Below are 115,343 nucleotides of genomic sequence, written 5' to 3' on the forward strand. Positions count from 1 at the left end.
GTGTTCTCGAGGCGCTGCACCACGCTCCGCGCGCCAAACGCGTCATTCAGCTGTTCATGGGTGGAGCCGCCAGCCATATCGATCTGTTCGATCACAAGCCGCTGCTGGAAAAGCATCATGGCGAACCGTCCGACTTTGGCGAACATGTCGAAGCCTTTCAGGACGGACTCGGCCGTGGATGAAATCGCCGTTTCAATTTCGCCAGTACGGCGAATGCGGCAAGGCACTCAGTGATGTGGTCGCGCCGCTGGGTGACCACGTCGACGACATCGCGTTCGTGCACAACATGGTGGGCAAGACCGGAGTCCACAGTACGGCGACGTATCTGCAGGCAACCGGCTTCGACCGGCCTGGATTTCCCGGCATGGGAGCGTGGGTGAGCTACGCTCTGGGAGCCATCAATCAGAACCTGCCCGCGTTTGTTGTCCTGCCCGATCATCGCGGCTATGCCAGCAACGGACCGAAAAACTGGGCGTCCGCGTTTCTTCCGGCCAGCACGCAGGGAACCACCATCTTTCCTCAGCGAAAGAATCCCGTCGACGATCTGTTGCCGCAGGCGGACTTCGTCACCGCAGGCGCCGACGCGGCCGGGCGAGACATCCTGCAGAGCCTGAACCGACGCTACGCCGACCGGCACCCGGATGATTCGCGCCTGGAAGCTCGCATTCGCAGCTACGAACTGGCGGCGCGGATGCAGTTGAGTGCTCCGGAAGCGTTCGACCTGTCGCAGGAGTCTCATCACACGCTGAAGATGTACGGACTCGACAACGCAGGAACGACGTATCCGGCGGAAATCAACATTCCGGAAGAAGCGGAATACTTTGGCCGCAAGTGTCTGATCGCTCGGCGCCTGCTCGAACGCGGAGTGCGCTTCATTCAAATCTGGTCGGGCAACGACAACAGTTTTCCGCGCCGCAACTGGGACAGTCACGAAGACATCGAACGCGATCACGGCCCGCTGTCGATGGGCATGGCGATCGGCACGGCGGCACTGCTGACGGATCTGAAGCAGCGCGGGCTGCTGGAAGACACGATTGTGCTATGGACAACGGAGTTCGGGCGCATGCCGTCGACTCAGGGAAGCAGGGGGCGAGATCACAATCCGTTTGTGTTCACGAACTGGCTGGCCGGCGGTGGCATCAGGGGCGGCGTCAGCCACGGGCCGTCGGACGACTGGGGTTACAAACCGCTCGATCGCAGCAATCCGACAGAAGTTTACGACATCCACGCAACGATTCTGCATCTGCTGGGCATCGATCACAAACGCCTGACGGTGCGCCACGATGGTATCGATCGCCGCCTGACCGATGTACATGGAAACGTCCTGACCGAGATTCTGACATGACCGAAAGCACCGCAATGCACCGACGAACGTTTCTGGCCGCATCAGCTCTGGCACTGGCAGGTTCAGGACGCGCGGACGGAATGCTTCCGTCGACCGACCGTCATGAAGTCTGTGTCTTCACCAAGCCATTCAATTCCCTGTCATTCGACGAACTCGCCGATCGCATCGCGGAACTCGGGTTTGACGGCATCGAAGCTCCCGTTCGAAAGGGCGGTCATATCGAACCGCAGGCCGTTCCGGAGCAATTGCCGAAACTTGTTGAAGCGCTGAAGAAGCGCGGCCTGACCGTGACGGTGATGGCCACAGATATCAACGACCCCGGCGAACCGCTGACGGAATCCGTTCTGAAAACGGCCTCGGACCTGGGGATTCCGCGGTATCGCATGAAGTATTTTCAGTACGACGAGCGGCAGCCGATCCTGCCGCAACTGCAATCGTGGAAGTCGGTCTGTACTGATCTGGCCGCGATGAATGCCGAACTGGGAATCAGCGCCGTCTATCAGAACCACGCCGGACGCGGCTACATGGGAGCCGCGTTGTGGGATCTTCAGCAGGTGCTGGACGGCATCGATCCGAATCACATCGGCGTTGCTTACGACATCCGCCACGCATCGGTGGAAGGCGGCATGAGCTGGCCGGTGACGTTTCGCATGATCCGGCCTCACGTGACAGCGGTGTACGTGAAAGACTTCCGCTGGATAGACGAGAAGGTCGAAAACGTTCCGCTCGGCGAAGGCCAGGTCGATCCGAAGTTCTTCGACATGCTGCGGGAAACGAACTTCACCGGTCCCGTTTCGCTCCACGAAGAATACCTGGACCACAATCCACCGGAACTTGTGCCGCGGCACCTGGCAGCGATCGCAACAGACTTCGCGGTGCTGAAGCGGTGGCTGCAACAACCGAATGCGTAGTCGGAATCACGCACGTGATCGGAAGATGACTGCCGATTCACCGCGGAATTCGTCGAACTGTGCGTGCTGAAAACGCAGTCACGGTTCCGGAGATTCCGCTTTCCCCGGCGCAGTGTCCACGGGTGGTCGCACGAATGGAGCGATGTGCGGGAGACAGCCACACAGATTGCATCCGGAGTCCTTGCCGACAACGAGGTTCCGTGTCACGATTCATGATCTGGCGCGGTTCCAATCGACTTCCAAATGCGCGGCGTCAAGAGTCGGACGACGGCAGTGGTGTTCAGCACGGGGCCGCCGGAGCATTCGATATCGTGTGAGCACAGACCGATCATCGAGAAGTCCGCGGTAACGTCGGGCGATAGCCGTCCCCCGGCACTTGCCGGAACGTGAATCTCATCGTGCCGGCTGTGTGAAGCATTCTTTGGAGAAAGTGTCATGACGGAAGCAGGTCATTCCAAATCCCGCGGACCAATGCGTGATCTTGGCGAATGGGACGATGATGTTCGCCGCCGTTACCCGGAATCGCCGGCAGCGGTCGCCGATGAACCGGATGGTTTTCGGAACTACGGCGACGACACCCGCGACGGTGTTCGCGAGTTCTATCGTCAGAACCACCTCTATCAGACGGTCGACTTTGTCCGTTCCGCGCGAAAACGGTATCTGCCGCCGAGGACCAGACAGATGGGAATCTGGGAAGCGATGGACTTCCTCAATTCCCTGGTTGATGACAGCGATCCGGATATCGAACTGCCACAGATTGCTCACGCGCTGCAGACGGCGGAAGCCATTCGAGCGGACGAGCATCCGGACTGGTTCATTCTGACCGGACTGATTCACGACATGGGCAAAGTGTTGTGCCTGTTCGACGAACCGCAATGGGCTGTGACCGGTGACACGTTTCCCGTCGGTTGTGCGTATTCACCCAGGATCGTGTATCCGGAATTCTTCAGCGCCAACCCGGACAGTTCGGTGCCTGCATACCAGACTCAATGCGGAATCTACGAAGCCGGCTGCGGACTGGACAACGTGCTGATGTCGTGGGGACACGACGAATACCTGTATCACGTCGTCAGGCCGTACGTGCCCGTGGAAGCGCAGTACATGATTCGTTTTCATTCGTTCTACGCGGCTCATCGCGAGGGCGAATACACGTGGCTGATGGATGATCGCGACCGGGAAATGTTTGAATGGGTCCGGAAATTCAATCCCTATGACCTGTACACCAAATGCGAGACGGCACCGGATGTGAATGCGCTAATGCCGTACTATCGCGAACTCGTCGGCCGGTTCTTCCCGGAAAAGATCTGGTGGTAGCCGGCCGTTGCGCCACCGCGATTTCTACACGATCGATTCGCCCAGAATCTGCCTGACTCGGTCCGCGACGACGTTGTCTTCGCCCGGCTGCAGCATGAACACGGAAATCAGAAATCCGGCGTCTCCCGTTCCATGCACGCGAGCCGTCGCGATGGACGGGTCGCCGTCGCGAAGCTTCCGCCCCAGTTCCTGCGGCGTGATTCGCACGCGATCTGCGTCCCAGTCAATCAGCAGATGCGGCACCCGGTTGGCGATTGGTGGTGTGATCCTCTGAGTCGTCACGCTGGGGATTTTCGCGACGGCCGCTTCGATGGTGGCGATGCGGCGTTCCCATTCACGAAGCTCGGCGTCGTGATCAAGATGCACGAAGCGTTCAACGGCGGCCCACATGGCAACCAGGTCTTCCTTGCTGACCTTCATCCCGCGACCAATGTTGCCGCACCGCGGCGCTGTGTTCAGGGTTGCGGCTTCGATCAGGTCGCGTCGGCCCAGCAGCAGCCCCGCACCCTGCGGACCTCGAATCGCCTTGCCGCCGCTGAACACAACCATGTCATAGCCCATCCGGTTGAACCTGGACAGTGCCTCCACCGGCGGAGCATCGGCCGCCGCGTCCAGCAGAGTGGGGATGTTGTGTTCGCGAGCAGCGCGGATCCATTCGGTCTGAGGAATCTTCGATGACTCCTCATGCACGTTGTACGAAAACATCATCGCCGTCCGGTCGCTGATCGCGCGATGCAGGTCGTCGATCGATTCCACATCGACCAGCCGGACGCCGCAGGCGGTCACCAGATTGTCATAGCATTCGCGGTGCGACGTCTGCCGGATCACCTGCCAGTTTTCATCGGGCGGCAGTGGCAGGCGTCCGATCAGACTGTGATCGCGATACGTCAGCGCCGCGGCGGTTCCCACCAGAATTCCTCCGGCGGCACCGGTTGTCACCAGAGCCGCTTCGACGTTCAGCAGTTCGGCAATCTTCTGGCCGACGCGGTCCCGCAGTTCCGTCAGGCTGACAAAGCTGCGCGAAGCGGCGGTCCAGGCAGCGATGACTTCCGGCGGCATCAGCGATCCGCCGAGTGTCGTGATTGTGCCCGCGGCATTGATGATCGGACGAATGCCCAGCGTTCCGTACACATCCGGCAGCCGGGAATCTTTTTCTTCCGCGACAGTCGTCGAACCGGGAAATGTTGCAGCCATTGTTCCTCCGGCCCCGGCGGCCAGCAGGTGCCGGCGGGTCACAGCTTTGTGATCCTCTGTCATGATTGCACCTCGAAGATCGCTTCGATTTCGACGGCGATGTTACTCGGCAGGGAACCCATGCCCACGGCACTGCGAGCGCCCTTGCCGTGTTGTTCGCCAAAGACTTTTGTCATCAGTTCACTGAAACCGTTGATGACCTGCGGATGCTGCGTGAAATCCGCGGTACAGTTCACCATCCCCAGCACTTTGACCAGCCGTACGACGCGGTCGAGACTGCCCAGAGTATTCCGCACGCTGCTGAGCACGTTCAGTCCCACAACCCGAGCCGCCTGGTATCCCTGTTCCAGCGTCAGATCGCCGCCAACCTTTCCCTGAATCAGCGTACCGTCAGATCGCTTCGGACCGTGCCCGGACGCATACAGCATGTTTCCCGAACGGACCGCGGGAACGTACACCGCAACCGGTTCCGGCGGAGGCGGAAGCTCAATGTTCAATTCCCGCAGCCGCTTTTCGAAGCCGGCAGCGTTGTCCTGAGCCTGCACCGGAGCAAACAACTGACCAGCGATCGGCGCGACCGACACACCGACGGATGCTCCAATCCCAAGCAACAGGGAATCACGCAGAAACGCTCGACGATCAGAAAGTTTCATGCTGAAGATCTCCGAAAAAACATGTGGTGAAGTTGTGCCTACGGACAGACGGAAAGACTCATCATGTCACTCACCCCGACGCAAACGGCACGAGTCGCGGCGAATGCTTCGGGACAGCCAGCGACGCCCGAATTGCCGGCTACGGAAGAACTGAAAGCGTTATGTGCGAAGGCATTTCCGCAGAACGGTACACGCGCTGAGTGGCCGGATGATAATCGTCGTCTGTGGCGTGGTAGATGTCCATGAACGTCTGAGGGTTGCGGTCGACCAGCGGAAACCACGTGCTTTGAATCTGGACCATGATTCGATGCCCCGAACGAAAACTGTGGCACGTGTCGGGCATGGAGAAGGCAACCGACGTCGGTTTGTCCGGTTCAAACGCAGTCGGCGTTTCCAGGCTGTTTCGAAACTTGCCGCGCATCACGTCGCCTCGCACCAGTTGCTGGTAGCCACCCATTCGAACCATTCGCGGGTTGTCGGACGGATCCGGATAGTCGTCCGGATAAACGTCGATCAGTTTGACGACCCAGTCACTGTCGGTGCCGGTCGTGGACACAAACAGGCCAACATCCACCGGACCGGCAATCGTCACATCTTCTTCCAGAACGGGTGTCTGATAGACCAGCACATCAGGCCGTGTTGAGGCGAACCGCTGATCGGCGATCATGTATTCGGCCGTCATACCCGTGGCGGTGATGTTCATGTACGGAACCGGCTTGTTCGGATCGCTGACGTATTCGTCGTAGGCCCGATCAGCACCCGGAGCCTGCCAGTCGGCGCTTTCGTGGTCGTGGAAATACAGCGATTTCGGCTTCGCGGTTTTCGGCGGCCAGACGTCAAACTTCCGCCACTGGTTGGTACCGGTTTCAAAGACCCAGGCTTCGGGGTGATTCAGATCGCCGACGTCTTTCAGATGAAACTCAAAGAAGGGCAGTTCGATCTTTTCGCGATAGTACTCCGCCGTGTTGGAATTGAACGGGATATCGCCGAAGGAAGCCCCTTCGTTTCTCGACCATCCGCCGTGCCGCCACGGTCCCATGACAAGAACATTGGAGATGCCCGGATTGCCGGCTTCGATCGCTTTGTACGTCTCGATTGCGCCGAACAGATTCTCCGCGTCAAACCAGCCGCCGACGGTCATCACGGCGGGACTGATGTTCGTCAGGTGCGGCCGGATGTTCCGAGATTTCCAGAACTCGTCGTACGTTCCGTGGTGCATGGTTTCCTTCCAGAACGGCACTTCTCCCCGGAGATACTTTTCATCGATCTCCGACAGCGATTTGATGCGCAGGAAAAATTCGTAGCCGTCGGGCGTGCCGTAGTCGAAATTTGCCCGGCGAAAATCCTTCGTCGGTTCCGGCCGAATGCGGCCGCTGCGAGACATCCAGTTGAACATATGGGCCAGAAAGAAGGCTCCGTTGTGATGCCAGTCGTCGCCGGCGAACCAGTCGTTGACCGGAGCCTGCGGTGACGCGGCTCTGATCGCCGGGTGCGAATTGATGATCCCCGCCGCCGTATAGAAACCGGGATACGAGATGCCCGAAATTCCCACGCGACCGTTGTTGCCGGGAATGTTCTTCACCAGCCAGTCGACGGTGTCCCACGTATCGGTGCTTTCGTCGATCTCGCGTGAGTCATGTCTGACGGCGCGGTGAGGCCGCATCTGGACAAACTCGCCTTCGGACATCCAGCGTCCGCGAACGTCCTGCTCGACAAATATGTACCCGGCTTTTCCGAACAACTCCGACGGTCCCAGGTTTTCCGGATACTGGTCGGCGCCGTACGGCCGCAGACCATACGGCGTTCGCCGCAGCATGATCGGCCACGTGGTGGAATCGTCCTTGGGAACGTAAACGGCAGTAAACAGTCGCACGCCGTCCCGCATCGGAATCAGGTGCTCATGCTTGGTGTAATGCGATTTGACGTAGTCCAGACCCTGTGCAGGAACGGTTGCGGGCATCAGGACAAAAACAGCGGCCAACAGCGCAGCGTGACGAATCATGAAGGGAACTTTCGTGAAAGACGACTCCGGCGGATCCGACCGGACTTCCGTTTCCCGTTCGCCTGCCCGACGGCGGGCAGCACGCAATGAGCGTTCGTCGAGTGTACGAAACGGCGCCGGTGAATTCCCGCGAGTCGCCGTGAGTCACGCGACGCAATTCGGAACGGCCGGCGTCAGGCAAGTTCCAGCTCTTCGTCAGCGCGGCAAACGCGATCGTGATAACGGCAGACTGCATCCGCGGCAGGAGAAACCACATGCACGGCTCCGACCGCCGCGACAAAGTGACAGGCAGCGTAGTTGGCGGCGGAATTTTCGTATTCGTCGATCCAGGCGTTTCGCGCGGGCAGCCGCACTTCGCTGATCGGCCAGACTCCTGGTCGAGGCGTCAGGTGCCCCTGAATGCCGATCCGCCACGGCTTCGCGGTCAGTCGCGCGCGAAAGCAGTTCTGCTTCTGACACATCACCGCATACGCGCGGTCGACGCGAAGTGCTTTGAAAGCGCGGTCAACTTCTTCCGATCGAGGATCAAACGTCGCGTGGAGTGCCATGACGCGGAAACCGTTCGGTGTCCGGTAAATTCGAAGATGCCAGTGACTGTTTGATTCGACAAAGGCATTAATGCGGCGGCGGACAGCACGGTCCGAGCCTCCCTGAAGTCTGACGGACATTCGATGCAGAACTCCCACGAACCATCCAAGGACAACGCACAGCAACGCGAAGGCAACAAGACCAGCGATGACGCTGTGCAGCTTTGCCTGGACCAGACCTGCCAGCACGATGGACGGCACCAGGCAAATCAGAAACGCGGCACAGCCATCGACAAGGGACTCCGGAAAATCGATATCCGCGAAAAACACGTCGGGAGTGTTCAGGCAACGTGCTCCGTAGGAATTCCGGGTCACGACCGAGTCGCCCAGCCGTTCGACGATCTGCTCGCGAATCGGCAGCCCTTCGGCTCCGTTGTAGCGAACTTTCTGCTCCCGGCGCGGAAGTCGTTCACCGCTGGCGATTCTGTTAAACGCTTCCTGGACTCGTTCGTCGGCGTGCCGTTGAGCGTCCTGCTGACTCACGTCGGACCAGCCAAACCTGCGAACGGTGATCTGCCGGTCGGGAAACCGTTTTTGGATTCGTCCTTCCGCCCAAAACTCGGGAACAATCATGACTGGCGTTGTTCAGATTGCGATGCGGGAAGTGAGTTGCCTGTGTGCGACAAATTCCGGGACGCGGTTGGGATGTGCACAGTGTGGTGAATGTTAGACGTGCCCGTGAAACGCTGCCGGGTCCCCGCCTTCGCGCGAATGACGGAGGCGCGGAATCCGCACGGGCAGTCACGGCTTCGACAGACGGTCCAGAATGTTGCGAGTGATTCGCACGACGCTGGCGTCTTCTCCTTTCAGTCCGTGCGACCAGTCAGTTGTCCCGGTGGTCACGACGGTGCCGCCTTTGGTGTATGTGCCAAGCACGGCGGCTCCGACTCGGTCTTTCGGAAACCGGTCATACCAGTAGCAGTCGCCGGCTTCCCATTTCGCGGGGCACGTTCCCAGAATCGTGAATGATTCGGGAGTGCCGTCGCTGTGAGTCGGAAACGGCAGATCGTTTTCCCATTTCATTTCGCAGCCATCGCATTCGTAGCCGACGATTGTGTCCTTTCCGCCGAAGCGGTCGCCCTGCTTCAGTTCGGTGCCGGCAAAGATCCAGTGATCCGGACGATGCACGATGAATGAAGCCGGACCGTCCATGAACTGACCGTGGCTGCGATGATATCCGCCCCACAGAAAACCCACGCCCGTCAGTTCGTTTTCCGGCCGTTCCACCAGATGATGGCTCCACGCGGTGCTCAGCAGGCGCTGGTCTCCGCGACGGTAAAGCGGGTCCACGTTATACCACTGTTTCCAGCACGTCAGAGCCCGGCCGTTGTCTTCGCTGCGCACCTGCCAGCAACACGTGTTGCCGCTGAAGAACGCGACATTGCCGCCGCCGGCGATGTATTGTTCCAGGTTGTCTCGCATCGGAGACGACCAGTATTCGTCATGACCGACGCTGAGGACCAGCTTGTAGTGCGGCAGGATTTCCGGATGAAATTCCAGGTCGCTGTTGACGGCATAGTCGAGTTCGTAGCCGGCCGTTTCCGCCCATTGAACGAAAGGCAGCTCCCAGTTGCCAAACTGTGAACTCAGCGGACGGTCGAACGAAACGCGGTGTCCCTGCAGACCATCGCGGTCGTGATAGGAATACAGACTATGCCCGCCCCAGTTTGTATAGGCGTTGTACGTGTTGGTGGAAAGCTGCAGCAGGATGGACGTGTTCTTTCCCGGTTCCGCGGCTCTCACGACGAAGAACAGTGTGCTTTGAACGGGCTTGTCCGGTCCTTGCAGAGTCAGCGTGGCTTCGTAGTAGCCGCTCTTCCATTCCGGTGGAATCGTCAGAGTCAGAGCGGCCGGCCACTGGCAACCGTCCGATGACGCTCGATCAGGAATCGGATGCGCTGCGCAGGCGACGTTCGGGTTCTCGAAGACAGGTGTCCGTTCTTTGCCAACGCGATTGATCACAATTCCGACGGAGTCTCCCGTCGCCGAAAGATGAAACGCGATGTCTTCACCCGCAACGCAGCTCAGCCGATTGGCATAGCCGAGCACATACGGGGCCGCGGGCGGCATCTGATCGGCAACGACAGAATCGGCGGTGACCGCCGCGAAAAGAACGAAACTGAAAATCAGGGGCGTTGCTCGCATCTGGGTTTTCCTTCAGGGCGGGAGTGCTCGGACGTAACCGTGGGCGGTATTTTGTGAATTCTGGTTTCTGGCGAACCGAATTCAAATCGACCCGCCCGGGTCAGCCGTCGCAATTCCGACAGCAGCGTCGGGCCGGGCGGTTGACGATTTCCCGAAAGCCGATTCGACCAGGGTCTTTCAGTCACCGGGCACCACGCGACCATGATCGCGTCGAATTCACGCGGCGAGCCCGGAGTCCCGCCGTACAGACTGCTCTTCCGACGCATGACGCAATCCGGTCCTGGCGACGAAGCATCGTGTCGGCGTGATGTAGCTGGCGGCCTCGAGCCGCGCTGAGCTGATGTCGACGCGGCTATTCCGTTCCCATTCGCGTGTCGACGATCACTCGTTTCAGTTCGTCGACGGACGTGACGCCTGCCAGCACCTGTCGCCGGGCGGAATCTTCCAGTGTCAGCATTCCTTCGTCACAGGCGACCTGACGAATTTCGAAGGCTGCTTTTTCGCGACGAATCGCGTCGCGCACGCCGCCTGTCACCGGCATCGTTTCGAAGACGGCGATTCGGCCGGCGTAGCCCGTATGAAAGTTGTTGTCCGTCGGAATGCCGCGATAAATCGTGGGAGTTTCGCCGTCGTGCGACAGGTGCATCAGATCGCGGACGTAGTCGTCCACCGGCTGCACTTCGCGGTCGTCAGTGCAGATGCGACGGACCAGCCGCTGTGAAATCACGCCCCGCAGCGCGTCCGTGATGGCCATCGAAGGCAGGCCGAACTGTCGCAGCACTTCCACGGCCGAAGCTGTGTCGTTTGCATGCAGCGTCGACAGCACCAGGACCCCCGTCATTGCCGCCCGGCAGGCAATCTGTGCGGTTTCCGGATCACGGATTTCCCCGACACACATGACGTTCGGATCCTGTCGGAGAACGCCGCGCAGAGCCTTGACGAACGTCAGCCCGGACTTCGGTTCAATCTGAATCTGGTTGGCTCCCGGAATCCGGCGTTCCACGGGATCTTCGATCGTGACGACGCTGCGATCCGGCTGATTCAGTTCCTTCAGCAGACTATAAAGCGTTGTCGTCTTGCCGGCTCCCACAGGTCCGACAATCAGCAGCAGGCCATACGGCGCTTCAAGTAAATGCATCACGTTGCGAAGCTGATCGTCAAGCAGCCCCAGCGACTGCAGCGACGTGAGTTGCCCCGGATCGGGCATCATTCGCAGCACAAGCCGTTCGCCGTAAATCGTCGGACTGCTGCCGACTCGAATGTCGCGAGGAACGCCGTCCAGTCGCTGCGAAGTGACATGACCATCCTGAGGCAGTCGCTTGTCCGTGATGTCCATCCCGGCCAGAACTTTGATGCGCGACACAAACGTCGACGCCTTTGCCTTGGGAATCGGAATGATGTCTCGCAGCACACCGTCCACGCGGAATCGAATCCGCATTCCGGAAGCGGTCGGATCCAGATGGACGTCAGTGGCGCCGTGTGTGAACGCTCGCTGCAGAACCATGTCGGCCACGTTACCGGCTTCGACGACGTCCAGCAGTTCCTGGATTTCCGCCGCCAGCGCAGAGTTGTCAACGGGAACTTTGTAGGCAGTGCTCATGTGCTTGTTTCCAACAGACTTGTTGAGTGAAGCGTGGATCGTCGGAACACAGTTCGAAGGTCCGTGGCGGCGGTCGCTGCGCCGTGAGACCGGCGAGGTCCAGCCCAAAAAGCCAGGCAGGTTCGCGCCGGTCACGGAGCCGGGTCACCAACGGGCGCGGGTGGCGGCGGAGCGGCGACCGACGGCGCAGGTACCGGAGCCGAACTTTCCGCAGTGGGAGGCGTGGAAGGCAACGGAGCCGACGACGGCGCGCCCGATGACACCGGCGGCGCCGAAGCGTTCGGCGGCGCTGAGGACTTCGACGGCGGCGGTGCGGAAGTCGCCGGAACCACGGGCGACGTGGACGACGATGCCCCGTCTTCGGACGTCGTCGGAGGTGTCGGAGGCGATGACGGCTCGTCGCGCGGAGCGGACGCTTCGGGTGCTCCTGACGACGCAGGTGGCGCTGCGTTCGTTGGGTCGGCCGGCTTCGTATCACTTTCCGTTGCTTCAGTGTCGGCTTCGGGGGCCACGGGGTTCAAAGGAAATCTCCGGAACCAAAGCGTCGTCAGCACGCCGATGCCAATGATCATCGCGAGCAGTCCCAGCCACCGGCGCCAGGCACGATCTGTCACCAAAGACAGGATCCCGGTGACACAGGCGAAGCCGGCCAGCATGGCACCAATCAATTCTGCGTTCCATTGAACGGTGACATCGCTGTGCAGAAACAGTGGCCCCAGAGCCGTGACGGCCAGCAGCGCGGATGGCAGAGCCGCCCACGCGACGACTCGGTGTTCGCGCTGTTCCATCTGCGCCACCGGAGAAACGCCCAGCTCATAGGCTGCGTCCTCCCGTGTGGAAAAAACGCTGAACAGCTTCAGCAGGCCGGCCGAACGGATGACCTCCGTCACAACTTCGTTCGCGCTGACGACAACCACCTTGCTGTCCCGGGCATCGATGGCCTTCCAGATGCGAACCAGCGCGGCGACCAGACCGCTGTGGATCATTTCCATCCGTGAAAGATCGATCAGCAGTCGCGACGCCTTGATTTCCTTCAGGCGATTGACAACGTCGCCGGTGGTCTTTTCGACCTCGCCCCAGGACATGTCTCGCAGGTTCGGCTCGAATCTGACGGCGCAGTAGCCTCGATTCTGCTCCAGTTCCAGACCATTCATTCGGCTCGCCCTTAGTAAGACCTACCGCGGGCATTCGCTGCAGCGTCGGGCCCGGGCTGTTCGATCGCATCTCAGCCGATATGCTACGAAAGCACTTCGACAAACTCCATGCACGCGACGGTTTCGTTCAACCGTTGTCCGGAATCCCGGCGACCCCGGAAGAAAGCCGTTCAGTGACACCCGCTGCAGAACATTCGATATCGTCGAAGGTGCGCGTGGCCGTCATCGGGAATGCGACACCGTCGGTGTTCCGGCCTGTTACGGAACTGCTCGGAAACCGAACCGGGACGGTTGACCCGTCCGAATTTCCAACGCTGACGTCGTTTCTCAGCCACATTCAACACTCGACAGCCGACGTCGATATCGTGGTCGTGTTGCAGTCGTGGTCGGATGAATTTTCCGCGTTCGAAGTGGACGCTTTGATCGGACGCACGCTGAGTTCCCGGGTTCTTTGTTGCTACGGTCCGTGGTGTGAATCGGACGGTCGCAATCATCACATCTGGCCGGAGGCCGTTCGGGTGCCGGCACGACTGGCGCGAGCAGCTCTGGTTGCGGAAATCGACGCCTGCCGCCGACGCGATCCAGCTCTTCCCGTCACCGCGGCGCGCGACGAAGTGTTCTTCCATCGCAGCAGGTTTCCGGATTCCCCGGCGTCTGCTGCCGCCGGTGCGACATTGAACGCCGTGGTTATCAGCCACGATCGAGTCCTCGCGGAGACTCAACGGCAGCTTCTGAACGAATTCGGACTGCGCGCGTCGGTGCAGATGCCTTCGGCTGAAGCCGACACGGCCGGAATCGCGACTTCGCTGACGGGGCCGATTCACCTGGTCGTGCATGATCTCGACCCCTGGTCCGACACAATGCTGGCGCCGCTGCAGTCGGCCCTGACGCGTTACCCGGCCGCCATTCATCTGGGCATCGCTTCGATGCCGGAAACGGTCATTCTTCCGGACGTCGTCGACAGGAATCTGGGCTCCATTCTGCCGAAACTGGATCCGGTGAACGGCCTGCTGTTTCAGGTACGTCAGATGCTGAATTCGTGAGCGGTGGAAGTTCAGTGATCAACGTCAGGTCCTGCAGAAAGTAGTCGTGGCCATGACTGTTCCGGAAGGTGACATCAATCCGTACCGAGTCTCGGAGGAGCTTACGGAACATGCTGGAGCCGGCGACGATTCGATTTCGCTGGGAGATAGCCTTCGGGTCGGCATCTCCGAAATCATGTGCAGTGCGGAACGGGTGGAGTTGCCGGCAGTCTGCATTCGGACCGGTGCGACAGAGGATCTACTGCGTCGCTCGCGGACCTGGCCGGAGGTTCGACGTGGGGCGGCCTTCGTTTTCGGCATTCTGAGTCTTTCCCTATGGGCCGGGCGGTCAGAAGTCGCCGAGTTGATCTCCTGGCTTGGTGTTTCCGGAACACTGATTGCCGCGACCCTGTTCGGGATCATCGTCGTCGTTTCGGCGCGCACAACCCGTCCCGCCAAGCCGTTTCGATTGACCGTGTCGTGGTTTGTGTCACGGGAATACGTCAGGCGCTGTCGGTGGCTGACGCTGATTCTTCGCACGGTCATGATCACCGCCGCAGGACTCTTCGGTCTTGTGGCGAACAAAGCTGAAGCTCTGGCTTTCATGGTGCTGGTTGCGTCATTCATAGCATACCTTCTCAACACAGAAGGCCGGCTCCATGTGATCCGGGTGCGGGGTAAAGACGCGTTCCTGACAGGACATTCCCGCGATTTCCACGCAAGTCTGAAGCGGCTTTATGGCTTCATCGCGTTTCCTCCGACAGACTGACCTGAGTGGATTCCTTCAGCGGCTTTGGTAGGCTGAGCAGCCTGGGGCGGAATGAGATCAGAAATCAGTATTCGGGAGAAATTGCGATGTCACGAACTTCGTTGATGATTGTTGCCGGGCTGTTGTTCGCATGCGGAAATGCAGTCGCGGAGGATGCGAATTCCGATTGGGTGAACCTGTTCGATGGCAAGGACATGAATGGCTGGAAAGCCAGTGAGAACAAGGATTCATGGAAGGTCGTTGACGGAAGCCTGGTGTGCCACGGACCGCGAAGCCACCTGTTCTACGTCGGCGACGACAAGCCGTTCCAGAATTTTGAGTTCGAGTGCGAAGTCATGACGACTCCCGGCAGCAACGCCGGAATCTACATCCACACGAAGTATCAGGAGGAAGGCTGGCCGAAGGCGGGTCACGAGGTTCAGGTCAACATCACTCACAGCGATCCCAAAAAAACCGGCAGCCTGTACGGAATCGTCAACGTCGGTGCCGAAGATCTGGAAGGCCTGGTGAAGGACAACGAGTGGTATAAGACGTCCGTCAGAGTCGAAGGCAAGCACATCACTGTCAAAATCAACGACAAGACGATGGTCGACTACACGGAACCGGCGGACCAGAAACCGTTCTCCGCGGAATTCGACCGGACACTGGGCAAGGGCACGTTTGCTCTGCAGGCCCATGACCCGGACAGCAAAGTCATGTTCCGAAATCTTCGAGTGCGCCGTCTGCCGTAATGGCCGACACCACCAAGGCATCCGCCGCGGACGAAGCGACGCGTCCCGTCGTCCGCACCGGTTGCGGGAACTCAAAACCTCGTCCGCGGCGAAGTCCTGCGTACAATCATCGGCCGGACGCGGCAGGACCGGTGTCGCGGCAAATGGCGCGGTTCCCAGTAGCGCTGGAATTCAGAAGGACAAACCAGACGTGTCAGTCAGGATGGAATTAAGTCGCGTCATTGTGTCAGAAATCAATGACCAGCAGGCGATCTACCTGAAGGAAGTCGGCGGAGTGCGGACATTTCCGATTCTGATCGGAGAATTCGAAGCGCAGATCATCAACCGTCGCCTGCTGGACGAACCGCCGTTCCGACCGTTGACTCATGATCTGCTGCGACTGGTCATCAAGGCACTCGGCGGCGAACCGCAGGCTGTCGTCATCACGGAAATGAAGGACCATACCTACTACGCCGTGTTGAAAGTGAAGCAGGGCGACCAGTTATTTGAGATCGATTGTCGTCCCAGTGACGCGATTGCTCTGGCGGTCCACTGCAGCCCCACGCTTCCGATCTTTGTGGAAGAATCCGTTCTGGACGAAGTCACGTGATGCCGCAGCGCGAACGACACGCATTCGCATCAGCTAAGACGGAACGCGCCGCGGAACTTCCTGCGGCGGCCGGCCCGCGATCCGCGACGTCCATTCGTCCATCAACGACGGCCCGGCGGCTGGTGCTGACCATCGCCGTGCTGTTGACGCCTGCCGGCGCGGGAGCGTGGCAGCCCGAGACCCTGCATCCGGTCTGGGGTCTCAGCGAAGGCAGCCGCTTTTTCGTAACGACCACTGTGGTCCGGGAATCATCGGTACAGCTTGGTGATCTCGCGCCGCTGAATTCGAAGATCACCGACGTGTTTGAAGTCGAGTATTTCGCCGGTGCAGCCATCGCTCGCGGCGACACGCTGTTCCGCGTGCTGATTACGCCGGTCAGCCGGACGGTTGAGCCTTCCGGAGAGCGACTTGCCGCGATGACAGATCGCAGGCTGCCGCGGCTGAAAGACGTGGAACTGCCGCTGATGGTCACACCCGACGGCACCGCGCACGTTGTCGACGGCTATCGGCAAACTCTGGATTCGCTGGCAGGAATGGACAAACAGAATCAGGAGCTTCTGCTGACCGCGTATCCGACCGAAGTGGTCCAGTCATGGTTTGCTCAGCCGTTCTGGCTGGCGCCTCCGGTTTCCGAACTGAAAGCCGGCGGCACGTGGGAACGGACGGATCTGCATTCGCTGGGACTGCTGGGCCGGATGCGAACGGCGGTGACTCTGAAAGTCCGGGACATCAATGACCGTGAAGCAAGCGTCACTCTTCAGGGGACATCACGGCTGGAAGAGCCTCCCGCCAACGACCAAAAGGGCACTCAAGTGGTGCAGTTTTCAGACGTCACAATGAACCTGGACGATTTCTCGGGAACGGCCGTTCTGCGTTTCTATGATCCGCCTCCCCCCACAGCGAACGATACAAACGACGCGGAGACCGAAGGGGAATCGCAGCGGGACGAAGCCGAACCGGATTCTGTCGACGTTGCCTCAACTCCTCGTCCGTGGTTTCAGGAATTGACGGTTGATCTTTCGTATTCCGGTTCGGCGACTGTGACGGTCAACGGACAATCGTCGCCGCTTCGGTTCACTCAACATGAAACCCGCACGTCGAAACTGACGTCGTATCAGATTCCCCGGCGACTTATGGACCTGCCGAACATCCCGCGGCGAGTTCGATAGCAGGGAACGCGGCGGACAGCATGCCCGCTATTGCGACTGGCTGCGCAGGTGCTGGCTGACGAGGTATTGAAACGCGGTGGACCGTTCAAATTCCTCCGTCGACTGAAACTGGTAGTGCCGCGTCAGTCCGTGATCGATGAAGGTATGCGTCGCCGGAGTCAGCCAGGCATCGGGAGCATGGTGGGCCAGGTCTTTCACGACGGTGGCGAAATTCGTGCGGCTGGAAGAAGACTTGCGGTCCGTGAGATACTCGTAGTTCATCTCACGGTGCTCAAAACAGACCATCCGCAGCGGGTCACTCAGCACCAGACAGCAGATCAGCATTTCAGGCGACTCCGATTCTCCGGAACCGGACGTCAGCTTGGTGCGACTTCTCATCGAAGCCAGCGGCGCCGCGTGGTAGTGAGGCGGATCATCGGCAGGCACGCTTCCCACACTGACAACGTCCAGCTTTGACCACGGCGAGGGCGCCTCTTCCCGGCCGTCCGCATCAATCACCGTCAATCCGGATGCGTCACACTTCAGATGATGAACCCGCCGGGAGTGCGACAGATCGGGGATTTCGGACTCGTCAATCGTCGTGGCCGTGACGCCCAGATCGCGAAACGCGGCGGCCAGACGGACGGCACTATCCTGTGACAACTCATGCCCGATCAGACCCGGTAACGATCTGGCAAGAACGGCCGCGTCCGCGTGAACCAGTCCCAGCTCCCGCTGCAGAAGAGCGGTCGACTGCTGCCGATCGTCGGGCACGGAGAACACCAGCACTCGAAATGATTCGTTCGTCGGCATGGTCGCCTCACGACACACCACAACAGTCTCAGTTACACAACGATCGCGGCGGATTCATCCCTGCGAGCAGAGAACGACAGCCAACCGCCGCCAAGACTTCCAACCCGCCGGCTGCCGCGGCAGAGAATTCAGGCGATTTCCACGTTGCCGCTACGTGGCGAACAGCTTCACAAAATCAAATGCGGAGATGATTCCCAGAAGCTGCCGTGACTCATTCAGAACCAACACCCGGTGAACATCGTGGCAGCGCATTTTCCTGGCAACGACGCGAGCATCCGTGTCGGAAGTGACGGAAATGACGTCCGGCGACATCACGTCCCGAATCTTCGCACTCGGAAGATCATCGATGTCATTCAGCATCCGCACCGTTTCCCACGACTGATTCTGAGGATCGAAGTAACTTCCCAGCGACTCCGGCTGCCCTTCAGTCGACTCAACGACTTCCTCTTCATACTGCAGGATGTCGGTTGCCGTAATCACCCCGACGACCGTGTCCTGTGCATCAGTCACGGGAAGTCCATGCACATGATGCTCCGTCATCAGCATCAGCGCTTCACGCAGACTGTCATTTTCACTCACAGACACAACATGCGTCTGCATCATTTCCCCGGCAGTGGGCACAGCAGTGACGGTCATCTTACAATCCCTGAAAGTCCGGAACCCGAAACCTGATGATGGGCGGACACGCACATTTCCCCGGCCTGCGCGCTGGCCGCCAACAGTCAAACACACGCCCGGACAATGCAAACGTCGTTCCCGAACGATCCGTGCTTTCGATGCAGGAACCACCGCGCAGCGCATCATCAGCGGGCTGTGCGAATCTGCACGAAGCGCGCGAATCTGCTCTGCCAGAGACCACGTATGCAGTCTCGCCGCGGCGGACGCTGATGGTTTTCGCAATTCGTACTTCCGCGAGCCTGAATGCCTCATTTTTTTCTGTTCGCGGTATCACAATCAGGTACTGCGTTTCGGCTGAAATGTCGCCGTCGGAAACCGCGAGCCTGCGTCGGACTGCCTGACCGCGGCAGGGCTCAATGGTATCATTCGACCCCGAAAGACCTGCGTGCCACGGAGTTCGGACAAGGGATTACAGACAATGCGAAGCGACGGACGCCACGTGCTGGCATCGCGATGGACTCGGCTTGCGAAGGATGCCGAACGCGCGTTTTTTGAAATCGAACAGGCCGACCGCTGGCAGGCAGCCGTCGTGAACGGCACGATCGCCGGAGCCGCGGTCGCTCTGATCGCGTGGCTGTTGACCACGCTGGAGGAAGGGGACCTGCTGGTGTTTGCCTGCCTGGGATCTTCGGCCGCGTCCGTCGTCTTCGCGCCGCTGGCAAAGACCAACAGCCTGAGAACCATTGTCTCCGCCTACGTCATCGCCTCCGTCATCTGTGTGCTGCTGTTTCCCGTACATCGACTGGGCTGGGTGCCGCTGCCGGTGCAGTGCTTTCTTGCGGTGGGCGGACCGATCGCGCTGATGCGGCTGACCGACACGATGCACCCGGCGGCCATCGGAAGTGCGCTGGCGTTTATCATTTATGACCGGCCGCCTCAGCACCTGGTGATGCTGCTATTGGCCATCGTCGGCCTGCTGACGATCGTCAAGATTCTGGCTTACGTCTACCTGGAAGACCTGCGGTTTCGTGATTTCGGCCGTGAGTTCCGCCGCGACTACTACGGCCAGGAAATGCTGGTGACTGTCGTCAGGGGACAAGCCAGTCCGTCGGAAACCGGTGAGTCGCCGTGATGGAGATCATTCCTGTTCTGGACATCATGAACGGCGTCGTTGTCCACGGTGTCGCGGGAGAACGGAGCACCTATCGTCCGATTCTCAGCCCGCTGACGTCATCGCAGGATCCTTCGGCGATCCTGCAGGCGATTCGCCAGACGTTCGGGCTTCAGAAGTTCTACGTTGCGGATCTGAACGGGCTTCAGCAGCAGCCGGTCAACCGCCGTGAAATCTCCGGACTCGCCAGCCAGTGCCAATCGTTGATTGTCGACCGAGGCGTGCGCGGCGCAGGCGACATTGAAGAACTGCTGGAACTTGATGTTGCGCAGGTCGTGATCGCTCTGGAGACTCTGCCCGGACCGGAAGCGGCCGGCGATTTTGTCTCAGCGTTCGGAAACGACCGGCTGATTCTGAGCCTCGATCTGAAGCACGGACGTCCGGTGACGCCCTGCGCCGCCTGGGTCGACAGAACTCCCGGCGACATTGCGTCGGAACTCATCGACATTGGTTTTCGCGAATTCATCGTGCTGGATATCGCCGGCGTTGGCGTCGATAACGGTGTCACTACGTCCGGCCTGTGCCGCAGAATCAGACAACGGATGCCGGCCGGACGAATCATCACCGGCGGCGGCGTGCGCGGACCGGCCGACCTGGAATTCCTTCGCGACGAGGGACTCGACGGGGTTCTGGTCGCGTCCGCACTACATCACGGGCGACTCACGGCGGCGGACGTTGCCGCTTTGTCAGCGGAGACATGAATGGAACTTCGAAGCTTCGCCGAACGTGTCCTGTTTTCCGAGTCACTCGCGCAGAAGCTGCAGCGCGACGACAGTGCGTTCACGGATGCTGTTCCCGGTCCACCCGTCCGAGTCGCAGTGCCCGCGCGACCGGACAATCTGCAGTTCGCGCCGCGCCGGACGGCTCCCGCCATGCCGAAACCCGCATCGTTTGCCGACCCGGCCCGACGCGCGGTCGCTCACCACATCATGGCCAACCACGAACTGCAGGCTCTGGAAGTCATGGCCATGATTCTGCTGGCCTTCCCCGAAGCACATCCGGAGTTTCGGCAGGGACTGGGCCGGGTCATGATTGACGAACAGCGGCACACCAGGATGCACGCCCAGCGCTGCGAAGAACTCGGACTGCAATTCGGCGACCTGCCGGTGAACTGTTACATCTGGAGCAAGGCCGCCGAATACACAACGGTTCTGCAATACATCGCCGGGTTGCCGCTGGTGTTCGAAGGTCGCAATCTGGATCACACCGTTGAGTTTGAAAACCATTTTCGAACTGCAGGCGACCGTCGAAGCGCGGCGATCATGCGAGCGATCCACAAGGACGAAATCCGCCATGTGGAATTCGGCATGACCTGGCTGCGAAGGCTGAAACCACCGGAACTGACAGACTTCGAAGCCTGGCAACAAAACCTTCTGTGGCCCATCCGCCCGTCCAAAGCCATCGGCGACCAGTTTCAAAAGGACGCCCGCCTGCAGGCGGGAATGTCGCCGGAGTTCATCGATCAACTGGTTCACTGGTCCGAATCCGACGCTGACCCTATCGCGAATGAACCGACTCGTTGGTCGGCGGGCGACGATGGCACATGACATGTGGCCTTTGTGTTAAGAATCAGTGAACCACTCAATCCAGTCGTTGCCTGCACGTTGAACTCCGGGCTAAGGTCACGACGGGTTTTCCCGATCGCAACGAGTTTGCCGATTCTGTGGCAGTTCCCGATCGGAGCGAGGGATTCTTTACAAAGGGCCATTTCGAAATGCTGAGACCCCGTTTGGCAGCCGCAATTCTGCTTGCCGCTGCAATGCTCGCCCCACAATGCAGCCGGGCAGACATTATTGCAATCAGTTCGTCAACTGGCGGGATGTCTCTTCTGCCGACTGCCGCAACGCTTGGATTTGAATTCACTCCAACGGTGAATATCGCCGTGACACAGCTTGGAGTGTTTGACGTGGACGGTGACGGACTCGCCGAATCGCATGACGTTGGCATCTGGCGAGCCAGCGACATGGCACTACTGGCATCGGATACCATTGCGGTCGGTACTGGCGCATTGCTCGACCCGTCAGGTTTCCGTTTTACATCGTTAGCAAGCTCAGTGCAGTTGTCTGCCGGTACGGTGTACCGGATTGGTGCACTTTACACGACAGCACTCGACGAGCTTCGCGGCACGACGATTACCGTTGATTCACGAATACAAATCACGGACGTCAACAATGGCGTGGCAGGCACTCCCACTGTGTTTCATGAGGGAGGGGTCCTTTCGTTTCCAGAAGCCGCCGGAGGTTTTCAGCGAACGAACGTCAATTTCGCGTTCACAGCGGTTCCGGAACCGTCATCGGTCGCCCTGCTGCTCATCGGTGCAGTTCTGGTGGTGGGCGTGCATCGGCGAAAGATGTCACGCGCTGCCGAATAAGGAATGCTGGTTCGCTCAGATACCGGTTTGTCTCGTCCATTTTGCGCATCCCTGATTCACCCGACGTTTCACTTTCTGCTTTCGTCCTGAATTTCAACGGAGTGCCATGGTGACTTCGGCGACACGTGACGGTTCAAAAAAACGGGGTGGGTTTACGCTGATCGAGTTGCTGGTCGTGATCAGCATTATCGCGATTCTGATGGCGCTCATTCTGCCGGCGATTCAGTCCGCTCGGGAAGCGGCACGAAGCACGCAGTGCAAGAACAACCTGCGGCAGATCGGTGTTGCCCTGTACGCCTGGAGCGACACGCAGCCCAACAGCGCCCTGTGTTCCGGGGCTTTTGACCTGAAGCGAGATGGCGACCCGACGCTGTACGGCTGGATTTCGGACGTCCAGAAGGTCAAGGGCGGAATCGTTGCAGACATGTTGTGTCCTTCCAGCGTCTTGAAGGGTGCCGAAAAGCTGAACGACATGATCGGGGGCACGCCGACGTCAAACGGATCCAACGCGCCGGCGAACCGCGTCGGCGTTGGTCCGTTCAACCGGCTTAGTGCCGGCTATTTGACGGCAAAATACAGCGGCAACACCTACACCAACCTTCTGTTTCTGACTCGGGCGGCAGTCCGAGACGGCTTCAATACGAACTACGCGTCGAGCTGGCACATGGTCCGCAGCGGGCTGCTTCTTACCAATGACGCGTTGTCGACACTTGTGGCTTTGGGAAAGGACTGCAAAGACTTCGAAAAGTCCAGGGGGCCACTGACCCAGCAACAGGTTGCAAAGGCAGATGTTCCCGGCAGTTCCATACCGCTGCTGGCCGATGCCGCGCCGGGCGACGCCAGCGAGGCGATCCTGAGCCACACGATCGACTCGAACCGCGGACTGACCGCCGGTGCCCGTCTGTGCGAATCGTTCAACGACGGTCCCGCGCGTGTGACGGGCGACAGTATCGAGATCATGGATACTGACAACTTCGATCTGCCTGTTGCCGGAATCCCGGTGGCAAGTCTGATTCCGCTCAGGTTTCCACAGGTCGGCGAAGCTGTGGGTTCGCCTGCATTTCCGACGTCGGACTATGCACCGGATCCCAGCGGAGTTGGTCTGGTCCTGCAGGACACCCGCGACTTTTTCGCACAGCATGGTAGTGCCGGAAATATGCTGATGGCCGACGGCAGCGTCAAAGTTCTTCGAGATCTGAACGGTGATGGCTACTTCAATCCCGGCTTCCCGGTGACCCCGGCCTTCACTCTCGCCGGTGACGGGTACACCAGCAACGTCACCGAAGTTGATTCGTTTGACGTTTACTTTGGCGTGGAGCTGAGCGTCGAAAGCCTGGCGAAGATCAACTTCGAAAGTCCGTAGCCGTAGCCGTGCTTCCGGCGCGATCACCGGGCTGATTTCCTGTACGAAGAACGATTCTGCAAGCCTGGCGATCGCTTCACCGGATTGTGACATCCCTGCCTCATACCCCAGCCGTGCCCAGTTCCTGGCGATGCCGTTGACGTGCATCGGACGAATTCCGCATATGCACACTGTCTTCGCAGAGTCTTCACACAACCTTCATCTGTGAAGCCAGAATCCCGCCAGTCAGCATGTCAGCAAGTGCGTTGCCGACAGACCGGCTGCACAACACGCAGCGTAATTGAATCATCAGGGGGCGCAGTTTGCGGTCGTCGCGGGGATCGGAGTTTTGAAGTCGCAGAATCGGCAGTTTGCCGGATTTCGCGTTTGCTTCATCAAGCCTTCGCATCCCCGTTCAAGAATCCGCTCGCTGCGAACTGAGTTGCAGCAGATGTCGGGGTGGCCTCCCGGACAAATGACTGCTCAGACATCCGTTGACGCGTCCTGATAAGTGACGCCGCGACGGGGTGAACTGGCTCGGGAATTTACCGGTAGAACTGTTGTGTGGAAGGTTTCGGGAAGATTTTGTTTCACCTGGAATTTGTTTCAATCAGGAAAGGTACGAAGAACGTGAAAAGGACAACACTGAAGAAGGCCGCACGTCGCGGTTTTACGCTGATCGAGCTGCTGGTCGTGATCAGCATCATTGCCATTCTGATGGCTTTGATTCTGCCGGCCATTCAGTCGGCTCGTGAAGCGGCACGGAGCACTCAATGTAAGAACAATCTGCGACAGATCGGCATCGCTCTGTACGCATGGAGCGACACTCAGCCAAACAACGCACTGTGTTCCGGGGCGTTTGACCTGAAGCGTGACGGCGATGTCACGCTGTATGGCTGGATTGCAGACGTCAGCAAAGTGAAGGGCGGTTTGATTGGAGACATGCTGTGTCCGTCGAACACGCTGAGAGGTATCGAAAAGCTGAACGACATGATCGGCACAACGAATACCTCGAACAGCTCGAATGCTCCGGCAAATCGCGTCGGTGTCGGACCGTTCTATGAAGTGAGCACCAACGGGACCACGAATTATCGCGGAAATGCCTACACAACGCGGCTCGCACTGACACAGGCTGCCGTACGCGACGGTTTCAACACGAACTATGCATCGAGCTGGCACATGGTTCGCGGCGGTCTGATCCTGTCCAATGACACATTGAACAACCTGGTCGCTTACGGACTGGATTGCAAAGACTTTGAAAAGTCACGCGGTCCGTTGACGCAGCCACAGGTGTCCAAGGCATCTGTCCCCGGCAGCTCCATTCCGCTTCTGGCGGACGCGGCTCCCGGAGATGCCAGCGAAGCCATTCTCAGCGACACTATCGATGCTGAAGCCGGCTTGGCTGCGGGTGCCCGCCTGTGCGAATCGTTCAATGACGGTCCCGCCCGAGTGACAGGTGACAGCATTGAAATCATGGACGCCAGCAACTTTGGCCAGGCACCACCGGCAGGCGTTGCAATGTCGAACATCATTCCTATCAGGTACCCGCAGGTTGGCGAAGCCGTTGGTTCGACTGCCTTCCCGGTTTCGACTTATGCACGCGACCCCAGCGGTGTCGGCCTGGTTCTGCAGGACACTCGCGACTTCTTTGCTCAGCACGGCGCTGCCGCGAATGTGCTGATGGCTGACGGCAGTGTGAAGGTGCTGCGTGACCTGAATGGCGACAAGTACTTCAATCCGGGATTTCCTGTCACCTCCGGCTTCACTCTTGCCGGCGACGGGTACACCAGCAACGTCACCGAAGTGGATTCGTTCGATGTCTTCTTTGGTGTTGAACTGGACCTGAGCACGATCGAAAAGGTCAACTTCGAGTGACCATAGTCGCTGACTGGCCGGAGCCGGATCGTTTCGTGTCGCGTCCTTCGGCGCGGCGAGATCGATTGCAGTTTCGGCACCCTGCAGACAGCACCGTGAAAATTGGCGGCCGGTCACTGAGTTTCCGCTCGGTGACCGGCCTTTTCTCATGACGGCAGCCACGGCAATGGCAAGATCTTCGCTGACCGCAATTCTGATTGTCGTCGTCATGGTGTACGTCGGCCTTGAGCAACGGCGTCAGTATGTTGCGTCCCGCGACAAAGTTCTGGGAGGTTTCCCACCGATAGCCGCAGGTCGCGCGGATCGGACGGCCGCCAGTCTGTCTTCGTTCACGGATTCGTCCCCCACACCGGTCAACCCGCCTCGGCGGTCAAGTGTCGAAGACGGTTCCCGGTCCTTCAGAAAGGAATCGGCAGCTCAGCCGCAAGAGCCATCGGCTTCCATCATCTGGAGCCGCAAAATCGGCACGGGCTATAGTGCGCCGGTCGTGGCCGATGGTCGCCTGATCCTTGTCCATCGCTGTGATGACGAGGAAGTGGTTTCCTGTTTCAACTGCGAAACCGGAGAGCCACTCTGGGAACATCGTTATGGAACGGCGTTTGAATGCGAATACCCAACCTATTCAAGCGGCCCGTATAGCACTCCGGTGACCGGTGATGCCGCCGTGTGTGTCCAGTCGGCGGAAGGTGGCCTGAGATGCCTGAGTCTGAGCGACGGAACCCTGATCTGGAGTCGCGATCTGACACAGGACTACGGAGTCGAACTTCAGGGATACGGCGTCGCGCATTCTCCGTTGCTGGATCACGGAAGGTTGTTTCTCAATCTTGGTGGAACCATCGGCCACAGTGCAGTTGTCGCGCTGGACGCCGAAACCGGTGAGACAATCTGGACATCCGGAGTGTCCGCAAGAGCCGCTGAATGGGGACTCAGCTGTGCGACTCCCGTATCTGCGGAAGTCGATGGTTCGCCGTACCTGCTGGTGCTGGCGTCTGATGCGTTGTACTGCCTGAACCCCGACGACGGAGCCATACTGGACCGGTTCAAAGCGGGGGCGCACAACCGGACAAACCCCAATGCCACAACGCCACTGGTCGTCGGCGACCTGGTTCTTCTGTCGATCTGCCTGGATAACTGCTGGTGCCTCAGAATTCAGAATGACGGGCAGTTTCAAGAGGTCTGGCAGAACAAGAAGACTCTGCAAAGCCTGTTCAATCCCCTGAGCTTCGTGGACGGGTGTGTCTATGGATGGAACTCATTCGACAAAACGCTGCGGTGCATCGACCTGCAGACCGGCGCTGTCCTGTGGAAGGAGAGGACGGAGTTCGCACGAGGAAGTCAGGCGGTCGCTGACGGGAAGCTGTTCGTGATCGGCGAATTTGGTGAATTCGGCGTGATTGCCGTCAACGGAGCCAAATACGAAAAGCTGTTTTCGACGGTTGAGCCGCTTCTGAAGGCTCCCTGTTTCAGCCGCCCCGCATTGTCGAACGGACGGCTCTATCTTCGAAATGAAGAGACACTGATTTGCCTGGACCTGCGACAGCATCCGGCCGGAAAGCGTGCGGCGGAGTTTTCGAAATCAAGACGCCGGTTTCGCTCGCACGATGTGAGCACCTCTGTATTCACACGATCTTAACGAACTGCGGATAGGGTTCTTCGTAAGTCTCCCGTATGGTCGGGTGACAACGAAAAGATCGTTATCCAGTTCGGCAATGCGAGGGCGTATTGCTATTCGGTACAGGTGAAATTGCGGTGGCCGGCGGGCAAACATTGCGCTGCAACGACTGTGAAGCAGTCCTGGCTGTTGGCGCGAGGTTCTGTTCACAATGTGGACAGAAAGTCGCCGAGGAGGCTGAGTTGCGCACACGACAGGGCAATACGTCGGTCGACTCCCGGTTGTCGCAGACGGCGCAGGGTGGCCGGGAATCGGGACCGGAAAAGCGCCGTCGGTCGAAGACAGAATCGGCCAGCCCCGGTCGCAATTCCGGTATGGTTGTCAGGAGTTCGGCGAGGGAGGAAGTGTCGACCGGGAAACAACCGCCGGCGAAAGACAGAAGTGGAAGCCGATTCACCAATGGACGTTCTTCCACAGGAGTCAACGGCACGGCGGGCGCTGGTACCAGAGACGCACGCTCTGCAGAGACGAACGAGGACGCAGACAGCATTTCGATCGACGAATTCGACCGGCTGCAGTTGGAGTCTGCGACTGGCGAGGACTCTTCGTCGCGAAAGCAGTCGCACGGAAGGGCAACGCCGGTCGGCAACGCACATTCAAAGCAACCCGCGACCAAACGTCCGTCCGCCACGTCGGATCGGTCGCCAGACTCCGGCCATGATGCACCGCCCGAACTGGATTCCAAAAGTTGGAAGCGAAATATCGAAGGCAGCGACTATGAGATCTCGCAGTTCGACCTGCAGGGGCTAGGTCCGGAAGGCTCAACGGAAACGCCGGACGCCGACGACCTGGCTAGCTGGCTTCAACCGTCGAACAATGACGAGGCTGTTCCCGGTAACGCGCCGCAACCGTCCGATGATGGCGCGATTGAACTATCGTTGACGATGTCCGGGCGGTCGCCGGAGTCTCGTGGAGTGAAGGCTCCCCATTCGGCAAGGCGCAACGGCGGAACGCACGCCAATGCACGCGAGTTGTCCGGCACCGCTCGCGAGCGGCGATATCGCGAAAAGGTACAGCAAGAGAACAACGCCGAACTGCGGCCTCCCGAAGCACTGTCGGAAGCCGATGCACCACGGCTGGAGGATCTGGACGACTGGCTGCAGCCGGCAGATGGTCCGGCACCTGGAATCGCATCCGCGCCGACTGTCGACAGGGAATTCGAACTACAGGAGCAACAGTCGCCCGCTGCTTCGCGAGGTTCTGAGGCGTCTTCCGGAAATACCGACTTCGCAAGACCACAGGTCAGCCCGCCGCCGACTAAGCGGTCGCCGCCGAAAGCCGCGACGGCAGCGCCCATCGCGGAGCCGCCGTCAACTCCGACGATCACAGCGCCTCAGGTCATCCATGTGCCTGTGCATGTACCGGTCCATATTCCGGTTCCGGTGGCTGCACCGGTACCGCCGCCGGCACTCATCGCGACATCACGGGAATCGCGCGAGGACTCTGACGTTGTCGCGATTTCATCGGCAGATGACCGGGATTTGAGTCCGGGCGTTCCGGAGGCGCCCGTTGCAAAGGCGTCAGTCGCACCGAAGGAAACGCCGCTTGACGAAGCCGCAGCGCCGGAATCAGGCGACAGCAGTCAGAGTCGCGAGTCGGCGCGACTTCAGTACACGAAGTCAAGAGACCGTCTGCTGCGTGCCGTGGAACGCGGGCGACATGCACTGTTCAGGCTGCAGGATCCAATTCCGCAGAAGCCGCCGCGTGCGGTCGAGAAGCTGACGTCGGCGCTGAATTCCACGTCAGCCGATGATCCAGGCGCTTTTATCGCAAAGGTGGAACGGCTCGGCGCAACCCAGTCACCGTCGGCGATTGACACACTGCGGGACTTTGTTGGCGGCCGCCAGCGATCGGTTCGCGTTGCCTGTATCCAGGCGCTGTCGATGATCCCTCATGCATCCAGCAGTCTGATTCTGCTGGGACAGCTTCAGGAACGCTCCACCGATATTCTGGACGCGGCAACTCGCGGCTTGCTGGCACTGGGATACGAGGAATCCATTCCTGCCGTCCTGGCGCTTGGTTTGACGAATGCCCGGCAGCGATCGGTGCTGTACGAATCCGTCAGTGCTCTGGATGATGATGCGAAACAGAAATTGCAGCAGCCTTTGAAGCGGGAAATGGAATCCCCGGATTCCGAAGTGGCGGCCCTGGCAGTGGCGCTGCTGTCACGACTGGGCGACACCAGGCTGGACAAGGTGTTCATTCGGCTGACTCGGCATGAATCTCCGGTTGTCCGGGCAGCGGCGGTAGAAGCTCTCGACCAGTGCGAAAATAAGCAGGTCGTCAAGTATGTCAATGCCGCAATGACCGACCCGGCCGCCGAAGTCCGGGCAGCGGCAGCTCGCGGACTGAAAAAGCTGCAGAGTCCCCGCAGCATGAAGCTGCTGGCCGCCGGATTGCAGGATCCGGAAGTCAGCGTTCGACGAGTTGTCGCCAAAACATTGTGCGAAATCGGCGGAGACGAAGCGACCAGCGCACTGGCTTCCGCAATCGAGTCAGAGTCGGACGAAGAAACCACGTTGTACATGCTGGAGGGTCTCAGCAAGGCAGCATCGAATGACGCGTTTTCGGCGCTGGTCAGACTGCTGAATTCTGAAAACGCGGACGTGCGTCACGGAGCCATCGCCGCGCTTCGCCGACTGAAGAACGCGAAAGCGACGCCGCATCTGGTACGTCTGATGGACAGCGAAAACGGCGAGACACGACGGCTGGTCATTGAAACGCTGGGGAAACTCGGAGCGACAAAAGTCGCCCCGAAACTGCGGGACCGAGTGCGAAATGACACTGATGAAGAAGCGCGCGCCGCAGCTGCCCGCGCGTTGGGGGAACTCCGGGACACGGAGAGTGTGACGCTGCTTGAAGAATCGCTGCACGACGGACGCAGCGTGCGCTGTCAGGCTGTGATCGCTCTGGGTCAGATCGGAAAGAAAACATCGTCGCCCGCGCTGCTGGTGATGCTGAAGGATGCCGCGCCGGAAATTCGCTATCACGCCTGCAACGCTGTCGCGCAGATCGGGGAACTCAGCAACCCGGAACCACTAAAGGCGCTTCTGGATGACAGTGATGCCATGGTTCGCCGGGGCGCGGAAGCCGCTCTGAAGAAACTGGGAGTCAAGACTTCCGGAACAACCTGGCTGCGACCGTTGAAGAAGCGAGTCAGGAAAATCGCCAGCATTGTCCTGCCGGATGTCGCTGCCGGCGGAGTACCAATGGCCGGAGTGGGAATTGTGGCCGCGGCGATCCTGGTCGTTCTCGGAATCGGCTACGCGGTTTATCAGGGAATTGACCGATTCGCGACCGGCGGCAGTACGTTCAGCGGACCTGTGTCCTACGTGATTTCAGCATCCGTAAACGCGGACAGTTCTCAGATTGCCGTGTTGCGAAACCGTGGTGTCGTTGAGTCGTGGAACGCGAGTGACGGAACTCTGGTGAATCGCTTCGCCGTGTCATCGCCGGTCAACAAACTGCTGTGCGCCGGCGATGACTCCGTTCTGTTGTTCAGCTCCGACGGAATGCTGGAATGGAATCCGCTGGCTGATCCGAATGGCTACTCGGTGCATTCGATCCCCGGAGACAACGTCGCGCTGGTGCAACAGGTCGTCCGGCTTCCCGATGGCAAGACGGCATTCCTGTTCTCGGGGCAGAATGTGTCCGTCATTGATCTGATGACGCGAAAGATCCAGCGGTCGTTCAAGCTGCCCGGTTCCGCCCGCGATCCGTGGCTGAGTCCGGACCAGGAACTGATGCTGTGCGGCGGTGATAACGGCGACATTCAGATCCTTTCCGCGAAGGACGGTACACAACAGATGGCGTTTCCGGCCAGCCGCTGGCTGACGACAGATGCAACCGTAAAGCCCAGGGTAACTGACCTCGGCTTCAGTCACGACGGACAATTCATCGCGATTTCGTACGACACCGGCAATGTGCAGATCTTTGAAGTCGCAAAGGCTGCGCGTGGCCCTGTCAGGACGCTGAACGAAGACACGCCCGTTGAAAAGCTTGTATTTCATCCGCTGGAACTGAAGCTGATTCTGGTCAACCATCAGGGAATCCACGTGCTGTCCGACATGTTCGAAAAGCGTGATTCCATCGAAACCGACGACCTGCAGGTTCCGACCGGCATGCAGTTGTCGGCTGACGGTGCGACGCTGGTTGCATTCGTCGACGAAGTCAAAGACGTCTGGGTATTCGATCTGAACGGCATGAAGCTGAAGCACAGGCTTTCGGTCGACTCACAATAACCGGCTGCACAGTCACCGTCGGCAGGAGATTGCCGCACGATTCGGCTGCGCGCGACTGCGGTCCGGTGTCGGAACTCCCGGATTTCGGAGCATGCGGCGGTTCACCACAATGCCCGCGTGACATCGATCGCCAAAGGGCGCATCGAATTCCGCAAAGGAAGACGCCAGTTGACGGCAAGCTCGACGCACCGCCGGCCCACGGCAGGAGCGGATTCCGCGGCCGTCGCGGAGAATTCAGTTTCCGGCGGACTGTTCGCGCCGACATCGGACTCGTACACTCACAGTGGTTGGTTGAATTCCTCCCATACTGAAGAACCGCCGATGAGCAGATTTGAGAACGTCACCGTCGTCAAGGCCGCAAACGTCTATTTTGACGGTGGTGTCACCAGCCGGACCATTGAATTCCCGGACGGCAGCACCCGGACTCTGGGCTTCATGCTGCCGGGCAATTACACGTTTGATACCGGAAAAGCGGAGTTCGTAGAGATTCAGTCCGGGGAGTTGCGCTGGCGGCTTTGCGGCGAATCTGAATGGCAGGACCTTATCGCCGGCCAGTCGTTTCACGTCCCCGGAAACAACAAGTTTGAATTGCAGGTGACGAAGGCCACCGACTACGTGTGCTCGTTTCTGGATGAATGAAGACGGTCACTCAGTCGGCGACATGGCCAGCGGATGTCGTCCCCCCGGAATCGCATCGCGATTGGGTTAGAGCCAAAATTGTGAACTCGGTGCAGCGACGTTGCCACGTGCCTTCGCTGGTGAGACTTACCGGCCGCGGCGCGGCGATCGTTCCCGCGGTACAATCCCACTTTGCAGTCCCGACGGTTCCCATGCAGTCTCCTGAATCGCAGCTTGCCCGTCGTCCGCAGACCGCTGCTGCTGCGCCGGTCGTGCTGTCACTGACGGAGGACGAACTGACTGCATGGCTGAAGTCAGCCGGGCAGCCGGCATTTCGATGTCGGCAGATTCGCAGATGGCTCATCGAACGGCGAATCCGGTCGTTCGAAGAAATGACGGACCTTCCCGCGGACCTGCGGCGAACGCTGACGGCGGACTTTCGCTTTACCAGCTTCGAAGTTGTTCAGCATCAGAAGGCACAGGACCGTACAGAAAAACTGCTGCTGAAGCTGCATGACGACGAACTTATCGAATGCGTGCTGATGCGCGAGCCGGGTCGGCGAACCGTGTGCATCAGTACTCAGGTCGGCTGCGCGATGGGCTGCGTGTTTTGTGCCAGCGGACTTCTGGGCGTCAAACGTGACCTGACCGCCGCGGAGATCTTCGAACAGGTCCTGCTGCTGCACCGGCTGATGGACGACGACGAAAAGATTACCAACGTTGTTGTCATGGGAATCGGCGAACCGCTGGCCAACTATCGGAACCTGATGTCGGCGCTGGACTTCGTGAGTTCCGGCAATGGTTTTGGCCTGGGTGCTCGCAGGATCACGGTCTCCACGGTCGGTTTGCCGGACAGAATCCGCGACTTCGCCCGCAGCGGCAAACAGTTCAATCTGGCAATCTCTCTTCATGCACCCAGCGACGAGCTGCGATCAGAGATTGTCCCGGTGAATCGCAGAATCGGGCTGGAAGAAATCATCGCTGCCGCCGACGAATTTTTTGAAATCACGGGACGCCGGGTGTCGTATGAATACATCCTGCTGTCCGGCGTCAATGACCAGCCGGAACACGCGGAACAGCTCGCGCGGTTGCTGCACGGGCGAAATGCCCATGTGAATCTGATTCCGATGAACGGCGTCACGGAACTGTTGATGACAGCGCCGGAGCCACCGATGACGCAGCGCTTTCGATCGATCCTGGAACACCGGGGAATCCCGGCGACCGTCCGAAAGCGGAAGGGAGCAGACATCGATGCCGCATGCGGACAGCTTCGCCTGAACCCTGCAGGACGTAGAGCGGTCGGCCAGTGATCAGAATGTTGTCCGAACGCCGGCACCGAAATCGGTGACGGCGATCTCTTGCGGTCACTGGCTGCCGGTCACGGAAGACTGCGATACGTCAGGGCACAACATGTCTACCGCTGCGTTCTCATGATCGCCGGGCAATGGCAGACTTGCACGCAGACTGGACTGGCCGCGTGCATCGGTCGCCCTATACTGCCCACTCCTGTGCCTCAGGCCGGCTTTTCCCTGGCATTCCGTCGATGACCGAAAAAACAACAACAGAGCTGCGCGTCGCGTGGATTGCTCAGGGCAGGCTGTTCGTCCAGACAGACGGACAGCCCTTGCAGGAGATAGAAAGTGAGTTTGCCCGACAGTCGCAGCAGCGCAACCTCCGTGATTCAGAATTGAACGCGTGGAAAGGTCGCAGCGGCGTATGGGGAAACCTCGGCATGCAGCCGCCGGGCGCGGCGCCATGGGAAGACCAGGACCCGCAGCGACAGATCCGCTTTGTCGCCGTCGCGCGGGGACCGACTGCCGATGAGATCTTCTATGTGCTGGATATGGGAACCGTCGGCGGATTGTTCTGTTACAACCTGAAGGAGCATACGGAACGCCGGCTGGTTCATCGACAGGGGTTCGTGCTGAAAGACGTTTCACGCCATTCCGCCGATGGCGAACTGGCGGTTTCGCTACCGCGCGATGACGGCACGATCGGGCTGAAGATCACCCGGCATGACGGGCTATTCGGCCACGCAATCACGATGTCCGATTCGCTGGATGAGTCCCCGGCGTGGCTGCCGGATGGTTCGAAACGACTTGTCTTTCAGTCATCTGCCATTGGGCGCGATGAGCACGGGTACGCGATCGGACAAAGCCCGTTTCGGATCGAAAAACTGGATCTGGCAACGAAGGAAGTGACCGCCGTTTTCGAAGAAGAAGGATATGACCTGCTTCAGCCGAGAATTCTGTCGGATGATTCGCTGATTTGCATACGTCGGCCTCATCAGGCGATGCAGCGGCCGCAATTGTCGTTTTCGCAATATCTTCAGGATGTTGTCCTGTTTCCGTACCGACTGCTGCGGACGTTTGTCCATTTCTTTCATTTCATGTCGATGATGTTTACAGGGAAGCCGCTGATCTCCGCAGGCGGGCCGGTCAATCGCAGGCGAAAAGCCAACCCGTATTTGATGCTTTGGGGACAGGCCATCGATACGCACCGCATTCTAAGCCGGGAACGCAGCGACGGTCCGCGAACGCCGCTGGTGCCAGATGAATGGAAACTGATGCGCAGGGACGCGAACGGTATGCAGTCAGTTCTGGCCGACAACGTCCTGGCATGGGATCTCTGCGCCGATGAAAGCGTTTGCTACACGGACGGGCGCAGGGTTTACCACCGGCCGGTGACCGGTTCGCCCAGGGTTGTTGCTGAAGCGGATCTGATTGAACGAGTCGCGGTCTTGAGCTGAGCGCAAAAAAACCTCGAACGTTGCCGTTCGAGGTGTCCGGAAATCGTGAATGACCCCAGTGGGGATTTGAACCCCCGTTGCTGGAATGAAAATCCAGTGTCCTAGGCCTGACTAGACGATGGGGCCGATCATTCGCGGCGGGAAGCGATGTTCACTGCCCCGCGGGAATGCGAGACATTTCTTCCTTCACATCAGCGAACAGAATTGCTTTCGCAACGTCGGCAGGCAGACGCCGCCAACTTCAGAGTTCCGGGGATAGTTGCAGACAGATTTCTGAAAATCAAGCGCCAGACTACTGGTCTTCGGCGTTTCCGGCGAGTGCCGCCGTATCTCGCTCTTTCAGAATCGCGTCGAGTACTTCCTGCCGATGCACAGAGACGTCGCGCGGTGCTTGAATCCCAAGTCGCACCTTGTCACCGCGCACTTCGACAACAGTGATTACCACGTCATCATTGATGACGATGCTTTCACTCTTCTTCCTCGACAAAACCAACATGGCAGATCCCTCGGATAAGCATCTTCACACCCACTGTCCATTCAGCGAGGAGACAGAAAGGCTGTCTTTGGTTCGCTGCAAGCCCGTTGGACGTGTGCAGATTTTCACTAGCCGGAGATTTTACGCCTGCCGAATACTGAGGTCAAGCACCTGCCTAACCTCAATTTGGCAATCCGGAATTTTCTGAAACCCCGCCTGGTTGCGACAGGAACCTTCAGAAGTCCGGAATCATGACACCGGAACTGAACGTACCCGCAGGGCATCGGTGGTATTCAGTGGGGAAGCAGTGACACCGGGAAACCGCTGCAGACATGCACGACACGGCGAATTTGCCATGCCGAACTGCCGACAGACCGGCGATCCTCAGATCATCTCTTTCAGCTTCTTTAGCGGCCGAACCTTTACGACTTTGGATGCCGGCTTGGCCTTAATCATGATCTCTTCGCCGGTCAGCGGATTGCGTCCGGGGCGTGCCTTCGTAGCCGGCTTATTGTGAACGTAGACCTTCAGAATACCGGGCAGATTAAAGACGCCCGCACCTTTAGTCAGGTCTTTTTCGATCAGCGCTTCCAGCGCGTCCAGAACTGCGGAGACTTCCTTACGACTCAGATCCGTTGCTTCAGCCAGTGCGTTCAGGATCTCGGACTTGGAACGCGGTTTTGCCGTGGCCATTCGATAATGACTCCTTCATGAGTGTTTGCCGAATCTCGCCGCAAAGAAGGTTTTTCTGGCGAGACAGAGACCGGATTTTCGGCCGAAGTTAAGTGTGAAGCTATCATGATGTCAACGCAGGCGAATTGCAAAAACTCACAAAAATGCCAGTTTTTCCGCACTCAGCAATCCATTGGCGAATCGCTCTTGCCGGATGCTGTACGGATGATTCTGAGAAGACACGTCTGCCAGCGGGGCTTCCGCCTTTGCCGCAAGCCGGTCGGGTTCCTGGTCCTGCATACTCGGATGATCGATTCACTTCGTATGTCGGGATTCGGATCCCGTCGAATCTGCGCGGATGAATCGTAGTCTCCGCCAGCAGTCTCAGGCTGGCTCTGTGATCAGGCCGTCGAGAGCCTGTCACGCCGCGGATTCGCGATCCGGGAAACCGGTTGCCGCGCGTGTGAGGCGGCATGCGGAGCGTCTTTGATGTGGAGCGTGTGTGATGGCATGGCTCACCGGAACGCACACGGTGGGTCAGATTCCTGAATGTCGCACAGTGTGGCAATCAGCGGGATTTCGTTCCCGGTGGTTGATCGCCGGCGTGATGGCTGTTTGAATCCCCGGTTCGCACGCTTCGAACATTGTGTTGTCGTGTGCCACTTCGACTGCCATTGAATTGCAGAATGACACTCCGAATCATCGGCGGGACTCTCCGTCGCCGGCTTTTGACCACACCGCATGGTCTGACGACTCGGCCGTACACGGACCGAGTTCGGCAGATCGTGTTTGACCGAATCGGTGCCAGCCTTGAACAGGCGCGAGTCGCCGATATCTTTTCGGGTGTGGGTACGATGGGACTCGAATCGCTTAGCCGGGGAGCCGCCAGTTGCGTGTTCTTCGAAGCTGATCGCCAGGTGTTCGCGTCGCTGAAGGAGAATGTCGATCTGCTGGCAGGTGACTTCACCACGGTTTGCTGGAAGACCAACGTTCACCGGACGTCGTTCCGTCCAAAAGGCTGCGACGGCATCCTGCCATACTCAGTAGTGTTTCTTGACCCGCCGTATGCCCAGTGCTCTCTGCTTGAACGCGGCCAGCCCCTGGCAAAGGCGCTGACCCGTCTGGCACGGCCGGAAGTGACTTCCGGCGACGTCACGCTGGTGCTGCGAACGCAGGACCGGTTCGACCTACCGGCACTGAATCGCTGGATGACGCAGGACTGCTGGCATCTTTCCTCAATGAAAATCTGGCTGCTCAGGAAAGCACCGGACGAACACGAAACTCCGCACGAAGCGACGTTGGAATCAAACTCAAAGGCTGACGCATGACCGTCGAAACGCAACCAGAACAATTCCAGTTTCAGGCCGAAATCAGTCGGCTGCTGCACCTGCTTTCTGAGTCGCTGTACCAGAACAGGGAAATCGCCATCCGGGAACTCGTGTCGAATGCGTCCGATGCGCTCGACAAACTGCGGCACGAATCACTGACGAACTCAGCCATCGACGGATCCGACCTGCGGATCACGGTCAAACCCGACAAGGACTCAAGACTGCTGATCATCCGCGACAATGGCATCGGGATGACACGCGATGAACTGATCCGGAATCTGGGAACGATCGCTCACAGCGGTTCACTGGAGTTCCTGCAGAAGCTGCAGCAGAAGGGCGGCAAGGCGGATCCTGTTTCGCTGATCGGACAGTTCGGCGTCGGTTTTTACTCCGCGTTCATGCTGGCGGATCGCGTGGAAGTCCGGTCGCGCAGCTTCAGCGACGACAAGGGCTGGACCTGGGAATCGACCGGTGACGGATCCTTCACCGTCACGGAAACTGCTGACGCGCCGGATCGCGGCACGGAAATCCGCCTTCACCTGAAAAAGGACCGCGGGGAATTCGCGGAACCGACGCGGCTGAAGTACATCCTGAAAAAATATTCGACGTTCGTGCCGCATCCAATCTATGTCAGCGACGAACACATCAACAATCAGCCACCGATCTGGGTGGAGCCGAAGTCATCGCTGTCTGACGATCAGTACAACAATTTCTTTGAATACCTGACACACTTTCCAGGCCAAAAGCCGCTGTGGCACCTGCACCTTTCCGCCGATTCGCCGTTTCAGTTTCACAGCATCCTGTTCTGCCCGGAATCCAATCTGGAACGCATGGGTTTCGGCCGCGCCGAGCACGGTCTGCATCTCTGCGCCAAGCGGATTCTGGTGCAGAATGACAACCGCGATTTGCTGCCGGATTACCTGCGTTTTCTGCGAGGAATCGTGGATTCGGCCGATTTGCCGCTGAACGTGTCCCGCGAGGCTCTTCAGGACAACACCGTGTTTCGCAAGATGCAAAAGGTGCTGACAAAGAAGGTCCTGGATCATCTTGACTCAATAGCATCCGATGACCCGGCCGCGTACGCGAAGTTCTACAGGGAATTCGGCTCCATTGTTCGGGAAGGCGTTGGTTCGGATTTCGACAACCGCGAACGCCTGGCGAAGCTGCTGCGATTCCAGTCAACTCGAAGCGATGCAGAACACGGATTTGTTTCTCTGGCCGAATACGCAGAGAAAGCCGGTGAGGATCAGAAGCAGATCTATTTTGTGACCGGCACAGAACGCTCCGCAGTGCTGCGCGATCCCAACCTGGAGATCTTCCGCGACAAAAATCTGGAAGTGCTGGTATTGACCGATCCCGTCGACGAATACGTGCTGGCAAATCTCGGACAGTTCGAAGATCGCCGTCTGGTGTCTATTGATTCCGCTGACATCGAACTGCCGGAAGCGAAATCTTCTGATGACGACGCCGAACCAAAACCGGAAGTTGCGGCCCCCGGTGCTGATGATGCCTCCCCTCACTTCGAAAAGATACTTGAACTGTTCCGCAAAGAACTCGGCGATCAGGTCGAAGACGTCAGGCAGTCCAAACGCCTGACTGAGAGCGCGTGTTGTCTTGTGAATGCCAAAGGTTCGCTGAGTACGACGATGCAGAAGGTTCTGCAACTGAATACTCCCGATTTTGAACTTCAGAAGATGATTCTGGAGGTGAATCCGAAGGCTCCGCTGATCAAGCGACTTTGCGAAATCGCCGTCAACGACGACAACGCAGGCTTCATCCGCAATTGCGGTCGGCAGCTTTACGACAATGCCATGATCATGGCCGGCCTGGCACCGGACGGCCAGGACATGGCTCACCGCGTGCAATCCTTCATGCAGGAACTGGCCCAGCAGCGTTCGGCAATCAAGATTTAGCCCGCCCGTCTGACAGATTCTGTTCCGCCGCGGGACTGTCTCGGGTGGCATCCGGCCTTTGCACGACATCACCTTGTACCGAGTTCTCATGACTGCTGAACCCGCCGAACTGCTTTCAATTCTGCGAATTCACAACCAGCAGCATGTCCTGCGGTGGTGGAACGATTTGAACGAAGCCCAGCGAAGTCTGCTGACAACCCAGATCGAAGATGTCGACTTTGAAACCGTCCGGCGGGTCTGGTCGGAATCGAGTTCCCAGGTGGCGGCAGACGACAACCAGGCCGCGTGGCGCGCGGACCGCGCGACGGCTCCGTCGTCTGTTGTGCGCCAGCCGGTATCAGACAGCGATCGCGCCGCCTGGCAAGACGCAGTCAGCGCGGGCGAAAGACTGCTCGCCGACGGCAGTGTTGCCGTGATCACCGTCGCGGGAGGCCAGGGCAGTCGACTTGGGTTTGAGCACCCGAAGGGCATGTTCCCGATCGGCCCGGTCAGCGATCGCACGCTGTTTCAGATCTTTGCCGAACAGATCCGGGCTCGTCGCCGTCGGCACGGCGGATCGATTCCGTGGCTTATCATGACCAGCGCGGCGACGCACGAGGAAACAATTGCATTCTTCGGGCAGCACAACTTCTTCGGACTTCCCGCGGACAGTGTCGCGTTCTTCATGCAGGGAGACATGCCGGCCGTCGACGCGGCAACAGGCAGGCTGCTGCTGAAAGATAAGGCCTCGCTGGCTCTTTCACCTGACGGTCACGGCGGAATCGTCGGAGCTTTGAAGAAGTCAGGCCTGCTGGACCGACTGGCGCGGGACGAAGTCGACTATGTCTTTTACCACCAGGTCGACAATCCGACGGTCATCATCTGCGACCCCGCGCTGATTGGACTGCATCACCAGCACAAATCGCAGATGACGACAAACGTGGTAAGAAAGACCAGTCCGACGGAACGAATGGGCGTGCTGGTCGATCTTGATGGCCGCACAGAAATCATTGAGTACAGTGAACTGACGGACGAGCAGGCGAACCGAACGGACGGCGCCGGCCAGTGGGTTTTCTGGGCCGGAAACACAGCGATCCACATCTTTGCACGGGAGTTCTTCGAACAGCTCACCGACGGCAGACTCAGCCTGCCGCTGCATCTGGCACTCAAGAAAGTGCCGTATCTCGACGATTCCGGCGTCGTCGTTGAACCGGAGAAACCCAATGCCAACAAGTTCGAACGTTTCATTTTCGACGCGCTGCCGCTGGCGGAATACAGGCTGATCGTGGAAGGTGACCGGGCTCGCGAATTCAATCCCGTCAAGAACGCCGACGGCAGTGATTCTCCCGCGACGGCGAAAGCGGCGCTGAATCGCATCGGCCGCGAATGGCTGGCCGCCGCGGGATATCACGTCGCTGACGACACCAACGTCGAAATCAGCCCGCTGGTCGCACTTGATGCGGCGGAACTGGCGTCCAGACTGGCGTCCGGCAAAGTTCGACTCGAAGACCTGACGGACGGAAAATAGGACCCCGGCGATTTCTCGGCCGACGATGCCGCAGTCAGTCAGGCCGCAGTCAGGCCGGAATGGATTCCATTCGCTGAGCCAGGTAGGCGCGAAGTTTGTCCAGGTCCGAAGTGAAGCCGCGAATTCCCTCCGCCAGCTTCTCCGTGGCCATAGCGTCTTCGTTCAGCATCCAGCGAAACGTCTTTTCGTCCATTTCGATGCGTTCGATGTCGAGCTGCCTGGCGGCATCCGCGCTGAGTCGCTGAGGCACATCGGCGTCTGATGATCGCAACTCCGCAAGCAGGCCGGGAGAAATCGTCAGCAGGTCACAGCCACACAGTGCTTTCACCTGTTCGGCCGTGCGAAAGCTGGCTCCCATGACTTCTGTTTTGAAGCCGTGCTTCTTGAAGTAGTTGAAGATCTGAGTCACCGATTGAACGCCGGGATCATCTTCGGTCGGAATGCTTTCGACGCCGCGTTTTGCCCGATACCAGTCGTAGATCCGACCCACGAACGGGCTGATCAGCGTGACCCTGGCTTCCGCGCAGGCGACCGCCTGACCGAATCCGAACAGCAGCGTCAGATTGCAGTGAATGCCGTCGCGTTCGAGCTGTTCGGCGGCGCGAATCCCTTCCCAGGTGCTGGCGATCTTGATCAGGACGCGCTCCGGACCGATGCCGGCCTCGGCGTACAGTTCGATCAGTTGCCGAGCTCTGTCGACGGTACCGGCGGTGTCGAAACTCAGGCGAGCATCGACTTCGGTGGAAACCCGGCCGGGGATGATGTCCAGAATACGGCAACCAAAGTTGACGGACAGCTTGTCGATGATCGCATCAATCAACTGATCATCCGCGAAACTGCCGGCCTGTGCGTAGCTGATGGCGTCGTCTACCAGGTCCTGGTACTGCGGCATCTGAGCCGCCTTGTACAGCAGGGAAGGATTCGTTGTGGCATCCTGAGGCTTGTGCTCGGCGATGGCATCCAGTTCTCCGGTGTCCGCGACGACAACGGTGTGTTGCTTCAACTGATCGAGCGAAGTCATTGGAAAGGCAACCTTCGGAATTGAGCGTGGATGACAAGTCAGAACTTCACTGTTGCGAGTTCCGACCGTATTGCAACCTGTGCTCCGTCACGCTGCAAGCGAGCCCTGCTTGTCGCCGTCGCCGGTGAGATCCGCAGGTTTTTCGCGAACCTTCCATCCGCGGAACGACTCCTATCCGGCATGTTCGGCCGGCGCGCCTGTTGTCAGCGGTGGCCAGATTCCGGGTTCCTCTCAAAGGGAGTCAACCAGATGATGTTGCTGTATGGATTGATGAGCGGCGTCTCGGCGATGCTCCGCCGACTTGCCGAATGGAAGCATGCCCGTGCGCAAAGCGCGTACGAACATGCGGCCGATGCGTTCGGGGAACTCGAAACGAGCTGCAAGGCGCAGGAAGTTGCGCTGGGGCGACCGGTCGACTATGCGGCTCAGTTGCGACTGCTGAAGGCTTACGAGCTTCGTGAATCGCAGAAGCAGCGCTGGCTGAAGGCTGCGGCCCGCGTCAACCGCAACAAGCAGGTCGACGGCAAGCTGCGTTCGTTCCGCGAAGTCCGCCTGCCGTACACATTCGGTCTGATCGATATGGCATGCGTTCTGCGCGTGCTGGATCATTTCGGCGTCATGCCGCAGATCGAACAGCCAGTTCTTGAGGCGCTGTACGCGATGCTGTCTCACTGACAGCCGTCACAGAATTTGCAGGTAACTGAACAACGGCGAAGCACGGTGACACGGCACCGGCTTCGCCGTTTGTTATTGGTTCACCCGATTCCGGTGCGCATCGCCGGGCCAGACTGCTGCGACACGGGCGTCAGAGACGGTCGGCGTCCGTGACGCAAAGTCGGCGAATGACTGACGGTACGACGCTGACAGCGTTTCGCGGAATCTCAATCGTGCTACCATGACGGTTCACGTACCCATTTCCCCGCGAACAAGTCAGGTACCATGATTACCGTCGGAATGAACTATCACGTGATCGAAGGCCGCCAGCAGGACTTTGAAGACAAATTCGCCGCAGTGATCTCGGCACTGAATGCCGCTAACGGCCACCAGAATTCGACCCTGTGGAAGGACGTCGCCGACGGAGCTTCGTATCTGATTACCAGCGAGTGGACAGACGAAAAAGCATTTACGGACTTCATCCACAGCCAGGCGTTTCGCGATGTGACGAACTGGGGGAAGGAGCAGATTCTGTCAGACCGCCCGCGGCACAGGATCTACAGGAACTGACCGCCGTGGAATCCGGTGCGACGTTCCTGGCGTCGTAAAGCGAGAAGGCCACCGGCCTTCAATTGCGGGCGAAGCGCTTCCGGGCGTTTTCGGTCAGGTGCGTCTTGCGAAGGCGAATCACCTGAGGCGTAACTTCCACGTATTCGTCCCACTCGATGTACTCCAGCGCGGCCTCCAGAGTCATTTCGCGCGGCGGACGCAGCAGAATCGCGTCGTCAGCGCCGGAGGAACGGATGTTGGTCAGCTTCTTTTCCCGTACGGGGTTGACGGTCATATCGTTTTCGCGCGCGTTCTCGCCGATGATCATGCCTTCGTAAACATCGTCGCCGGGATTGACAAACATGTCCGCGCGGTCCTGCAGCTTCCACAAGGCATAGGCCACGGCTTTGCCGCCGATCTGCGACACCAGAACTCCGTTCTGGCGCGACGGGACTTCACCTTCAATGGGACGATACTCATCGAAACGGTGGTGCATGATGGCTTCACCGCGGGTCGCATTCAGCATCCGGGTTCGCAGGCCGATCAGTCCGCGAGCGGGGATCGTAAATTTCAGGTGTGTCATGCCGGTGCCGGATGCCGTCATTTCCGTGGCCTGACCCCGCCGGGCTCCGACCAACTCCATGACGGGACCAACATCAGCCGTCGGCACGTCAACAACAAGCTGTTCGTACGGTTCGCACTTCTTTCCATTGATTTCCTTCACAATGACTTCCGGTTTGCCGACCGACAGCTCATAGCCTTCGCGACGCATCGTTTCGATCAGAACGGCCAGATGAAGAATGCCGCGACCGGAGACCGTGAAGGAATCCTTGTCGCCCGTTTCCTCAACTCGCAGTGCCACATTGGACTGCAGTTCCCGAAAGAGCCGATCCCGAAGATTGCGGCTGGTCACGTACTTACCGTGCTGACCGGCCAGCGGCGAGCTGTTGATTGTGAACTTCATCGACAGTGTGGGTTCGTCGATCTCGATGCGGGGCAGGGCAATCGGCCGGTCCGGGTCCGCCACCGTGTCACCGATTTCCGGATCGGGCAGGCCGATCACGGCGACAATGTCACCCGCATGGGCGACGTCTGTATCGGTGCGGCCGAGGTTGCTGAAGAGCTGCACCTGGTCAATCTTCGCTCGGGTGATGGAACCGTCGCGCCGAGTGATCGCGATCTGCTGGCCGGTGCGAATTTTTCCCGCCGCGATGCGCCCGGTGGCGATGCGGCCGACATACTTCGACCATTCCAGCGACGTGACCATCATCTGCAGAGGATCGTCGGGACGAACCTTCGGCCCCGGAATTCTCTCCAGCACCATATCCAGCAGAGGTCGAATATCGCCGCTGCGAGCAGTCGGATCGTGAACCGCGTATCCTTCCTTCGCACTGGTGAAGATGTAAGGGAAGTCGAGCGTTTCGTCATCGGCACCCAGTTCCACCAGCAGGTCGAACGTGTGAGACAGCACCTCGTCAGGACGGCAGTCCGGCCGATCGATCTTGTTGATCACCACCATCAGCTTCAGGCCGTTTTCGAGCGCCTTCTGCAGCACGAATCGCGTCTGCGGACGCGGGCCTTCGAATGCATCAACCAGCAGAAGTGCTCCATCAGCCATCTTCAGCACGCGTTCGACTTCACCGCCGAAGTCGGCGTGGCCGGGTGTGTCGATGATGTTGATCCGAACGCCCTGGTACATCATGGCGATGTTCTTGGCCAGAATCGTGATGCCTCGCTCACGCTCCAGATCGTTGGAATCCAGTAGGAATTCCTGCATCTTCTGGTTCTCGCGGAACATCCCGCTCTGCCTGATCAGACAGTCGACCAGTGATGTCTTGCCGTGGTCGACGTGTGCGATGATGGCGATGTTGCGCAGGTCACTGCGTCGAACGGGGCCGGATTGAGGTGCGGTCATCACGGATTCAAGTGCGGTCGACATGGAATTCGGGTGCTTCGGAAAACGACGGGGAACGCCGACACGGCGGCTGGACGGCCGCATCTGAAAAAAGCCCGGCTTAACAAGAAGCCGGGCTTTGGCAGGTGGCTGGATTGGGAAATGCCCTTTGCGGGCGAGTGCGGAATCCTACCGGCGGAGCGTGCTGCGGCGAAGACGTGTTTCTTTTTTTCGCGGCAAATTCGCACACTTGGCACGGGAATTCGCCAAAGCAGTCGGCGACCGGCTTGATCTGCCGGTTTCAGTTGAGAAACTGCCGCCATGAATATCGAGGAAGTTCGTAAAGTTGCCTCTCTGTCCCGTCTGTCGCTGACCGACGAGGAACTGAACGTCTACGGAGGACAACTGACGGAGGTCCTGGGGTATGTCGAAATGCTGAACGAAGTCAACATCGACGGTGTCGAGCCGATGCCGCATGCAATCGACCTGCAGAATGTTTTCAGGGCCGATGTGCGCAAACCTTCGCTCGATCGTTCCGCGGCACTCGCCAACGCTCCCAAAACCGACGGCGTGTTCTTCCAGGTGCCGCAGATTCTGGAGCAAAAGAACACCTGATCCCGTTCGATCGCCCGCCCGCGGGATGCGGTGCCCGGCAAGCCATCAATCGGGAACCAGGACCTCCATCCAGCGCGTGTCGGGACAAAACTCCGGGACGAGGACCATCAACGATGACCGTTTCCAACAGCCCGGGACAATCCACGGCAGAACTCCTCTCCGCACTGCAGTCCGGAGACCTGACCAGCCGCGCGCTGACGGAAGCCTGTCTGGGACGAATTCGCGAACGGAATCCGGAATTAAACGCGTTCATCTCCGTCGACGAAGCCGGTGCCTTGCAGCAGGCCGACGCCATCGATGCGAAGCGCAAATCCGGTGAACCGGTCGGACTGCTGCAGGGCCTGCCCGTCGGCATCAAGGACAACATGTGCCAGACGTCCGTTCGAACCACCTGCGGAAGCCGAATGCTGCAAAACTTTCTTCCGCCGTACGACGCACACGTCGTCGAACGATTGCGGGCCGAAGACGGCGTGATTGTCGGCAAGACGAACATGGATGAGTTCGCGATGGGATCCTCGACCGAATCCTCGTTCTTCGGAGCCTGTCGGAATCCGGCGAACCCGGGACATTCCGCCGGAGGATCCAGCGGCGGTTCCGCGGCGGCGGTCGCTTCGGGCATGGTCCCACTGGCGCTGGGATCGGACACAGGAGGCTCCATTCGACAACCCGCTTCATTCTGCGGCGTTGTCGGAATGAAGCCAACCTACGGCCGAGTGTCCCGTTACGGCCTGGTCGCGTTTGCCAGTTCGCTGGACCAGATTGGCCCGTTCGCCGGCGATGCAGCCGGAGCGGCCTTGTTGCTGCAGGCCATCAGCGGTCATGACGAACGAGATTCCACGTCGGTTGAACGTCCTGTGCCGGCATATTCGGCCGATCTCGACAAACCGCTGGACGGACTGCGGATTGGTGTCGTCGATGAACATTACGGCGAAGGCATCGATTCCGAAGTCGCCTCCACCGTCAGAGCCGCCATCGCGGGTCTGGAAGCCGCCGGCGCCGAACTGAGCCGCGTCGAACTGCCGCACGCAAAATACGGAGTCGCCACGTACTATCTGATCGCCCCCAGCGAAGCCTCCAGCAACCTGGCTCGCTACGACGGGATCCACTACGGTCACCGGGCGACGGAGTACGACGACATGGTGGATCTGTACTGCCGCAGCCGGGGCGAAGGCTTCGGGCCCGAAGTCAAGCGGCGCATCATGCTCGGAACATATGCATTGTCCGCGGGGTACTTCGACGCGTATTACCTGAAAGCTCTGAAGGTCCGCCGCCGTATTCGTGAGGACTACGACACAGCCTTCGCAACGGTTGATCTGATCGCCGGACCGGTCGCGCCGACTCCCGCGTTTCGGCTGGGCGAAAAGCTGGACGATCCGCTGGCCATGTATCTGAACGACCTGTACACAATCGGAGCCAATCTGGCCGGCATTCCGGCAATTTCCCTGCCGTGCGGCCGAAGCTCTTCCGGGCTCCCGATCGGCCTGCAGTTGCAGGCACCGGCCTTCGAAGAACTGCGACTGCTGCAGGCCGCAAGGATGCTGGAATCTGCAGGGACGGTGAAGTCGCCCTGAACGCGGCCGGATCCGCGCACCTCCGCCGTCGCGATGTCGCCGCCGGGGAACTCGTCGGTCTGTCGGTCATTTCATAATCAGCCAAATCTGAATCTGAAGGCAGGATTTGGCTGATTATAGAAAACCCCGCCTCCGGCAGATCTCTCGACGCATGTGCCGGCTTTATTTATAATCAGCCAAATCGATATCTCAGAACGCGATTTGGCTGGATATAAATTCGATGGCTGCTGTGATCGGTCGCGACTCGGAAAAGGCGGAACTGGATCGGGCACTTGTTTCCGGCCAGCCGGAACTCATCGCTGTCTACGGCCGCAGACGCGTCGGCAAGACATTTCTGATCCGCGAATACCTGGCGAACGCGATCTGCTTCGAACTCACCGGGCTGCACAACGAGACTCTGCCGAGGCAGCTGGAGAACTTCTCCCGGCGACTGCGGGAACAGACGGGAGCCGACGAGCCGGTGCCGCAGTCCTGGCTGGAAGCATTCGGGCAGCTCCGCGGCTTCCTCAGCAATCAAAGGTCGAAACAGAAAAGGGTCCTGTTTTTTGATGAATTCCCGTGGCTGGCCGGCCGGCGTTCCGGTTTTCTGTCGGCCTTCGAGGAATTCTGGAATTCGTTCGCCAGCCGGGATTCCGGCATCGTCTGTATCATCTGCGGGTCGGCCGCGTCATGGATGATCACCAAAGTCATCAATGCAAAAGGCGGCCTGCACAACCGAGCGACAGCGACGCTGCGTCTGGAGCCATTCACACTGGCGGAAACGAAGGAGTACCTGCAGCACCGCCGCGTCAGCCTCACGGATCTTCAGATCACGCAGCTCTACACGGTGCTGGGCGGCATCCCGCACTACCTGCAGCGTGTGAAGAGAGGGCAATCGGCCGCTCAGACAATCGACGAATTGTGCTTCACCAAAGACGGTTTGCTGGCTCGTGAGTTCGACAACCTTTACGCCGCGCTGTTCGAAAATGCCGACCGTCACGAATCCGTTGTCCGAGTGCTCGCCGATACGCGACAGGGACTGACGCGGACGGAACTGGTGCGGTCCGCGTCGCTGGAAAGCGGTGGCACGCTGACCAAAGTCCTGCGGGAACTTTCTGAATCCGGCTTTATCCGAGAAATGCCTGCGCTGCACGCTGTGCGCAAGAATTCCCTGCTGAGACTGACCGATGAATACTCCCTGTTCTATCTGAAGTGGATCGAAACCAATCGCATGAGCGGTGCCGATGTCTGGCTGACGAAATCGTCCGGACAGAAGTACAAAAGCTGGTGCGGCTATGCGTTCGAGAATCTGTGCCTGAAACATGTACCGCAGATCAAGGCCGCTCTGGGAATTTCCGGTGTACTGACCGAAGAAGCTTCATGGCACTATCGAGCCGCGGACGACAGCCAGCAGGGCGCCCAGATCGATCTGCTGATCGACCGCAATGATCAATGCATCAACGTGTGCGAAATGAAGTTTTCGGAGGCACCGTTCACGATTGACAAACGGTACGCAGCAGAATTGCGACGCAAGCTGGCCGTATTCCGGGAGCGATCCAAAACAAACAAATCGATCTTTCTGACGATGGTCACTTCCGCCGGACTTCGCCAGAATCAGTATTCGCGGGAACTGGTCGCCGGCGAAGTCACGCTTGCCGACCTGTTCGAGCCGCTGAAACGGCAGAAATCCCAGTCTGCGGTCAGATCGGAATGAGCGATTCCGGCATGTGGCAGCCAGCCGGATGTGCGGCCTCCTTCCGGGAAGATCGAAATCTGCCGGGCGTTGCACAGGGCCGTATACCCGGCCAAATCGCCGCTCGGAACACCAGATTTGGCTGATAATACCCCGAGCGGGGTAGATTGAGGTATTCTGGCTCGCGGCGGAAGAGGTGTTCGATGTATCAGTGTTCGCCGCGGCCAGTAAAAAAACCAGACCACTGACTCCATGCCAGACTATACGACAATCATCGGACTTGAGGTTCACACGCAGCTTAAAACCGCTTCGAAGCTGTTCTGCGGCTGCGCGAACGAATTCAATCCGGATCAGCCGAATACACAGACGTGTCCGGTCTGTCTGGGACTGCCGGGCTCGCTGCCGGTCATGAACCGCCATGCGTTTGAACTTTCCGTGAAGACCGCTCTGGCGCTGAACTGCACGATCCCGCATTTCACAAAGTGGGACCGCAAGCAGTATTACTATCCGGACCTGCCCAAAGCCTACCAGATCAGCCAGTACGATCTGCCGTTCAGTCAGCATGGCTGGCTGGAGATTGCCGGCGATGATCCGAACCGCGAACCAAGACGGATCCGCATCACGCGGGCTCATCTGGAGGAAGACGCCGGCAAGAACATTCACGACGACAGCGGTCGCGGCGGCGACAGCCATGTCGACCTGAATCGTACCGGAACTCCGCTGCTGGAGATCGTCAGCGAACCGGACCTGCGCTCGGCTTCCGAAGCCCGGCGATATCTGGAAGACCTGCGGACGCTGTTGCTGTTCATCGGAGTCTCCGACTGCAACATGCAGGAAGGCTCACTTCGCTGCGATGCAAATGTCAACCTGCATATCACCGGCGACGATGGTTCAACAATCGCGACACCGATCGTTGAACTGAAGAACATGAACAGCTTCCGCAACGTCGAACTGGCGATTGAATACGAAGCCAGGCGGCAGATTCGCGATTTCGAAAAGACGGGCCTGACGATCCGGGACGCTCCCAAGTCTACTCGCGGCTGGGACGCCGATGCCGGCAGAACGTTCGCTCAGCGGGAAAAGGAAGAATCGTCTGACTATCGCTACTTTCCGGATCCGGACCTGGTGCCGGTCGTGCTGACCGAAGCGGAGATTGAATCCATTCGTCAGTCGCTTCCCGAAACACCGGCCGCCAGGAAGCAGCGATTTCAGCATTCGCTGGGGCTGTCGGAATACGATGCGTCCGTCATCATCGGACAGGGGCCGGAGTTGACAGCTTACTTTGAAGACGCTGCGGCTGTCTGCCGGGACGGAAAGGTCGCGGCCAACTGGGTAACACAGGACGTGCTCCGGGATCTGAACGCCGGCGACGGCGGACTTGCCGGATTTCCCGTGACGTCGGAAATTCTGGGGACGCTGCTGAAATGCATCACGGATGGACGGATCACCAACAAGAGTGCCCGCGACGTGTACGCGATCCTTCGCGAACGCTCGGCGTCGGGCGCGGCCATTGGTGCTGGTGATGTGGACGACATTATTGCCGAAAACAATCTGGAGATCGTTCGGGACGCAGGTGCGATCGAGGCCGCGATTGCCGCAGCCGTCTCCGCCAGACCGGACGCCGCAGCCGACGTCAGGGCCGGCAAGCCGCAGGCGATCGGTCCGCTGATCGGCATGGTGATGAAACAGGTCGGCGGAGCCGATCCGAAATCCGTGCGTGAAATGCTGCTGAAGGCAATTCAGGAAGGCTGAGGCGACACCGCAGTGCCGGGACTTTCAGTGGGATGCCGCGCTGGGAAGCCGCATGAATACGGACTCGCAATTTTCGCCGATCTGGGCCATTCGGGATTGCGCTGGATGCCGCTGTGTGCTGCAACGCCGTCGGGGCTTCCGTTTGTGGCGAAAACTTGATGGCTTTTCGAAGAAAAGTGCTCAGTGCGCCGAATCGTCGCGTCGATTTACCTGAACAGCAGCGGTGCGCCGATTCTGACACTTGTAACTCTCCGGCTCGCGCGACGCAGGTTTTCACGCACCCACTGGAGGCAATCGTGGACTATTCTGGCCAACTGATTCCCAACGACGCGGTGGGCTATTTCTGCGTTGCTTCCGACCGCGTGCGTTACCCGATTCAGGTTGTGACCAGCGGCCAGTTTCGGATTGGCAGCGGAAGGGACTGCCATCTGCGGCTCGGAGAAGGCTCGATTCCCGAATTTCTCTGCGTCGTCGATGCCGCTGACCGCTGTGCCCGACTGGAGTGCTCGTCCGGCTCGCCGGCTGTCCTGATTAACGGCATACCGGCAACATCCGCCAGTCTGCACGACGGAGATCTGATCGAAGTCGAAAGCTACCGGTTGCTGTTTCGGCTGCTGTCTGAAGACACTCGCATCACGCTCGACGAACTGCATTTCGCTCCGGAAGAACAGATTGCCCCGGATCAGCCGAATGCTGCCCGGCTGGTTGACCTGTTGCAGCAGGAACTGACGCTTATCGAGGAACACGAGCGGACAAAAAGCGACGCTGTCGCGGAACTGCTGGCCGCTGCCGAGCGGGAGGGCGACGAAGCTCACTTCGCGAAGGCTGCGGAACTGCCAACGGACCTTTCCGCAAGTGAAGCACTGCTGCACGTGATCGAAATCCTGAATCGGCAGCAGGAAGCAAGCCGGATTCGAATGGAGTCCGTCACGGAAGTTCTGAACAACGTCGTGCGGCAGCAGCAGGCGGTCGCCGACACGCTGCAGGTGCTGTCTGAGCGCATCGTCGCTTTGGAAGCCGGTCGCGAATTCGTCCAGCGTCGCGCCAGTGCCTGACAGCCGGGTTTCACGGATCCCGCGACATCGGTCGCCGGAACCGTTCATTCAAAGGCTTTCCAGCAGCGATTTCGCTGTCGCGATAATGTGCTCCTCGACGACTTCCGACCAGATCGTCGGCTGTCCGTAGTAAATCATCGACGAGGCACCTTCGTAGCCGCCTTCCCGCAGCACTCGCAGCGACGGAATGTAGGCCATGACATCGTTGCTGTAGCCGGCGATCCACAAATCACGGTTTGCGATCTCCGCCTTCAGCCGCAGCGAAAAATCCACCACAACTTCGCCGCCCAGAATCACCGTGCGAGCGTCGTCGCCGATCGCCCAGGCCTGAACCGGGTACGGATAAGTCGCCGCAAGCCGGCCCTGTGAAGCGATCGTTTGCAGCAACAGCTTCGCTCGGCGGGCGATGTATACGTTATCCGACGAAGCATCCAGTTCGAGCTGTTCCTGCGAAGGCAGCTCACCGAACGCCAGGTCGATCTCGCGGTAAGCGGTGCGGAGTGATCCCGTCACTTTCTTCATGTCCGATGCCAGAACGCGGTCAACCGCATCGGCCGTGTCGCGACCGTATTCCTCAGCCAGTTCCACGGTTCTGCGGGGCAGCGGATTCTGGTCGGCTCCGCATCCGGCGACGAACATGGCTACCGCGGTTGGGTGCCGCCGCTCAATTTCGATCTGCGCGAACCCCGGCCAGTCACCGGACCATTGAAAGAATGAAAGCACGGTTGCGTGGCAGGCATAGCCGAAGACGATTGTTTTCAGAGTTCCGTCGCTGCCGCGAACGACCAGCACCGGAGCCGCGTGGTCGACCGGTCCCTGCAACTGACCGGCTTCCCGCAGCGCTGGTACGTCGGGTTCACGGTTGTTGCGCCGATTCACCGCGAAGTCTGCGGCGTCCCGACCATAACTCAAAGCCGCCGGAGCCACATCCTGATAGGCCTTCGCCACTACGTCGACCACCGATTGAATCAGGAACGCCCGGTAATCGCGGACCAATGCCGCCTGGTCGTTTCCGTAGGAATACATCGCTCCCAGATTTTCACCGACCACCGGTCCCGTGTGCGTGTGTGACGTCGCCAGAGCGATCTGTGAACGCTGCAGTCCGTGAACGGTTTGCAGCGTCTCACAGATCTCGCGCGAGGTGTCCCGATCAATGCCGATCAGATCCAGAGTCACCAGCACGGCGTCGTGACCACCCGCGTCGCGCATGACCAGTGCCTTGGCCCACAGGTCGTGAAGTTTGCCTTCCGCGGGTTTGTCGCGTGACGCGTACCCGGACATCCACATCAGCTTCTGCGGAGTAATGACTGTCCTGGCGACTCCTGCCTGCCAGCCACTATCGTCGGCAACTGCCGCGGCATGGCCACCGTACAAAAGGACGATCGCAAGTACGGAGATCCGCGCCGCGACGACACACAGGCCTGACTGAAAAAAGCGTACAACGGCTCCGCGCGTGGTTGTCTGAGATTTGCTGCCGGACGAAGAGTGAACTGTTGTCATTTCTCTGATTGCTCCTCCGAAGGATTTGAGGCGGACGGATTCTTGCGGCCAATCGTCTCACGAACAGTTTGTTCCGCCGTCCCGCCGGACGCAATCTCACTGGATTTCAGCGGACAGAAACTCACGACAACCTGAAAGCCGTTGCGATTCAGCGCCATCTTCAGCAGATCCTCGGCGGACAGTGTCAGGCGTCCGGCGCGGCGAGTCAGTTCGAAATTCAGGCCGCCGATACCTTCATAGGACCGATACACAACTTCGGTGCAGACCATTCGATCTGATCGTGAAAAGTCGAAGTCGAAATCGTACGGCTTGCCGTCGTGAAAGAATCCCCGGCCGATCGCGATCAGCACGTCCTGCCGGGACAACGTCGGGCGAATGACGGTAACCGCATCGCAGGACAGCGGCACAGCCAGCGACCGCACCCGGACTCCGTCCTTCAGCGATTCCAGAACCCGATTCGGTCGCTGAGCATCGCAGTCCTGCAGAGCCTGCCAGCGCGACCGGACATTGTCATGTTCGTGCAGTCCGCTTTCCTGAAGTTCGGTCGTCGTGCCGATGTACAGCGCCGCATGAGGCCAATACCCTGGCAGAAAATAGTTCGTGATCGCGTGTTCCTTGCGAGTGATGATCACGTCGCCCGGCTGCAGCAGTGTCTGCAGGCTGGCTTCCACGTCCGATGGCAGATGCGGCTTGTGTCCCGACTGCAGATACTTCTCCGAAATCAACTGCGAAACAAGCTTCTGCAGCCCGTACAAAGCTCGCCCCAGAAGTTCTGTGCCCAGTCGAGTTCTCAGCGCCCGCGCGCGGACGCGGGTTCGGGCGACCAGATATCGGTCAACCGTGACGTCCAGCCGATGCTGAAGCCGCGGAATGATGGACAGTGCGTGCTGAAATTCGATCGTCCCCTTCGCAACTTCATTCAAGGGCGACCAGTGCTGCTGGACGTACTTCGCGGCGTGATAAAGGTGCCACGCATGAACAGTGCTGGTCAGTGACTTTTGCACCAGGTCGTACGTGCCGCGCGGAATGCCGTAGTGCGGTTCCGGTTCGTTCAGCTTGGATCGCACAACAGGCCGATGATGAAAGCTCTCGCGCAGAAATCGAGCGCCGTCGACCAGCACCAGGGCTCCGGCATAAGCGATCGCCAGAGCCAGTCCGCGACGTTCCGGTTCAAAACGATCGACCTGATGCAGCGAACTGACAAGTTCGAACAGCGCGTTGCGAGCGGTCCAGTAGGACACCAGCAGGTGCCGCGTTTGCTCGTCTTCGGTCGGCGTAAAAAAGCCGCGTTCAGAAGCGTGAAACGCCTGCGCGAGCAACGTCGCTTCGGCCTTCATGCCGTCGAAGTGGTCGGCGATGTTGACCACAGTCGCGGCGCCGAGTCGCAGTTCGTCGTAGGACATTGGGCCATTCCGGATGTGACGCGATGCTGGCGTGTTTTTCCGGTCGTCAATGTAGCGGAACTTCGCGGAATTCGCGCCGCTGCGCCGTCCGACGGCATCGTCAGCCGTCCGCGTCGCGCAAAAATCGGATGCTGAACCAAGCGGCGGCAGGACGGGCGGCATTCATATCAGCCGCCCGCCTCAGGGCGCCAACTTCACGGCGCGGTACAGAGCGTGGCGACCTCAGCAGTCGGACGGCGTTACAGCAATTCGTGCGGAACCTCACCGCCGGGAACCAGGTGCGTTGGTCGTCCGGACAGGTCAAAGATTTCGTCGTCGACGCGAAGTCCGAGTGCGTGGTAGACGGTCGCACAGAAATCTTCGACGCCGATCTTGCGCGACGTCGGGTGTTCGGCCTTGCTGTTGGTGCTGCCGATGACCTGACCGTGCCTGAACCCACCGCCGGCCAGCAGAATGCTTTGCGCCTGCGGCCAGTGATCGCGACCGGCGTTGTCGTTGATTCGCGGCGTATGGCCGAACTCGCCCGCGGTCACGACCAGAGTATCGTCCAGCATTCCGCGATCGGCGAGATCCTGAATCAGCACGCCAACACACTTGTCATGCCGCGGCAGCTTGTCTCGCAGCGCGCGTTCGATATGGCCGTGGTCATCGAAGTAGCCGGTGTTCAGGGATACGAACCGCACGCCGGCTTCGATCAGCCGCCGGGCCAGCAGCGCTTGTTCTCCCCAGCCGGGACCGTACTTGTCGCGAAGCTGCTGATCTTCTTCAGACACATCAAAGGCTTTGCGAACACGTCCGGAAAGTACGATATCCAGCGCCTGCTGGTCGACCGCGTCCATCTGATCGAACGTGCGATTGTGATCAATTCTTCGTTTCAGGCTGTCCAGTTGCTGCTGCAGTCCGACGCGGTTCATCATGCGTTTTTCGGACAGACCATCGACCAGCGAGAAGCTGCTGTGATCGCCCGTCGGCAGTCGCCCGGCTTCGTTGCCATAGCTGAATTCACCGTAGCGAAACGGGTTGTAGTTCACACCCAGCCACGCTCCGCCGTGATAACCGAAACCACCGTCGTTCATGTTGACGTTGGTCAGGGCGCCGGGCTGAGTCGGTCCCAGCAGATGCGACGCGACGGCTCCCATCGACGGCATGCGAGGCGGGCGATCACTGCCGGTCGCGCCCAGGCGACCGGTCAGCATCCAGTGAGCCGCTGCCCAGTGATCGCCGTTGTAATGCGAAAAGCTGCGGATGACGGTGCACTTATCCATCACATTGGCGTGCTCGGGCAGCAGTTCGCAGACGTCAAGTCCCGGCAGCGTCGACGCAATGGGATTGAACGGTCCGCGGTATTCCGCCGGAGCCAGCGGCTTCATGTCGAACGTATCCAGTTGGGACGGTCCGCCGTGCATCCAGATCAGAATCACTGACTTTTTGGAAGTCGCCGCCGGGTGCTTTCGCGACTGTTCCGCGCGGAGCAGTCCCGGCAGAGTCAGCCCAAACGTGCTCATCCCCCCGACCTGCAGAAATCGGCGCCGGTTGATCCCGTCGCAGAAGGCTTTCGCGCCTTTGAGATTTCCGTTGATTTGCAGCATGGCGGGGTTCCTTTCGGACAGGCAACGGGCTGTGCGGTAACCGGGCGGGCTTCAAAGTCTAACTTTACAGGGTTTTTCGGCAAAGGCAGACGGTAATTCTGAACTGCGGATGGCGAATCGGGCAAGTGACGTTTCATCGAGCAGCCGCTTCCGGTGGGGTGCCGCGAGTCAGTAATCCGTCAGGGACCGCGGCGGCAGAGCAACTCGAAGGGCATTCACCACGGCCAGCACGTCGATGATTTCCTGAGTCACGGCTCCTGCCACCGGCGGCAGGTATCCGGCAGCGGCGATGAACATGGCGACAATGCTGATCGCCATTCCTCCCACGGCGCTTTGCAGAGCAATGGTTCTCATGCGGCGGCCGATGTGCATCAGTTCGTCCACTTTCTGCAGCGACGAATCCATGACGACGGCTCCGGCGGCTTCCGTGGTGACATCGCTGTTCTGGCCAAACGCAACGCCGACGGTAGCGGCCATCAGCGCGGGAGCGTCGTTGATTCCGTCGCCCACGAATACAGTGTCGGCCTGAGCCGTTTCGCGACGAACGATTGTGAGTTTCTCTTCGGGACTCTTTTCGGCATAAACCTCGGTCACGCCGACCAGGTCCGCCAGGTAGCGGACCTCGGACTCACGGTCACCGGACAACAGCATGACACGGTCAATCTGATGTCTGGGCCGCAGGTGTCGAACGAACGGTTCGCCTTCTTTCCGCGGCGCATCCCGGAATCGGTATGTCGCGGCATAGCGTTCGTCGATCAGGACGACACATTCCAGACCACCGGACTGCGGCGGAAGCTGAGCGACGGCGTCGGGGAATTCCGCGGCGAGTGCCTTGCGACTGGTAATGCGAACCGTCTTGCCACCGACTCGGCCCCGCAGACCCTGTCCCGGCCGTTCACTGATTTCTGCGGTCTGGTGTATGGCCACGCCGTTTTCACGGCCTGCCGCCACGATCGATTCGGCCAGCGGATGCCGGGAATAGGCTTCGACGCTGGCGACAAGTGACAGCACGGTCGTCGCTTCGAAACCGTCCGCGCAAAGCTGTTCGGTAAGCTGCGGTTCGCCGTAGGTCAGCGTCCCGGTCTTGTCGAAGATCATCGTGCGGCAGCCGTCAATCTTTTCCAGAACGGCCGGGTCCCGAATGACGATCGCTCGCCGAGCTGCCAGCGAAATCGAACCGATGATCGCCACCGGAATGGCAATCAGCAGCGGGCACGGAGTGGCGACAACCATCACCGCCAGAAACCGGATGGGGTCGCCACTGGCAAACCACGCGGCCAGAGCAACAGCCACCGCAATCGGTGTGTACACGGCACCAAGCTGATCGCCCAGACGACGAATTCGCGGCCGGTGCTGCTGCGATGACTGCATCACCTGCATGATCTGAGCGTAGCGGGAATTTACCGCCAGCTTGTCGGCCTGAATCGTCAGCGCCGAATCTCCGTTGATCGCACCGGACAGCACTGCGGCTCCGGGAGTCTTGGACATCAGATACGGTTCGCCGGTCAGGTAGGATTCGTCCATGACGCTGTGTCCTTCCAGCACTGTGCCGTCGACGGGACAGACTTCGTGCGGAAGAATCAGCAGGACGTCGCCGACGGCGATCTGCTCCAGCGGAACATCCACAAGCCGCGAATCCGTTCTTCTATGAGCGATCGACGGCATGCGTTTCGACAGCGCTTCCAGCACGGACGACGCGCTGCGAACCGCGTAGGCTTCCAGAGCTTCACCGCCGGACAGCATCAGCACGACCAGAGTCCCCGCCAGATACTCTTCCAGCAGCGCGGCGGTCACTATGGAGATCCCGGCCAGCAGATCTGACCCGAACTCGCGCCGGAACAGCTTCACCAGCAGTCCCCAGACGAGCGGAATTCCGCCAAGCACCAGCGCTGCGTACAGCGGCAGATTGATCAGCCGCGCAGAATCCGGCACATATCGCCGCAGCACGAAATGCACCACGATGGCAATGATTGCCAGCAGCGCGATCAGCAACTGCATGTGGCTGGATCGTGCTTCTGTCAGCGCGTCGCGTTCTGCGGAGGCGGAGTTCCGAGTGGCGGCCGTGCGGTGCGTTTCACCCATCTCGATTTCTTAAACTGTGGTCTCGCGGTCCCGCCACAGGATGTGTGATTCTTCCAGCGGCACAAAGGCATCCGGGTGAAACGGAACAATGCGGGGCGTATAGTCCTCGGCAGGGCGATCCGCCGGAACCGTGGCTTCGTACAGGAATCCGTTGAGAGATCCCGGAAGGCTGCGAGTCCGTTCACAGGGCACGACGATGCAGTCGGCCTGTCCGGTCGCGTCGGAATAAAGTTCCACTCGGACATCGTCGCACTCAAGTTCCGCCAGGTAGGCGTGAATTTCAAAGTGCAGTTTCCCGTCACCGGCACTGACTCGCAGATCTCCGAAGTGGATTCGGGGCCAGGTGTCCGCCAGCCGCCGCTGCCAGTTCGCGATCTTCACAGCCAGCGCCCCATCACGGGCGGCTCTGCGTTCGTAGGCTTCGGCGGCGGGCAGATAGGCCTGTTCGACATAGTCACGGACCATGCGATTGCTGCTGAACACGGGAGTCAGCTGCGACATGCTGTTCCTGACGCGATCCAGCCATTTGCGAGGCACGCCGGACGGGTCGCGGTCATAGAACTCGGGAACGATGTGCTCCTCAAGCTGCCGGTAGAACTCCGTCGCTTCCCGCGCGTCGCGAACCGCCGGGTTGTCTTCTTCTCCGTCACCAATCGTCCAGCCGACGTCGGGTTGGTACGCTTCGTCCCACCAGCCGTCCCGGACGGACAGATTCAGACCGCCGTTGAACAGGATCTTCATGCCGCTGGTTCCGCAGGCTTCCGCCGGTCGCCGCGGTGTGTTAAGCCAGACATCGACTCCACTGGCCAGGTGCCGAGCCAGCACAATGTCGTAGTCCTCCAGAAAGACCACGTGGTCGCGCAGTTCCGGTTGCATGGCGAACTGCGCCATGGCTCGCACCATCGACTTTCCGTAGGTGTCATTCGGATGGGCCTTGCCGGCGACAATCAGTTGCGCGGGACGATCCGGATTCAGCAGCAGCCGCTTCATTCGGTCGCCGTCGGTCAGCAACAGATTGGGCCGCTTGTATTCGGTGAATCGCCGGGCGAATCCCAGAGTCAGCACGTTCGGGTCCAGCACCTGGGCCGCGCGGCGGACGCGGTCTCCCGTGTGTCCCCGGACACGCAGTTGATGCGCCAGCCGGCCTCGAACGTATTCCACCAGCGACAGGCGTGACTTGCCTCGCAGGTCCCACAGTCGCACCGGATCCGTCAGACGGATTCGGCCCGCGGCTGATTCCAGATCAGCCAGCGGACCCAGATCTTCGGGACTGCCGCACCACAGGTGTCTCGCCGACGATGAATTCCATGTGCCGCAGTCAACGCCGTTCGTGATGGCTCCCACCGGAACCTCCCGCACGGGCCAGCGAGGAAACAACTGGCTGAACATCTGCCGACTGACGCGTCCATGCAGCTTGCTGACGCCGTTGATCCGGGAACAGCCGTGCATGGCAAGGTACGCCATGTTGAAGGGTTCTCTGAGGTTGGCGGGATCGCGGCGACCCAACGCCACGACGCGGTCCGCGGAAATTCCGGTCGTTGTCAGAAACGGCTCCGCAAACTGAGCTACCATCGATGGGTCAAACACATCAAACGCCGCCGATACCGGCGTGTGGGTCGTAAAGACATTCCCCGCTTTGGTGGCTCGGAACGCGGCGGCAGGTGTGACTCCGTGTCGTTCGGAAAACGTCGCCGTTCGCGCGAGAACCGCAAAGGCGGCGTGACCTTCGTTCAGATGGCAAATGTCGACGTCGATGCCCAGAGTCTGCAGGGCCTGCCAGCCACCGACTCCCAGCACGATTTCCTGAAGCAGCCGCTTTTCCTTTCCTGCGTCATACAGGCTGGCCGTGATGCCTCGGTCCCATGCGCTGTTCAGCGGATCGTTTGTGTCCAGCAGGTACAGCGAAACGCGGCCGATCTTTGCCTGCCACACTCTGACCCGCAGAGTTCGACCGGGCAGCGGCAGTAGCACCCGGCACAGGTCGCCGTTTTCACGCAGCACCGGTCGGACGGGAAGGAAGTCGGGGTCGTTATAGGGAAACGCCTCCAACTGATAGCCGTCGTCGGCCAGAATTTGACGAAAGTAGCCCTGCTGGTAGAGCAACCCGATTCCCACCAGCGGCACTCCCCAGATCGCTGGAACTCTTGAGGTAGTCGCCGGCCAGGATCCCGAGTCCTCCGGAATAGATCGGCAGCGCTTCACTCAGGCCAAACTCCATACTGAAATAGGCGACTCGCTTAAGCTGGCTGTCCGGATGTTCCTGCTGAAACCAGCCGGTGGCGGAGTCGTATTCCCGAATCATTCGGCGGATGCGAGCCAGTTCGTGCAGAAGTTCCTGGTCGCGGGCCGCGATTTGCAGACCCTCTTCGTCGACGTTCATCAGCGTCAGGAACGGGTTTTCCGTCCGAGCCCAGATGTACGGCTCCAGCCGCTTCCAGAGACCTTCGACCAGCGGGCTTCCCGTCCATCGCAGATCCAGCGCCAAAGCGTCCAGTTCCTCCAGCTCTCTGGGAAGTCGGCGAACCCCATCACCTCGTTTCATGCGATTTCACCTTCGCGACCTGACGACTGGCGGCTAACCCCGAGACTGACCGGTAACGCAGCCCATCATAGCGGTTGCCAATCGATGCGGCTGCCGGACGGGCTTTTCGGTGGCCAAATTAACATTGTGGAGGCCGGCCGGCTGACACGATGCCTCAGCAGACGTTCTCATCCGGTGAACAATTGCGGCGCCGCCGGCAAATGTCTTGCAAATTTCGGGGCAGCCGTCAGAATCCCGCGTTCGGTTTTCCCGCGGATGACTCTGTTTTTCTGCAGTTCTTTCGCATTCTCATTCGATCTGAAATCCGGAGCATCAGCCATGGCTCATAAGAAGGGACAGGGGTCCAGCCGAAACGGCCGCGATTCCACAGCGCAGCGGCGCGGTGTCAAGAAGTTCGGCGGACAGTCGGTTCTGGCGGGAAACATCCTGGTCCGACAGTGCGGAACCAAGTGGCACGCCGGCCGAAACGTCGGTATCGGCCGCGATTACACGCTCTTCGCACTCTGCGACGGCGAGGTCTATTTCGACCAGAAGGGACGACGGATCAACGTGGCAGTGGCCGAAAACAACTGAGGGATTCCGTCGGCGGTTAATCCGTCGGGCATTCCTAAGCGAGCCCGCCGGTTGGAAATTCGCAGAACGTATGGGCGAACGGAAAACTCCGTTCGCCTTTTGTCTGCGCGGACCGAAGAGGGGACACCGGCGTTTCGGCCGAACATCATCGAAGCGAAACAGGCGTTTCGTCGGATGCGACATCGTCGTCGCGCGGTTCCGTTGAGGAATCCGTTAACAGCCTGTCGGTATGGCGGCCAACGGACGTCACCAGCGTATTCGGTCCCATCGCATCGAACACCGTGGAATCGTGGATCAGCTCCTTCGTAAGCAGTCTGCCGGCGGCGATGTCGAATGTGGCAGTGCCTTTCGGAGTCGCCTGCAGCAGTTGTCCCTTTTCAAGTGGCGTCAGGCGCCCAACGACCGACGTGGAAAATTCAATCGTGGCAATTCCGTCGTCGACACCGGTCAGCCGGTAGGTCTGCAGCAGATTGACTTTCCGTTTGAAGTCAGGCCCGCTTCTCAGCTTGACGACAAGGAACGTTTTCCATGTTTCCCCGACAGCGACGGGGTGATCGGGCAGAGGAATCGCGAATCCGGCCGTCGCCGGAGTTTCGGCTGCTCCCTGCTCATCTTCCCCGGTATTGTCGCCCGGCGCGTCGGCCAGAGATGCGGAATTCAGCGGAATGCCCGTCGTTTCCACAACGAATCGCGGCGCGGCCTGCCGCAGACTATGCGCAGCGGAGCGGAAGGTCGCAGGCACTTCATTCGGTGCCATGCTGCTGTCGAAGATGACGGGATCACCGCCGTTGGCACGCAATTCCATCCGGACGTGTTCGAACTGCATGGCGACGGTCGCCGAACCGTCTTCGTTCAGTTCCTCAATGCGAAATCGACGGGTCTGCCGGACGCGGGTCACGTCCTCCTTTCTGTTCGAACCGACCATCGCCTGCATCGTCATGGTTTCGTCAGTTTTGTATCGCAGCACCTGACCGTCCTGAAACCGGTAGCGGAGCAGGTACGTCTCGGCCGCCGCAGCCGGCGTCTCGACGGCCGCATCGGTTTCCACAACGGCGACAGAATCGGCGACCGTCTTTCCCGCGCCGTCCGGTTCGGCAGAAACTGCCGGTATGGGTGAAAAAACGGTCAGAACGCAGGTCAGCCCGAATGGGGATATCAGCAGCAACTTCATCCGTGAACCTTTCGTTGCCTGGAAATCTTGGGGATTTCGCACCGTCGACGTGCCTGGCGCCGGCGGGAGCGATGCTATCACATCAGGCGAAATCGCATCGAGAGCATTTCGCCGGGTGCTGCATCAGCCAAAACGTGGTTGGATCGCGCCTGACAAACCACCGGATGTCGAACAGTTGACGTCTTTGGTGGTGTTGCCTCCCGTCGCCGCCTTCCTTGCTACTGCAGCGGTGGTTTCAGAGGAATCGAATGAAAGCTCGAGATTCCCCGGTTCCGCGAAATCCGAAGCGATGCCGAAACATCGCACTGCAAAACATTCCTGGTGTAGGCACTGACTGCCAGCGGAAACGCGTGCGGCGGCGATCAGTACTTCCCGTCCCGGGCTTCGAAGTGCGTGGGCTTGTTCAGTGTCGGACTGCCTCGTTTCAGCCAGTCAGCAACCCAGTCCACCAGTTGTTCCGTGCTGACTGCCGGCGGCCCGAAAAGCCGGTGTGACTTCGCCGGGTTGTTCAGCCACGCCGTGTCTGATTCGCGGCCGGTCAACTGAGCCTCCACACCGAAGCGGACGGCAAAGGCGTGAGCAAGATCCCGCACGCGCAGCACGTCCGCTCCCGTCACGTTGAAGATCTCCGGCGGAGCGGCCGCGTGAGGAAGCGCCTGGACAATGTGAGCGATCGCGTCTCCCTGCCAGATGACGTTGACGTATCCCGTTGTCAGGTCGACGGGCCTGCCGGCCATCACGGCCTGCGCGATGTCAACCAGAACACCGTATCGCAGGTCGATGGAATAGTTCAGACGAATGATGCTGCTGCGCGTGCCAAGCCGGCCGGCCTCGACGAATGCCTGTTCGCGCCCAAGACACGATTCGGCGTACGCACCGGGCGGGTCGGTGGGCGATGATTCCGTGGAACCACCGGATTCGGGAGTCGTGAAGGAATACACGCAACCCGTCGACAGCGCGACGATGGAGGATCGCCGAAAACGATCGGCAACAGTCCGTGGCATTTCGACGTTCATCTGTCGCAGAGAATCCGGGTTCTGGCTGCTTCCGAATTTGATTCCGGCCAGGAAGAAAACGTTTTCGACGTCCGGCAGCGACGCGACCTGCCGTTCGTCAGCTAAGTCCGCCGGCCGGACATCGCAGCCGGCTGCCGCGAAGTCCGCCTGCGATTCCGCGGAGCCGAACCGTGACACCGCGATCACGGAATCACGCCGCCCCAGCTCCTGCAGCGCACGGCACAGCATCAGGCTCAGGTGAAACCCCATCTTTCCGCCGGCTCCAAGCACCGCGAACGATCCAGGACACTGACCGACCGCATTCAGAACCCGCTCCGTGGGTCGAGAAATGAGCTGGTGCAGTTCCGCCAGGTTCCCCGGAGAACTCGGCGACGCGAATGATGATGCAGTCGAATAACTGGAGTCGGTAGTCATATGCGGGAAGGTGGCGGGATTCTCAACAGTCCGGGCAAAGGCACAGCTCGCGTCCGTCGCCTGACCTGGATTTTGTCACAGTGGGCCGCTCGTGGTCCGACGGAACAATCTTCGGCGACGTTTTTCGGTTTCGGCATGTTTCAGTACGCTTCGTCCCCGTCGCTTTCCTGCAATTGCGGGAAGGCAGTTGTCGCGGAGGCACCGGCGCGCGGCGCGTGACGGAGGCATCATCACAGCAACGGATCACCTTTTCCATTGGCTTCCATTGGCGAAAACCCGGACGGCGGATCAAGTGACTGACGATCAGGATGCAATTCTTCCCGAACCACTGGACGTGATCGTCGTGGGTGCTCATCCCGACGATGTGGAAATCGGCTGCGGCGGGACAATTGCTCGAATGGCGCAGCAGGGTTATCGAGTGGGCATTGTCGATCTGACGGACGGCGAACCTACGCCATTGAGTCCGGGGCCGGAAGTCCGGCTGGAGGAAGCCAGGCGGGCGGCGGAGATCCTGGGAGTGCATCTTCGAGAAACACTGCCTTTGCCGAATCGGCGGCTGTTCGATAATTTCGAAACACGTGTTGCGCTGGCGAGCGTCTTTCGTCGGTATCGGCCGCGGCTGGTCATGGGAATCGCCGACGCGACTCCGATGGCGTCTCCCGACCACTGGCAGGCGAAGCTGTTAACGGATGCGGCCGTGTTTTATTCGCGATTGACAAAATGGGATGGGTACTTTCCGAACCTGCCTGTACATCGTATTCAGCGGCAGATCTGGTATCCTCTTGGACTTCAGAATTTCAGCCTGCCGGACGGCGGGGGCCGTTTCGTTTCCGACATTTCAGCGACGCTGGAAATCAAGCTGCAGGCGATCCGCGCGTATGCGACACAGTTTCCGGAAGAAAAACATCGTGTCTTTCGGCTTGTGGAAAGCCAGAATCGTCTGCTGGGAACGTCGGCCGGTTTCGACGCCGGCGAGATGCTGATCGCCGCAACCACGCTGGGGCTTCGAAACGTGTTCGACACTTTATGCGGAAACCGTGACCAGTCCTGAAGAAAACCTTCCTGTCGTCGAACCCCGCAGTGGCGGGACATCCAGTTTCTCCGGCCGGATTCGCGGCCTCTTCAGTCTTCTTCGTCGAGTGTTTGTGGGAAAATCAGGCAGGTCTATGGTCGCCATTCGTACTGGTCATGTCAGCATCACCGGCAACTACCGCGACAACAACGAAGACAATTACGTTGTCGACGATTCACTGCGGTACTTCATCGTTGCCGACGGGATGGGCGGACAAAACGCGGGTGAAAAAGCCAGCGCCCTGGCCATTGAACTCATCCCGAAACAGCTTGAACGATGGTTGAACTTTGAATCGGCAGAGGCGGCTTCCGCAACGCAGGCCATCGACAAGGCCGTTGACTTTGCCAACGCGGAAATCATGGCGCTCAGCGAAAATGATCCCGCGCTGCGGAACATGGGAACGACGGTCGTATTTCTGGTTCGCGTCGGCAACAGCTTTCTGGTCGGCGGTGTCGGCGACAGCCGCGTGTATCAGCTCAGAAACGGAAAGCTGGGCCAGTGTACCACGGACCACTCGCTGACTCAGGCACTGCTGGACGCGGGAACGATTACTGCCGAAGAAGCCGAAACCCATCGATACAAGAACGTGCTGTATCGCTACCTGGGTACTCGCGACGGATCTTCCGGCACGGAAGCGCGACAGATCTTCCCGGAAGGCGGTGATCGCTACCTCCTGTGTTCCGACGGTGTCACGGACGGAATCAACGACGATCAGCTGAAGAACCTGTTGAACACCAGCGACGACCCTCAGCAGATCGCTCAATCCATCGTCGACGCCGCGCTGGAAGGCGGTTCTCGCGACAATATCACATGCGTCGTCGTCCTCGTGGACTGAACGTGATCGTGATCGCTCCGCATTTTCGAACGTCAGGTCGTCGCAGCTTTCCCGCAGGACGGGCTGACTCGGATTGCGCCGACTGGTGAATCGCTGCCTGTTGCGCGAAGCTGGCGGCCTGGACTCACACGAAGGAACGCAAAGGCCATCTTTTGGCCACCGTAGGTATTCTGCGCAGTCTCAGCTTCCATTCCTGAAGCGAGCGGGTAAATTTGGAGGAATGGAAAACTCGCGGAAGATTCTGCGCGTTTGGGCTGGAGCGCCGAGAATTCTGCGAAGTCGCTGATGGGATTGTCGCGGCACACGTTCCGCTGTCTGAAATCCCGAACGCCGCCAGCCAGGTTCCCCCCCTTCCAATACCGGTTCGTCCGAAGCAGGAGAGATGTGATATGCAAACCCGTCTATCGCGGCTGGCGTTGTCGGCAGCGGCGCTTGTAATTCTGCCAGGCAGGCTGCTGCTGGCACAGGAAGGTGGCGGTGAGGAATTTCCGCCGCACGCAAAAGTGCTGGAGGGCTACGAGAAAGTCATTACGAAGGCCAACATCCGTCCGATGTACACGCTTTATCAGCGGGACAAGGACAGCCAGATCTACGCAGAACTGCCGCGAAACTTCGGGAACAAGAAGTACTTCATCGCGCTGACGGTTGCCAGCGGTGATCCCTACGCGGGCCTGCAAAGCGGCGAAATGTATGTGTACTGGCGCCGCTACGACAAACGAATCGCGCTGATTGAACCCAATGTGCAGATTCGCGCCACTGGCGACAAGGAAGCCGAAGCGTCGGTTTCGCGTCTGTTTACCGACCGCATTCTGATGGACGTTCCGATCGTGACAATCGGGCCGGGCGGAGGACCAATCATCGACCTGGATGACATGCTGGTCCAGAACGCTCAGCGATTCTTCGGCTCCGACGGCGTCACCAGTTCTTCGGCGCGGTACGGCGTGTATTCCATCGCCCGATCGCAGGCATTTGAAAACAACATCGAAGTGGAATTCGAAGTGCCTTCCAGCCGCGGGAACCTGAAGAAGCTGCACTATTCGATCAGCGACATTCCGGACAACACGGGATACAAGCCTCGCGAGGCCGATCAGCGAGTCGGCTTCTTCACGACAACTTACACCGACCTGGCCAAGTACAACGACCGCGAAACCAGAGTCCGGTACATCAACCGCTGGCATCTGGAAAAGGCGGATCCGAAACTGCAACTGAGTCCGCCGAAGAACCCGATTGTGTTCTACATCGAACACACGACTCCTGTGCGTTATCGCCGATGGGTCCGTGAAGGCATCCTGGCATGGAACGAAGCGTTCGAAAAAGTCGGCATTTCCGACGCGATCGAGGTGTACTACCAGGACCAGTCGTCCGGTGCCCACATGGACAAGGATCCGGAAGACGTCAATTACAATTTCGTGCGATGGCTGAATAACGATGTGGGAACAGCCATCGGCCCCAGCCGCGTTCACCCGCTGACCGGGCAGATTCTGGATGCAGACATCATTCTGACAGACGGCTGGATTCGCCATTATCAGAAGCAATTCAGCGAAATGCTGCCGGCAACGGCCATGGAAGGCTTCGGACCGGAGACTCTGTCATGGCTGGCTCGGCACCCGGAATGGGATCCCCGCATCCGGCTGGCGCCGCCTGCCATGCGGGAACAGATCGCCGCCAACATTCAGCGCGAAAGCGCTCGTCCGTTTTCCGGACATCCGATCGGAGCCGTGGATCCAAAGTTCATCGGCGATGACGAATTCGACGGACTGATCGGCCGCACCAGTCAGGTCAACGGCATGTGTCTGGCCGCGGAAGGAATGTCCTTCGACCTGGCTCAGATGAAGATGCATCTGGCGCTGGGACTGCCGGAAGATGCGGCGACACCGGAAGATGAAAAGAAAACCCATCCGCTGGACGGCCGCTGGGCCGGAATCATCGGCGGATTGTCGGCAGCGCAGTTCCCTGTTGATCGCATGCCGTTCACGATGATGTTCACTGCTGAAGGCGGCAACCTGAAAGGCTGGCTGACATTTGCCGGGCAGGAAGTCGCGCTGGAAAACATTTCCTTCGACGAAGCAACTCAGGAACTGAAGGCAACGCTGAAGCCGGACGACGGCGTCGACGTCACGCTGACCGCCAGGCTGAAGGACGGCGAATTGTCCGGCGAATGGGTCGCCGTGAAGGGCGAAATGAGCATCCGGGGCGACTGGTCGGCGTCAAAGGCGAAGCCCGCGACTCCATCGCCGTCTCCGGTTGCTGAAGAGTCCGGTGATAAGCCGAAGGAAGAAGCAAAGGACGAAAAGAAGGATGCGGACAAGAAGGATGGTGAGGAATCCGGCGATAAGGACAAGAAGAAGGACGAAGAAAAACCGCCCGGCGAGCAGATGCTGGATGGCATGCCGGAATCATTCGTCGGACCGCTGATCGCTCACCTGGTCGCTCACGAAGTCGGCCATACGCTGGGACTGCGGCACAACTTCAAGGCTTCCAGCGTGTACACGATGGCGGAAATCAACAGTAAGGAAATGAAGGGCAAGAAGCAGCTCGCCGGTTCCGTTATGGACTACATCAGCGTCAACATCTGCCTCGGCGCTGGTGAGGAACAGGGCGACTACAGCATGACAGGAATCGGACCATACGACCTGTGGGCCATTGAATACGGTTATACATTCGGCGATACGGCAAAGATCCTGAAGAGAGTCGCCGAACCGGAACTTGTCTTCGCCACCGACGAAGATACCGGCGGTTCTGACCCGCTGGCCCGTCGCTATGACTTTAGTAAGGACCCGCTGGACTTCGCCGAAAATGAGATGCGGCTGGCGACGTACCACCGCGGTCGACTGTTGTCCGATTTCATCAAGGACGGCGAAAGCTGGGACCGCGTGCGGTATGGCTATGAGCTGACTCTCAGCCAGCAGACGCGGGCCGTCTCCATGATGGCCAACTGGGTCGGCGGAGCCTTTGTGTATCGCGACAAGAAGGGTGACCCGAATGGCCGAAAGCCCATCGAAGTCGTCCCCGCGGAACAGCAGCGAAAGGCTCTGAAGTTCGTGGTCGACAGCACATTCCGCGATGACGTCTACGGGCTGACTCCGGAGCTGGTAACCGCCATGGGGCTCGACAAATGGCTGGATGACAGCCGTTCCTTCTTCGATGAATCGACGTGGCCGATTCACGATCGCATCATGGGCATCCAGGCGTCGACGCTGACGATGCTGATGAATCCGACAACGCTGAAGCGGGTCTATGACAACGAATTCCGTGTTCCCGCGGATCAGGACGCGCTGACGCTGCCGGAACTGCTGACAACAGTGTCGGACAATGTCTGGAGTGAGCTGGACGAAAAAGCGGATGGGAAATATTCCGCCCGCGAACCGCGGATTTCCAGCCTGCGTCGCAACCTGCAGCGCGAGCATATGGAACGCCTGGTCGACCTGACTCTGCCCGGCAACGGTTCCAGCGCCGCATCGCAGGCCATCTCAATGTTGTCCGCGGAAGAACTGCGGAAAGTCCTTCGCAGAATCGACAGTGCTCAGGCAGCCGCGGCGGATCGCCATGATCCCTACACCACCGCCCACCTGGCTCAGGCAAGACAGCGTATCGAGAAGGCTCTCGACGCCGACTATATCCTGAATCCCGGACAAAGCGGCGGCAGCGGAGGCGCCATCATCATTCGTGTTGGCCAGGACGGAGAACAGCCGCAGGAATAGCCAGCACTTTCGTTTGAACTGACGTAGGAACTTCAGAAACCCTTCGGAGGAATGTGCTTCCGAAGGGTTTCTTCGTGTTGTCCGGAGACACGCCGGATTGAAAGGGCGTCCGCTGAACAGGTCACTCGCAACTCGCCCGGCCATTTGCGTGCTCGCCGCGACTGTCACCGTGCTGGTGCTGGCGAGCGATCATATTCCGCTGGGAGTACCTGGTGAATGGGTCTGGAACAGACAGTCGTGGCCTGCCGACATCTTCGATGCAATGGAGCGTTTTCTGCCAGCGGCAGGGATCGGCGGTCTGTTGTTCGGGCTGGCCTGCTTCGGATCAGAATGGGTCTCGGACGACCGAAGGCTGCGAACGGGTCTGTTGCTGATCGCGCTGAGCGTCACGGGCTTTGGCTGGATGGCGGCCGTGCAGCATTCCGCCGCGCCGGCACATCGGGCCGCCAAGCCTTACTTTGTGCTCTACGACCCCGCGGCGTCCGGTTATTTCTTTGAAGCTACCTTCAAAATGAATTCCGTCGACGAATTCCTGCGCGGCTATGAAGCCCGAATGCGCGAAGGCGAAGTACTGCACATCGGAACGCATCCTCCCGGCCTGTTTCTGCTGCACCGGTTGGCAATTCGACTTTGCGAAGCCTCACCGACACTGGTCCATGCGCTGAACGCCGTGGAAAGCCGTGATGCCCGACAAGCCATCCGGCAGCTGGAATTCCCCGGTGTGCGCCCGCTGGAAGATCACGAAATCGCAGCGCTTCATCTGGTCAGTACATTAACGACGCTGGCGGCGGCGCTGGCAGTGCTGCCGCTGTTCGTGCTTCTGCGAACATTTGCTGATTCGCGGACGGCGTGGAACATGTGCTGCCTGTGGCCCACCGTCCCGGCGATTTCCGTGTTCGCTCCCAAATCTGACGTACTGTTTGCGTTCACGACCACCGTTGTGCTGACTCTCGGAGTTGTCAGCGTCGTTCGCCGCAGTGCCCTGGCGGGCATCTCAGCCGGGGTCGTGCTTTGGCTGGGGCTGCTGCTCAGTCTGGCTCATCTTCCGATCGTTCTTGTGCTGGTGCTGTTTGTGTTGATCCGAGCCTGGCGATTCCGTGATCGCCGCGTCAAGGATGACATCCGGTTCGCTGCCATCTGCGCGGGTACGGTACTGGTGGCGACTGCCGCCTGGTCAGCTGCCACGGGCTGCAACTTGCTTCGAGTCTGGCAGCTAAATCTGACAAACCACGCCGGTTTCTATGAACAGTACGTTCGAACATGGTGGAAGTGGCTGCTGGTGAATCCGCTGGAACTTGGCCTTGGCGTTGGGCTGCCGCTGACGATTGCGGCAGTTGCCGGAATCGTGACGGTTCTTCGCGCCGCCGCACGTTCGGATCAGAAGTCTGCTGGCGAAGCGGCACCGGCCGCCGATTGGACCGGCACAGACCTGGTGGTTGCTTCCGTCAGCACAATCTTGTTGCTGTGGCTGTCAGGGAAGAATCAGGGCGAGGCTGCTCGATTGTGGTGCTTCCTGATGCCCTGGCTGCTGATTCCGGTCGCTGTCGGCGGCAGCATGCCGCGTGCCGAATCGCCGACACCGAAGCGGGGACGGGAGGCGTGCTGGCGCTGGCTGCTGGCCGCTCAACTGATCTGTGGCCTGGCCACCGTCAGCCGCGTCAGCGGGTTTTCATTCTGACGCTTACCGCCCGCTCGAAAGCACGCTTCCGCGCGGGCGGGAACACCACGGAGTCGGGTGCCGCGGCGAGACGCCGCCGCCTGAACTTGCCGTGTTGACGCTTCTTTCGGCCGACGAACAAGCGTTGGATGTCGCGTCACGCAATTGTCGTGCAGGATTTTTAGACAAATCGTCCGTTCGCTCAGATCAGATTGATCGATGCCGGATTCCGCCGTAGACTCAATGCGGAAAGGGCATTCGTCCAGAAGTCGGCCAGCCGTCCGCAGGAGTCCACCGCATGTCAGAAGCTTCCAAAGCCGCCAGTTTGCTGAACCGTGTGAAAGTCCGCCTTCGGACCGAAGCATTCGCAAGGGCGGCATACGTCTGGAGCCTGGTGATTTTGGGAACCTGCCTGCTGGCGGTCCTGGCAATTCGTTTGCTGGGTGCGCTGCCGCCGGCTCAGCAGAAACCGGTGTGGCTGCTGACGATTCCCGCACTGATTGCGGTCTGCGCGGGGCTGTTTCACCGGAAGGTCCGGCAGGAAGCCGCTGCGGTCGCAGTTGACCGGCATGCCAACACCAAAGACCTGTTCCTGACGTTTTCGTCGCTGAAAACATCGGCCGGCGAATATCAGCCGCTGGTGGCCGAGTCCGCGGAGAAGCAGGCGGATCGCATCGTTCCCGTCGATGTCGTCCCGTATCGGTTCGGGCGACAACTGGTTCACGTGGTCGTCGCGGCGGGATTGCTGGGACTGGCCATCCTGGTGACTCCACAGCTTGATCCATTCGGAACTGTCGAAGCGTCGCTGAAGGAAGAAAAGCAGAAGTCGGAAATCGCTGCGATTCGAAAGGCCACGGAAGACCGCACGGAGCAGTTGAAGAAAAGCAGCCAGCGGTCCGAAGAGCGATCCGCGGAAATCGAATCGGAACTAAAGCAGTTGCAGACCGCATTTCGTCAGATGAAGCCCCGGGAAAGCCAGTCCAATACGAAGGTCTTGAAAAACCAGCGCGAAGGACTCAGCGAACAGTGGAAAGCCGTCAGCAACGACCAGCTTCGGAAACTGCTGAATCAGCCAATCTCCGAGCAGCAACTTGGCGGAAGTCGCAACGCCCAGATGAACGAATGGCTGAAGGAACTCAAGGAAGGCAAGACGGAAGGCCTCCAAAAACAGCTCGACAAGGCTCAGCAGACAATGCAGGCCATGATGGAAGCGAAGGACCCGGAAGAACGAAAGAAACTGGAAAGCCAGTTGAAGCGGGAATTGCAGGATCTGGAAAAGTTCTCGAAGGATAAGGCCGGATCCAAAGAACTCACGTCAGCCCTGAACAAGGCTCTGAAGGCACTGCAGGCCGCGTCGGATCCGAATCAGCCTGGTGAAAAACTTTCTGAAGAAGCGATGGAAGCTCTGAAGGAATCGCTGAAGCTGTCTGAACAGGAAATGGAACAGGTCGCTCGATCGGCGAAGGATCTGAAGAAACTCGAACAGGCCCTGAAGACCCTGCAGCAGGCGGAAAAACTCAACGCGAAGGAACAGCTTGACGGTGCGAAGTGCGAAGGCTGCGAGACAATGGAAGATTACGCCGAACTCTACGCTCAGATGATGGGAGAAGGTCAGGGTGAAGGCGACAAGGACATAAACGACGGCAGCGATGGCGGCGTCGGTCGCGGCGGCGAGACTCCCGAAGATGACAGTGATCCGGAAGGCTACAAGAGCGAAAAAGCAAAGACTCAGGTCAAAGCCGGAAAGGTGCTGCTGTCTATCAAGACAAAGGAATACGCCGAAGAAACGGACTTCGATCCGGATGCCCTGCGAAAGTACCAGGAAGGCGTGCAGTCCCTGAAAGACGGAGTCCAGGCAGCGATCGAAAACGAAGAGATTCCGCCCGGTTACGTCGACGGCATCAAGAGTTACTTCGACAAGATCGAATCCGTCGATCCCAAACTGACGGCTCCCTCGGATACCGAGTAACACGGATTCGGGCCGCCCTTTTTCCGGATCCGGCCGGCGATTGTCGTGGCAGGTGCGAAGCTATTTGGCCGGGTGCTGCATGTCGTCAAGAAATCGCCAGTCACTTCGCAGGCTTGCCGTTATTCTGGCGGCGGTCGCGTGTCTCGCGACGGCTGCCGAACTGCTGCGGTCGCCCTTAACGCGATATTCGAATGATGGAACGCAACTGGTCGTCTACTGCGCTCACGACGCCGTTTTTGCCGAAAGCGTCATCCGCCGGTTTGAATCCGAAACCGGGATTTCCGTCGACGTGCGGTTCGACGAAGAAGCCAACAAGTCGCTGGGCCTGACAAGTCTGCTGCTGGCGGAAAAAGACCATCCTCGCTGTGATGTCTTCTGGAACAATCAGACGCTGGGGACCATCCGCCTGCAGCAGGCGGGCGTGCTGGCCACGTACAAAGGCGCAGGCCATGAACGCGTTCCCGCCGCGTATCGAGATCCCGCCGGTTGCTGGACCGGCTTCGCTGCGCGGATGCGCGTGGTCATCGTGAATACTGACAGAATCGACGTCGGCAGCAAAAACTCGCTTGCGGCCGCGCGCGGTGCGGATCTGATCGGCGGCGATTCTGTGCCGGAAGCTCTCCGTCAGGCGGACGACCTGATTCGTGAACACCTTCAGGCCGGGTCGCTTGATCGAGTGGCGATTGCTCAGCCGATGTTCGGCACAACACTGACTCACTATTCCGTTCTTGCGGCAGAATGGGGCATCGACAAGCTGAAGTCCTGGCATCATTCACTGCACAGTCGGGGGATTCGCGAAGCGCGAGGCAATGCGGCCGTGCGTGATCTGGTGGCGGCAGGAATCTGCGACCTGGGGTTCACCGACACCGACGATGCGTTTTCCGCGATTGACAGCGGGCAGCCCGTCACAATGCTGCCCGTCCGGCTTGATGACGGAAGAACGATTGTCATGCCCAACAGCGTCGCGATGATCAAAGGCTGCCCGCATCCCGAAGCTGCGGCCCGGTTCATCGAATTCCTGTTAAGCGAAGCAACGGAACTGGCGTTGGCGAATTCCCCTGCCAGGCAGATTCCGCTCGGAAAAGTCGACGAATCCCGGCTTCCCGCGGAAGTTCGCAGCCTGCGGAAATGGGCGGCGGAGGGAGTGTCCCTCAAAGCGGCCGCGGAAGTGAATCAGGCCGTGCTGGACTGGCTGACGTCGGAGTACACCCCGCGATGACGCTGCTGACGGCGCTGACATGGTCGGTCGCGCGAGCCGTCATGGTGGCGACAATTGCCGTGCTGGTTTCACGTGCCGTTACGCCGCATCGCCGGTCGAAGCTGACGGTCGCTATCGCGCTGCTGCCGTTATTTGTTCCCAATCTGCTGATCGGGTTCACCTATCGAATGGCGGCGTCGCGTCTCGCGCAATCCGGATCAGCGGCGAGTGTCCTGACGGAACTGATCTACAGCGGCATTCTTCTGGCAGGTTCGATCGCCGTCATCATTGCTGTGCGATTGATTCTTCGCGGTTCATCCGTTTCGAACCAGGCACTGCATTCCTGGAAGCTGCTGCGCGGCCTGACGCCACACGCACCATGCAAGTTCCCTCCGCTTCGACGGCGCTGGTGGATTACCTGGTTCCGATTGCAGGCAACCGGACCGTTTCGTGCTTCGATCGTCGGATGGTGTGCTGCCGTGCTGTGGTGTTTTCAGGAATTCGAAACCGCAGCGCTGCTCCAGGTTGATCGCCACCCGATTGCGTGGCCGGTCTGGCTGTTTGACGCTCACGCCGCCGGTGTACCGCTGAAACGATCGCTGTCGATGCTGATTGTTCCGCTGGTACTGGAACTGACGTTGCTCTGCCCCGTCGTATGGCTGTTGCGCGGCAGTCGTGCGTCGTTGCTTTCGAACGACCTTCCGGCCGTCAGCCGGCGCGTTGCCCCCTCGCCGGAACGAGCGAGTTTCCGGCTCGCGTTTCGATCGGTCCTGCTTATCGTCCAGGCGGTGTTTGTCGTGACGGTGTTTCTGGCGTGGCCGCTGATTTCGAACTGGACTGACGTCACAGCCGGCTTCGCGGCTTTGTGGAATCAACCGACTCTGCTGTTCGGCTCGCTGACTCAGATCGCTGCGTCGCTTGGCTTCGCGTGCGCCGCGTCGGCAATTGCGATGCAGGCCGCAGTTGTGCTCAGATCTTCCAACCGCTGGTGGCTGAACGTCGCCGTGCTGGTGCCGGAACTACTCGGATCGCTGGTTCTCAGTCTGCTGCTGCTGGCCGTTTTTCAGAGTTCCCCGGCGAATTGGCTTTACGATACGTGGGTGCCGATCGTAACCGGCTTGTCGTTACTGATGTTGCCGCGTGCGTTTCTGCTGGCGACCCTGCTGGAATCGACTGTTCGGCCACAGGCTGCGCATTCGGCGAAGCTGTTGCTGACATCGAATGCCGGCGAAGTTCGACGAAGCGGCCTGAACCTGGTGTGGCGACTGGTTCAGTTTCGCTGGCTGCTGGCCGGAGCGATCCTGGTTCACTGGAGTTTCTGGGACGTCACTGTGCCGTCGCTGCTGCGCCCGCTGCGTTTTGAGCCCGTCGTGACTCGACTGTACAACGAAATGCACTATGGCCGCACAGAAACACTGACCGCCATCACGCTGTTGAGCGTCGTGTTGCCGTGGACGGCTGTTTTCGCATTGATGTTCGTTGTCAGGGCAGTCCTGAAGTTTCGCGGCAGGGATACCGTTCGCGCGGCGTGAAACATCCCTCGGGAAATTGCCGCTGCAAAAATGTCCGCGACACAGTCTGTCGATCAGTCTTTCGATCCGGCAACAATCGCTGTCCAAATGAATGCAACGGATTCTCCGACAATAAATGTCGTTGCCGAACCGATTGTTGCCAGCCAGAGCCACGCGATGTTCCAGTCATGGGCGGGAGCTATGAACTGCACGAACAACAGCATGGCCAGCCCCGCAATCGCGCCGCTGATCGCAGCAGCCTGGTTCGCGCGGCGAGACACGACACCCAGCAGAAAAATGCCCAGCAGGATGCCTGCCGAATATCCGGCGATCGTCAGTGCACCGCGGACAACTGTCATTTCCAGATCAATTGCCCGGATGCCGATGCCGATCTGGATGATGCCGAACACCACCGTCAGGCATCGCGAAAGAACAAGTTGCGTACGTGGTGCGGGAGCCTCTCGGCAAAGTGGCAGCCAGAAATCGTTCAGCAGCGCGGACGCGGACGCGTTTAGTGAACTGGACGTCGTCGACATTGCCGCTGACAGAATGGCCGCCAGCATCAGGCCGATCAGACCCGTGTTGCGCGGAAACGAATGCACGATGAAGTGAGCAAACACCTGGTCGGCTTTGCCGCAGCCGAGTTTCCGTCCAGCGAGTAGAAACACGCCAACCCGACACCAATCCACAGAAACAGAGCGAACTGAAACAGAACGACAAAGGAACTCAGAAAGATCGCTCGTCCGGCTTCGTTCTCGCTGCGAGCACTCAAATAGCGCTGCACCATCATGTGGTCGGTGCCGTGAGTTCCATTGTCAAAACGGCTCCCCCGATCAGCCCGCACCAGATGTTGAAGGGGTCGGACAGTGTAAACTTCCATTCGACAACACTTGCTTTGCCGGACTCTTCGGCGAATGTCCACAGTTCGTGCCAGCCTCCCGGAATGTGGCTGACCAGAATGAAGACAGCGGCAATGCCGCCCAGCATGTAGATGACAAACTGAATGCAGTCGTTCCACACCACCGACTTCATGCCGCCGAACACGGTGTACAGAACCGTGACGGCGCCCATCGCCGCGATGCTCCGTTCAATCGACCAGCCCAGCAGCGTGTGAACGACCGGTCAGCACAGAAACAATCGCAGGGCGTCTCCCAGATTGCGTGTGACCAGAAAGATCAGCGATGCCACTGTTTTGGTCGCTGCGCCGAAACGCTGTTCCAGCACCTGGTAGGCGGTAAATAAACTGCCGCGAAAATACAGCGGCAGCAGCACGCGCACGACGAACGCGCGGCCCAGCACATATCCCATCGCAATCTGCAGCCACTTCATTCCGGTGGTGCCATAGGCCGCTCCGGGAATGCTCAACACGGTGGCAGTGCTGGTTTCGGTCGCAACGATGGAGCCCAGTATCGCCCACCACGGCAGTGAGCGACCGCCCAGCAAATAGGTTTCGAGATCCCTGTTCTTCCGGCCGAACCAGAACCCGACGGCAACGGCGGTTCCCCAGCAGCGACAACAGCACAACAACATCGACGATTCCCGCGTTCGCTCGCACGGATAGTTGTTTCCGGAAAAGCGCAAGTCGCCGGCGGCGGTCATGCGTTGAATCGAAACCCGGCTTCGCGGGCCAAAGCTTCCAGAGTCGCGAGACTGCCTACCGACGTTGAATTCACTGCGTCATCTGCTGGCCCTGGTGATTTCGTCAGTGCGGCCCCCGTCACCATCAGCGAAGTCGTGTCGACGAAATTGGCAGGGGATCCGGCGTTCACGATACCCGCATTCCGTCACCTGGCGAAACCGACACTGACGATGTCGCGAACAAAATCGCGAACGCGGATCATGCACGGCTCCGGTCGGCAGGAAATCCGCGAAGCCGCATGCGGTGAAACCGAGGCGTTGATTCGCAGTTGCCCGGCCCACAAGTCGCTTCCGTAACTCTGCGACCGGCAAGACGCGGCGAGCGAACTCATGTCACAGATCCGTCACGACATTGTCTGACGCAGGTCCGCGAAGAGCACGAAGGGGTCGTGCGCGCAATTCTCAGGGAAGTGAAAAATCGTTCCGAGAACCGTGAACCGTTGGTAATTCAGGCAGAATGCGGTTCGCCAAACGAGCAATCGATCCGGTTCGGTCACGAGTTTGTCAATGTGGTCGTTTGCGAATGCAGATTGAAGTCCGGTCTGTTAGTTTCCCGGCAGACGCGGGCCGTCGAATGCCCGCCGACCGCGACATTTTGTGTTGCCTACCATCTGCCCTGAAACAGGCCCGACTGCTGATGACTGCAACTGCCTTGTCCTCACCGGCGAACGCGCCTCGCACGACCTCCGGCGATCTACCCGTGAAGTTCGCCCACTGCGATGGGTTTCTGCCTGCGCTGCGGCAGCGAGTCGACGCGTACTTCGAACAGAACCACATTTCCAAACGTGACTGCCCGGCAATGTACGTCAAATCGGCGACGATTCTGGTCTGGGCGGTGGTCTCGTACGTCGGTCTGGTCTGGTTCGCTGCGACATGGTGGCAGGCTTTGCTGCTGGCGATTTCCCTGGGAGTCGCCATGGCAGCGGTGGGCTTCAACATCCAGCACGACGGCGGCCACAACGCGTACTCGCGATTTCCGCTGGTCAATCGATTCATGTCAATGACGCTGGATGTTCTGGGCGGCAGTTCGTACCTGTGGAAAACAACTCACAACATCATTCACCACTCGTATACCAACGTCACCGGAGTCGACGGCGATATTGACCTGGGATTCCTCGGACGCATTTCGCCGCACCAGAAGCGATACGGTTTTCATCGTTTTCAGCATTTCTATCTGTGGCTGCTGTATGGTTTCATCACGTTCAAATGGCAGTTTCGCGATGACATCGTGGGTGTCGCCACCGGCCGGATTGGCCACGTTCGCATCAATCGCCCGAAGGGTCGCGAACTGCTGATTTATGTTGTCGGCAAAGTCATTTTTCTGTCGCTGGCGTTCGTGATTCCGATGATGTTTCACCCGGTACTGACGGTGCTGGCGTGGTTCTGTATCGCATCGTATTTTCAGGGTGTGTTGCTAAGCGTTGTGTTTCAACTGGCCCACTGTGTTGAAGAAGCCGACTTTCCGATGCCCGAAGAATCCACGGGGCGTCTGGAAAACGCCTGGGCCGTTCATCAGGTCCGTACAACCGTCGACTGGGCTCGCAGGAACCGTTTCATGACATGGCTTTCCGGCGGGCTGAATTACCAGATTGAACACCATCTGTTTCCGCAGATCTGCCACATTCACTACCCGGCGATGGCAAAGATCGTCGAAGACACGTCAGTTGAACACGGGATCGAATACCACGTGCACCAGACATTTCTGGGCGGGCTGAAGGCTCACTACCGCTGGCTGAAACGAATGGGACAGCCGGACCCCGCGACCGCCGCCTGACGCATCGCGATTACGACTGGTCGTGCCCGCGAGCAGCGATGACGTTTGAGATCCGCTGAATCCACGGACAGCTCTGTTCGTACGGCGTCGTGGTCAGAATGACGGCATAGTTATCGGTCGTCGGGTCGATCCAAAGCAGCGTTCCGGTTGCTCCCCAGTGGCCAGCGGTTTCCGGCGAAACGAAGTCACCGAACGACGCCCGATGGTTGGCCCACTGCATTCGCCATCCATAGCCCCACGGGCGATCATTGCGAGTTGCCTCCGGCACTTCGTCGCAGAACCGCGTCTGCTCGCGCATCGCCGCGCGGACAGCAATCGGCGGAAGAACCTGGATTCCGTCGTCGCCGGTTCCTTCCCGCAGCATCATGCGAGCAAAGCGGGACAGGTCTTCGGCTGTCGAAATCAGGCCGCCCCACGGAGCTCCCAGTGTTCGCCAATAGCGACTGTTCCAGCCCCAGTCATCGGCATCAGGCTGCCATTCCGGCAAATCGCACGGCAGGATGGAAGCAGCGATCGCGTCATCCTGTTCAGCCGGAATCCCCTGCCAGGAATCGCTCATGTGCAGCGGTTCAAAGAGATTTTCCCGCAGGTAGTCAGGCAGTGTCTGAGCGGACAACTGTTCGATGGCGGCCCCCAGCAGCAGAAATCCCACGCTGGAGTAACGGCAGTCGGAGCCGGTGACGAAGTCCGGCTCGCAGCCTGCGGCGTGCATGATGAATTCCTTCAGCGTGGCGTGAGCCGCTCGCAGTTCCGCGTTGTTCGGCAGCATGTCCGGCAGCCCGGACGTGTGAGTCAGCAGGTGACGAAACGTGATCCGGCGCAGGCTGCCGCTGCGGAACATCGGCAGGTGCTCTCCGATGCGCTCCGTCAGACTCACGCGGCCCTCCGCTACGAGTTTCAGAAACGCCGTCGCCACAATCGGCTTCGTGATCGACGCTACCAGATAGCGCCGTTGCGGCAGTCGCGCGGCCGGCAGATCCACTTTGCTTCGCTCCGTGAATTGAAACGTCACAGACGTTCCGGCGGCGCTGCCGGCATCGACGTCCACGAAGGGACAACGCGATTCCGAACAGATTCGGTTCAGGACCTCGGACATGGATGTTGCGGATGTTGATGTCATCGAAGTCCCGGACCTCCCGTCTCGTCGATTGAGCGGCCTTGTACTCTAACAACACGACGAATCGCAGCCTACGTGCGGGCACGGCTGCGAGTGGCACGGCGCGGGCACAGGACGCTGACCGTCGCGGCTCACCGCCGCAGGTTTCCCATCGAACACACTGACCAAACAAACACGCGGGGAGCAAAGGACGGTCGAAATCCCCGGACATTCCCGCTTCTGTCGTCGCCGATCCGGGACATGCGTCGTGAACGCTGTTTCCCCTGCGCTGACCAGGCCCTGATCCCGCTCGCGTCGGGTCTGGCGGGAGCCGCAATTGACACGATTTTGCAAATTGCGGTAAAAAGTTGGGGTTGAGACCAATCCTGACTGTTCCACGGAAGGAACTGTGATGCAATTCATTCTGCCGTGCCTGGGAATTTCCTGCGTCGTATTAACAATCTGCGGCTGCGGGTCCGGATCGGATGATGCTGGTGCAGCAGCCGCCATTCCGCTGTCGATCTCCAATCCTGAATCGACCACCGGAAAATCCGCCGAAGCGGCCACGGCGAAACCGCAGGAAACCGTCATCAGCGCTGCTGTGGAGCAATTGGTGGGGCGGGCGAGAGCATCCGTCGTCGGCGGTCAGAATGCGGTGGCCATTGAATCGCTCAGCCAGGCCATCGGCATTGCTCCGAACGATTCCCGCCTGCTGCGAATGCGGGCCGACGTGTACGAAGTCATGGGAGAATTCGCCAACGCTCGCGCTGACTTCAGCATGGCGATTCAGGCGGATCCGGAAAACGCGGCGCTGTACAACGTCCGCGGCTATTTTCTGATGACGCGAGGCCTGACCGATGAGGCGCTGAAGGACTTTCAGAAGGCCATCGAACTGGATTCGCAGCTTGTGGAAGCACTGAACAATCGCGGCCTGATCGCTCTGTCGAAGCAGGACTATGCCGCTGCGGAAGCCGACTTTTCCAGGGCGATCGAAGGTAACCGAAAGTATGCCGACGCGTGGAACAACCGCGGCTTCTGCCGATTCAAGAACGGCCAGTTGGAAACCGCTCTGTCCGACCTGAAGCAGGCTCTGGCGCTGAACCCCAAATACCTGACCGCCTGGAACAACTGCGGACTGGTCCATATGGAACAGCAGGATTACGAATCCGCGGTCACGGCCTTCAGCAAGGCGATCGAACTTTCACCACTGGACGTTCGCTGGTTCAATCATCGCCGCACGGCTTATCAGAAGCTGGAACGCTTCGCCGAAGCCAGCGCCGACGAACACCAGATCCGCTGGCTGACGGGACTGGAAGCGATCACCAGAAAGGTGGCGGCCAACGCAGCCAATCCGGCCGTCTGGATTGCCCGAGCAAACTACCTGGCAACCGGTAACCAGTTCGGAGCCGCCATTCAGGATTACTCGCGAGCCCTGGCGCTGCGGCCCGGCCACCCCGAAGCTCTGACCGGGCGCGCCAAAGCGTGGATGAAAACCGGGGAATTGCAGAAGGCCATGACCGACATCGACGAATCGCTGGTGGTCGCGAAGTCTCAGGAAGCGTTTTCGATCCGCGGCGATGCGTGGATGGAACTGAAGAACTTCGACCAGGCAGTTCAGGATTACGAATCCGCTCAGCGATTCGACAATCAGGTCGTGGAAGCCTATCGAGCGCGCGGCGAGCAGCGCAAGGCCGCCGGACAAACGGAACTTGCCGAAGCTGATTTCAGCAAGGCGGATGAGATCACGGCAACGCTTTCCGGGCGGGGGCCGGACAGCAAACGCACGGCCGTTGCGCCGAACGCTTTTCCGGACCTGCCCGAATGATGCCCGTCCCGGTGTGATCCGCTGACTTGCGAATCACGGCGACTGCGTCTTTGGCAGCGGCGGACCTTCGGCGCGGCCCTGCGTCCATCCCCGCAGCGCTTCCAAAGTGCGCTGACCGCGAAGAAAGTACAGATCGTCCAGAGTCTGCAGACGTTCCTGGAACTTCCGTTCGGCGGAGATCTTCCAGTCGGACAGAACGTCATCGACGAATCCGCTTTCGGTCATCCAGTCGGCGATGGCCATCGCAATGTCCTGGTGCCCCCGAAACGACGGGTGAATGTGATCCACCAGCACCGCGTCACCCGGAATTCCGGCGTTCATCCGGCCTTCCAGCAGCGTTGCGATTTCGATCAGGGGCGTCCCGGTGTCGGCGGCCACCTGTCGCATTTCAGACTCCAGCGGTGAAATCATCCGCAGCGGGCACACGTCTTCATCGCGAGCCCTGACGAACGCGGCGCGAGCCTCTTCGTTTCGATCAGCCGCGATCAGAGCGTGGCCCAGTCGATACCAACTGAAGGCGAACTGTGGATCGCGAGCCGTCACGTCGTCCAGCAGACTGATCGCGGTCTCGGCTTCGTCCGCCGCAATGAATTCGGTTGCTTCGCGCAGTTCGGCGACGATCGCCTGACGGTCGGTGTCGTCGACGGTGTCACTGAATTCCGATTTAAACGGAGGGCAGTCGCGAAGATTGGACGGCGGCATCAGCAGCAGCACGGGAACGCCCGCGTCTTTGCAGGTCTGCACCATGCGGTTCAGGTTGTTGCCGAATTCCCTGACAACGGAATCTCGCTGCAGAGTGTTTCGGTTGTACGCTTCCAGCCCGCCGCGGTGATCCAGAAGCGCGTCGACTTCCTGCGGCAACACGGCAACGGGACGAGCATCGTCGATCACATCGGCGGATGAATCGCCGGCTTCCGTTGACGAAACGCGTGCCCGGGCGGCGGACAGCAGCCGAAAGCTGTTCAGGTGCGTCAGCCAGCGATACGCGGTCGTAAGTTCCGCGGCGGTGTTTTTCACATCGCGATAGGTGATGTCTTCCAGAAACTCATTGTGCCCGGAACAGACGATGAACAGATCCGGCTGGTAATTCAGACACTCATCCATGATCGGGACCAGCCGATAGCTTGCATAAGAAATGCCGCCGCAGTTGACGACTTCCCACGACCGCTTTGGAGCAGCGGCGTTCAGTGCCATTTCAAGAAACGACGTGAACGCGGTTTCCACGGAGTACGGGCGGCCCTGAACGGTCGACCCGCCCAGCACGAAGATGCGAAATCCGTTCGATGGTTTCTTCACCAGGAACGAATCTTCCGCGAAGAAACCGCGCCGGTTCGCGGCTATATGGTATCGGCCGTCGGCGTTGTTTCTCGCGAACAACGGTCGAATCCCCGCGAAGCCGACGAACGGATCCGCAACGACAGCGGAGTCTCCCCAGCCGGCGATTCGGCAGACGACTTCAAACGCCGGAAAGACGGAAAGCCCGAGAACGACAGCCAGCAATCGTCGTCGCCATTTGCGAAGAAGGCTCACGGAACGGACTTCCTCACTGGGGCCGGCCCTGCCTGTTGCGGATCCCGCGTTCGTTCGGCGGCAAGGATTTCGGTAAGCACTCGCCGCAGGTTTCCGACGACTTCCGGGTTCTGAGAGTACAGGTTTGTCGTTTCGGCGGGATCGTCCTTCAAATTGTAGAGCTGCGACGGCGGATCATTCGTGCCGGGCGTAATCCTTGACGGCTGCGAGAATCCGCCGGACCCCAGCCCTTCGATCAGTTTCCAGTGACCTTCGCGAATCGTCATGAACCCGCTGCCCGACTGTAACGCCAGCGATGTCCTGACCGGCTGGTCGGCAGGCTGCGTTCCCAGCAAAACTGCGGAAAAGTCATGGCTGTCAGGCCCGGCACCGTCTGGCAGTTCAAAGTCTGTGATGGCTGCCAGCGTTGCCAGCAGATCGACGAAACTGACCAACTGGTCGCTGACGGAACCTGCCTGAATCTTTCCCGGCCAGCGAACGACAAACGGAACCCGGTGGCCGGCTTCCCAGGCATCAGCCTTCATACCGCGCAGTCCGCCGGACGAATCGTGCCCGAATCGTTCCACGTCTTTCTGATACCATGTGGGTCCGTTGTCGGAAGCGAAGACAACCAGCGTGTTTCCTGCCATGCCGGCGCTGTCGAGTGCTCTCAGGACGCGGCCGATCATTGTGTCAACCATGACCGCGAAGTCGCCGTACATATCTGCCTGGCTGGTGCCGACAAACGCATCCGACGGCAGCCACGGCGTATGCGGCGCGGGATACGCCAGATACAGCATCAGCGGCTGAGCCTCCCTGGCATCGACCTGACGATCCGCGTGGTCTCGAATGACGTCGATCGCTTCGTCGGTGAAGCGAGGCAGCACGTCCTTCAATTCCAGATCCGGCGCGATTCCGCCGGCTCGCCAGAACGCTCCCTGAATCGGCGACCATCCGTCGCTGTTATTCGCGGCGATTTCGTTCGTGGGCGGCTGCACGGCCCGCCGGTCCCGAATGTAGAAGTAGGGTGGAATGTCCGTGGATGCCCGGATGCCGAAGTACGAATCGAAGCCAACGTCGACCGGGCCTCCCGGCAGCGGGCGTTCGTAGCCCTGCGATTCGTCGAACCCCAGATGCCATTTGCCAACCATTGCCGTGCGGTAACCCTGTGACTTCAGCAGCGACGCAATCGTTGTCGCACCGTCGTCAATCAGCGGCTGCCGAGCCCATCGGGAAACGTCTGTTCGGAACGGATAGCGTCCCGTCACCAGGCCGTAACGCGACATGTGGCAAAGCGGTCCTGAAGCGTGAGCGTCGGTAAACCTCATCCCGGCGGCGGCCAGCGAATCAATATTCAGCGTCGGAATCTTCGATTCCGCGTTGTAGCAGCCGGGATCACCGTACCCCATATCGTCGACCAGAATGATGACGACGTTCGGCCGCTGGTCGTCCGCCGCGACACCGGTGGCAAGACCGAAGATGGCACTTGAAACCAAAACCAGGCATCGGAAATGTGTCATCACAACACTCTGTTAAATGGAAACACACAGGCGACGCAACCGGCGAACCCAGCCGCGGTGAAAACTGCAGGCACGCCGATCGGGCACGCAGGGAGACCGGGAATCTCAGGCGTTCGGTCGACAGGAAGTTCCAATCATGGACGTCGCGATGCGTCCGAACCGCCGCCGGAGGACGTTTTGCCTGATCCACGACAGACGGATGCCGGCCGACAATGACAGCGTATCGGTGACCCGTCGGCGCGACAACCGACGCATGGATTCACCGGAATTAATGCGTCCGAAACGCCGCTGCGGGTTCACCGCATGTCGAATTCGCAGCGCGCACCAGGCCGCGCCGGACTTACTCTGTGCCGGCGATTTCACAAAGCGGCGCCGTCGCCCCGGCGGAACCAGAGCTCGGGGTTCCCGACAGCAGATGCGGGAACGCACTCCCGCTGCGGCACAGTCGACGCGAACGTCGCCAAACACGAAAGGAAAAAGCGCAACCGGCGTCCTCAGGCCTGGAGTTCTCGATGACAGACCCTCAGACAACCGGTTGCGCGTGCCGCGGGTTCAAGGAAGATGCCGTCGCTCACGCGAAGCATTATCCACGGACTACCTCAGCGAACCAGACGGAGTATGTCCGCAATCTTTTGTCAGTGATTCTCTGAGTCCCGAAGTGGTGAACTGATGGCGACGGAATCAACAGCGTGGACCGACAGACCTCTGCGTCAGATGTGCCGCGGCGGATCACGCGTTCCTTACGAACGGAATCGCGCCTCGCGGCATCAGGGTTGCGGAGCAGGCCATTTCGCGAAAATCACGATTTCGACCGGGTCAGCGCGGAAGCCTGCGGCACGCTGCGGCTACCCATCGCGCGGCGGATCGTCGCCTTGCTGCGAAAGGAATGTCGGTGCCTGCAAGTCGCGACGCTGATATCAGCGAACGGGACGAATCAGACCGGTGGCAATTGCCAGGCGGCTGTCTATCATTCCATCTCCGTCTGACCTGCTGGCACGCGTCTGTCCCCGAATTGCACAAGCCCGGTTCCGCATGGCCGAAGATCATCGCTACAAAACGATCCTGCGACGGCTCGTGTTTTCGGAAGTCCTGATCGCTCTGCTTCTGTTTGGCAGCGTATTCGTGTTTGCCGCGCTGCGGGCTCAGAAGCCGGAAGTTCAGGAGAAGCAGATCGATCCGGTCAGCTTCAATGTCGACGTCTTTGTGACCGAGGAGGTCGATTTTCGTGAGCTGCTGACCGGATTCGGCACGGCGCGGGCGGAGCGGGAAGTCGTCATCGCCGCTCAGGTCAGCGGGGAAGTCGTCGAAATTCACCCGAACCTGAACGTCGGACATCCCGTCGTCAGCGGACAGACGGTTGTCTTTCCGGACCGGCCGTCGGAGCAGCGAAACGCCGACCTGCTGCTGCGAATCGATCCCAGAGATTACGTGGAACGAGTCGAACAGGCATCCAATCGCGTTGCCGAAGCTGGCGCAGAAATCGCACAACTGCAGCAACAGCTTCGCAACACGGAAACGCAGCTTGGCAAGGCCAGGCAGGACGTAAAGACTCTGCAGGACGAATACGAACGAATCAAATCGGCATTCGACAAGCAGGCTTCGTCGCCATCGGAACTGAACCGGTCACTGCTCGAACTGCGGCGTTACGAAGACACCATCATTCAGCTCGAAAGCCAGCAGTCCGTGCTGCCCCTGCAGATCGCGGCCGCAAAACAACGTCTGGCCACGGGCAATTCGGAAGTCACCCGGGCGGAAACCGACCTGCAGCGCACCAGCGTGACGCCTCCGTTTGACGGAATCATCAGCGAAGTCACCGTCGAACAGGGCCAGTTTGTGCGAGCCGGCGAACCTTTGCTGCGACTGACCGATCCGGATCGCGTGGAAATTCCCGTGTCGCTGGGTATGGAGGACTTTCTGCTGATCGAAAACGACCTGCAACAGGGACGCCGGCCGGTGACGTCGCTGGCCGAAAACGAGACTTCCCCGGCCGAATGGAGCGGTCAGATTGTGCGAATCTCGCCAGTGGCGGATGCATCGTCGCGAACGGTGGAAGTTTTCGTCGACGTTAACAACGCCGACCAGATCCGGACGCTGCTGCCCGGCACGTTTGTCCATGCCCGCATCGACGGACCCGTCTGGAGCGACGCAATTGTCATCCCCCGTGAAGCCATTATCGAAGACCATGTGTTTGTCGTCGACAGCGATGGAAAAGCCGTGAAACGCCGTATCCGGACCGGACGTCGCCTGCAGTCAATGATCGTCGTCGAACAGGGTCTGCAGCCGGGAGAAAAGGTCATCCTGACCAATCTGGATATTGTCGAGGACGGTAAGCGGGTCACGATCCAGGCCGCGACGACTCCCGCCGACGAGATTGCCGAATTGCGACTGCCCGTCCTTCGACTGCTGGACGAACCGTCGGAGACCGTTCCTTCGGCGACCGTCCCTTCGGCGCCGGCACCGTCGGTGGGGCAGTAGTGTTGCGATCACGGCTCCATTGCGCTCCTTCGCCGTCAGTTCCGCGGATTCCACCACCTGATGCACCGTTTTTTCTGCGAAGAACTGGACGGCGAAGTCGTTTCGCTCGATCGCAGTGAGTCGCACCACGCGATCAACGTACTCCGGCTGAACGTCGGCGATCCCGTCGTCCTGTTCGATGGCTGCGGTACGACCGCCGAAGGGACGATTGCACGACGGACTCGCAGCGCGTGCGACGTGCAGATGTCTTCGCGAACCCGACACGACCGGCCGCATGGACTGCGGCTGACGGTCGCCAGCGCGGTACCCAAGGGAGATCGCCTGAGGTTTCTGGCCGAGAAACTTACCGAAATCGGCGTCGATCGTTTCGTGCCGCTGAACACATCGCGGTCCGTCGTTGATCCGCGACAGGCAAAACTTCAAAAACTTGCGGCAGCGGTCGTCGCCGCGACACGGCAATGCGAACGCCCTTGGCTGATGTCAATCGATGGACCGTCGACACTGACTTCCGTGCTGAACGACGCCCGAAGTACCGATGCTCGCGTCTTCATCGCCCACCCCGCTGCGCCGGGCACCGGCCGCGAAGCGGTTATTGAAGACGCACCGGACAGCGCTGTGCTGTTGATCGGGCCGGAAGGAGGATTCACCGACGACGAAGTTTCACTGGCAAAAGACTCCGGCGCCGTGCTGCTGGACTGGCCTGGCAGCATTCTGCGAATTGAAACCGCCGCGATTGTGTTCGCATCACGGCTGCTTGACCGCCGTTGATGTCGCGGAGTCCGCGTTTTCCGCGGCCGCCAGCTTTTCCAGCAGTTGCGCGGCCAGTGCGGTCCAGCCCGTCTGATGGCTGGCTCCCAGCCCCTTCCCGGTTTCGCCGTGAAAGTACTCGTGGAACAGAATCAGGTCTTTCCAGTGCGGATCATCCTGGTAGCGTTTTTCGTCTCCGTGACACGGTCGCCGTCCGTCGGCGTCCTGCGCGAACAACGCGACCTGACGCTGCATCAGTTCGCGAGCGACTTCGGCAAGATTCATCATCCGGCCGGATCCCGTGGGACACTCGACACGCAGCGAATCGCCATAAAACTGGTGGTAGCGTTCCAAAGATTCGATCACCAGATAGTTCATCGGAAACCAGACCGGTCCCCGCCAGTTGCTGTTGCCGCCGAACATCCACGAATCCGACTCACCCGGCACATACGACACTCGGTGTTCTTCTCCTCCGACATTGAAGACGAACGGCTTCTGAGCATGAATCTTCGACAGCGACCGAATTCCATACGGTGACAGAAACTCGCCTTCGTCCAGCAGGTACTTCAGAATGCGTTCCAGACGTTCGCGGGAAGGAATTGCCAGCAATCGCCGACCGCCGGGAGATTCGCTTTCGTCGCAGTCGCGTTCCATATAGGTGATCGACTTCAACTGGTCGCGGCGATTTGTCAGAAACCAGTTCATGCGTTTGCTGAAGGCTTCCAGCCGCTGAAGCACTGAATCATCCAGAATGGTGACGGTAAACAGCGGAATGATGCCCACCAGCGAACGCACACGCAGCGGGACCGTGTGCCCGTTGTCATAAAGGTGGTCGTAATAGAACCCGTCCTGTTCGTCCCACAATCCCTGGCCGCCCATCGTGTTCATGGCGTCCGCGATTTCGATGTAGTGTTCAAAGAACTTCGAGGCCATATCCGCATAGGCCGGGTTCTCCGAAGCCAGTTCCAGGGCAATTGTCAGCATCGATGAGCAGAAGAACCCCATCCACGCCGTGCCGTCCGCCTGATGCAGATGGCCGCCTGTCGGAAGCGGTTTGGATCGGTCAAAGACACCGATGTTGTCCAATCCCAGAAATCCTCCGGAAAACACGTGCTTCCCCAGCACGTCCTTCTGATTGACCCACCACGTGAAATTCAACAGCAGCTTCTGAAATGTCCTTGCCAGAAACTGCCGGTCCCGCCTGCCGGGTTCGCCGGTCGATTTGTAGACATGCCAGCAGGCCCACGCATGAACGGGAGGATTCACGTCACTGAAGTGCCATTCATAGGCGGGAATCTGTCCATTCGGATGCATATACCATTCACGAAGAAACAGAATCAGTTGTTCCTTCGCGAAATGAGGGTCCATATTGCTGAACGGAATCATGTGGAACGCGGAATCCCAGGCGGCGTACCACGGATATTCCCACTTGTCCGGCATCGCGATGATGTCGCGGTTAAACAGGTGAGGCCAGTCACCGTTTCTCTGCCGTTTCCGTTCCGGGGACACCGGCGGCATGTTTGGGTCGCCCTTCAGCCACTCGTACACGCCGTAGTGGTAAAACTGTTTGGACCACATCAATCCCGCGTAGGCCTGCCGCATCGTCTGGCGAGCGCCGTTGTCCAGGCCTTCCGGAGTCTTGCTTTCATAGAACGCGTCCGCTTCGGCAATCCGCTGCTTCATTTCGAAGTCGAACGGCTTGCCAAAGGTTTGCGCCGGAGGTTCGTCCTCCGCCCACAGCCGCAGGCAGATAACGACCTGCTGACCGGCGTTCAATTGCAGGGAATAGTGAGCGGCAGCCTTGGTGCCCGTTTGTTTGGGATTGACGGCCTGTTTCTGCCCCTGAACGACATATCGATGAAACGCATCTTTGGAATACCTGCCGGTCAGCGAACGGTCCGCCAGGAACTGCGGGACGGATTCGTTCTCCGTGAACAGCATCACCGGCTTGTCACCGCCTTCCGGGGGCGCCGCGGCAAACAGAAATTTTCCCAGAGTCGCGTGTTCGGCAAGCAGTGTATCGTCGCTGTTCAGCCGGATTCCGGGCTTCGGCCAGCAGCCTTCATGCTGGCAGCCCCAGGTCCACGTGTTACGAAACCATAGCGTCGGCAGTACATGCAGGGGGGCCGCTTTCGACCCGCGATTGGAAATCGTCAGCCGGATCAGAATGTTGTTCGGCGACTCCTTGGCATACTCCACCTGAACATCAAAATAGCTGTGATTATCGAAGATTCCGGTATCGGACAGTTCATATTCCGATTGGTGATGTCCGCGCTTGCCGCTTTCCGCGACCAGTCCGGTATAGGGAAACTCCTGCTGCGGGTATTTGTACAAAGCCTTCATGTAGGAGTGTGTCGGCGTGGAATCCAGATAGTAGTAGCATTCCTTTACATCCTCACCGTGGTTGCCTTCGTGACCGTTGACGCCAAACAGGCGTTCCTTCAGGATCGGATCTTGTCCGTTCCACAGAGCGAGTGCGAAGCACAGACGGCACTGGCGGTCGGCAATTCCCAGCAGGCCGTCTTCGCCCCAGCGATAGGCCCGTGCCCGCGAATGGTCGTGCGGAAACGCTTCCCACGGCCGGCTGTCGTGCGAATAGTCTTCGCGGACCGTGCCCCACTGCCGTTCGGACAGGTACGGTCCCCAGCGCTTCCAGTTGGCGTCGGGCTCCCGACGCGCTTCGCGTTCCAGCCGAAGTCGCTCGGCGTTGGTCTGTTTCTCAGAGGCCATAGATACCTGCCTGAACACGTTTCCGAAGAATGACCGACGCGACACGGAAGGCCGCAGAAAAAACGGGCGGCGGCGCCGACGAAATCGTCATTAGTCCGAACCGGGCTGCCACAGGACATCCAGACTGCCGCAATCATTGGCGATTCGTGCCAGCACAAACAGCACATCCGACAGCCGATTCAGGAACACGGCGATCCGCGGATTAACTGTCTTGTCCGACGGCAACTGCAGCACATCGCGTTCCGCGCGGCGACAGACAGCCCGAGCGACGTGCAGGGCCGCCGCCGACGGGGTACCGCCCGGTAACACGAAACTGGTCAGCGGCGACAGTTGATCGTTCGCCCGATCAAGCTCAGCGTCCAGCCACGCAATATGATGTTCGCCGATGCGGGGAACGCGGTCTTCCCGTGTCGAATCCGTCGGCAGCGGGCAACTGAGGTCCGCACCAAGATCAAACAGCCGCTGTTGGATCCTTTCCAGCAGACGGCGCTGTTCATCGTCCTGTGTGACGCACATCGCGGCCCCGATCAGACTGTTCAGCTCGTCTACGGTACCGCCCGCTGCGATTCGGGGATCCCGTTTAGACACGCGGGAACCGTCGCCCAGCGATGTTTCGCCTGCGTCTCCCGAGCGGGTAGAGATGCGATCGAGTCGGACCATAAGTATGCTGTTGTTTGACAGAAGTCTTTCAGGAACACGAGTAACAGCATGGCAGTTTATCTGATCGGCACGCTGGATACGAAGGGACGCGAAATCGCGTTCGTCCGGCGGCAACTGCAGACCCGCGGCATCGACGTCGTGGTTGTTGACGTCGGCTGCCTGGGCAATTCCGAAGTCGCGGCGGACGTCACCAGGGAAGCCGTGTTCGCTGCGGCGGGCACAAGCCTGGCTGCGGTTCGAGAAGCCGGCGACCGAGGCACCGCTGTGACTGCCGCGGCACAGGGAATCGTCAAAGTCATTGGCAGCGCGTTCGACGAAGGCCGCCTGCAGGGAATCCTGGCCCTGGGCGGTTCCGCCGGAACGACAATCGGCACAGCCGCAATGCGCATGCTGCCGCTGGGAATCCCCAAGGTGATGGTCAGCACGATGGCGTCCGGCCAGACTCGGCCCTACGTCGGCGGACGTGACATCTTCATGCTGAATTCCGTCGTGGATGTCGCCGGCATCAATCGTATCAGCCGCACCGTGCTGACGCAGGCAGCGGCCGCGATGGCCGGCATGCTGAACACCATCAATACCGACGAACGCGACACGCAGGACCGCCCGCTGATCGCCGCTACGATGTTCGGAGTCACCACGCCCTGCGTCCTGCATGCTCAGTCGATTCTGGAAACAGCCGGCTACGAAGTGCTGGTGTTTCACGCCACGGGCAACGGCGGCGAAGCAATGGAAGGACTCATCCGAGACGGCCTGATCGCCGGAGTCCTCGACATCACGACCACGGAACTTGCCGACGAACTTGTCGGCGGAGTGCTCAGCGCCGGCCCCGATCGCCTGACGGCCGCGGCAAGTTGCCGGAGTGCCGCAGGTGATTTCCGTCGGAGCCCTGGACATGGTGAACTTCGGACCGCAGGCGACAGTTCCCGAACGCTTTCGCAATCGGAAGTTTCACGTCCACAACCCTACAGTCACGCTGATGAGGACCACTCCGGAAGAATGCCGGAAACTCGGTGAGGAAATCGGGAGCAAGGCGGCGGCCTCAACCGGACCGGTGGCGATTCTGTTTCCGTCAAAGGGAATCTCCGCGATCGACGCCGACGGCCAGCCGTTCGAAGACATCGCCGCCCGCGAGGCGCTGAGGGACGGACTCCTGTCGTCTTGCGGCCCGGTTGCAGTCGACGTGCGCCCCGAACACATCAACGACCCGTCCTTCGCCGAAGCCGCCGCTCGAAAGCTGCTGGAACTGATCTCGCTGCACAGACGGTGATCAAGAGGCGGCGTTTCCGGAGCCCTGCTCAACTCTCGTCGAACACGAACGCCAGCGCTCCTCGTGGTGGGACTTTGCGAATGTGCAATAAGCCGTCATCCGCCGTTCACCGGGCTTTGGTTCGTGGCAGAATGTAGCGTCTGGCTAACTTCGCCGGCGTTTCCATGATCGTGGGACTCGACGAGATCGTGTTGCAGTGCCGCAAGTAACGCGGGCTGGAGTCCTTCGACTTGAAAAATGTCAGGTGCCACAAGCGTCACACGTATTGGTCTCAGACGCCGCTGAAAACGTAGCGGCAGAAACGGCTCCAGCGCGTTCCACAGCAAAATCACCGTCACGGACATTTCAAATAACAACCGCGACCCGACTTTGAACCAATTCGGAAGGCTATCCACGGCCAGCGACGCGGCGAACAAAGGCGCAGCTACAAATACGAAAATGGAACTCAGCAGTCCCGACCACACGAAGTCGCGATCATGCCACGGACTCTGAGCCTCGCCTTTCTTCGACTCGCCAACTTTCAGGACGAATGAGACTCCTGAAATGTACGCCAGTGCAACCATGAATTCCGTGTCCACCGGTACGAGGAAGAACCATGCAGTCATGAAGATTGGCCACTTGAAGTCATTCATGAGCACGGGGCCGCAAAGTAGAGCGAACCAGACATAACTCACAGACCACGCAAGATCGGCGACCAGCGTAATGCGAGGCGACTTGGCACGAACGCGCATCGGCACGTAGGGTGTCCTGACATCAGTTTCTCCCGTAACCCAACAGCGGTGGCGGAAGTCGGGATTCGGGCCACAGTACAACAAGTGTCCGACAACGGCATATGGACGCAATTCCGAGAGGCGCGGGATCTGCGGCTCTTCTTCAGCCGTCGGTGGTTGATACGGATTGGCTGCGTTCGATGTGATGGTGACAACTCCGGGATACAACCACGACTCAACATCGTTTCGCGGAAACTGAGCCGGAGAAGCCGATTGACGTGACGCGGAACCGGATTCACGCGACCTGCGACGACGATTGCGAACTGACGTCGCGCAGCTCGCCAAGCGCGTGTCGATGCAGAGTTCGCGTGACTGTTTCGGTCAGCTCATGATCTTCCAGATCGGCTGAGCACCTTCGACACCGACCAGTTTGTTGTCCAGGCCGCCGAAGAAATAGGACAGCTTGTTCGGATCCAGTCCCATCAGGTGCAGTGCCGTGGCGTGCAGGTGTTTTACGTGAAAGACATCGTCGACGGCGCGGCTTCCCAGTTCGTCCGTGGTACCAACGCTGGTGCCGCCTTTGATACCACCGCCGGCCATCCACATTGTGAACCCGTAGCTGTTGTGGTCGCGGCCGCTGCCTTTGGCGTATTCCGCCGTCGGCTGACGACCAAACTCGCCGCCCCAGACAATCAGTGTGTCCTGTAGCATGTCTCGCTGTTTCAGGTCGTTGATCAGTCCGGTGATTGGCAGATCCGTTTCGCCGGCGTGCAGGTTGTGGTTGCTTTCCATATCTGTGTGAGCGTCCCAGTTGTCATCGTTGTGGGCTCCACCGGAATAGATCTGAATGAACCGCACGCCGCGTTCGACCAGCCTTCGAGCCAGCAGGCATTGCCGTCCGAATTTCTCCGTTTGAGGATTGTCGAGGCCATACATTTTCTGCGTCGACTGGCTTTCCTGGCTGATGTCCACCGCTTCCGGAGCTTTCGCCTGCATGCGGTACGCCAGTTCGTATGACGCGATTCGCGCCGCCAGGTTGCTGTTGTCAGCTCGCACAGCAGCGTGAGCTTCGTTGTAATCTCGCAGTGTGTCCAGCAGAGTTCTCTGAGCGGCGTCGCTGAGGCCTTCGGGCGGCGACAGATCCAGTATCGGATCACCCTGAGACCTCATCACGGTCGCCTGGTACGTCGCTGGCATATAGCCGCTGCTCCAGTTCTTCGCACCGCTGATCGGGCCGCCGCGAGGATCCAGCATGACCACGAAACCAGGCAGGTTTTCGTTTTCGCTGCCCAGTCCATAGTTGGCCCACGAACCCAGACACGGATGACCGCTGAGAATCCGGCCGCTGTTCATCATCAGCATCGCCGACCCGTGAATCGGCGAATCGGCCGTCATGGAATGGATGAAGGCGATATCGTCGACACATGTCGCCAGATTCGGAAACAGGTCGCTGACCCACTTGCCGCATTCGCCGTACTGTTTGAACTTCCAGCGCGGCTCCACGATGCGTCCCTGATTGCGATGGCCGCCCCGGCCGAAGGTCTTGACTTCGACAACCCTGCCATCCATCCCGTACATGCTCGGTTTGTAGTCGAACGTGTCGACATGGCTGGGGCCTCCGTACATGTACAGAAAGATCACATTCTTCGCTTTTGGTGCGAAGTGCGGTTCCTTCGGGGCCAGTGGATTGGTCCATCCGGTCACACCGTCGGCCGCGAAGGTCTGCTGATTGAAGAACCCGTCCCGATCGAGAAGCGTAGTAAGACCAAGTCCCGTGAACCCGGCTCCGGCCTGCCACAGAAATTCGCGCCTTGTTCGGCCGCAGAAGTTGCGTTGCATCGTGAGTTTCCCTTACGTGTCGTTCTGTCGTTCCGTTGTTTCGCCTGTGGTCGAAGATCAGGCCATTGTTCCGATGGTCAACTCCAGACGGCCTGGTCTTCGACCACGGGTTAAAAGGATCATGCTTGCGAGAGACTGACCGATGGCAACGTAGCCGTCATCGCTCCGCGTGACGCCGCAGTCCGCGTCGTCTCACGAAAGCCAGACCACTTTCATCGGAACCATCAGGCAGTCGTGTCATTTCCTCCACTGCGCCCGGGCAGCGATCGTTGTTGTTTGTGGTTTCGTCTTACCCCGCCTATCACGCGGAGCGATGATGCCTACATTAGTCCAGATATAGAAACTCATTCAGATTCAACGCTGCCAGGCAGAAGTAGTGCCGGGCGTCGGATTCGGTCATGTTGTGTTCGGACTTCAATGATTCGATCAGGTCCAGACCGCGCTGGACATCTTTGTCAGTCGGCGGGCGCTGGGTGACTCGTTCCAGAGCCAGCTTCACCTGAGCTTCGATGGAATCGCCGGCACGGTCCTGCAGGAACTGAGAAAACTGCGCTGCCTGTTTGTTGATGAATTCGCTGTTGAGCATTCCCAGCGCCTGAGTCGGCTGCGTTGTGACGAAGCGCACCGGGCAGGTCTGGTCGGTGTCGGCCATGTCAAACGCTTCCAGCAGGGGATCCAGCAGTGATCGCTTGACGTGGATGTAGACGCTGCGGCGGTTTTCGTCTTCCGGAGACGACTTGCCCCAGCCATACCCCGGACGCGACTGGCCCGCTTTGACGGCGTCCGGAATATCTGTGTAGATGCTGGGTCCGTACATCCTGTCAGCAGTCAACGATCCGGTAACAGCCAGAATGGAATCACGGATTTCCTCGGCACTCAGCCGGCGCATGTCGTAGCGCCAGAACAGATCATTAGCGGGATCCGCGGCGTACGCGTCGGCGCGCGGACGTGAAGACTGCTGATAGGTGGCCGACGTCATGATCAGTCGATGCATCTGCTTCATTGACCAGTCTTCCTGAATGAACTTCGCCGCCAGCCAGTCGAGCAATTCCGGGTGCGTCGGCGGAGTTCCCTGAAATCCGAAATCGCTGCTGCTGCGAACGATGCCGCGGCCGAAGTGGTACTGCCACAGGCGATTGACCATTACTCGCGCGGTCAGCGGGTTCGACGGACTAACCAGCCATTCGGCAAGAACCCGACGGCGTCCGGACGTGGTTGCATTTTCGGGAAGCTCCGTGGGCACTACGGCTTCCGGCGGCGAAAGAATGGCCGGAAACGCGGGCACGACTTCATCCGCCGGAGCGTGCGGACTTCCGCGAGTCAGAATGTGCGTTGTCGGCAGGTCGCGAATGTCTTCCTTGACGACCAGTGCCTGAGCCAGGCCGGTCGGCTTGTCCCGTTCCAGCTTTCTCAGCCGATTCGTCTGATGACGGTAGCGGTTGACCTGTTCTTCATTGAGCAGCGAGCCCTGCCGCTTTTCGACGATCGGCACCCGGTTCATCGCGTACTGGAATTCGTCTTTTTCAACGCCGTTCAGGTCGTCGCGGATGATGTCTTCGATTTCTTTCAGGTGCCGCCTGGCGTCGTTCACTTCGTTCTCGTAGCGTTCGATCGCCTGTGCATGCAGGTCCCTGTTTTCCGGCCGGTCGATTTCAGTGACGGAAGCGTCCAAGACTGTGTCATGCCCCCGAACTCCGAAACGCCGGACGTTCCGGAAGAACGCCACCATCCCGTAGTAGTCGGCCTGAGTGATCGGGTCGATCTTGTGGTCGTGGCATCGGCCGCAGTTGACGGTCAGTCCCAGAAACGTCTGGCCGGTCGTTGTAACGATATCGTCGATGTCGTCGTAGAACGCCAATTCGGGATCGACCGGTTCGTCGTCCCAGCGCCCGAGTCGGTAGTAACCGGTCGCGACCATGGAATCGGCCGTCACGTCATCGAGTTCGTCGCCGGCGATCTGTTCCGTCACGAAGCGGTCGTACGGTTTGTCGCCGTTGAACGACTGAATCACATAGTCGCGATATCGCCAGACGAACGGCTTCGCGTCGTCGCGTTCATAACTGTTCGTTTCGGCGTAGCGAACCAGATCCAGCCAGTGCCGTCCCCACTGTTCGCCGTAGTGCGGCGAATCCAGCAGTTCGTCGATGATTGTGGAATACGCCTCGGGAGACGGATCAGCGGCAAAGCGTTCCACAAGTTCCGTCGACGGCGGCAGGCCCAGCAGGTCGTAGTGAGTTCGTCGGATCAGTGCCCGCGGATCGGCGGGCGGCGACGGCTGCAATCCCTTCGATTCCAGCCGGTGGAGAATGAATGCATCGATGTCGTTCTTCGGCCATTCTGCCTGAGCAACGGCGGGAACCTGCGGTTGGTGTACGGGCTGAAACGACCAGAACTGCTTGTTCTGCTCGTTGACCGGTGGCGGGCCCTTTTCCGCTTCGACTTCGATTTCGTGCAGGTCGGCAGGCCACGCCAGACCGCCTTCCACCCACCTGGTGATGACCGCGATCTGCTTTGGGGACATCTGCCCCGTCGGCGGCATTTCCCAGCCATCGTAGTTCACCGCCGAAATCAGATAACTGCCGGCATGGTCTTCCAGATCAACGGCCGGCCCGGATTCTCCGCCCTGCAGGATGTCGGCTCGCGACGTCAGCCGCAAACCTGCCTTCGGCTCACTGCCCGAATGACATTTCAGGCAGTTCGCCTTCAGCACCGGCAGCACGTCGTTTGTGAAGAACATGGTCTGCTCGTCAGAAAACCTCACCTCATCGGCGCGATTCACGGCGGGAAACAGACCCATGGCGATCACGGCGATACACGCAGTGCGACGGGCAGGAAGGTAACGCAGCATCATAACCAGGTGGCTCGTGGCAGAGATTGGACCAAGGCGGCAAAGAGCGTTTCTGAACATTGCGGGAGACGTGATTGTTGAACGGTGGGAAGTCAGGAAGTGAGTGTTCACGATCGTACTGTGGCGCTCAGCGTCGTGCAGCGAAGTTTCCCCCCATTGTATGCGATCGGCTGGAAGGAATCGCGGGCGCAGCCGGATTTCCGGTGTTCCAGTGCATCCACGCTGGACGGGAATAGAAGCGAATTCCGAACCAGCGGGCCAGTTCCGGATCGCACGTTAGCCTTTTCGTCGTCTGTCCGGCTGGGGCAGCGATCTGCTGACGTAAGTTGTACGGAACAGCCGCAGCACCAGACCTGGCGGCCCCCACAACGTGGCTTGTTCCGACAGCATCCTGAGTCGTGACCGAGACCTGCGTGACAAGTGAATCAGCGGCTGACGGTGGCCAGCCGGTCATAACCTGCAACGCGAAGCGACATTCGCGAACGGCAGCCGCCGGTGAATCTGCTGCATCACACGGACCGCGGCGGCCAATATGCAGGCAGCCAATACCGCGGCATCCTGCGTCGTGCCGGAATGCGTCAAAGCATGAGCCGTCCGGACAACTGCTATGACAACGCGATCATGGAAAGCTGCTTTGGAACGATCAAGACGGAACTGGAAATGACCGAATACAGGAGTATGCGGCTGGCCCGAAACGAGATCCGGGGATACCTCTGCTACTACGACCTGGAACGCCGACACTCCAGCCTCAAATACCTCACCCCGGCTCAGTTCGAATCACTCACCAACCACCCGAAATAAGAGAACAGGTTGTCCCTGAAGCCTGCACCACCTCATTGCGCCACTATGCTGAGCGGAACAACGGTGAGATCGTCCGACTCTTTCGAATCGCTGAGACGGCCTCAAAATATGACGAACGCACCACCTTCAAGGAACTAATGGCCTTCGCCAAGAAGAACGCCCACAAACTCGATGGGTTGCTCTTCTACAAGGTGGATCGAGCCGCCCGAAATCTCTTCGACTATGCTGAGCTTGAGCGTCTGGAGTCCGAGTTCGGCGTCCAGTTCATCTCCGTGGCCCAGCCAACCGAGAACACGCCTGCCGGTCGGATGTAGCGGCGGATGCTGGCGAGCATGGCCAGCTTCCACACCGAACAGCAGTCCATCGACGTGAAGGAAGGCATCGAACGACGGGTCGAGAGTGGTCTGTTTCCCAGCCGACCGCCCTATGGCTACCAGAACGTCCGTATCGATGGCCGCAGCATCATCGAGGTTCACCCCGAGAATGCCCGGACCATCCGGCGCATCTTCGAGTTGTATGGGTATCACAGTCACACACTCGACACGCTTCCCGACGCTCTGGTGGCCGAGGCGATCGAATACCTCCCGTCCACTCCGAAGATCAGTCGCAGCAAGCTCTACACGATGCTGACCGACCGTGCGTACATCGGAGAAATCAAGTTCCGGGGGCAGTGGCTTCCCGGCACACACACGCCGATCATCGACCGGCGACTCTGGGATCGGGTCCAGACCCTCCTCGGTCAGAAAGTCTACAAGTCGCACCAGATGACCTACGCCAGCGATCTGATTGAGTGTGCCCACTGCGGCTCGCCGATCACCGGCGAGCGGAAGTTCAAGATGACGAAGAGCGGGGAGCGGGAATACGTCTACTACCGATGCACCCAGTACCACAAAGGAGATCATCCCCGCATCCGCCTGACCGAGAACGAACTCGACGCCCAGATGCTCGCCATCTTTGACACCCTCCGTGTTGAGGACGACGAATTCCGTGATCTGTTCCGTGAGCAGCTTCGGCAGGCGACGAATTGGGATCAGGACAGCGCTATCTCTAAAGTAGCGCAGCTACAGGAAGAGCTTGCCTCGGTGCGGCACCGGCAGAAGCAACTGCTCAACCTGCGGATGCTGGAAGAGATCGACGCCGACACGTTTGCCTCGACGAACCGAGACTTGCGTGACCGAACCGCCGAGTTGCTGTTGGAAATCGAGGCTTCCGACCGTGGCCGGAACGAAATCATCGACATTGCGGTGAAAGCGTTTGAACTTTCGCAAAGCCTTTGGGAAAAATGGTTTGAGGCCGACTACGCCGCAAAACGTCGAATCCTCGAAATCATCTGTTTGAACTGCTCTCTCGATGGCGCAAGTCTAGTTGCCACAATGAGAAAGCCCTTCGACCTGTTGGCCAAAGGGCTTCTTCAGAAAGATAGTCGGGACGACAAGATTTGAACTTGCGACCTCTTGACCCCCAGTCAAGCGCGCTACCAGGCTGCGCTACGTCCCGTGTTTTTCCTTTGGCTCACGCAACTGCATGAACGCATGCGTGAGTTGAGCTGCGAACTGCGTTCCGCACGGTTGGTTCGTGTGCGGAAGCTGTTTCCGCAGGGATTTCCCTGCGGCAGGATGTTCGTGCGTTCGGCGGTGCATTGCAAGGTTGTCGAATGGGTTTTTGCCGGATTCGTGCGCTGTGACGAATTCGTTTCGGCGAAAACTCACTACGCCGCATATGATCGTGCGGAGACGCGGGTTCTTCAAATCTGGTGCCCGTCGATGAGACCTTTCCTGCATGGCACTGGTTCAGATTCTTCGATCGGGCCGACCGTGTCGAGAGATGCCGAGCATCAAAGCAGCAGGCCACGTCAGCCGTCGAAGCGGTTACTGTTCCGGTGATGAGGGATCCGCGGGCGGATCGGGGTTCGCACCTGGGTCAGCGGGTCCGGATGATGATCGGACGTCTGCGTGATCGCGCCACAGCCAGCGCAGGGAATCGGGCAGGATTGCTCCTCCGTGCCGTCCGTTGTGGCGCCCTTCACCGGGTTCGAACCGATAGTCGTAGTCCTTGAATGCCAGGGCGGAGTCCATCTGCAGGTTGGCCAGCCACCAGTTGCCGTGTTCGTTGTTCAGGTCGTTCTTGCCGTCCTGCAGAAACACGCGGATCGGCTTGCGGTCGGTCTTGCGGATTATGGCTTCGTAGTTGTGACCGCCGCGAATGTTGGTAAAGCTGCCGATGTGACTGAGCACCTTGTGGAACCATTCCGGATGATTCCAGGCTGCGGTAAATGCACAGATGCCGCCTGACGACATCCCGCAGATAGCTCGATCCTTCGGATCGTCGGACAGATTCAGATTGTGTTCCTTCACGACATGCGGCAGAAGTTCTTCGATCAGAAATCTTGCGTATTGATCGCTGAGCGTGTCGTATTCGAGGCTGCGGTTGTTGGCTCGCCAGCGATTCTCCGGCTGATTGTCGTCCCTGTGTCCGGGGTTGATGAACAGTCCGACAATCACCGGAAGTTCGCCCCTGTGAATCAGGTTGTCGAAGACCACGGGCACTCGCATCTGGCCATTTTCGTCGACGTAGGCATGGCCGTCCTGAAAGACCATCAGACAGGCGGGTTTGCTGCCATCGTATTGTGCGGGAACGTAGACGAAGTATTCGCGAATCGTGCCTTCGAAGACGCTGCTTTTCCATGTGTGAGTCGTGACGCTGCCCTGCGGAACGCTTTCGTGCCGCTGAGAGTCCGGTCCGAGTTCGTAGATCGCATCGGCGTCATCGTCGGCCGATGAGCCGGACACGAACACAGACAGCAGCACTGTTGCGGAAATCAGGGCGATGACGTGGGGAATGTGTGTCATTGTTCTTCCTCGGTTTTGGAATTCTGCCTTCCATTCAGCAGATGAAACGGGCCTTTCTGAAGCGCTCCGTCTTCAACGGATCTGCGCCAGTTCAGGACGATATCGGGCTGATCGGTAAAGATCCCGTCGACTCCGGCATCCTTTCCCAGCCAGTTCAGCAGTTGCCCGGCGGACTCTGCGAACATAGGCAGCGCGTCGGTCCGCAGCGTCCAGACATGAACCTGCAGCGCGTGTTCGTGAGCAACGCGGACAGCATCGGTCACGTCCGGAACCGAACCTTCGGGAGTTTCCCTTGAACCGGCGATAACGGCTTCGAGATGCAGACCGAGTCCGTCAGCGACTTCGGCGATGCGAGCGATCTGTTCGGTCGACGGTTGTTTGGAAAGCAGTTGAATCAGCGGCAGCCGGCAGTCAAGTTCCGTGCGCAGGCGGCGCACTTCGGATTCGTCGAAGCACTGCAGAAAGATTCGGTCATCGGCGTCACGATAGCCGGCTTCGTTCAGCACATGCAGAATGGCGCGGGACGCGTCCAGGCCGGCCGCGCGGTGTTCGGCGGGGGACTTCACTTCAACGTACACACCGGTGTTTGTGCCGCGAGACTTATTCAGCCCCTGAATCAGTCGCAGATGTTCTTCCAGCGTCGCAATGCGGAACAGGTCGGTGTCGAGAGGAAACCTGGTTCCGGCGTCCTTCCAGGCTCGCGACTCAGAACTGCGTTCGTGAACGGCAAGCCGGCGAAGTTCGGCGAGCGTAAAGTCCATGACATACCAGTGACCGTCGTCACGCGATCGGTTCGGGAACACGGCAGCAACGCTGGTGACGTCGTCCAGAATGATGTCGTGCAGCACGACGGGAATGCCGTCACGGGACAGTACGGCGTCCTGTTCGATGAAGTCAGCTCCCAGTGCGTGAGCGAACGCGGCGGCTTCGGTGGTATGTTCCGGCAGGTATCCGGATGCGCCGCGGTGGGCGATCACGATCGGCGTGCGTTCGATCTTCTGATGCGCCACCGGCTGCGCTGCGGTCGGGTCCGGCGATGGATCAGTCACAGGCTGAGCGTGGGCGGCGCTGCATCGAACAGCGGCGACAACAATCGCGGGTACGACGATTCGCCGGAGCAATCGGGGAAGTGTCGCCGGTGGCCGGCGTCCGAATTTCGGATTCGTACCGGAATGGGTTCCGTCGGAGAAGGTTCGGGCGCCGATCAGTTTACGATCGCCGGAACTTCCGACGCCGGGAGTCTCGCAGGTTTCGATGACGGATTTCTTCATTCAGACAGCTCCAGTCGCAGCCAGGTCGAAGGATCATAGGCGACGGGAAAATCATCGCCGAGCGACAGCGGCTGCGTTCCCAGCTCCGTGTCGTGGATAACGCAATAGAACCCGAGACTGCGGAGTTCGGAGATCTCCCGAAAACCGTTGAGCTGACTGCCGGGAATCCAGATTTCCAGCCGGTAGCCGTGGTCAGCAATGACGGTTCGGGTCAGGAACAAGTCGGTGTTCGGCGCGACTCGCTGGTCTCGCTGCTGAGCGATCTCCCGCACGATGACGCTGGGTTGGTCGTCGTTAAGTTCATCCACCGGCAGACATGTGAACTGGTGACAGAACTGCGTCGCGCGATGGACCTGCCCGGATGGTCGCGTGTCGATCCACAGGCTGACACTGTCGGAATTCCTCAGGTCCGCCGCAGTTCCGTTGACGGGATGTTGCTTGCCGCTGACCTCCACTGCGACCCCAATTCCGGATTCATCCCAGCCGGCTGCTACCGATGCAAAGACCGATTGCTCGTTCATCGCAGCGGGAAGAAACAGTTCCGCGTGAGGAGGCAGGTTCAACAGCGGAACTTTTTGCGCGGGACGCTTTTTCGCCGGACGAGGCGGCGGACACCGCGGAATCGTCAGGCGAAAATCAAACAACAGTGATGGCGGAACGATGTGAGTCATATGACACCGCGAACGCGGACAAATGAGGCATTCAGGCTCGCGGCAGTACGAATCCGAAACGCATCAGTGCCGCCGTGGCCACTATCAATCGTGTGACGGTTATGGACGAAAATTGTGACGGAACGTGGGTCCAAGCACGTCGGTATGCGGTCCTCGCCGACCGAAATGCCGGCAACCCGCGGCGAACCGAAACGGCCGCGGAATCGTGTGGCAGTATCAATCGAAAGCGGGCAACTGACAGCAGGCATCGCACGCATTGCGGATCCGGTCGGGGAATGTCATTCGAAAGCCGGTCGGCGTCAATTATCCGCGTCACTTATCGGCGGCCAGTTCATGAAGCAGAAACGAATAGACGTCAACGGTCTGAGCAATGCGTTCGTCCAGCGGTGTGTCGGCACCGTGTCCGGCGTCGGCACTGGTTCGAAGCAGGATCGGCTCGCTGCCGGATGTCGCCGCCTGAAGTTTCGCAGTCATCTTTCGCGACTGCATCGGATCGACTCGCGGATCATTCTCGCCGGTCACGAACAGAACCGCGGGGTACTTCGTGTTGAATTCCACGTTGTGCAGCGGTGAGTACGCACGCAGAGCCGCGTACTGTTCCGGATCCTGCACGGACCCAAACTCCGGGATGTTGAAGCTTCCGTTCGGCGACAACTCAACTCGCAGCATGTCGTAGATCCCGACGAGCGCGACAACGGCTTTCATGAGCTGCGGATGCTGAGTCAGCGTGGCTCCCATCAGCAGCCCGCCGTTACTGCCACCCATCGTCGCCAATCTGTCAGACGTCGTGTAGCCGCTGTCGATCATGTAGCGACAGGCCGCCGCAAAGTCATCGAACACGTTTTGCTTCCGGGTCAGCATTCCCTGCTGGTGCCATTCTTCGCCGAATTCTCCGCCGCCGCGAATGTTGGCGACGGTGTAGATGATTCCGGCATCAAACAACACGCGGCGCACGGCGCTGAATCGCGGTGTCAGGCTGATTGCGTAACCGCCGTAACCGTACACGATACACGGACGCGGCCCGTCCGCTGTTTCCGATGCGGGGATCATGATGTTGAGCGGAATCCGCGTCCCGTCCTTCGAAGTCGCAAACTCACGCTTCACCTCTACGTCATCAAACGACACGGGCGACGTCGACGACAGCGCCGTCGCGGTTGTTGCACCGGTCTGCGCATCGAAGCGAAACACGGATTCGGGCATCACAAACGATTCGCTGCTGAACAGAATGCTGTCGCCGGACAAGGGACACAATCCGCCGACGCTCGATACCGGCATCTGCTTCGGACCGGGCTGCGGTGCTCCGTCGTGGCTGAAGACTCGCACTTCAGACGGCCCGCCCAACTGATACAGCACGAACAGCTTCGTCGGTGTCGCCAGAATGCCGGGAGGCGCGTGGTAGAACGTGTTGACGATTGTGTCGTCCGATTGTGCGACGACGGCTACAGCGGATTCCACGTCAAGTGTCGACGTCGGCACCTTCACGATGCGGCCGCGCGGAGCGTCACGGCGAGTCAGCACGAACAGATAGTCTTCGCTGCCAAACGTCGCCTGGATCGTTTCGTCTTCGAATGCGCTGAACTGCCGCCAGTTTTCGCCGGGGGATTTCAGATAGTGTGCGAACCGGCCTCCGTCGCCATCCTGGACCGTCAGCAGCAGTTGACCGGATGCGTCATGCATCTCGAATTCGATTTCCGCGATGCGGGGAAAGTCGGCACCCAGTTCGTAGCGGTCGTCGGCCGTCGGTGTTCCCAGTTTGTGAAACCACGCCTGCTGGTAGAAGTTCATATCTTCGGCGGGACGTTCACCGGATCGCGGGTGCCGCGTGTAAAAGAATCCGCTGCTGTCCGGCATCCATGCCAGGTCGCCGCCAGCCGTGCCCGTGTTGACGCGAGGCACGACTTCAAACACGGCTTCTCCGGATTCCGTGTCGAACACATGCACATCGCCGGCCTCACTGCCTCCCACGGACAGCGACACGGCCAGCAGCTTTCCGTCCGGAGACGGCTCGAACCAGTCGATCGACGTCGTGCCTTCCGAATCCATCGTGTTCGGATCGACCAGCACTTTTCCGCGATCAGGATCATTTGGCGAATCAAACATCACAATGAACGGCTGCTGCTTCGGCGGCTGCCGTTTTAGCGCGAAAAACCGGCCGCCGCGCAGCACGGGAGTCCCGTAGCTGACCGTGGTCGCCGTCATGATTTCGGCGATGCGTTCACGAAGCTGTTCGCGTCCCGGCAGGCTGTCAAGAAACCTGCGAGCGTAGTCGTTTTGTTCCGCGTTCCAGTGTTTCACAGCCGGATCTTGTGCGTCTTCCAGCCAGCGATATTCGTCGACCACGCTTTCACCATGATAGACATCCGTAACGGGTTCGCGCCGGGTATCCGGCGGCTGTTCGGCCCTGACGCCAGGCACGTTCACCGCCAACAGAAGTAACGCGATCGCAGTGCAGAAACGAAACATGGATGTGATCCGTCGAATGAACATGGCGAGATTCCGGCTGTCATTTTGTGAATCGTCAGCGCAAGCCGCAAGAATACCGGAACGGTCACTTATCCGACGACCACGGTCCGGCCGCCTTCTTCTGACGAAATCCCGAACACGAGGTACTCCGCGTCGGTCTGCAGCAGGTTTGTCATTTCATGCACTTCCCGCGGTTCGACGATGACCGTATCGCCCGGCTGCATCATGGCCTCGTCGTCGCCGCAGCGCATCATGACCTGGCCTGTCAGCAGCACAAAAATTTCCTGCATGTCCTCGTGGTAGTGCGGACGAAACGATGATTCTGCCGGCAGGCGCGACCAGTTCAGCATCTGCACGCGGCCGCGCTGCAGTTGCCGGTTGGTGGCGATCACGCGTTTCAGGACGCCGGGCCTGCCGGGGTCTTCGTGAGACGCGGGGACGAACGATCCGGAATCAGCCTGAATGAATTGCACGATACGGTCCTGAGTACGGAATTCGGAATGCCGGGCGGCCTGTGCTGTATGGCGACCCGAGAGCTGAGTGGCGGCCCGAGAACGGTATGGCGACACGTGAACTGTGCGGCGACACGCGTTATTCGGCGTCGGCTCCCCAGCGCTTCACAAGGTCATGTTTCACGTGCAGATGATCGCAGATTCGTGCGACGATGAAATCGACCACGTCCGCCAGGCTGCGAGGTTCGTGGTAGAAGCCCGGCATCGCGGGCAGGATTGTGGCACCAGCCTGAGTCAGCGTCGTCATATTCCGCAGAGCCACCAGTCCCAGCGGCGTTTCGCGCGGGACAAGCACCAGCGGCCGGCGTTCCTTCAGATGCACGTCGGCGGCTCGCTGAATCAGATTCGTCGACGCTCCGCAGGCGATGGACGACAGCGTGCCCATGGAACACGGACACACAATCATGCCCTTCGTCAGAAACGAACCGCTGGCGATTCCCGCGGAAAAGTCGTTCGGTGAGTTCACGCGAATCGCGCTGCCGGAGATGTCGGACAATCCCGAAAGCGTCGAGAACCCCCAGTCGGCGGCAAGTCCGCTGTGCAGGCTCGTTTCCAGAAAGCTTCGCCAGATATCGAACGAATCACGATCGCCCGGCGCTGGAAGTCCGAGTTCTCGCGAAATCACCAGCCGGGCCGCGTCGCTGAAGAGCAGTTCCACCCGATGTCCGGCCGACAACAGCACCTGAGCCAGCCTGAGCGCGTAGGCGGACCCGCTGGCTCCGGTTACCGCGAGCACAATTCCGGCATCATCAGCAGACATCGCGATGGGCAACGCGGCGACCTCGTTTTCGAATTCCTGAAGGACGGGTACGATACGCGATGTTGTAGAATCAGACCGGCCGGATTCAAAGCCGCTGCGTTCCCTTTGTCGGAACTGACGTCGTCGCACGCAGGTTCGAAGCGATTCCGGTCGCTGACGGATCCCGCTGCCGGCTGGCATCCGCGGCTGGCGGGTTCGCAGTTGAATCGCGTCAATGACGGGACGCGCGGCCGACGGGCACATTCAGCGTGATCAATTATCGCAACTTCAAGAAGCTGCTCGGCGAAACCAGCCTGGAACGCAAGTGCCGGTTTCTGTTTGGCGTTGCGCTGCTGTTGCTGCTGTCTGGCAGCTTTTGGCTGGATGCTGCCCGCACTCGACAGCTCGTTGAAAATCAGCAGGTCGCGACCGCTCGCACGCTGATTCCGCAATTGCTGTGGCAGAGACATTATCAGCGGAAACTTCAGCAGCAATTCAGCAAAGAAGAACGTTCGACGGAAACCGGCACCGCCGCGTCCGTCGCCGTCGAAGAAGGCCATTCCGCCGAAGAAACACACGCTTCGACCGACACCGGCGAATCCGAATCCGATGCCGCGGTCGACCCGGCCAGCGTCGCTGTGAACGAAATCAGCGACTTCGAACAAAAGCTGGGAGAAGCCAGCGCCGCGGAAGCCGACGTCGATACGAACCTGATTCTGCAGTGGAACCTGGTTCTGACGACGGATGAAATTCCCAGCGACGACCAGGGCTTTGACGCGATGGAACAGTTTCGCAGCAACGCCGCTGACGATCTGTTTCATTTCGAAAAGAACGAAGACGGAGTTCGCGTGCTGAAATACTACCAGGCCATTCGCGCGTCCGGTTTGTGTCTGGAATGTCACAACGGCACGTCCGCGACGGATTACCGAACATTGGACATCGCCCGCGACGATTCGGCCGCGACCGAGCGAACGGTTCCGCTGACCGATGAACCTCGCGCGAAGTCGGATGACAGGGAACCCGGCACTTATGTGGCGATGGCCAGTGTGACGCTGTCGATGGCCAATGTGGAATTTCAGCTCGGCCGCAACCGTGCGATTCTGCTGGCGTCGGCGATCATCACGACGTTTCTGGCGATGCTGGCGTCCTATGCGATTGTGCGCTACATCATCGTCAAGCCGGTCCTGCACCTGAAGGACGTCAGCGACGAGATTGCTCTGGGAAATCTGAATCTTCGCGCAGAAATCAACACCGGTGACGAATTTGAAGAGCTCAGTCACGCCTTCAACCGCATGCTGCGGCACATGACAACCGTCAATGACGAATTGCGAGGACTGAACGACAACCTTGACGCGAAAGTCGATCAGCTGGCTCAGGCCAACATGGAACTGTTCAACAGCAACAAGCTGAAAGACGATTTTCTGGCGACGATGAGCCATGAACTGCGAACGCCGCTGAACAGCATTCTGGGCTTCAGCGATATCCTTGCCGGAGCCGCCAATCTGAACGAAAAACAACAGCGGTACGTCACCAACATTCGCACGTCCGGCCGCAACCTGATGGTTCAGATCAATGACCTGCTGGATCTGGCCAAGATTGAAAGCGGCCAGATGAAGCTGCAGATTGGCACTGTCAACGCCGGCGACCTGATCGATGTGCAGGTGCAGCAGCTGATGCCGCTCGCCGAACAAAAGAATATCGAACTAAAAGTCACGCACCCGTCTCCGCCACTGCCCGACTTGAAACAGGACGGCGGCAAGATGCGGCAGATTCTGACCAACCTGCTTTCCAACGCCATCAAGTTCACGCCCGAAGGAGGACGCGTGCGAGTCAGTTCGCGACTGCTGGACGACGACCACTTCGAAATCTGCGTCGAAGATACGGGCATCGGAATTCCGCTTCACGAACAGGAAAGCATCTTCGAAAAATTCCGCCAGGGATCGACGGTCCCCGGCCAGCGCGATCACATGAAGCGCGAATACGGCGGCACGGGTCTGGGACTTTCGATCGTCCGTGAACTGTCGCGGCTGATGGGCGGCGACGTGCATCTGGAAAGCGAATACGGCAAGGGCAGCCTGTTTACGCTGCGGCTGCCGATTCATTCTCCGCCGGACGGGCCGGAGGTTCGCATGTCGCTGGAAAGTCCCACCGGAAAACCACCCAGCCGAATTACATCCGTCGATCTGTTGAACCAGCCGCTGCCGGCTTCGACCGCCGACAACGGAAATGCCGGATCAAATCGCAGCGGCGATTCCTGACGCCGTTGTCTCGTCCGCATGGCTTACTCCCGGAGACCCCGGTGAAATTCGTCAACCATTGTCTGAATCAAGCGATGATTCCGCGCATCCTGTGCGCTCTGCTTTCGGTGCTTGCCACCGCGACGGACGGTCGGTCGCAGGGCAGGCCAGGCGACGGCAGCATGCTGGAATGGAAGGCGCTTCCGCAACTGCCCGCGGAACAAGGAGTCGCCGGGCCGTTTGCGGGAGTTCACGACAACGCACTGATTGTCGCGGGTGGAGCCAACTTCCCTGACGGAGTTCCCTGGCATCCGACAGCCGACGGCGGCGTTTCGCTGAAACGCTACTACGACACGATTCACGTGCTCGTCAAGAGCGACGGCAGCGCTGCCGACGCCGAACAGTTGTACGAATGGTCAACCTCGAACCAGACGCTGCCGTCTCCGGCGGCTTACGGTGTTTCGCTATCGACGGACCGCGGAATTCTTTGCGTCGGCGGTGAAAGGCTGATTCGCGAAACGGACGAAGAGACCGGCGAAGTGGTCTCAACCACCGAACGTCTGTCCGACGTGTTTCTGCTGATCTGGAATGGCAAAGAGAATCGTCTGCAGGTTTCAGAATCGATGTCCGCGAACGATGGGACACCGGTGAACCTTCCCGATCTACCGGTCGCTACCACAGCCGCATGTGGTGCGGTTGTCGGCGGCCACGCCTACGTTGTCGGCGGAGACACCGGCGAAGGCGGCACGACCAACTGCTGGCGGCTGAATCTGAGTCCGGACCCATCGGACGACTGGCTATGGGAACGGGTTCCTTCGTGGACCGGTCCGGCGCGGTCGCACGCCATTGCCGTCGGACAGGGCGGCAAACTGTTTCTGTTCAGCGGACGGAACAAACTCGGCGACCAGCCATTTCAGATCTTCACCGACGCCTGGTGCTTCGACCCGGCGGCGTATGAACGGGAACTCGAACGCGCCGTGTCCGCCGGAGCTTCGCGGGAATCAATTCCTGACTATGCCAGCGGCTGGACTCGAATTGCCGATATCGCTCCTGCAGGTGAAGAGCCGCGGTGCGTGATGGCGGGCACCGGCGCGGCCGTCGGCTTCGACTGTATCGCCGTATTCGGTGGTGCTCGCGGAGACGTGCTGCTCGAACACGAAAACGTGCTGCCCGCGAAAATCAGCGACGCCGAAGCCGCCGGAGACAACGATCTGGCACAACAGCTTCGTCAGCAGCGAGATGATCTGTACGACAAGCACGCGGGATTCAGTTCCGACATTCTGCTGTACCACATCACCACCGACAACTGGACAAAGCGCGGCGAAATGCCTGAGTCCGGCCCTGTGACAACAACCGCGGTGAACTGGGGCAACGCCGTCGTGATTCCGTCGGGAGAATCGTCACCCGGCATCCGGACTCGCAGCGTCTGGATGGCCACAGTTTCCAGGTCGCGCCGATCCTTCGGGACGCTGAACTGGCTGGTTCTGGGCGGATATCTGACATTGCTGGTGGCGATGGGCGTCTTTTTCTCGCGGCGCGAATCCGGTGCCGACGATTACTTTCTGGCGGCCGGTCGAATTCCCTGGTGGGCGGCCGGATTGAGCATCTTCGCAACGACACTCAGCGCGATCACGTACCTGGCCATCCCCGCGCGAACCTACACAACGAACTGGAATCGGCTGATTCTGAACCTGGGGATTCCCGTGGTCGCGGTCGTGGTGGTGTTTGTCTATCTGCCGTTTTTTCGGCGCGTGCGAGTTGCCAGTGCCTACGATTTCCTGGAACAGCGTTTCAGCGTCAGCGTGCGAATCTTTGGCAGTCTGGCGTTTGTGCTGTTTCAGCTTGGACGAATGGGAATCGTGCTGCTGTTGCCGGCGCTGGCGTTGTCGGCGGTCACGGGCATCGACGTGTACGTGTGCATCATCGCGATGGGAGCGCTGAGCACTCTTTACACGGTGCTGGGAGGCATCGAAGCCGTCGTCTGGACCGACGTCGTGCAGGCTGTCGTGCTGATCGGCGGAGCGGCGGCGGCTCTGTCCATCATGGCCGGCCATGTCAGCGGCGGTCTGGCGGGCATAGTGACGACCGCCTTTCACGCCGGAAAATTCGACATGATCAGCGACTTTCGTTTTCACGATCTGAGCTGGGCGAAGGACGGAATCCTGGTCATGCTGCTGGGATCGTTCTTCACGTCGCTGCTGCCGTATACCAGCGACCAGTCGATCATTCAGCGATATCTGACGGTCGCCACGGAACACCAGGCACGCCGAGCCATCTGGACGAACGCGGTCGTTTCGATTCCTGCGTCGCTGTTGTTCTTTTTTGTCGGCAGCGCGCTGTGGACCTTCTACACCGCGCAGCCGGATCGCATCGGCCCGCTGCAGCAGGCGGATCAGACATTTCCATGGTTCATTGCTCAGGAAATGCCCGCCGGACTTGCCGGTCTGGTTATCGCGGGAGTCTTCGCGGCGGCCATGTCGAGTCTTGATTCCAGCATGCATTCCGTGGCCACCGTCGGCACGACCGATTTTTACGAACGCTTCGGCCGAAAGAAGAACTCACGCGAATCGCTGGCCACCGCACGCCGGCTGACCGTGCTGATGGGACTCGTCGGCACCGGTTCGGCGGTGTTTCTTGCGATGAAAAACGTGACGTACCTTTGGGACTACTACCTGACCGTCGTCGGAATCTGCCTGGGAGCGCTCGGCGGATTGTTCACGCTGGGAATTTTGTCTCGTCGAGCGGGATCGCTGCACGCCTGGCTGGGAATTCTCGCGGCCGGCACACTGGTGGTGCTTGCTCACATAAGCGGTCAATATCACAGCCTTCTGGACGGAGGCATCGCGGTGACTTCGTGCGTGGTCGTCGGAATCGCATCAAGCTGGCTCCTGCCGATCGGCGTCCAATCCCCCAAATTCAGTACCGGCAATTAAGCATGCGGCAGATGAGAACGTACCCTCCCGTTCAAACGGGAGGGTCGAAGTTTGATCGCCGTGCAGGCGATCAAACCAGGGGAGGGCGTCCGCGCAACGGGGATTCCCCGTGCGTCACCGTCCCCGCGATCGAACGCCTGAACGGCATTCGATCGGCAACCCTGCCGTTGAGCCGGGAGGGTGAAGCAATTGTCGCTCTGCATCGGTAATTTCTCATCTGCCGATTGCCTTAGCATGCCTGACAACACGTGTACGATGTAGCTCCGATTCGTCAGCTTCACACGCAGCAGGCGGAAAATCCGTTGCTGAAAAGCGGCGGGATACCTGAAAATCGGAAGCAGGCAGACACATGACCGAAGCAGACAAAAGCTTGATCGAACGCATCCGGCCCTTCATGCGACGCCGCAGAGGATATTCCGAAAAGAAGATGTTCGGCAGTCTGTGTTTCTTCATCAACGGAAACATGACCGTTGGACCGTGGAAGGGTTCGCTGATCGTGCGACTGGCGAAGGAAGATCACCAGGATAACCAGCGTCTGCCATTCGCGACGCCGATGGATATTACCGGCAAGGTCATGAAGGGCTGGGTCAAAGTCGAACCACCCGGCATCGAATCTGACGACGATTTGAAAATGTGGGTCGACCGCGCCGTCGCATTCGCACGGACGTTGCCGGCAAAATCGCCGTGAGAGACTCACAACACGCCATTCCTGCGCCGCGCCCCTGCATGTCTATGTCAGCACGAAGTCCCGGCCGTCCGCCTCGCTCGACGCGGCGGCAGGGAAAGGCCGAACGAGCGGAGCGATGTGCGGGCGACGGCCGACCGCGCGATCAGCGGTCTCGCGACGCAGCCCGGTCGGGGCGGGAAGTGAAGTTCGTTCTCACGGACGCGATCATTCGGGTTTGGTCAGTATCGCCTGGACCATCCAGTCACCTTCGGAAATTCACGTCGCGAGGATCTCCGCCAGGAACTCCGGTCTTTGAATGCGCGCCCTCTGTGCCTGAGTCGTAGCTGATATAAGACGCCCTTCGTGGCTCGGCGTTAATTCCATGATGACCCAAACGTTTCCGGTACGCCAACTTCCTCACGGAACCGGATCGTGGTCCACTGGCTCTCGCCTCGCTTGAACGTCGCGTACGGGACGAGTTCCGTGTGAATCACCGTTTGGCCATCTTCGGACACAATCGTGAACCTTGCGTCCTCATCGGGACTTTTGGATAGCCGTAGCGAGCACAGTGAACCTTCAGGCTTCGAAGCTTCTGTGAGGAATTCGGCAGTGAACCGGATCATTTTGCCTGTGCCGGCGATACTCTTCTTTCCGTCCGCCTTGCCGTCGCCATACTTCAGAATCAGCGGCGAATCGGACGTACCGTCGACCACTTTGGTGTCCTGTGCCGTCTGAGACGAGGTGACTGGCGCGTACCAGCATGTTGCGGGTTCCAGCAGCGCGATGAACTCTGCTGCGACATTGGCTTGCAGTCAGCATCCGGCACAAGAGTGTCCGGTACGCGGGCCGCCAGGAATGCCGGAGTTTCCTTCGATTCGGCGTCGGCGGCCCAGCCCAAGCGGCAGTTGAAAGGACGGCGGCGGCGACACAGACAAGTGACAATTTACTGGTTGTGAACATCGTGGTTTCCTCTGCAGCAAGGCGAATTGCTTCGCGGGAACACGGCCACGCGGACCCGATGCCTGCGCGAACGGTCGTGCCGCCGGCAATAGCCGACGAAATGAGTCCGGGATCCAGAGCGGCTTCAGCGGCCGACTGCCACAGTGCGAGAGAACCAGCGACGATTGAAACGTCGACGCCGCGCTCATCAGCCTGATCCGGAACTCCCGTTTTCCGCGCGCAAGTCGGCCTCGAACGGCGCGACCGTGGTGCCGAGCGCGACGCTGTTTCCTCGCACGACTTTCCTTCCAGAAAATGCAGCACCAGCGGTGCTCGATAGATCAGCGGCAACCGGTGAAGTTCTTCGTCAACGACCTGCTGCTGGTACTGCTCGCAGATGGATTCGAGGGGTGAGGCGAGCGCCATTGCCGAAGGCACTTCCGGCCGGCGTGACTTCCGGTAGCGCGACTTCCTCGCTGTCCGGGATCGTGCGGTGACGGCGATTCTAACGGCGGTTCCGTGAAGCCACGCAGAAAGCGATTCCGGTGTTCGAATCCTTGCGGCGTCTCGCCAGAATCAGAAATGTCGCCTGAAACACGTCCTCGGCAGAATGACGATTGCGGAGTGTGCGGAACGCAATTCCAAACACCAGTGTTCCAAATCGAGCGACAATTTGTTCAAACGCCGCTTCGTCACGATGTTTTAGAAACCGCCGAAGCAACTGACCGTCCTCAACGATTCCAGCGGAACCGATGCGCGGAACCCGGGCATTCCGCTGAATCACGGCCACGGAACTTGCAGCAGGGATGAATGTCGAATTTCGCATGGTGTCACCTTCCGTAGTGCGGCGGCTAGTCGGGACCGGCGCGCGATATTCCAGTTTTTCCCGAAAGGTGCGTGATTCTCAGCGGCGAATCTGCTGTCCCCGCTCTGCTACCGCCGTGCCGGTTTCGCGAGCGATGTGATTGCCTGCTGCAGCATGCGGCAGAATTCGTCCGACTGAAAATCGTCCGGGTGCCCAAGCGACGTGTAGAAGCTGCGGCCTCCGTCGGATCGCTGATTGACCCAGGCGACAGGT

General features: G+C 59.5%; 90 protein-coding genes, 2 tRNA genes and 1 pseudogene (1 of these 93 running past the window's edge). 50 read left to right on the plus strand and 43 right to left on the minus strand.

Features of this window, described 5'->3' with window-relative positions:
• Positions 1-56: 56 nt before the first annotated feature.
• The 4 genes from R3C19_00950 (at position 57) to R3C19_00965 (ending at position 3,570) form a co-directional block, all read left to right on the plus strand.
• Entirely contained in the window at positions 57-182 is a 126-nt protein-coding gene (locus tag R3C19_00950) for a hypothetical protein (GenBank protein ID MEZ6058909.1), read from the plus strand.
• Positions 179-1,345, plus strand: a complete 1,167-nt coding sequence (locus R3C19_00955) for a DUF1501 domain-containing protein (protein MEZ6058910.1) — start codon at positions 179-181, stop codon at positions 1,343-1,345. Before R3C19_00950 ends, R3C19_00955 begins: the two co-directional genes overlap by 4 nt.
• 14 nt (positions 1,346-1,359) lie before the next feature.
• Complete coding sequence (locus tag R3C19_00960; protein ID MEZ6058911.1) at positions 1,360-2,256, plus strand: sugar phosphate isomerase/epimerase family protein; 897 nt, start codon at positions 1,360-1,362, stop codon at positions 2,254-2,256.
• Positions 2,257-2,691: 435 nt separating this feature from the next.
• Positions 2,692-3,570 carry an inositol oxygenase family protein gene (locus R3C19_00965; GenBank protein ID MEZ6058912.1) on the plus strand — a complete coding sequence of 293 codons (879 nt, stop codon included), beginning with the start codon at positions 2,692-2,694 and terminating at the stop codon, positions 3,568-3,570.
• 24 nt (positions 3,571-3,594) lie between these two features.
• Here the strand turns inward: R3C19_00965 and R3C19_00970 are convergent, their stop codons facing one another.
• From R3C19_00970 to R3C19_01000, 7 genes are all read right to left on the minus strand, one after another.
• Entirely contained in the window at positions 3,595-4,827 is a 1,233-nt protein-coding gene (locus R3C19_00970; protein ID MEZ6058913.1) for an aminotransferase class V-fold PLP-dependent enzyme, read from the minus strand.
• Positions 4,824-5,417 (minus strand): RidA family protein, encoded by a 594-nt coding sequence (locus tag R3C19_00975; protein ID MEZ6058914.1) that lies wholly within the window; start codon positions 5,415-5,417, stop codon positions 4,824-4,826. The genes R3C19_00970 and R3C19_00975 overlap by 4 nt, the downstream gene beginning before the upstream one ends.
• Positions 5,418-5,556: 139 nt before the next feature.
• A complete protein-coding gene (locus R3C19_00980; GenBank protein MEZ6058915.1) occupies positions 5,557-7,419 on the minus strand; it encodes a CocE/NonD family hydrolase in 1,863 nt (620 codons plus the stop codon).
• A 173-nt stretch (positions 7,420-7,592) separates the two neighbouring features.
• Positions 7,593-8,579: a hypothetical protein gene (locus R3C19_00985; GenBank protein ID MEZ6058916.1), complete on the minus strand. Its 987-nt coding sequence runs from the start codon at positions 8,577-8,579 to the stop codon at positions 7,593-7,595.
• A 168-nt stretch (positions 8,580-8,747) separates the two neighbouring features.
• Complete coding sequence (locus R3C19_00990; GenBank protein MEZ6058917.1) at positions 8,748-10,151, minus strand: DUF6605 domain-containing protein; 1,404 nt, start codon at positions 10,149-10,151, stop codon at positions 8,748-8,750.
• A gap of 352 nt (positions 10,152-10,503) precedes the next feature.
• Entirely contained in the window at positions 10,504-11,751 is a 1,248-nt protein-coding gene (locus tag R3C19_00995) for a GspE/PulE family protein (GenBank protein MEZ6058918.1), read from the minus strand.
• Positions 11,752-11,882: 131 nt separating this feature from the next.
• A complete protein-coding gene (locus R3C19_01000) occupies positions 11,883-12,905 on the minus strand; it encodes an STAS domain-containing protein (protein ID MEZ6058919.1) in 1,023 nt (340 codons plus the stop codon).
• Between the two features lie 173 nt (positions 12,906-13,078).
• On the opposite strand from R3C19_01000, the gene R3C19_01005 reads away from it, so the two are divergent.
• The 5 genes from R3C19_01005 to R3C19_01025 all read left to right on the plus strand — a co-directional run bounded on the left by R3C19_01005 (position 13,079) and on the right by R3C19_01025 (position 17,185).
• A complete protein-coding gene (locus tag R3C19_01005) occupies positions 13,079-13,948 on the plus strand; it encodes a hypothetical protein (protein MEZ6058920.1) in 870 nt (289 codons plus the stop codon).
• A 46-nt stretch (positions 13,949-13,994) separates the two neighbouring features.
• A complete protein-coding gene (locus R3C19_01010) occupies positions 13,995-14,696 on the plus strand; it encodes a hypothetical protein (protein ID MEZ6058921.1) in 702 nt (233 codons plus the stop codon).
• A gap of 86 nt (positions 14,697-14,782) precedes the next feature.
• Positions 14,783-15,427, plus strand: coding sequence for a DUF1080 domain-containing protein (locus R3C19_01015; GenBank protein ID MEZ6058922.1), 645 nt, complete (start codon positions 14,783-14,785; stop codon positions 15,425-15,427).
• Between the two features lie 190 nt (positions 15,428-15,617).
• Entirely contained in the window at positions 15,618-16,016 is a 399-nt protein-coding gene (locus tag R3C19_01020) for a bifunctional nuclease family protein (protein ID MEZ6058923.1), read from the plus strand.
• The gene (locus R3C19_01025) at positions 16,016-17,185 is read left to right on the plus strand and encodes a hypothetical protein (protein MEZ6058924.1); all 1,170 of its coding nucleotides are present in this window, start codon (positions 16,016-16,018) and stop codon (positions 17,183-17,185) included. Before R3C19_01020 ends, R3C19_01025 begins: the two co-directional genes overlap by 1 nt.
• Positions 17,186-17,212: 27 nt before the next feature.
• Here R3C19_01025 and R3C19_01030 read toward each other — a convergent pair whose 3' ends face one another.
• Positions 17,213-17,977 (minus strand): hypothetical protein, encoded by a 765-nt coding sequence (locus tag R3C19_01030; GenBank protein ID MEZ6058925.1) that lies wholly within the window; start codon positions 17,975-17,977, stop codon positions 17,213-17,215.
• 150 nt (positions 17,978-18,127) lie between these two features.
• Complete coding sequence (locus R3C19_01035) at positions 18,128-18,613, minus strand: CBS domain-containing protein (protein MEZ6058926.1); 486 nt, start codon at positions 18,611-18,613, stop codon at positions 18,128-18,130.
• Positions 18,614-19,073: 460 nt separating this feature from the next.
• On the opposite strand from R3C19_01035, the gene R3C19_01040 reads away from it, so the two are divergent.
• The 5 genes from R3C19_01040 to R3C19_01060 all read left to right on the plus strand — a co-directional run bounded on the left by R3C19_01040 (position 19,074) and on the right by R3C19_01060 (position 23,500).
• Positions 19,074-19,727 (plus strand): HPP family protein, encoded by a 654-nt coding sequence (locus tag R3C19_01040; protein MEZ6058927.1) that lies wholly within the window; start codon positions 19,074-19,076, stop codon positions 19,725-19,727.
• Positions 19,727-20,467: a HisA/HisF-related TIM barrel protein gene (locus R3C19_01045; protein MEZ6058928.1), complete on the plus strand. Its 741-nt coding sequence runs from the start codon at positions 19,727-19,729 to the stop codon at positions 20,465-20,467. The genes R3C19_01040 and R3C19_01045 overlap by 1 nt, the downstream gene beginning before the upstream one ends.
• Complete coding sequence (locus R3C19_01050) at positions 20,468-21,313, plus strand: ferritin-like domain-containing protein (protein MEZ6058929.1); 846 nt, start codon at positions 20,468-20,470, stop codon at positions 21,311-21,313. It begins immediately after the preceding gene.
• Between the two features lie 272 nt (positions 21,314-21,585).
• Positions 21,586-22,137, plus strand: a complete 552-nt coding sequence (locus R3C19_01055) for a DUF4082 domain-containing protein (protein ID MEZ6058930.1) — start codon at positions 21,586-21,588, stop codon at positions 22,135-22,137.
• A gap of 106 nt (positions 22,138-22,243) precedes the next feature.
• On the plus strand, positions 22,244-23,500 hold the full coding sequence (locus tag R3C19_01060; protein MEZ6058931.1) for a DUF1559 domain-containing protein: 1,257 nt from the start codon (positions 22,244-22,246) through the stop codon (positions 23,498-23,500).
• A gap of 187 nt (positions 23,501-23,687) precedes the next feature.
• Here R3C19_01060 and R3C19_01065 read toward each other — a convergent pair whose 3' ends face one another.
• On the minus strand, positions 23,688-23,888 hold the full coding sequence (locus R3C19_01065) for a hypothetical protein (protein ID MEZ6058932.1): 201 nt from the start codon (positions 23,886-23,888) through the stop codon (positions 23,688-23,690).
• A gap of 221 nt (positions 23,889-24,109) precedes the next feature.
• On the opposite strand from R3C19_01065, the gene R3C19_01070 reads away from it, so the two are divergent.
• The 6 genes from R3C19_01070 to R3C19_01095 all read left to right on the plus strand — a co-directional run bounded on the left by R3C19_01070 (position 24,110) and on the right by R3C19_01095 (position 34,634).
• The gene (locus tag R3C19_01070) at positions 24,110-25,354 is read left to right on the plus strand and encodes a DUF1559 domain-containing protein (GenBank protein MEZ6058933.1); all 1,245 of its coding nucleotides are present in this window, start codon (positions 24,110-24,112) and stop codon (positions 25,352-25,354) included.
• A 166-nt stretch (positions 25,355-25,520) separates the two neighbouring features.
• The gene (locus tag R3C19_01075; protein ID MEZ6058934.1) at positions 25,521-26,987 is read left to right on the plus strand and encodes a PQQ-binding-like beta-propeller repeat protein; all 1,467 of its coding nucleotides are present in this window, start codon (positions 25,521-25,523) and stop codon (positions 26,985-26,987) included.
• Between the two features lie 953 nt (positions 26,988-27,940).
• Positions 27,941-31,267, plus strand: a complete 3,327-nt coding sequence (locus R3C19_01080) for a HEAT repeat domain-containing protein (GenBank protein ID MEZ6058935.1) — start codon at positions 27,941-27,943, stop codon at positions 31,265-31,267.
• Positions 31,268-31,588: 321 nt separating this feature from the next.
• Positions 31,589-31,906 carry a pyrimidine/purine nucleoside phosphorylase gene (locus R3C19_01085; protein MEZ6058936.1) on the plus strand — a complete coding sequence of 106 codons (318 nt, stop codon included), beginning with the start codon at positions 31,589-31,591 and terminating at the stop codon, positions 31,904-31,906.
• Positions 31,907-32,097: 191 nt separating this feature from the next.
• On the plus strand, positions 32,098-33,195 hold the full coding sequence (rlmN, locus tag R3C19_01090) for a 23S rRNA (adenine(2503)-C(2))-methyltransferase RlmN (protein MEZ6058937.1): 1,098 nt from the start codon (positions 32,098-32,100) through the stop codon (positions 33,193-33,195).
• Between the two features lie 233 nt (positions 33,196-33,428).
• Positions 33,429-34,634 carry a hypothetical protein gene (locus tag R3C19_01095; GenBank protein MEZ6058938.1) on the plus strand — a complete coding sequence of 402 codons (1,206 nt, stop codon included), beginning with the start codon at positions 33,429-33,431 and terminating at the stop codon, positions 34,632-34,634.
• A gap of 50 nt (positions 34,635-34,684) precedes the next feature.
• Here R3C19_01095 and R3C19_01100 read toward each other — a convergent pair.
• The 3 genes from R3C19_01100 to R3C19_01110 form a co-directional block, all read right to left on the minus strand.
• A tRNA-Glu gene (locus tag R3C19_01100) sits at positions 34,685-34,760 on the minus strand.
• Positions 34,761-34,926: 166 nt separating this feature from the next.
• A complete protein-coding gene (gene csrA / locus R3C19_01105) occupies positions 34,927-35,130 on the minus strand; it encodes a carbon storage regulator CsrA (protein MEZ6058939.1) in 204 nt (67 codons plus the stop codon).
• Positions 35,131-35,493: 363 nt separating this feature from the next.
• Positions 35,494-35,802 (minus strand): HU family DNA-binding protein, encoded by a 309-nt coding sequence (locus tag R3C19_01110; GenBank protein MEZ6058940.1) that lies wholly within the window; start codon positions 35,800-35,802, stop codon positions 35,494-35,496.
• A 665-nt stretch (positions 35,803-36,467) separates the two neighbouring features.
• Between R3C19_01110 and R3C19_01115 the strand changes: the two genes are divergently transcribed.
• The 3 genes from R3C19_01115 (at position 36,468) to R3C19_01125 (ending at position 40,529) form a co-directional block, all read left to right on the plus strand.
• Positions 36,468-37,109, plus strand: a complete 642-nt coding sequence (locus tag R3C19_01115) for an RsmD family RNA methyltransferase (GenBank protein ID MEZ6058941.1) — start codon at positions 36,468-36,470, stop codon at positions 37,107-37,109.
• Positions 37,106-39,022, plus strand: coding sequence for a molecular chaperone HtpG (gene htpG, locus R3C19_01120; GenBank protein MEZ6058942.1), 1,917 nt, complete (start codon positions 37,106-37,108; stop codon positions 39,020-39,022). The genes R3C19_01115 and htpG overlap by 4 nt, the downstream gene beginning before the upstream one ends.
• An 88-nt stretch (positions 39,023-39,110) precedes the next feature.
• Entirely contained in the window at positions 39,111-40,529 is a 1,419-nt protein-coding gene (locus R3C19_01125; GenBank protein ID MEZ6058943.1) for a UDPGP type 1 family protein, read from the plus strand.
• A gap of 49 nt (positions 40,530-40,578) precedes the next feature.
• On the opposite strand, the gene tal is transcribed toward R3C19_01125, so the two are convergent.
• A complete protein-coding gene (gene tal, locus R3C19_01130) occupies positions 40,579-41,550 on the minus strand; it encodes a transaldolase (protein MEZ6058944.1) in 972 nt (323 codons plus the stop codon).
• A 249-nt stretch (positions 41,551-41,799) separates the two neighbouring features.
• On the opposite strand from tal, the gene R3C19_01135 reads away from it, so the two are divergent.
• Positions 41,800-42,225, plus strand: coding sequence for a hypothetical protein (locus tag R3C19_01135; GenBank protein ID MEZ6058945.1), 426 nt, complete (start codon positions 41,800-41,802; stop codon positions 42,223-42,225).
• 264 nt (positions 42,226-42,489) lie between these two features.
• Positions 42,490-42,774: an antibiotic biosynthesis monooxygenase gene (locus tag R3C19_01140; GenBank protein MEZ6058946.1), complete on the plus strand. Its 285-nt coding sequence runs from the start codon at positions 42,490-42,492 to the stop codon at positions 42,772-42,774.
• 58 nt (positions 42,775-42,832) lie between these two features.
• Here R3C19_01140 and typA read toward each other — a convergent pair whose 3' ends face one another.
• The gene (typA, locus tag R3C19_01145; protein MEZ6058947.1) at positions 42,833-44,692 is read right to left on the minus strand and encodes a translational GTPase TypA; all 1,860 of its coding nucleotides are present in this window, start codon (positions 44,690-44,692) and stop codon (positions 42,833-42,835) included.
• Between the two features lie 276 nt (positions 44,693-44,968).
• On the opposite strand from typA, the gene gatC reads away from it, so the two are divergent.
• The 5 genes from gatC to R3C19_01170 all read left to right on the plus strand — a co-directional run bounded on the left by gatC (position 44,969) and on the right by R3C19_01170 (position 51,312).
• Complete coding sequence (gene gatC, locus R3C19_01150; protein MEZ6058948.1) at positions 44,969-45,262, plus strand: Asp-tRNA(Asn)/Glu-tRNA(Gln) amidotransferase subunit GatC; 294 nt, start codon at positions 44,969-44,971, stop codon at positions 45,260-45,262.
• Positions 45,263-45,375: 113 nt separating this feature from the next.
• Positions 45,376-46,833 (plus strand): Asp-tRNA(Asn)/Glu-tRNA(Gln) amidotransferase subunit GatA, encoded by a 1,458-nt coding sequence (gatA, locus tag R3C19_01155; protein MEZ6058949.1) that lies wholly within the window; start codon positions 45,376-45,378, stop codon positions 46,831-46,833.
• Between the two features lie 220 nt (positions 46,834-47,053).
• On the plus strand, positions 47,054-48,526 hold the full coding sequence (locus R3C19_01160) for an ATP-binding protein (GenBank protein MEZ6058950.1): 1,473 nt from the start codon (positions 47,054-47,056) through the stop codon (positions 48,524-48,526).
• Positions 48,527-48,757: 231 nt separating this feature from the next.
• Complete coding sequence (gatB, locus tag R3C19_01165; protein MEZ6058951.1) at positions 48,758-50,257, plus strand: Asp-tRNA(Asn)/Glu-tRNA(Gln) amidotransferase subunit GatB; 1,500 nt, start codon at positions 48,758-48,760, stop codon at positions 50,255-50,257.
• 296 nt (positions 50,258-50,553) lie between these two features.
• Positions 50,554-51,312, plus strand: coding sequence for a hypothetical protein (locus R3C19_01170; protein ID MEZ6058952.1), 759 nt, complete (start codon positions 50,554-50,556; stop codon positions 51,310-51,312).
• A 48-nt stretch (positions 51,313-51,360) separates the two neighbouring features.
• Here R3C19_01170 and R3C19_01175 read toward each other — a convergent pair whose 3' ends face one another.
• The 6 genes from R3C19_01175 to R3C19_01200 form a co-directional block, all read right to left on the minus strand.
• Positions 51,361-52,812 (minus strand): neutral/alkaline non-lysosomal ceramidase N-terminal domain-containing protein, encoded by a 1,452-nt coding sequence (locus R3C19_01175; GenBank protein MEZ6058953.1) that lies wholly within the window; start codon positions 52,810-52,812, stop codon positions 51,361-51,363.
• Positions 52,809-54,215, minus strand: a complete 1,407-nt coding sequence (locus R3C19_01180) for a YiiX/YebB-like N1pC/P60 family cysteine hydrolase (protein MEZ6058954.1) — start codon at positions 54,213-54,215, stop codon at positions 52,809-52,811. The genes R3C19_01175 and R3C19_01180 overlap by 4 nt, the downstream gene beginning before the upstream one ends.
• A 239-nt stretch (positions 54,216-54,454) precedes the next feature.
• Positions 54,455-55,804 (minus strand): DUF1501 domain-containing protein, encoded by a 1,350-nt coding sequence (locus R3C19_01185; protein MEZ6058955.1) that lies wholly within the window; start codon positions 55,802-55,804, stop codon positions 54,455-54,457.
• 168 nt (positions 55,805-55,972) lie between these two features.
• Complete coding sequence (locus tag R3C19_01190; protein MEZ6058956.1) at positions 55,973-57,886, minus strand: heavy metal translocating P-type ATPase; 1,914 nt, start codon at positions 57,884-57,886, stop codon at positions 55,973-55,975.
• A 9-nt stretch (positions 57,887-57,895) separates the two neighbouring features.
• Entirely contained in the window at positions 57,896-60,001 is a 2,106-nt protein-coding gene (gene glgP, locus R3C19_01195; GenBank protein ID MEZ6058957.1) for an alpha-glucan family phosphorylase, read from the minus strand.
• Complete coding sequence (locus R3C19_01200) at positions 59,916-60,428, minus strand: DUF3417 domain-containing protein (protein ID MEZ6058958.1); 513 nt, start codon at positions 60,426-60,428, stop codon at positions 59,916-59,918. The genes glgP and R3C19_01200 overlap by 86 nt, the downstream gene beginning before the upstream one ends.
• Positions 60,429-60,746: 318 nt before the next feature.
• Between R3C19_01200 and rpmA the strand changes: the two genes are divergently transcribed.
• Positions 60,747-61,001, plus strand: coding sequence for a 50S ribosomal protein L27 (gene rpmA / locus R3C19_01205; protein MEZ6058959.1), 255 nt, complete (start codon positions 60,747-60,749; stop codon positions 60,999-61,001).
• A 145-nt stretch (positions 61,002-61,146) separates the two neighbouring features.
• On the opposite strand, the gene R3C19_01210 is transcribed toward rpmA, so the two are convergent.
• Both R3C19_01210 and R3C19_01215 read right to left on the minus strand, forming a co-directional pair.
• Complete coding sequence (locus R3C19_01210; GenBank protein MEZ6058960.1) at positions 61,147-62,172, minus strand: hypothetical protein; 1,026 nt, start codon at positions 62,170-62,172, stop codon at positions 61,147-61,149.
• Positions 62,173-62,534: 362 nt separating this feature from the next.
• Entirely contained in the window at positions 62,535-63,437 is a 903-nt protein-coding gene (locus R3C19_01215; GenBank protein MEZ6058961.1) for an NAD(P)-dependent oxidoreductase, read from the minus strand.
• 457 nt (positions 63,438-63,894) lie between these two features.
• On the opposite strand from R3C19_01215, the gene R3C19_01220 reads away from it, so the two are divergent.
• The 7 genes from R3C19_01220 to R3C19_01250 all read left to right on the plus strand — a co-directional run bounded on the left by R3C19_01220 (position 63,895) and on the right by R3C19_01250 (position 75,566).
• The gene (locus R3C19_01220; protein MEZ6058962.1) at positions 63,895-64,653 is read left to right on the plus strand and encodes a PIG-L family deacetylase; all 759 of its coding nucleotides are present in this window, start codon (positions 63,895-63,897) and stop codon (positions 64,651-64,653) included.
• Between the two features lie 115 nt (positions 64,654-64,768).
• Positions 64,769-65,509 carry a protein phosphatase 2C domain-containing protein gene (locus R3C19_01225; protein ID MEZ6058963.1) on the plus strand — a complete coding sequence of 247 codons (741 nt, stop codon included), beginning with the start codon at positions 64,769-64,771 and terminating at the stop codon, positions 65,507-65,509.
• Between the two features lie 389 nt (positions 65,510-65,898).
• On the plus strand, positions 65,899-69,210 hold the full coding sequence (locus tag R3C19_01230) for a zinc-dependent metalloprotease (GenBank protein MEZ6058964.1): 3,312 nt from the start codon (positions 65,899-65,901) through the stop codon (positions 69,208-69,210).
• Positions 69,211-69,358: 148 nt separating this feature from the next.
• Positions 69,359-70,888, plus strand: a complete 1,530-nt coding sequence (locus R3C19_01235) for a hypothetical protein (protein MEZ6058965.1) — start codon at positions 69,359-69,361, stop codon at positions 70,886-70,888.
• Between the two features lie 277 nt (positions 70,889-71,165).
• Positions 71,166-72,836: a hypothetical protein gene (locus tag R3C19_01240; protein ID MEZ6058966.1), complete on the plus strand. Its 1,671-nt coding sequence runs from the start codon at positions 71,166-71,168 to the stop codon at positions 72,834-72,836.
• A 79-nt stretch (positions 72,837-72,915) separates the two neighbouring features.
• Complete coding sequence (locus tag R3C19_01245) at positions 72,916-74,055, plus strand: substrate-binding domain-containing protein (protein ID MEZ6058967.1); 1,140 nt, start codon at positions 72,916-72,918, stop codon at positions 74,053-74,055.
• Entirely contained in the window at positions 74,052-75,566 is a 1,515-nt protein-coding gene (locus R3C19_01250) for a hypothetical protein (GenBank protein ID MEZ6058968.1), read from the plus strand. The genes R3C19_01245 and R3C19_01250 overlap by 4 nt, the downstream gene beginning before the upstream one ends.
• A 53-nt stretch (positions 75,567-75,619) precedes the next feature.
• Here R3C19_01250 and R3C19_01255 read toward each other — a convergent pair whose 3' ends face one another.
• Positions 75,620-76,213: a hypothetical protein gene (locus R3C19_01255; protein MEZ6058969.1), complete on the minus strand. Its 594-nt coding sequence runs from the start codon at positions 76,211-76,213 to the stop codon at positions 75,620-75,622.
• 118 nt (positions 76,214-76,331) lie between these two features.
• Positions 76,332-77,144 (minus strand): annotated as a pseudogene (locus tag R3C19_01260) (hypothetical protein).
• Positions 77,145-77,820: 676 nt separating this feature from the next.
• Between R3C19_01260 and R3C19_01265 the strand changes: the two are divergent.
• Positions 77,821-78,957: an acyl-CoA desaturase gene (locus R3C19_01265; GenBank protein ID MEZ6058970.1), complete on the plus strand. Its 1,137-nt coding sequence runs from the start codon at positions 77,821-77,823 to the stop codon at positions 78,955-78,957.
• 10 nt (positions 78,958-78,967) lie between these two features.
• Here R3C19_01265 and R3C19_01270 read toward each other — a convergent pair whose 3' ends face one another.
• The gene (locus tag R3C19_01270; protein ID MEZ6058971.1) at positions 78,968-80,077 is read right to left on the minus strand and encodes a serine hydrolase domain-containing protein; all 1,110 of its coding nucleotides are present in this window, start codon (positions 80,075-80,077) and stop codon (positions 78,968-78,970) included.
• A 388-nt stretch (positions 80,078-80,465) separates the two neighbouring features.
• On the opposite strand from R3C19_01270, the gene R3C19_01275 reads away from it, so the two are divergent.
• A complete protein-coding gene (locus R3C19_01275) occupies positions 80,466-81,878 on the plus strand; it encodes a tetratricopeptide repeat protein (GenBank protein ID MEZ6058972.1) in 1,413 nt (470 codons plus the stop codon).
• A 33-nt stretch (positions 81,879-81,911) separates the two neighbouring features.
• Here the strand turns inward: R3C19_01275 and R3C19_01280 are convergent, their stop codons facing one another.
• On the minus strand, positions 81,912-83,408 hold the full coding sequence (locus tag R3C19_01280) for a hypothetical protein (GenBank protein ID MEZ6058973.1): 1,497 nt from the start codon (positions 83,406-83,408) through the stop codon (positions 81,912-81,914).
• Positions 83,405-84,907: an arylsulfatase gene (locus R3C19_01285; protein MEZ6058974.1), complete on the minus strand. Its 1,503-nt coding sequence runs from the start codon at positions 84,905-84,907 to the stop codon at positions 83,405-83,407. The genes R3C19_01280 and R3C19_01285 overlap by 4 nt, the downstream gene beginning before the upstream one ends.
• A gap of 1,032 nt (positions 84,908-85,939) precedes the next feature.
• On the opposite strand from R3C19_01285, the gene R3C19_01290 reads away from it, so the two are divergent.
• Positions 85,940-87,382, plus strand: coding sequence for an efflux RND transporter periplasmic adaptor subunit (locus R3C19_01290; protein MEZ6058975.1), 1,443 nt, complete (start codon positions 85,940-85,942; stop codon positions 87,380-87,382).
• Between the two features lie 60 nt (positions 87,383-87,442).
• Positions 87,443-88,150 (plus strand): RsmE family RNA methyltransferase, encoded by a 708-nt coding sequence (locus R3C19_01295; GenBank protein MEZ6058976.1) that lies wholly within the window; start codon positions 87,443-87,445, stop codon positions 88,148-88,150.
• Here R3C19_01295 and R3C19_01300 read toward each other — a convergent pair.
• Positions 88,127-90,859 carry a glucosidase gene (locus R3C19_01300; GenBank protein ID MEZ6058977.1) on the minus strand — a complete coding sequence of 911 codons (2,733 nt, stop codon included), beginning with the start codon at positions 90,857-90,859 and terminating at the stop codon, positions 88,127-88,129. The genes R3C19_01295 and R3C19_01300 overlap by 24 nt on opposite strands.
• A 90-nt stretch (positions 90,860-90,949) precedes the next feature.
• Positions 90,950-91,519: a cob(I)yrinic acid a,c-diamide adenosyltransferase gene (locus R3C19_01305; GenBank protein ID MEZ6058978.1), complete on the minus strand. Its 570-nt coding sequence runs from the start codon at positions 91,517-91,519 to the stop codon at positions 90,950-90,952.
• A gap of 48 nt (positions 91,520-91,567) precedes the next feature.
• On the opposite strand from R3C19_01305, the gene R3C19_01310 reads away from it, so the two are divergent.
• A complete protein-coding gene (locus R3C19_01310) occupies positions 91,568-92,533 on the plus strand; it encodes a Tm-1-like ATP-binding domain-containing protein (protein ID MEZ6058979.1) in 966 nt (321 codons plus the stop codon).
• Complete coding sequence (locus R3C19_01315) at positions 92,415-92,786, plus strand: Tm-1-like ATP-binding domain-containing protein (GenBank protein MEZ6058980.1); 372 nt, start codon at positions 92,415-92,417, stop codon at positions 92,784-92,786. The genes R3C19_01310 and R3C19_01315 overlap by 119 nt, the downstream gene beginning before the upstream one ends.
• Positions 92,787-92,881: 95 nt before the next feature.
• Here the strand turns inward: R3C19_01315 and R3C19_01320 are convergent, their stop codons facing one another.
• The 3 genes from R3C19_01320 to R3C19_01330 all read right to left on the minus strand — a co-directional run bounded on the left by R3C19_01320 (position 92,882) and on the right by R3C19_01330 (position 98,072).
• Complete coding sequence (locus R3C19_01320; protein MEZ6058981.1) at positions 92,882-93,418, minus strand: hypothetical protein; 537 nt, start codon at positions 93,416-93,418, stop codon at positions 92,882-92,884.
• A 459-nt stretch (positions 93,419-93,877) separates the two neighbouring features.
• Positions 93,878-95,335, minus strand: a complete 1,458-nt coding sequence (locus tag R3C19_01325) for a DUF1501 domain-containing protein (protein MEZ6058982.1) — start codon at positions 95,333-95,335, stop codon at positions 93,878-93,880.
• A gap of 325 nt (positions 95,336-95,660) precedes the next feature.
• Positions 95,661-98,072: a PSD1 and planctomycete cytochrome C domain-containing protein gene (locus R3C19_01330; GenBank protein ID MEZ6058983.1), complete on the minus strand. Its 2,412-nt coding sequence runs from the start codon at positions 98,070-98,072 to the stop codon at positions 95,661-95,663.
• 684 nt (positions 98,073-98,756) lie between these two features.
• On the opposite strand from R3C19_01330, the gene R3C19_01335 reads away from it, so the two are divergent.
• From R3C19_01335 to R3C19_01345, 3 genes are read left to right on the plus strand one after another with little or no spacing between them, the layout of a single operon-like run.
• Complete coding sequence (locus R3C19_01335; protein MEZ6058984.1) at positions 98,757-98,984, plus strand: integrase core domain-containing protein; 228 nt, start codon at positions 98,757-98,759, stop codon at positions 98,982-98,984.
• A 35-nt stretch (positions 98,985-99,019) separates the two neighbouring features.
• Positions 99,020-99,298, plus strand: coding sequence for a recombinase family protein (locus tag R3C19_01340; protein ID MEZ6058985.1), 279 nt, complete (start codon positions 99,020-99,022; stop codon positions 99,296-99,298).
• Between the two features lie 6 nt (positions 99,299-99,304).
• Positions 99,305-100,426 (plus strand): recombinase family protein, encoded by a 1,122-nt coding sequence (locus tag R3C19_01345; GenBank protein MEZ6058986.1) that lies wholly within the window; start codon positions 99,305-99,307, stop codon positions 100,424-100,426.
• Here the strand turns inward: R3C19_01345 and R3C19_01350 are convergent.
• The 7 genes from R3C19_01350 to R3C19_01380 all read right to left on the minus strand — a co-directional run bounded on the left by R3C19_01350 (position 100,408) and on the right by R3C19_01380 (position 107,510).
• Positions 100,408-100,481 (minus strand) — tRNA-Pro (locus R3C19_01350). The two genes, R3C19_01345 and R3C19_01350, sit on opposite strands and share 19 nt — an antisense overlap.
• Before the next feature lie 371 nt (positions 100,482-100,852).
• Positions 100,853-101,833, minus strand: coding sequence for an alpha/beta hydrolase-fold protein (locus R3C19_01355; protein MEZ6058987.1), 981 nt, complete (start codon positions 101,831-101,833; stop codon positions 100,853-100,855).
• Positions 101,830-103,104, minus strand: coding sequence for a glycerophosphodiester phosphodiesterase (gene glpQ, locus R3C19_01360; protein ID MEZ6058988.1), 1,275 nt, complete (start codon positions 103,102-103,104; stop codon positions 101,830-101,832). Before glpQ ends, R3C19_01355 begins: the two co-directional genes overlap by 4 nt.
• The gene (locus R3C19_01365) at positions 103,101-103,667 is read right to left on the minus strand and encodes a hypothetical protein (protein MEZ6058989.1); all 567 of its coding nucleotides are present in this window, start codon (positions 103,665-103,667) and stop codon (positions 103,101-103,103) included. The genes glpQ and R3C19_01365 overlap by 4 nt, the downstream gene beginning before the upstream one ends.
• Positions 103,668-104,087: 420 nt before the next feature.
• A complete protein-coding gene (locus tag R3C19_01370) occupies positions 104,088-106,238 on the minus strand; it encodes a prolyl oligopeptidase family serine peptidase (GenBank protein MEZ6058990.1) in 2,151 nt (716 codons plus the stop codon).
• A gap of 89 nt (positions 106,239-106,327) precedes the next feature.
• Positions 106,328-106,711 (minus strand): cupin domain-containing protein, encoded by a 384-nt coding sequence (locus tag R3C19_01375; GenBank protein MEZ6058991.1) that lies wholly within the window; start codon positions 106,709-106,711, stop codon positions 106,328-106,330.
• A 118-nt stretch (positions 106,712-106,829) separates the two neighbouring features.
• The gene (locus R3C19_01380; GenBank protein ID MEZ6058992.1) at positions 106,830-107,510 is read right to left on the minus strand and encodes a flavin prenyltransferase UbiX; all 681 of its coding nucleotides are present in this window, start codon (positions 107,508-107,510) and stop codon (positions 106,830-106,832) included.
• Positions 107,511-107,758: 248 nt separating this feature from the next.
• Here R3C19_01380 and R3C19_01385 point away from each other — a divergent pair, with 248 nt between their 5' ends.
• The 3 genes from R3C19_01385 to R3C19_01395 all read left to right on the plus strand — a co-directional run bounded on the left by R3C19_01385 (position 107,759) and on the right by R3C19_01395 (position 113,347).
• A complete protein-coding gene (locus R3C19_01385) occupies positions 107,759-109,747 on the plus strand; it encodes an ATP-binding protein (GenBank protein ID MEZ6058993.1) in 1,989 nt (662 codons plus the stop codon).
• A 74-nt stretch (positions 109,748-109,821) separates the two neighbouring features.
• Positions 109,822-112,659, plus strand: coding sequence for a sodium/solute symporter (locus tag R3C19_01390; protein ID MEZ6058994.1), 2,838 nt, complete (start codon positions 109,822-109,824; stop codon positions 112,657-112,659).
• A gap of 349 nt (positions 112,660-113,008) precedes the next feature.
• Positions 113,009-113,347 (plus strand): TfoX/Sxy family protein, encoded by a 339-nt coding sequence (locus R3C19_01395; protein ID MEZ6058995.1) that lies wholly within the window; start codon positions 113,009-113,011, stop codon positions 113,345-113,347.
• 353 nt (positions 113,348-113,700) lie between these two features.
• Here the strand turns inward: R3C19_01395 and R3C19_01400 are convergent, their stop codons facing one another.
• The 3 genes from R3C19_01400 to R3C19_01410 form a co-directional block, all read right to left on the minus strand.
• Complete coding sequence (locus R3C19_01400) at positions 113,701-114,039, minus strand: hypothetical protein (GenBank protein MEZ6058996.1); 339 nt, start codon at positions 114,037-114,039, stop codon at positions 113,701-113,703.
• Between the two features lie 731 nt (positions 114,040-114,770).
• On the minus strand, positions 114,771-115,091 hold the full coding sequence (locus R3C19_01405; GenBank protein ID MEZ6058997.1) for a sigma factor: 321 nt from the start codon (positions 115,089-115,091) through the stop codon (positions 114,771-114,773).
• A gap of 107 nt (positions 115,092-115,198) precedes the next feature.
• A protein-coding gene (locus R3C19_01410; protein MEZ6058998.1) for an isochorismatase family protein crosses the window boundary here: on the minus strand, positions 115,199-115,343 show its 3' end. The gene runs 1,409 nt beyond the window's last position; the window shows 145 of its 1,554 coding nt (coding positions 1,410-1,554); its start codon lies beyond the right edge, outside the window; its stop codon occupies positions 115,199-115,201.

The sequence above is a fragment of the Planctomycetaceae bacterium genome, from assembly GCA_041398785.1.
Lineage (GTDB): Bacteria > Planctomycetota > Planctomycetia > Planctomycetales > Planctomycetaceae > JAWKUA01.

Bases quoted from the DNA above. Each gene is read 5' to 3' on its own strand.
- R3C19_00975 (MEZ6058914.1), bottom strand. From the start codon at position 5,417: ATGAAACTTTCTGATCGTCGAGCGTTTCTGCGTGATTCCCTGTTGCTT.
- gatC (MEZ6058948.1), top strand. From the start codon at position 44,969: ATGAATATCGAGGAAGTTCGTAAAGTTGCCTCTCTGTCCCGTCTGTCG.
- R3C19_01015 (MEZ6058922.1), top strand. From the start codon at position 14,783: ATGTCACGAACTTCGTTGATGATTGTTGCCGGGCTGTTGTTCGCATGC.
- R3C19_01060 (MEZ6058931.1), top strand. From the start codon at position 22,244: ATGGTGACTTCGGCGACACGTGACGGTTCAAAAAAACGGGGTGGGTTT.
- R3C19_01075 (MEZ6058934.1), top strand. From the start codon at position 25,521: ATGGCAAGATCTTCGCTGACCGCAATTCTGATTGTCGTCGTCATGGTG.
- R3C19_01185 (MEZ6058955.1), bottom strand. From the start codon at position 55,804: ATGCTGCAAATCAACGGAAATCTCAAAGGCGCGAAAGCCTTCTGCGAC.
- R3C19_01125 (MEZ6058943.1), top strand. From the start codon at position 39,111: ATGACTGCTGAACCCGCCGAACTGCTTTCAATTCTGCGAATTCACAAC.
- R3C19_01045 (MEZ6058928.1), top strand. From the start codon at position 19,727: ATGGAGATCATTCCTGTTCTGGACATCATGAACGGCGTCGTTGTCCAC.
- R3C19_01200 (MEZ6058958.1), bottom strand. From the start codon at position 60,428: ATGAAACGAGGTGATGGGGTTCGCCGACTTCCCAGAGAGCTGGAGGAA.
- gatA (MEZ6058949.1), top strand. From the start codon at position 45,376: ATGACCGTTTCCAACAGCCCGGGACAATCCACGGCAGAACTCCTCTCC.
- R3C19_01335 (MEZ6058984.1), top strand. From the start codon at position 98,757: ATGCGTCAAAGCATGAGCCGTCCGGACAACTGCTATGACAACGCGATC.
- R3C19_01320 (MEZ6058981.1), bottom strand. From the start codon at position 93,418: ATGAATGACTTCAAGTGGCCAATCTTCATGACTGCATGGTTCTTCCTC.
- R3C19_01390 (MEZ6058994.1), top strand. From the start codon at position 109,822: ATGATTCCGCGCATCCTGTGCGCTCTGCTTTCGGTGCTTGCCACCGCG.
- R3C19_00980 (MEZ6058915.1), bottom strand. From the start codon at position 7,419: ATGATTCGTCACGCTGCGCTGTTGGCCGCTGTTTTTGTCCTGATGCCC.
- typA (MEZ6058947.1), bottom strand. From the start codon at position 44,692: ATGTCGACCGCACTTGAATCCGTGATGACCGCACCTCAATCCGGCCCC.
- R3C19_01050 (MEZ6058929.1), top strand. From the start codon at position 20,468: ATGGAACTTCGAAGCTTCGCCGAACGTGTCCTGTTTTCCGAGTCACTC.
- R3C19_01305 (MEZ6058978.1), bottom strand. From the start codon at position 91,519: ATGGTCCGACTCGATCGCATCTCTACCCGCTCGGGAGACGCAGGCGAA.
- R3C19_01250 (MEZ6058968.1), top strand. From the start codon at position 74,052: ATGACGCTGCTGACGGCGCTGACATGGTCGGTCGCGCGAGCCGTCATG.
- R3C19_00995 (MEZ6058918.1), bottom strand. From the start codon at position 11,751: ATGAGCACTGCCTACAAAGTTCCCGTTGACAACTCTGCGCTGGCGGCG.
- R3C19_00990 (MEZ6058917.1), bottom strand. From the start codon at position 10,151: ATGCGAGCAACGCCCCTGATTTTCAGTTTCGTTCTTTTCGCGGCGGTC.
- R3C19_01405 (MEZ6058997.1), bottom strand. From the start codon at position 115,091: ATGCGAAATTCGACATTCATCCCTGCTGCAAGTTCCGTGGCCGTGATT.
- R3C19_01240 (MEZ6058966.1), top strand. From the start codon at position 71,166: ATGTCAGAAGCTTCCAAAGCCGCCAGTTTGCTGAACCGTGTGAAAGTC.
- R3C19_00965 (MEZ6058912.1), top strand. From the start codon at position 2,692: ATGACGGAAGCAGGTCATTCCAAATCCCGCGGACCAATGCGTGATCTT.
- R3C19_01230 (MEZ6058964.1), top strand. From the start codon at position 65,899: ATGCAAACCCGTCTATCGCGGCTGGCGTTGTCGGCAGCGGCGCTTGTA.
- R3C19_01345 (MEZ6058986.1), top strand. From the start codon at position 99,305: ATGCTGGCGAGCATGGCCAGCTTCCACACCGAACAGCAGTCCATCGAC.
- R3C19_01115 (MEZ6058941.1), top strand. From the start codon at position 36,468: ATGACACTCCGAATCATCGGCGGGACTCTCCGTCGCCGGCTTTTGACC.
- R3C19_01065 (MEZ6058932.1), bottom strand. From the start codon at position 23,888: ATGCGAAGGCTTGATGAAGCAAACGCGAAATCCGGCAAACTGCCGATT.
- R3C19_00950 (MEZ6058909.1), top strand. From the start codon at position 57: ATGGGTGGAGCCGCCAGCCATATCGATCTGTTCGATCACAAGCCGCTG.
- R3C19_00970 (MEZ6058913.1), bottom strand. From the start codon at position 4,827: ATGACAGAGGATCACAAAGCTGTGACCCGCCGGCACCTGCTGGCCGCC.
- R3C19_01275 (MEZ6058972.1), top strand. From the start codon at position 80,466: ATGCAATTCATTCTGCCGTGCCTGGGAATTTCCTGCGTCGTATTAACA.
- glpQ (MEZ6058988.1), bottom strand. From the start codon at position 103,104: ATGAAGAAATCCGTCATCGAAACCTGCGAGACTCCCGGCGTCGGAAGT.
- R3C19_01055 (MEZ6058930.1), top strand. From the start codon at position 21,586: ATGTCTCTTCTGCCGACTGCCGCAACGCTTGGATTTGAATTCACTCCA.
- R3C19_01000 (MEZ6058919.1), bottom strand. From the start codon at position 12,905: ATGAATGGTCTGGAACTGGAGCAGAATCGAGGCTACTGCGCCGTCAGA.
- R3C19_01325 (MEZ6058982.1), bottom strand. From the start codon at position 95,335: ATGCAACGCAACTTCTGCGGCCGAACAAGGCGCGAATTTCTGTGGCAG.
- R3C19_01310 (MEZ6058979.1), top strand. From the start codon at position 91,568: ATGGCAGTTTATCTGATCGGCACGCTGGATACGAAGGGACGCGAAATC.
- csrA (MEZ6058939.1), bottom strand. From the start codon at position 35,130: ATGTTGGTTTTGTCGAGGAAGAAGAGTGAAAGCATCGTCATCAATGAT.
- R3C19_01140 (MEZ6058946.1), top strand. From the start codon at position 42,490: ATGATTACCGTCGGAATGAACTATCACGTGATCGAAGGCCGCCAGCAG.
- R3C19_01395 (MEZ6058995.1), top strand. From the start codon at position 113,009: ATGACCGAAGCAGACAAAAGCTTGATCGAACGCATCCGGCCCTTCATG.
- R3C19_01330 (MEZ6058983.1), bottom strand. From the start codon at position 98,072: ATGTTCTTCACAAACGACGTGCTGCCGGTGCTGAAGGCGAACTGCCTG.
- R3C19_01225 (MEZ6058963.1), top strand. From the start codon at position 64,769: ATGGTCGCCATTCGTACTGGTCATGTCAGCATCACCGGCAACTACCGC.
- R3C19_00985 (MEZ6058916.1), bottom strand. From the start codon at position 8,579: ATGATTGTTCCCGAGTTTTGGGCGGAAGGACGAATCCAAAAACGGTTT.
- R3C19_01030 (MEZ6058925.1), bottom strand. From the start codon at position 17,977: ATGCCGACGAACGAATCATTTCGAGTGCTGGTGTTCTCCGTGCCCGAC.
- rlmN (MEZ6058937.1), top strand. From the start codon at position 32,098: ATGCAGTCTCCTGAATCGCAGCTTGCCCGTCGTCCGCAGACCGCTGCT.
- gatB (MEZ6058951.1), top strand. From the start codon at position 48,758: ATGCCAGACTATACGACAATCATCGGACTTGAGGTTCACACGCAGCTT.
- R3C19_01035 (MEZ6058926.1), bottom strand. From the start codon at position 18,613: ATGACCGTCACTGCTGTGCCCACTGCCGGGGAAATGATGCAGACGCAT.
- R3C19_01245 (MEZ6058967.1), top strand. From the start codon at position 72,916: ATGTCGTCAAGAAATCGCCAGTCACTTCGCAGGCTTGCCGTTATTCTG.
- R3C19_01355 (MEZ6058987.1), bottom strand. From the start codon at position 101,833: ATGACACACATTCCCCACGTCATCGCCCTGATTTCCGCAACAGTGCTG.
- R3C19_00955 (MEZ6058910.1), top strand. From the start codon at position 179: ATGAAATCGCCGTTTCAATTTCGCCAGTACGGCGAATGCGGCAAGGCA.
- R3C19_01135 (MEZ6058945.1), top strand. From the start codon at position 41,800: ATGATGTTGCTGTATGGATTGATGAGCGGCGTCTCGGCGATGCTCCGC.
- R3C19_01295 (MEZ6058976.1), top strand. From the start codon at position 87,443: ATGCACCGTTTTTTCTGCGAAGAACTGGACGGCGAAGTCGTTTCGCTC.
- R3C19_01180 (MEZ6058954.1), bottom strand. From the start codon at position 54,215: ATGTCCTACGACGAACTGCGACTCGGCGCCGCGACTGTGGTCAACATC.
- R3C19_01270 (MEZ6058971.1), bottom strand. From the start codon at position 80,077: ATGACATCAACATCCGCAACATCCATGTCCGAGGTCCTGAACCGAATC.
- R3C19_01380 (MEZ6058992.1), bottom strand. From the start codon at position 107,510: ATGTCTGCTGATGATGCCGGAATTGTGCTCGCGGTAACCGGAGCCAGC.
- R3C19_01025 (MEZ6058924.1), top strand. From the start codon at position 16,016: ATGCCGCAGCGCGAACGACACGCATTCGCATCAGCTAAGACGGAACGC.
- R3C19_01370 (MEZ6058990.1), bottom strand. From the start codon at position 106,238: ATGTTTCGTTTCTGCACTGCGATCGCGTTACTTCTGTTGGCGGTGAAC.
- R3C19_01290 (MEZ6058975.1), top strand. From the start codon at position 85,940: ATGGCCGAAGATCATCGCTACAAAACGATCCTGCGACGGCTCGTGTTT.
- R3C19_00960 (MEZ6058911.1), top strand. From the start codon at position 1,360: ATGCACCGACGAACGTTTCTGGCCGCATCAGCTCTGGCACTGGCAGGT.
- R3C19_01110 (MEZ6058940.1), bottom strand. From the start codon at position 35,802: ATGGCCACGGCAAAACCGCGTTCCAAGTCCGAGATCCTGAACGCACTG.
- R3C19_01265 (MEZ6058970.1), top strand. From the start codon at position 77,821: ATGACTGCAACTGCCTTGTCCTCACCGGCGAACGCGCCTCGCACGACC.
- htpG (MEZ6058942.1), top strand. From the start codon at position 37,106: ATGACCGTCGAAACGCAACCAGAACAATTCCAGTTTCAGGCCGAAATC.
- R3C19_01085 (MEZ6058936.1), top strand. From the start codon at position 31,589: ATGAGCAGATTTGAGAACGTCACCGTCGTCAAGGCCGCAAACGTCTAT.
- R3C19_01095 (MEZ6058938.1), top strand. From the start codon at position 33,429: ATGACCGAAAAAACAACAACAGAGCTGCGCGTCGCGTGGATTGCTCAG.
- R3C19_01175 (MEZ6058953.1), bottom strand. From the start codon at position 52,812: ATGACAACAGTTCACTCTTCGTCCGGCAGCAAATCTCAGACAACCACG.
- rpmA (MEZ6058959.1), top strand. From the start codon at position 60,747: ATGGCTCATAAGAAGGGACAGGGGTCCAGCCGAAACGGCCGCGATTCC.
- R3C19_01160 (MEZ6058950.1), top strand. From the start codon at position 47,054: ATGGCTGCTGTGATCGGTCGCGACTCGGAAAAGGCGGAACTGGATCGG.
- R3C19_01285 (MEZ6058974.1), bottom strand. From the start codon at position 84,907: ATGACACATTTCCGATGCCTGGTTTTGGTTTCAAGTGCCATCTTCGGT.
- R3C19_01210 (MEZ6058960.1), bottom strand. From the start codon at position 62,172: ATGAAGTTGCTGCTGATATCCCCATTCGGGCTGACCTGCGTTCTGACC.
- R3C19_01300 (MEZ6058977.1), bottom strand. From the start codon at position 90,859: ATGGCCTCTGAGAAACAGACCAACGCCGAGCGACTTCGGCTGGAACGC.
- R3C19_01040 (MEZ6058927.1), top strand. From the start codon at position 19,074: ATGCGAAGCGACGGACGCCACGTGCTGGCATCGCGATGGACTCGGCTT.
- R3C19_01190 (MEZ6058956.1), bottom strand. From the start codon at position 57,886: ATGGGTGAAACGCACCGCACGGCCGCCACTCGGAACTCCGCCTCCGCA.
- tal (MEZ6058944.1), bottom strand. From the start codon at position 41,550: ATGACTTCGCTCGATCAGTTGAAGCAACACACCGTTGTCGTCGCGGAC.
- R3C19_01215 (MEZ6058961.1), bottom strand. From the start codon at position 63,437: ATGGGGTTTCACCTGAGCCTGATGCTGTGCCGTGCGCTGCAGGAGCTG.